Source organism: Rhodovulum sulfidophilum DSM 1374, from assembly GCF_001633165.1.
GTDB lineage: Bacteria > Pseudomonadota > Alphaproteobacteria > Rhodobacterales > Rhodobacteraceae > Rhodovulum > Rhodovulum sulfidophilum.
This window is the reverse complement of sequence record NZ_CP015418.1, coordinates 2505222-2617656: the sequence shown is the minus strand read 5'-3', so window position 1 is coordinate 2617656 and position 112435 is coordinate 2505222. Positions and strand designations below refer to the sequence as shown.

Annotated in this window: 99 protein-coding genes, 2 tRNA genes and 2 pseudogenes (2 of these 103 only partly in view); 46 read left to right on the top strand and 57 right to left on the bottom strand. The window is 68.4% G+C overall.

Annotation, left to right across the window (positions count from 1 at the left end; all coding sequences use genetic code 11):
• The 6 genes from A6W98_RS12365 to A6W98_RS12340 all read right to left on the bottom strand — a co-directional run.
• Positions 1–779, bottom strand: the 5' portion of a protein-coding gene (locus tag A6W98_RS12365; protein ID WP_042461887.1) for a molybdopterin-binding protein. The gene continues 220 nt to the left of window position 1, outside the view; 779 of the gene's 999 nt are visible here — the first part of the coding sequence; its start codon is at positions 777–779; its stop codon lies beyond the left edge, outside the window.
• Entirely contained in the window at positions 779–1768 is a 990-nt protein-coding gene (locus tag A6W98_RS12360) for an XdhC family protein (RefSeq protein ID WP_081252050.1), read from the bottom strand. Before A6W98_RS12360 ends, A6W98_RS12365 begins: the two co-directional genes overlap by 1 nt.
• Before the next feature lie 115 nt (positions 1769–1883).
• Positions 1884–2501, bottom strand: a complete 618-nt coding sequence (locus A6W98_RS12355; protein WP_042461883.1) for a DUF6691 family protein — start codon at positions 2499–2501, stop codon at positions 1884–1886.
• A gap of 3 nt (positions 2502–2504) precedes the next feature.
• Positions 2505–3062, bottom strand: coding sequence for a YeeE/YedE thiosulfate transporter family protein (locus tag A6W98_RS12350; protein ID WP_042461881.1), 558 nt, complete (start codon positions 3060–3062; stop codon positions 2505–2507).
• Between the two features lie 320 nt (positions 3063–3382).
• Positions 3383–4642, bottom strand: a complete 1260-nt coding sequence (locus A6W98_RS12345; protein ID WP_042461878.1) for a vWA domain-containing protein — start codon at positions 4640–4642, stop codon at positions 3383–3385.
• A gap of 32 nt (positions 4643–4674) precedes the next feature.
• The gene (locus A6W98_RS12340) at positions 4675–5586 is read right to left on the bottom strand and encodes an AAA family ATPase (protein WP_042461876.1); all 912 of its coding nucleotides are present in this window, start codon (positions 5584–5586) and stop codon (positions 4675–4677) included.
• Between the two features lie 112 nt (positions 5587–5698).
• Here A6W98_RS12340 and A6W98_RS12335 point away from each other — a divergent pair, with 112 nt between their 5' ends.
• The 3 genes from A6W98_RS12335 (at position 5699) to A6W98_RS12325 (ending at position 8767) form a co-directional block, all read left to right on the top strand.
• Positions 5699–6913, top strand: coding sequence for an acyl-CoA dehydrogenase (locus A6W98_RS12335; protein ID WP_042461874.1), 1215 nt, complete (start codon positions 5699–5701; stop codon positions 6911–6913).
• 168 nt (positions 6914–7081) lie between these two features.
• Positions 7082–7702: a LysE family translocator gene (locus A6W98_RS12330; RefSeq protein ID WP_042461872.1), complete on the top strand. Its 621-nt coding sequence runs from the start codon at positions 7082–7084 to the stop codon at positions 7700–7702.
• 114 nt (positions 7703–7816) lie between these two features.
• Positions 7817–8767, top strand: coding sequence for a hypothetical protein (locus A6W98_RS12325; RefSeq protein WP_052678032.1), 951 nt, complete (start codon positions 7817–7819; stop codon positions 8765–8767).
• A 32-nt stretch (positions 8768–8799) separates the two neighbouring features.
• Here A6W98_RS12325 and A6W98_RS12320 read toward each other — a convergent pair whose 3' ends face one another.
• Positions 8800–9006 carry a hypothetical protein gene (locus A6W98_RS12320; RefSeq protein ID WP_042461870.1) on the bottom strand — a complete coding sequence of 69 codons (207 nt, stop codon included), beginning with the start codon at positions 9004–9006 and terminating at the stop codon, positions 8800–8802.
• 213 nt (positions 9007–9219) lie between these two features.
• Here A6W98_RS12320 and pyrC point away from each other — a divergent pair, with 213 nt between their 5' ends.
• The 7 genes from pyrC to A6W98_RS12285 all read left to right on the top strand — a co-directional run bounded on the left by pyrC (position 9220) and on the right by A6W98_RS12285 (position 15841).
• Positions 9220–10263, top strand: coding sequence for a dihydroorotase (gene pyrC / locus A6W98_RS12315; protein ID WP_042461868.1), 1044 nt, complete (start codon positions 9220–9222; stop codon positions 10261–10263).
• A 73-nt stretch (positions 10264–10336) separates the two neighbouring features.
• On the top strand, positions 10337–11017 hold the full coding sequence (locus A6W98_RS12310) for an orotate phosphoribosyltransferase (protein WP_042461866.1): 681 nt from the start codon (positions 10337–10339) through the stop codon (positions 11015–11017).
• A gap of 197 nt (positions 11018–11214) precedes the next feature.
• Positions 11215–12711: a replicative DNA helicase gene (locus A6W98_RS12305; protein WP_042465036.1), complete on the top strand. Its 1497-nt coding sequence runs from the start codon at positions 11215–11217 to the stop codon at positions 12709–12711.
• 77 nt (positions 12712–12788) lie between these two features.
• Positions 12789–13841, top strand: a complete 1053-nt coding sequence (alr, locus tag A6W98_RS12300; RefSeq protein WP_042461864.1) for an alanine racemase — start codon at positions 12789–12791, stop codon at positions 13839–13841.
• Entirely contained in the window at positions 13838–14620 is a 783-nt protein-coding gene (locus A6W98_RS12295; RefSeq protein ID WP_042461862.1) for an MlaE family ABC transporter permease, read from the top strand. The genes alr and A6W98_RS12295 overlap by 4 nt, the downstream gene beginning before the upstream one ends.
• Positions 14617–15363: an ABC transporter ATP-binding protein gene (locus A6W98_RS12290; protein WP_042461859.1), complete on the top strand. Its 747-nt coding sequence runs from the start codon at positions 14617–14619 to the stop codon at positions 15361–15363. Before A6W98_RS12295 ends, A6W98_RS12290 begins: the two co-directional genes overlap by 4 nt.
• Before the next feature lie 34 nt (positions 15364–15397).
• Complete coding sequence (locus A6W98_RS12285) at positions 15398–15841, top strand: paraquat-inducible protein A (protein ID WP_042461857.1); 444 nt, start codon at positions 15398–15400, stop codon at positions 15839–15841.
• A 33-nt stretch (positions 15842–15874) separates the two neighbouring features.
• Here A6W98_RS12285 and metH read toward each other — a convergent pair whose 3' ends face one another.
• The 3 genes from metH to glnE all read right to left on the bottom strand — a co-directional run bounded on the left by metH (position 15875) and on the right by glnE (position 23372).
• A complete protein-coding gene (gene metH / locus A6W98_RS12280; RefSeq protein ID WP_042461855.1) occupies positions 15875–19636 on the bottom strand; it encodes a methionine synthase in 3762 nt (1253 codons plus the stop codon).
• A gap of 672 nt (positions 19637–20308) precedes the next feature.
• Positions 20309–20575, bottom strand: a complete 267-nt coding sequence (locus tag A6W98_RS12275; RefSeq protein ID WP_042461853.1) for a hypothetical protein — start codon at positions 20573–20575, stop codon at positions 20309–20311.
• On the bottom strand, positions 20565–23372 hold the full coding sequence (glnE, locus tag A6W98_RS12270; protein ID WP_042461850.1) for a bifunctional [glutamate--ammonia ligase]-adenylyl-L-tyrosine phosphorylase/[glutamate--ammonia-ligase] adenylyltransferase: 2808 nt from the start codon (positions 23370–23372) through the stop codon (positions 20565–20567). Before glnE ends, A6W98_RS12275 begins: the two co-directional genes overlap by 11 nt.
• Before the next feature lie 104 nt (positions 23373–23476).
• Here glnE and A6W98_RS12265 point away from each other — a divergent pair, with 104 nt between their 5' ends.
• From A6W98_RS12265 to A6W98_RS12235, 7 genes are all read left to right on the top strand, one after another.
• Complete coding sequence (locus tag A6W98_RS12265; protein ID WP_042461848.1) at positions 23477–23944, top strand: YbaK/EbsC family protein; 468 nt, start codon at positions 23477–23479, stop codon at positions 23942–23944.
• Positions 23945–24041: 97 nt separating this feature from the next.
• Positions 24042–25175 (top strand): carboxylate-amine ligase, encoded by a 1134-nt coding sequence (locus A6W98_RS12260; RefSeq protein WP_042461846.1) that lies wholly within the window; start codon positions 24042–24044, stop codon positions 25173–25175.
• A gap of 1058 nt (positions 25176–26233) precedes the next feature.
• Complete coding sequence (locus A6W98_RS12255) at positions 26234–27379, top strand: acyl-CoA dehydrogenase family protein (RefSeq protein WP_042461844.1); 1146 nt, start codon at positions 26234–26236, stop codon at positions 27377–27379.
• On the top strand, positions 27376–28425 hold the full coding sequence (locus tag A6W98_RS12250; RefSeq protein WP_042461842.1) for an enoyl-CoA hydratase/isomerase family protein: 1050 nt from the start codon (positions 27376–27378) through the stop codon (positions 28423–28425). The genes A6W98_RS12255 and A6W98_RS12250 overlap by 4 nt, the downstream gene beginning before the upstream one ends.
• The gene (gene mmsB, locus A6W98_RS12245) at positions 28422–29294 is read left to right on the top strand and encodes a 3-hydroxyisobutyrate dehydrogenase (protein ID WP_042461841.1); all 873 of its coding nucleotides are present in this window, start codon (positions 28422–28424) and stop codon (positions 29292–29294) included. Before A6W98_RS12250 ends, mmsB begins: the two co-directional genes overlap by 4 nt.
• Positions 29291–29950 (top strand): Crp/Fnr family transcriptional regulator, encoded by a 660-nt coding sequence (locus tag A6W98_RS12240; RefSeq protein WP_042461839.1) that lies wholly within the window; start codon positions 29291–29293, stop codon positions 29948–29950. The genes mmsB and A6W98_RS12240 overlap by 4 nt, the downstream gene beginning before the upstream one ends.
• 142 nt (positions 29951–30092) lie before the next feature.
• Entirely contained in the window at positions 30093–30281 is a 189-nt protein-coding gene (locus A6W98_RS12235) for a YgaP family membrane protein (RefSeq protein ID WP_196760283.1), read from the top strand.
• Positions 30282–30357: 76 nt separating this feature from the next.
• Here the strand turns inward: A6W98_RS12235 and uvrA are convergent, their stop codons facing one another.
• Positions 30358–33216, bottom strand: a complete 2859-nt coding sequence (gene uvrA / locus A6W98_RS12230; RefSeq protein WP_042465035.1) for an excinuclease ABC subunit UvrA — start codon at positions 33214–33216, stop codon at positions 30358–30360.
• A 174-nt stretch (positions 33217–33390) separates the two neighbouring features.
• Between uvrA and A6W98_RS12225 the strand changes: the two genes are divergently transcribed.
• The gene (locus A6W98_RS12225; protein ID WP_052678031.1) at positions 33391–33762 is read left to right on the top strand and encodes a rhodanese-like domain-containing protein; all 372 of its coding nucleotides are present in this window, start codon (positions 33391–33393) and stop codon (positions 33760–33762) included.
• A 71-nt stretch (positions 33763–33833) separates the two neighbouring features.
• Here the strand turns inward: A6W98_RS12225 and lpdA are convergent, their stop codons facing one another.
• The 5 genes from lpdA to A6W98_RS12200 all read right to left on the bottom strand — a co-directional run bounded on the left by lpdA (position 33834) and on the right by A6W98_RS12200 (position 41721).
• On the bottom strand, positions 33834–35228 hold the full coding sequence (gene lpdA / locus A6W98_RS12220) for a dihydrolipoyl dehydrogenase (protein WP_042461835.1): 1395 nt from the start codon (positions 35226–35228) through the stop codon (positions 33834–33836).
• A gap of 138 nt (positions 35229–35366) precedes the next feature.
• Positions 35367–35945, bottom strand: coding sequence for a DUF924 family protein (locus tag A6W98_RS12215; protein ID WP_042461833.1), 579 nt, complete (start codon positions 35943–35945; stop codon positions 35367–35369).
• A gap of 85 nt (positions 35946–36030) precedes the next feature.
• Entirely contained in the window at positions 36031–37314 is a 1284-nt protein-coding gene (locus A6W98_RS12210; protein WP_042461831.1) for an MFS transporter, read from the bottom strand.
• Between the two features lie 28 nt (positions 37315–37342).
• Positions 37343–38452, bottom strand: a complete 1110-nt coding sequence (gene queA / locus A6W98_RS12205) for a tRNA preQ1(34) S-adenosylmethionine ribosyltransferase-isomerase QueA (RefSeq protein ID WP_042461828.1) — start codon at positions 38450–38452, stop codon at positions 37343–37345.
• Positions 38449–41721 carry a YhdP family protein gene (locus tag A6W98_RS12200; RefSeq protein ID WP_042461826.1) on the bottom strand — a complete coding sequence of 1091 codons (3273 nt, stop codon included), beginning with the start codon at positions 41719–41721 and terminating at the stop codon, positions 38449–38451. Before A6W98_RS12200 ends, queA begins: the two co-directional genes overlap by 4 nt.
• Positions 41722–41878: 157 nt before the next feature.
• Here A6W98_RS12200 and A6W98_RS12195 point away from each other — a divergent pair, with 157 nt between their 5' ends.
• The 3 genes from A6W98_RS12195 (at position 41879) to A6W98_RS12185 (ending at position 44518) form a co-directional block, all read left to right on the top strand.
• On the top strand, positions 41879–42352 hold the full coding sequence (locus tag A6W98_RS12195) for a peroxiredoxin (RefSeq protein ID WP_042461824.1): 474 nt from the start codon (positions 41879–41881) through the stop codon (positions 42350–42352).
• A 266-nt stretch (positions 42353–42618) separates the two neighbouring features.
• On the top strand, positions 42619–43959 hold the full coding sequence (locus A6W98_RS12190) for a DUF5930 domain-containing protein (protein WP_406678822.1): 1341 nt from the start codon (positions 42619–42621) through the stop codon (positions 43957–43959).
• A complete protein-coding gene (locus A6W98_RS12185) occupies positions 43949–44518 on the top strand; it encodes a bactofilin family protein (RefSeq protein WP_042461821.1) in 570 nt (189 codons plus the stop codon). The genes A6W98_RS12190 and A6W98_RS12185 overlap by 11 nt, the downstream gene beginning before the upstream one ends.
• Before the next feature lie 160 nt (positions 44519–44678).
• Here A6W98_RS12185 and A6W98_RS12180 read toward each other — a convergent pair whose 3' ends face one another.
• The 7 genes from A6W98_RS12180 to A6W98_RS12155 all read right to left on the bottom strand — a co-directional run bounded on the left by A6W98_RS12180 (position 44679) and on the right by A6W98_RS12155 (position 51562).
• The gene (locus tag A6W98_RS12180) at positions 44679–45140 is read right to left on the bottom strand and encodes an acetyltransferase (protein ID WP_042461819.1); all 462 of its coding nucleotides are present in this window, start codon (positions 45138–45140) and stop codon (positions 44679–44681) included.
• Between the two features lie 121 nt (positions 45141–45261).
• Positions 45262–45870, bottom strand: coding sequence for a superoxide dismutase (locus A6W98_RS12175; protein ID WP_042461817.1), 609 nt, complete (start codon positions 45868–45870; stop codon positions 45262–45264).
• A gap of 69 nt (positions 45871–45939) precedes the next feature.
• Complete coding sequence (locus A6W98_RS12170; RefSeq protein WP_042461815.1) at positions 45940–46515, bottom strand: sarcosine oxidase subunit gamma; 576 nt, start codon at positions 46513–46515, stop codon at positions 45940–45942.
• Positions 46508–49516, bottom strand: coding sequence for a sarcosine oxidase subunit alpha family protein (locus A6W98_RS12165; protein WP_042461813.1), 3009 nt, complete (start codon positions 49514–49516; stop codon positions 46508–46510). The genes A6W98_RS12170 and A6W98_RS12165 overlap by 8 nt, the downstream gene beginning before the upstream one ends.
• A complete protein-coding gene (locus tag A6W98_RS12160) occupies positions 49513–49842 on the bottom strand; it encodes a sarcosine oxidase subunit delta (protein ID WP_042461812.1) in 330 nt (109 codons plus the stop codon). The genes A6W98_RS12165 and A6W98_RS12160 overlap by 4 nt, the downstream gene beginning before the upstream one ends.
• 60 nt (positions 49843–49902) lie before the next feature.
• Positions 49903–50076 (bottom strand): hypothetical protein, encoded by a 174-nt coding sequence (locus A6W98_RS21130; protein ID WP_155734794.1) that lies wholly within the window; start codon positions 50074–50076, stop codon positions 49903–49905.
• Between the two features lie 238 nt (positions 50077–50314).
• Entirely contained in the window at positions 50315–51562 is a 1248-nt protein-coding gene (locus A6W98_RS12155; protein WP_042461811.1) for a sarcosine oxidase subunit beta family protein, read from the bottom strand.
• A 203-nt stretch (positions 51563–51765) separates the two neighbouring features.
• Between A6W98_RS12155 and ccmI the strand changes: the two genes are divergently transcribed.
• The 3 genes from ccmI to A6W98_RS12140 are packed head-to-tail and all read left to right on the top strand — an operon-like array spanning position 51766 to position 53719.
• A complete protein-coding gene (gene ccmI, locus A6W98_RS12150; protein ID WP_042461808.1) occupies positions 51766–53016 on the top strand; it encodes a c-type cytochrome biogenesis protein CcmI in 1251 nt (416 codons plus the stop codon).
• Positions 53013–53492 (top strand): Holliday junction resolvase RuvX, encoded by a 480-nt coding sequence (ruvX, locus tag A6W98_RS12145; protein WP_231098273.1) that lies wholly within the window; start codon positions 53013–53015, stop codon positions 53490–53492. Before ccmI ends, ruvX begins: the two co-directional genes overlap by 4 nt.
• Positions 53489–53719, top strand: a complete 231-nt coding sequence (locus A6W98_RS12140; RefSeq protein WP_042461804.1) for a DUF1289 domain-containing protein — start codon at positions 53489–53491, stop codon at positions 53717–53719. Before ruvX ends, A6W98_RS12140 begins: the two co-directional genes overlap by 4 nt.
• Positions 53720–53905: 186 nt before the next feature.
• Here the strand turns inward: A6W98_RS12140 and prfB are convergent, their stop codons facing one another.
• The 6 genes from prfB to dusA all read right to left on the bottom strand — a co-directional run bounded on the left by prfB (position 53906) and on the right by dusA (position 62445).
• Complete coding sequence (gene prfB / locus A6W98_RS12135; protein WP_042461802.1) at positions 53906–55033, bottom strand: peptide chain release factor 2; 1128 nt, start codon at positions 55031–55033, stop codon at positions 53906–53908.
• Between the two features lie 104 nt (positions 55034–55137).
• Positions 55138–57681, bottom strand: a complete 2544-nt coding sequence (locus A6W98_RS12130) for a penicillin-binding protein 1A (RefSeq protein WP_042461800.1) — start codon at positions 57679–57681, stop codon at positions 55138–55140.
• Positions 57682–57852: 171 nt separating this feature from the next.
• A complete protein-coding gene (locus A6W98_RS12125; RefSeq protein ID WP_042461798.1) occupies positions 57853–59094 on the bottom strand; it encodes a lytic murein transglycosylase in 1242 nt (413 codons plus the stop codon).
• Positions 59095–59158: 64 nt separating this feature from the next.
• On the bottom strand, positions 59159–60403 hold the full coding sequence (locus A6W98_RS12120) for an N-acetylmuramoyl-L-alanine amidase (RefSeq protein ID WP_042465030.1): 1245 nt from the start codon (positions 60401–60403) through the stop codon (positions 59159–59161).
• A gap of 74 nt (positions 60404–60477) precedes the next feature.
• Positions 60478–61302, bottom strand: coding sequence for a sulfite exporter TauE/SafE family protein (locus tag A6W98_RS12115; RefSeq protein WP_042461796.1), 825 nt, complete (start codon positions 61300–61302; stop codon positions 60478–60480).
• Between the two features lie 138 nt (positions 61303–61440).
• Positions 61441–62445: a tRNA dihydrouridine(20/20a) synthase DusA gene (dusA, locus tag A6W98_RS12110; protein ID WP_072071686.1), complete on the bottom strand. Its 1005-nt coding sequence runs from the start codon at positions 62443–62445 to the stop codon at positions 61441–61443.
• Positions 62446–62565: 120 nt separating this feature from the next.
• Between dusA and A6W98_RS21685 the strand changes: the two genes are divergently transcribed.
• The 4 genes and pseudogenes from A6W98_RS21685 (at position 62566) to A6W98_RS12100 (ending at position 65723) form a co-directional block, all read left to right on the top strand.
• Positions 62566–63015: a hypothetical protein gene (locus A6W98_RS21685; protein ID WP_196760182.1), complete on the top strand. Its 450-nt coding sequence runs from the start codon at positions 62566–62568 to the stop codon at positions 63013–63015.
• Positions 62993–63577 carry a tyrosine-type recombinase/integrase gene (locus A6W98_RS21680; RefSeq protein WP_052678029.1) on the top strand — a complete coding sequence of 195 codons (585 nt, stop codon included), beginning with the start codon at positions 62993–62995 and terminating at the stop codon, positions 63575–63577. The genes A6W98_RS21685 and A6W98_RS21680 overlap by 23 nt, the downstream gene beginning before the upstream one ends.
• Positions 63578–63631: 54 nt before the next feature.
• A pseudogene (locus A6W98_RS21985) lies at positions 63632–63845 on the top strand (transposase); the annotation flags it as partial.
• Between the two features lie 294 nt (positions 63846–64139).
• Positions 64140–65723, top strand: coding sequence for an ABC-F family ATP-binding cassette domain-containing protein (locus tag A6W98_RS12100; protein ID WP_042461792.1), 1584 nt, complete (start codon positions 64140–64142; stop codon positions 65721–65723).
• Positions 65724–65995: 272 nt separating this feature from the next.
• On the opposite strand, the gene A6W98_RS12095 is transcribed toward A6W98_RS12100, so the two are convergent.
• The 4 genes from A6W98_RS12095 to A6W98_RS12085 all read right to left on the bottom strand — a co-directional run bounded on the left by A6W98_RS12095 (position 65996) and on the right by A6W98_RS12085 (position 68027).
• A complete protein-coding gene (locus A6W98_RS12095) occupies positions 65996–66196 on the bottom strand; it encodes a DUF7940 domain-containing protein (RefSeq protein WP_042461790.1) in 201 nt (66 codons plus the stop codon).
• The gene (locus tag A6W98_RS12090) at positions 66166–67599 is read right to left on the bottom strand and encodes an excinuclease ABC subunit UvrA (protein ID WP_155734793.1); all 1434 of its coding nucleotides are present in this window, start codon (positions 67597–67599) and stop codon (positions 66166–66168) included. The genes A6W98_RS12095 and A6W98_RS12090 overlap by 31 nt, the downstream gene beginning before the upstream one ends.
• A gap of 104 nt (positions 67600–67703) precedes the next feature.
• Positions 67704–67835 carry a hypothetical protein gene (locus A6W98_RS22130; protein WP_264580074.1) on the bottom strand — a complete coding sequence of 44 codons (132 nt, stop codon included), beginning with the start codon at positions 67833–67835 and terminating at the stop codon, positions 67704–67706.
• Positions 67836–67951: 116 nt separating this feature from the next.
• Positions 67952–68027: transfer RNA gene (locus A6W98_RS12085), tRNA-Ile, on the bottom strand.
• Between the two features lie 665 nt (positions 68028–68692).
• On the opposite strand from A6W98_RS12085, the pseudogene A6W98_RS12080 reads away from it, so the two are divergent.
• Positions 68693–70083 (top strand): annotated as a pseudogene (locus tag A6W98_RS12080) (IS5 family transposase).
• Positions 70084–70425: 342 nt separating this feature from the next.
• On the opposite strand, the gene A6W98_RS12075 reads toward A6W98_RS12080, so the two are convergent.
• Together A6W98_RS12075 and A6W98_RS12070 are read right to left on the bottom strand one after the other, a co-directional pair.
• A complete protein-coding gene (locus A6W98_RS12075) occupies positions 70426–71781 on the bottom strand; it encodes an NAD(P)/FAD-dependent oxidoreductase (protein WP_052678027.1) in 1356 nt (451 codons plus the stop codon).
• A 503-nt stretch (positions 71782–72284) separates the two neighbouring features.
• The gene (locus tag A6W98_RS12070) at positions 72285–73547 is read right to left on the bottom strand and encodes a KamA family radical SAM protein (protein WP_042461788.1); all 1263 of its coding nucleotides are present in this window, start codon (positions 73545–73547) and stop codon (positions 72285–72287) included.
• Between the two features lie 441 nt (positions 73548–73988).
• Here A6W98_RS12070 and A6W98_RS12065 point away from each other — a divergent pair, with 441 nt between their 5' ends.
• From A6W98_RS12065 to A6W98_RS12035, 7 genes are all read left to right on the top strand, one after another.
• The gene (locus A6W98_RS12065; RefSeq protein WP_042465025.1) at positions 73989–74741 is read left to right on the top strand and encodes an IclR family transcriptional regulator; all 753 of its coding nucleotides are present in this window, start codon (positions 73989–73991) and stop codon (positions 74739–74741) included.
• A complete protein-coding gene (locus A6W98_RS12060) occupies positions 74738–78601 on the top strand; it encodes a hydantoinase B/oxoprolinase family protein (RefSeq protein ID WP_042461786.1) in 3864 nt (1287 codons plus the stop codon). Before A6W98_RS12065 ends, A6W98_RS12060 begins: the two co-directional genes overlap by 4 nt.
• A gap of 81 nt (positions 78602–78682) precedes the next feature.
• Positions 78683–80266: an ABC transporter substrate-binding protein gene (locus A6W98_RS12055; RefSeq protein ID WP_042461784.1), complete on the top strand. Its 1584-nt coding sequence runs from the start codon at positions 78683–78685 to the stop codon at positions 80264–80266.
• Between the two features lie 73 nt (positions 80267–80339).
• Positions 80340–81347 (top strand): ABC transporter permease, encoded by a 1008-nt coding sequence (locus A6W98_RS12050; protein ID WP_042461782.1) that lies wholly within the window; start codon positions 80340–80342, stop codon positions 81345–81347.
• Complete coding sequence (locus tag A6W98_RS12045; protein WP_042461780.1) at positions 81344–82228, top strand: ABC transporter permease; 885 nt, start codon at positions 81344–81346, stop codon at positions 82226–82228. Before A6W98_RS12050 ends, A6W98_RS12045 begins: the two co-directional genes overlap by 4 nt.
• A complete protein-coding gene (locus A6W98_RS12040) occupies positions 82228–83241 on the top strand; it encodes an ABC transporter ATP-binding protein (RefSeq protein ID WP_042461778.1) in 1014 nt (337 codons plus the stop codon). The genes A6W98_RS12045 and A6W98_RS12040 overlap by 1 nt, the downstream gene beginning before the upstream one ends.
• Positions 83242–83281: 40 nt before the next feature.
• Positions 83282–84088 carry an ATP-binding cassette domain-containing protein gene (locus tag A6W98_RS12035; RefSeq protein ID WP_042465024.1) on the top strand — a complete coding sequence of 269 codons (807 nt, stop codon included), beginning with the start codon at positions 83282–83284 and terminating at the stop codon, positions 84086–84088.
• Positions 84089–84126: 38 nt separating this feature from the next.
• Here the strand turns inward: A6W98_RS12035 and A6W98_RS12030 are convergent, their stop codons facing one another.
• The 11 genes from A6W98_RS12030 to A6W98_RS11980 form a co-directional block, all read right to left on the bottom strand.
• Positions 84127–84594 (bottom strand): RidA family protein, encoded by a 468-nt coding sequence (locus A6W98_RS12030; RefSeq protein WP_042461776.1) that lies wholly within the window; start codon positions 84592–84594, stop codon positions 84127–84129.
• Complete coding sequence (locus A6W98_RS12025; RefSeq protein ID WP_042461774.1) at positions 84591–85766, bottom strand: amidase; 1176 nt, start codon at positions 85764–85766, stop codon at positions 84591–84593. The genes A6W98_RS12030 and A6W98_RS12025 overlap by 4 nt, the downstream gene beginning before the upstream one ends.
• A 4-nt stretch (positions 85767–85770) precedes the next feature.
• Positions 85771–86751 (bottom strand): ABC transporter ATP-binding protein, encoded by a 981-nt coding sequence (locus tag A6W98_RS12020; RefSeq protein ID WP_042461772.1) that lies wholly within the window; start codon positions 86749–86751, stop codon positions 85771–85773.
• Positions 86748–87788 (bottom strand): ABC transporter ATP-binding protein, encoded by a 1041-nt coding sequence (locus tag A6W98_RS12015; RefSeq protein ID WP_042461770.1) that lies wholly within the window; start codon positions 87786–87788, stop codon positions 86748–86750. Before A6W98_RS12015 ends, A6W98_RS12020 begins: the two co-directional genes overlap by 4 nt.
• Positions 87775–88659, bottom strand: a complete 885-nt coding sequence (locus A6W98_RS12010; protein ID WP_042461768.1) for an ABC transporter permease — start codon at positions 88657–88659, stop codon at positions 87775–87777. Before A6W98_RS12010 ends, A6W98_RS12015 begins: the two co-directional genes overlap by 14 nt.
• A 4-nt stretch (positions 88660–88663) precedes the next feature.
• Positions 88664–89617: an ABC transporter permease gene (locus tag A6W98_RS12005; RefSeq protein ID WP_042461766.1), complete on the bottom strand. Its 954-nt coding sequence runs from the start codon at positions 89615–89617 to the stop codon at positions 88664–88666.
• A gap of 87 nt (positions 89618–89704) precedes the next feature.
• Positions 89705–91279 carry an ABC transporter substrate-binding protein gene (locus tag A6W98_RS12000; RefSeq protein WP_042461764.1) on the bottom strand — a complete coding sequence of 525 codons (1575 nt, stop codon included), beginning with the start codon at positions 91277–91279 and terminating at the stop codon, positions 89705–89707.
• Between the two features lie 267 nt (positions 91280–91546).
• Entirely contained in the window at positions 91547–94207 is a 2661-nt protein-coding gene (mprF, locus tag A6W98_RS11995) for a bifunctional lysylphosphatidylglycerol flippase/synthetase MprF (RefSeq protein WP_052678026.1), read from the bottom strand.
• A gap of 290 nt (positions 94208–94497) precedes the next feature.
• Entirely contained in the window at positions 94498–95328 is an 831-nt protein-coding gene (locus A6W98_RS11990; protein ID WP_042461762.1) for an HTD2 family dehydratase, read from the bottom strand.
• Positions 95329–96423 carry a CaiB/BaiF CoA transferase family protein gene (locus A6W98_RS11985; protein ID WP_042461760.1) on the bottom strand — a complete coding sequence of 365 codons (1095 nt, stop codon included), beginning with the start codon at positions 96421–96423 and terminating at the stop codon, positions 95329–95331.
• On the bottom strand, positions 96423–97577 hold the full coding sequence (locus A6W98_RS11980; protein WP_042461758.1) for an acyl-CoA dehydrogenase family protein: 1155 nt from the start codon (positions 97575–97577) through the stop codon (positions 96423–96425). The genes A6W98_RS11985 and A6W98_RS11980 overlap by 1 nt, the downstream gene beginning before the upstream one ends.
• A gap of 91 nt (positions 97578–97668) precedes the next feature.
• On the opposite strand from A6W98_RS11980, the gene A6W98_RS11975 reads away from it, so the two are divergent.
• Positions 97669–98682 carry a LysR family transcriptional regulator gene (locus tag A6W98_RS11975; RefSeq protein WP_168161828.1) on the top strand — a complete coding sequence of 338 codons (1014 nt, stop codon included), beginning with the start codon at positions 97669–97671 and terminating at the stop codon, positions 98680–98682.
• 548 nt (positions 98683–99230) lie between these two features.
• Here the strand turns inward: A6W98_RS11975 and A6W98_RS11970 are convergent.
• The 6 genes from A6W98_RS11970 to A6W98_RS11945 all read right to left on the bottom strand — a co-directional run bounded on the left by A6W98_RS11970 (position 99231) and on the right by A6W98_RS11945 (position 104787).
• Positions 99231–99908, bottom strand: coding sequence for a class I SAM-dependent methyltransferase (locus A6W98_RS11970; RefSeq protein WP_042461756.1), 678 nt, complete (start codon positions 99906–99908; stop codon positions 99231–99233).
• A 188-nt stretch (positions 99909–100096) separates the two neighbouring features.
• Complete coding sequence (locus A6W98_RS11965; RefSeq protein ID WP_042461755.1) at positions 100097–100792, bottom strand: ABC transporter ATP-binding protein; 696 nt, start codon at positions 100790–100792, stop codon at positions 100097–100099.
• Entirely contained in the window at positions 100785–101510 is a 726-nt protein-coding gene (locus A6W98_RS11960; protein ID WP_042461753.1) for an ABC transporter ATP-binding protein, read from the bottom strand. Before A6W98_RS11960 ends, A6W98_RS11965 begins: the two co-directional genes overlap by 8 nt.
• The gene (locus A6W98_RS11955; RefSeq protein ID WP_042461751.1) at positions 101507–102448 is read right to left on the bottom strand and encodes a branched-chain amino acid ABC transporter permease; all 942 of its coding nucleotides are present in this window, start codon (positions 102446–102448) and stop codon (positions 101507–101509) included. The genes A6W98_RS11960 and A6W98_RS11955 overlap by 4 nt, the downstream gene beginning before the upstream one ends.
• Positions 102445–103368, bottom strand: a complete 924-nt coding sequence (locus A6W98_RS11950) for a branched-chain amino acid ABC transporter permease (RefSeq protein ID WP_042461749.1) — start codon at positions 103366–103368, stop codon at positions 102445–102447. The genes A6W98_RS11955 and A6W98_RS11950 overlap by 4 nt, the downstream gene beginning before the upstream one ends.
• A 72-nt stretch (positions 103369–103440) precedes the next feature.
• Positions 103441–104787: an ABC transporter substrate-binding protein gene (locus A6W98_RS11945; protein ID WP_081251914.1), complete on the bottom strand. Its 1347-nt coding sequence runs from the start codon at positions 104785–104787 to the stop codon at positions 103441–103443.
• Between the two features lie 237 nt (positions 104788–105024).
• On the opposite strand from A6W98_RS11945, the gene A6W98_RS11940 reads away from it, so the two are divergent.
• Positions 105025–105101: transfer RNA gene (locus A6W98_RS11940), tRNA-Arg, on the top strand.
• 84 nt (positions 105102–105185) lie between these two features.
• Here the strand turns inward: A6W98_RS11940 and A6W98_RS11935 are convergent.
• The 5 genes from A6W98_RS11935 to A6W98_RS11915 all read right to left on the bottom strand — a co-directional run bounded on the left by A6W98_RS11935 (position 105186) and on the right by A6W98_RS11915 (position 108051).
• Positions 105186–106325: a tyrosine-type recombinase/integrase gene (locus A6W98_RS11935; RefSeq protein WP_063490915.1), complete on the bottom strand. Its 1140-nt coding sequence runs from the start codon at positions 106323–106325 to the stop codon at positions 105186–105188.
• Between the two features lie 147 nt (positions 106326–106472).
• Positions 106473–106763 (bottom strand): zinc finger-like domain-containing protein, encoded by a 291-nt coding sequence (locus A6W98_RS11930; protein ID WP_042461650.1) that lies wholly within the window; start codon positions 106761–106763, stop codon positions 106473–106475.
• A complete protein-coding gene (locus tag A6W98_RS11925; protein ID WP_042461745.1) occupies positions 106763–107476 on the bottom strand; it encodes a hypothetical protein in 714 nt (237 codons plus the stop codon). The genes A6W98_RS11930 and A6W98_RS11925 overlap by 1 nt, the downstream gene beginning before the upstream one ends.
• 5 nt (positions 107477–107481) lie before the next feature.
• Positions 107482–107772, bottom strand: a complete 291-nt coding sequence (locus A6W98_RS11920; protein ID WP_042461743.1) for a hypothetical protein — start codon at positions 107770–107772, stop codon at positions 107482–107484.
• Between the two features lie 18 nt (positions 107773–107790).
• Positions 107791–108051, bottom strand: coding sequence for a hypothetical protein (locus tag A6W98_RS11915; RefSeq protein WP_042461741.1), 261 nt, complete (start codon positions 108049–108051; stop codon positions 107791–107793).
• 171 nt (positions 108052–108222) lie between these two features.
• On the opposite strand from A6W98_RS11915, the gene A6W98_RS11910 reads away from it, so the two are divergent.
• The 8 genes from A6W98_RS11910 to A6W98_RS21120 form a co-directional block, all read left to right on the top strand.
• Positions 108223–108399: a hypothetical protein gene (locus tag A6W98_RS11910; RefSeq protein WP_155734791.1), complete on the top strand. Its 177-nt coding sequence runs from the start codon at positions 108223–108225 to the stop codon at positions 108397–108399.
• 253 nt (positions 108400–108652) lie between these two features.
• The gene (locus A6W98_RS11905) at positions 108653–108925 is read left to right on the top strand and encodes a DUF2312 domain-containing protein (protein WP_042465016.1); all 273 of its coding nucleotides are present in this window, start codon (positions 108653–108655) and stop codon (positions 108923–108925) included.
• A complete protein-coding gene (locus A6W98_RS11900; protein WP_052678024.1) occupies positions 108925–109467 on the top strand; it encodes a hypothetical protein in 543 nt (180 codons plus the stop codon). The genes A6W98_RS11905 and A6W98_RS11900 overlap by 1 nt, the downstream gene beginning before the upstream one ends.
• Positions 109468–109503: 36 nt before the next feature.
• A complete protein-coding gene (locus A6W98_RS11895; protein WP_042461734.1) occupies positions 109504–110121 on the top strand; it encodes a hypothetical protein in 618 nt (205 codons plus the stop codon).
• Between the two features lie 258 nt (positions 110122–110379).
• Complete coding sequence (locus A6W98_RS11890) at positions 110380–110952, top strand: hypothetical protein (RefSeq protein WP_042461732.1); 573 nt, start codon at positions 110380–110382, stop codon at positions 110950–110952.
• Positions 110949–111596, top strand: coding sequence for a hypothetical protein (locus tag A6W98_RS21125; RefSeq protein ID WP_063490920.1), 648 nt, complete (start codon positions 110949–110951; stop codon positions 111594–111596). The genes A6W98_RS11890 and A6W98_RS21125 overlap by 4 nt, the downstream gene beginning before the upstream one ends.
• Entirely contained in the window at positions 111593–112255 is a 663-nt protein-coding gene (locus tag A6W98_RS11880) for a hypothetical protein (RefSeq protein ID WP_063490919.1), read from the top strand. The genes A6W98_RS21125 and A6W98_RS11880 overlap by 4 nt, the downstream gene beginning before the upstream one ends.
• A 57-nt stretch (positions 112256–112312) precedes the next feature.
• Positions 112313–112435, top strand: partial view of a hypothetical protein gene (locus A6W98_RS21120; RefSeq protein ID WP_143540171.1) — the 5' end (the start) only. Its footprint extends 336 nt past the window's final position; only the first 123 of its 459 coding nucleotides appear in the window; it begins with the start codon at positions 112313–112315; the stop codon falls past the right edge of the window.

Sequence of the window (112435 nt, the reverse complement as noted above, 5' to 3'; positions counted from 1 at the left end):
ATCCCGAACCGCGCGATGGTCCCACCGGCGAGGCGCACGGCCTCGGGACCCACATCGCGCAGATCCGACGTGGCAGAGCCGGTCAGGATCAGCCCGATCTCGCCGGGCAAGGCGGCAAGCGCCGCGGCCATCGCCCGGGCCTCGTGCGGCACGATCCGCACCGCCTCGAGCGTTATCCCCAGCGCGCTCAGCCGGGTCTCGACCGCCGAGCGGCCCTTGCCGGTCAGGGCCGGTTTCTGGCCCGGAACCTCGGACAGGATCAACCCGGCCGACCGTCGTCGCACCGGATGCACCCGAAGCGCACCGCGCCCGGTGGCACAGGCCGCTTCGAGCGCCGCGCCCGGAACCGCGTAAGGCAGGATCTTGACGGTGCCGACCAACATGCCCGGCAGCACCCGCCCCAGCGGCGCCAGCGTGGCCAGCGTGATCCCCGGATCGACCCGGTTCACCGCCTGCACGGCCGCTAGGTCCAGCCCCACGACCCCGGCGCAGACCGCATGCAGGTTGACCCGCCCGCGCGCCGCACGGCCGATCCGCAGCGCCGCCGCCTCGGGATCGGGCACCAGCGCATTCGCAAGCCGGGCGGCGGCCGCATCCTCGACGACATCGCCCGGATCGAGCCGGGCAACGGTGACTTCGGCAATGCCAGCCCCCCGCAAGGCGGCGATCTCGGCGGGCCCCAACCGGCTTCCCTTCGGCAGGTGCAGCCCGGGCAGCGCCATCGAATGCGCGAGAATCGCGCCCCTTGCCTCGGCGGGCGGAACCGGGCCGAAACGCATCAGCCGCGCCTCAGCCGTTGCAGGATTTCGGCCAGGATCGCGACCGCGATCTCGCCGGGCGTGCGCGCCCCGATCCCGAGCCCGACCGGCGCATGGATCGCCGCGATCCTCTCGGGCGCCGCCCCGGCTGCCTCCAGACGCGCGACCCGCCCGGCATGGGTGCGGGACGAGCCGAGGCAGCCGAGATAAAAGACATCAGAGTCGAGCGCGGCCATGATCGCCGGATCGTCGAGCTTGGGATCATGGGTCAGGGTCACCACAGCGCTGCGCGCGTCAAGCCCGAGGTCGGCCAGCGCGGCATCGGGCCAGGCATCGATCACGACCTCGCCCGGAAAGCGCGCCGCCGCGCCGAAGGCCGGGCGCGGGTCGATCACGACCGGGGCGAACCCGGCCAGCCGCGCCATCTGTACCAGCGGCTGGGCGATATGGACGGCTCCGACCACGACCAGCCGCAAGGGCGGGTTGTGGAGGCCGACGAAAACCTGGCCTTCGAAGCCCGACCGGTCGGCGCGCATCCGTTCGCCGATGGCCTGCCCGAGCGCCGGGTCCTCCGGCCCGGCCAGCCGCCGCGCCCAGCTTTCGGTATCGACCAGGCAGGCCACGGCCCGGCGCGCCGCCCGCGCCGCGACCAGATCGGCCAGCAGATCCTCCGGCAACGCCCGCCCGACCGGTCCGACCGGCTCGACCAGCACCCGGATCCGGCCGCCGCAGGCCAAACCGACCGCAAAAGCGTCGCCGTCGCTGACCCCGAATTCCAGCAGCCGGGGCTGGCCGTCGCCAAGCGCCTCGAGCGCCTCGGCGATCACCGCCCCCTCGACGCAGCCTCCCGAGACCGATCCGGCCATCGCGCCCGCGCCCGAGATCGCAAGCTGGCTGCCCACCGGCCGGGGCGCGCTGCCCCAGGTCTCGACCACCGTGGCCAGCGCGGCGCCCTGCCCCGCCCGGTGCCAGTCAAGCGCGGTTTCGGGGATCGCGTCGTGCTCTGCGATCTGCATGCATCATTCCCTCCCTCAGGCCGGATAGTGTAGTGCCCGGCCGGAGGCGGGAAATAGGCAAAAGGTGGCAAGTGGTTGCCGCCCGCCAGAGCGCGGCGGGCGGAAGCCGTTATTCGACCGGATCGGCCCGGCCGGCTGCCGCGGCTTCGGCCGCACGGGCGGCATCGCGCCCGGTGATGCGGCGCGGCAGCAGGACCGCGATCAGGATGAAGACCGTACCCATCGCGATGCCCGCCAGATCGCCCGGAAGCGCCGGAATCGCGGCCGGATAATCGGCGCCCGGGATCGCCCCCAGCGTCCATTTCTCGCCGTTGAGAAAGCCGATCGACTCCCAGAACGGATAGCTGATCATGAAGCCTGCCGCGCCGACAAGCCCGCCCGCAACGAAGAACAGCGCGTCGATCCGGCCGACCGCGAGGGCGCAGAGCCCGGTGCCCGGACAATAGCCCGCGATGGCCCAGCCGAAACCGAGGATCGCGCCGCCGAGCAGCACGCCGACATGGGCGGCCTTGACCGACATGTGGCCGACATCGACCAGCCCGTAGATCTGTCCGGCGAAGATCAGGATCGCGGCGGTTCCGATCGCCACCAGGATCGTCTTCATCAGGTTGGTATCGGTCAGCGTCAGCATCCTGCCGATCCAGTTCGGGTTCGTGGCCCCGATCCGGTCGAGCATCGCGCCGAAGGCCGCGCCCAGGAGCCCAGCGATGACAAGGGTCATGGTCATGGCTCAGCCCTCCTTCTTCAAGAGCATCATCGCCGTCGGGAAGGCGGTCAGGAACGCCCCGAAGGCGAAAACGAAACCGGAGATCGAGCTCTGCATCATCCCCGACATCATGTGGCCCGAGGTGCAGCCGCCCGCGAGCCGCGCGCCGTAAAGCACCAGCACGCCGCCCGCGAAGGCCATGACCCAGCGCAGCGGCCAGAAGCCGCCGATATTGGCGCGGTACATGGCGGGCACGTTGCGCTCGCCCTTGGGCACGGTCGAGCGGATCAGCGAGGACAGCAAGGCGCCGGCCATCATCGCCAGCACGAAGACCATCGGATAGGTCAGCAAATCGGCCGCCCCGGCGGCCAGCGCGCCGTCCGATTTCGCCAGATAGGCATTGGTCGAGGTGACCCCCTCGGCGGTCCGGGTGAGGATGCCCGCATCGGGCTGCTGGAGGTTCCACAGGAAGGCGTCGAACAGGACGAACTGGGTCGAGACGCCGATCGGCCGGGCCAGAAGTACGGCCAGGAAGAACACGATCCCAAGCAGCGGACCGCCGATCTTCCAGTTGAGTGGCATGGGTTTCACCGGATTTCACTCCCCTGATTATATTCCATGTTTGGAATACAGTGACAGCGCGCGACATGCCGGATCAAGCCTGATGCTCTGTGACAAAACGGGCCCCGAAGACGTGAAAAACGCCGTGGGAGGGAGGGCCCACGGCGTCTCACTGACCGGCATCCGGGGAGGGAGGGCCCCTTTGATGCCGAAGTCCTGTGCTGGGAAAGACACAGGGGACTCGTTGCGGGATTGCTGGCGTCGGCTGGGAACGTTCCGACACCGCCCGCAAACAGTGATTTCCAGATGTATCTTTTGCCGAAGCGCGACTTTGACCTGGATCAAATCGGTCCTGAATGTCGCATGGCGGCCAGCATCCGGTCGCGTTCGCCGGTGTCGCGGGCCTCGGAAACGGCCCTGGCCAGGTCCTCCAGAGACCGGATCGAATGGCCGGCCCGGAAGCAGTCGACATGCGGCAGCATCGCCCTTATTCCCCGGGCTTTCGGGGCAAACCCGTCCCATCGCAAAAGCGGGTTTATCCAGATCAGACGCCGCGCCGAAAGATGAAGCCGCTCGATCTCCCGCGCCAGGATGTCCGTCTCGTCGCGGTCAAGCCCGTCGGTGATGACGAGCACCACCGCGCCGGTTCCCAGCACCCGGCGCGACCAGTCGCGATTGAAGGCATGCAGTGCCGCACCGATTCGGGTGCCGCCCTCCCAGTCGGGCGCCTCGGCCCCGGCGGCGGCAAGCGCCGCATCGACGTCGCGGGTGGCGAGGTGACGGGTAATATTGGTCAGGCGGGTTCCGAAGGTGAAGGCATGGACCCGGGCCCAGCCCGCGCCCTTCGCGTTCGACACCGCATGCAGAAAATGCAGCACCATCCGGGAATACTGCGACATCGACCCCGAGATGTCGCAGAGCACCACCAGATCGGGCCAGCGTCGGCGTCGATTTTTCGTCGAAAAATCGCGCATCTCCCCGCCCGCGCGCAAGGCGGCGCGCATCGTGCCGCGCCAGTCCGGCAGCGGCCCCAGTCGGTCGGCGCGGCTGCGGCGCGAGATCAGCGGCGCGACCGGCAGCCGCAGCCCCGCCAGCATGCGTTTCGCCTCGGCGGCCTCGGCCGGGCTCATCTGTTCGAAATCGAGGCTCTTAAGCCGATCCCGCGCCGATTGCGTGCCCGTGGCATCGATCTCGATCTCTTCGCCGGTCTCGGGATCGGGCCTATCGGAGGGCACAGCATCAAGCAGCGCCTCGGCCGCGCGTCTCTCGGCCGGGCGGGCGCGGCGCTCTTCGGCCACACCGCGCAAGGCGGGCAGCATCAGGCTCATCATGTGTTCGAGAAACCGCGGATCGCGCCAGTAGAGCCTGAACACCTGATCGAAGACCGCGCGATGTTCGGGGCGCGAGACGAAACAGGCCGCAAGCGTGTGGTGGAAATCGGCCCGGTCGGTGAAGCCCGCCGCCTCGACCGCGCGGATCGCGTCGATGGCGCGGCCCGGACCGACCGGCAGCCCCGCCTTGCGCAGCGCCCGCGCGAAATGGAGGATGTTATGCGACAGGCGCCCCTCGTCGGGGATACCGAGGGCGGGAAGATCAGCCATCGCCCTGATCCGGCGGCAGGGAGGCAAGCGGATCAGGCGGTCGCAAGCTCGTCCCTCACCGCATCGAGCAGGCGCCGCGCCTCGGAGCCTTCGAGGCGCTGGATGTCGTCCTGATATTTCAGCAGCGCGCCGATGGTATCGGCGATCACGTCCGGCGAGAGCGCGATCACGTCGAGCGCGAGCAGGCATTTCGCCCAGTCGATGGTCTCGGACACGCCCGGCTTCTTGAACAGGTCCTCGGCCCGCAGCTTCTGGACGAAGGCCACGACCTCGCGGCTCAGCGTCTCGGCCGCCTCGGGCGCGCGGGCTTGCAGGATCTCGAGCTCGCGGGCGAAATCGGGATAGTCGACCCAGTGATAGAGGCAACGCCGCTTGAGCGCGTCATGCACCTCGCGGGTGCGGTTCGAGGTCAGGATCACGATCGGCGGCTCGGCCGCGCGGATCGTGCCAAGCTCGGGGACGGTCACCTGGAAATCTCCCAGAGCCTCCAGCAGGAAGGCCTCGAACGGCTCGTCGGTCCGGTCGAGCTCGTCGATCAGCAGCACCGGCGGGCCTCCGGGCTGGGGCCGCATCGCCTGCAAAAGCGGCCGCTCGATCAGGAAGCGTTCGTCGAAAAGCTCGGCCTCGAGCGCGGAGCGGTCGGCCGCGCCTGCCGCCTCGGCGGTGCGGATCGCGATCATCTGCGCGGCGAAGTTCCATTCGCAAACCGCGCTGGCCGCATCGAGCCCCTCGTAACATTGCAGCCGGATCAGCCGCCGCCCGAGCCCGGAGGCAAGTGCGCGGGCGATCTCGGTCTTGCCGGTGCCGGGCTCGCCCTCGAGAAAGAGCGGCCGTCCGAGCCGGAGCGCAAGGAAGGCCACCGTGCCGAGGGCGCGGCCGCAGACATAGTTCTGCCCCGCCAGCATCGTCTGCACCGCATCGATGGACCCGATTTCTTCCGCCATCGGCGCTGTCCTCCCGTCATTCCCTGCCCCTCCCGCGCCGCGGCCCGGCGATTGCCCCACCCTGCCCCGCAGGCTATGCCTCGTCCATAAGCCTAAAGGAGGAGAAACGGCCTTGGAGACCCCCCTGAAACCGAAGGATGCGCCCGAGCTGGCGCGGTTCGACTGGGAAGACCCGCTGCGGCTGGAAGACCGGCTGGACGAGGATGAGAGGATGCTGCGCGATGCGGCACGCGCTTTCGCCCAGGACCGGCTGCAGCCGCGCGTGACCGAGGCCTTCCGCAACGAGACGGTCGAGCCCGGGCTGTTCCGCGAGATGGGCGAGGCCGGGCTTCTGGGGGTGACGCTGCCCGAGGCCTATGGCGGGCTCGGCGCCTCCTACGTGACCTACGGTCTGGTCGCGCGCGAGATAGAGCGGGTCGATTCGGGTTATCGGTCGATGATGTCGGTGCAATCCTCGCTGGTGATCTATCCGATCTACGCCTACGGCTCGGAGGCCCAGCGCAAGCGCTATCTGCCGGGGCTGGCGCAAGGCACGCTGATCGGCTGTTTCGGGCTGACCGAGCCCGAGGCCGGGTCGGATCCCGGCAGCCTCAAGACCCGCGCCGAGAAAACCGCGACCGGCTACCGGCTGACCGGCCGCAAGACCTGGATCTCGAACGCGCCGATGGCCGATGTCTTCGTGGTCTGGGCGAAATCCGAGGCGCATGGCGGCAAGATCCGCGGCTTCGTGCTGGAAAAGGGGATGGCCGGGCTTTCGGCGCCGAAGATCGAGGGCAAGCTGTCGCTTCGGGCCTCGCCCACCGGCGAGATCGCGATGGACGGGGTCGAGGTCGGCGAAGAGGCACTGCTGCCCGGGGTCGAGGGGCTGAAGGGACCGTTCGGCTGTCTGAACCGGGCGCGCTATGGCATTGCCTGGGGGGTGATGGGCGCGGCCGAGGCCTGCTGGCATGCGGCGCGAAGCTACGGGCTCGACCGGCGCCAGTTCGGCCGCCCGCTGGCCGCGACCCAGCTGTTCCAGAAGAAGCTGGCCGACATGCAGACCGAGATTGCGCTTGGGCTGTCGGCCTGCCTGCAGGTCGGGCGGCTGATGGACGAGGCCCGCGCCGCGCCCGAGGCGATCAGCCTGATCAAGCGAAACAATTGCGGCAAGGCGCTGGAGATCGCCCGCGCGGCGCGCGACATGCATGGCGGCAACGGGATTTCCGAGAGCTACCCGGCGATGCGCCATCTCGTCAATCTGGAGACGGTGAACACCTATGAAGGCACGCATGACGTTCATGCGCTGATCCTGGGACGGGCGCAGACCGGTTTGCAGGCCTTCTTCTGAGGCTTTCCGGGACGGGCGACACAAGACCGGGGGCGCTGCCCCCGGCCCCCCGGGGTATTTCGGCCAAGAAGAAGGGGGCTGCGGTCTCTCTGCTTCGTGCGGGGCTTTGCGGAGGCTTCGGGCGGGCGTAAGCTTCGGAACCGAGCGTTCATCTGTGGAGGAGGTCTCATGTCCGTCGATCTCTGGCTTGCCTTTGCCGCGGCATCGGCGGTTCTTCTGGTGCTGCCGGGGCCGACGATCCTGCTGGTGTTGAGCTATGCGCTGAGCCAGGGGCGGCGGGTCGCGGTGGCGATGGCTCTGGGGGTGGCGCTGGGCGATCTGATCGCGATGACGGTCTCGCTTGCCGGGCTGGGCGCGCTGGTTCTGGCCTCGGCCACGCTGTTCACCGCACTGAAATGGATCGGGGCGGCCTATCTGGTCTGGCTCGGGATCAGGCTTTTCAGAAGCCCGCCGGTGCTTGCAGATGATGTCGCCCCGGCGCCGCGCCCGGCCCGCGCGGTCTTCGGCCATGCGGCGCTGGTAACCGCGCTGAACCCGAAATCGATCGCCTTCTTCATTGCCTTCGTGCCGCAATTCCTGCGGCCCGATGCCCCGCTTACGCAGCAATTCGCGGTGCTGATCGCGACCTTCGTCAGCCTCGCGGCGCTGAACGCGCTGGCCTATGCGCTGCTGGCCGACCGGCTGAGGGCACAGATCCGGCGGGCCGCGGTGCTGCGCTGGATGACCCGGGCGGGGGGCGGCGCGTTGATCGGCATGGGGGCGCTGACTGCCTCTGCCGCGCGCAGCTGAGCGGCCGGGGCGGTTTTTCGCTGAGCGCAGGCCGTGCCCTGCCCGACAAGGCGAAAGGCGCCTTTCGAAGGCCGCAACTTGGCTTTAGGATTCCCCGGGGTTGCAGAGGTGACCATGAAAGACCGGTTGGCGAGCGAGGACAACACGGGCCGCTGGCAGGCATTGCTGGACCGGTCAGGAACCGGCGCCTGGTTGAAGGCGCTCGGCCCCGATCATGCGGCGGTCTGGGCGCCGGGCGGCGACACATTGCTGGTCACCTTCGAGCAGGCGCGCAAGATCCTGACCGGCGAGACCGCGGGCCAGCCCCTGGCCGCGCAACTGGCCGAGCCCGCGGGCTGGTCGCGGTTGACGCTGGTCGCGCATGGCGCGACCTGGTTCCGCGATCCGGCGGTCTTTCGCTTCTTCGACGAACGGATCGATTCGGAATTCTTCGACGGCTTCGACCGGGTCGTGTTCTACGGGGCGGGGATGTGCGGCTATGCCGCCTGCACCTATTCGGTGGCAGCACCGGGCGCCGCCGTCGTGGCCCTGGCCCCGCAGGCCACGCTCGACCCCGCGCGGCTTGACTGGGACCGGCGTTTCCTGATCGCGCGGCGGCGCGATTTCGCCTCGCGTTACGGCTATGCGCCCGACATGATCGAGGCAGCCTCCTGTGCCGCGATCCTTTACGACCCCGCGCAGACGCTCGATGCGATGCATGCAGCACTGTTCGACGGGCCGAACGTGCTTCGGCTGGCCGCGCCCTGTTGCGGCGACGCGCTCGAGGCCCATCTTGCAGATATGGGAATTCTGCCCGAACTGATCGACGCGGCAGGTGAAGGGCAGCTTTCGGCAGAGGTCTATTACCGGCTGTTTCGCGCCCGGCGGCGGCATGCGCCCTATCTCGCGGCCCTGATAGACCGGCTCGACAGATCGGGCCGTAAGGACCTGGCGCTGCGGGTCTGCCGCCATGCCCGCCGGATCGCGGAATCCGAGACCGTCTCGGGCCACATCGCCGGCATCACCGGCGCGCGCGCGGATCTCGACAGGCGGCTGCGGCGTCATCGCCCGGCCGATCCTGCCTGATCCGGGCATCCCCGTCCCCCGCGGGCGGGGGCTCAGAGATAGAAACGGTCACTGAAGATCCGGCGGATCACGTCCTGACGGGTCAGACCCCGGGCGGCCAGTTCCTCATCGGAAATGGCGTTCAGCCGGTCAAGCGCGCGCGTGCGCGGATGGTTCTCGACCATGCGGACCATGGCCGCAATGACCGAGGAAAAGAACGAGCCGCGCGGGCCCGCAACATGCGTATTGGCGAGTGCCATGTGGAAACTCCTGTTCGCTTGCGGACGTTTCCTCCCCTTCCGACTAGATAGGACAGAAGCTTTGACTTTTCCATTGACGGCTGGGAAGCCCCGCCTTGCACCAGACGCGTGGCTAGGGACGGCCGCGCAAGGCTCCGGGCCCGGTGGATCGCGGCGCCAAGGGCCGCGATCGGTACTGGAAAGCGCCCGGGCGATTGTGTATCGCCCTGCCCCATGACCCAGAGCCTCACGATCCGACGCCCCGACGACTGGCACCTGCATCTGCGCGACGGCGCCATGATGGCGGGCGTGCTGCCCGAATCCGCCCGCGACTTCGCCCGCGCCATCGTCATGCCCAATCTCGTGCCGCCGGTGGTGACCGCCACCGAGGCCGCCGCCTATCGCGACCGGATCCTGGCCGCGCTGCCCGAAGGGGCGGACTTCACGCCGCTGATGACGCTGTATCTCACCGAAGAGACCGACCCGGAGGATGTGGCCCGCGCCCATGCCGCGGGTCTGGTGACGGCGGTCAAGCTTTATCCGGCCGGGGCCACGACCAATTCGGCCTCGGGCGTGAGCGATTTCGACAAGGTGCGCGGGGTGCTGGACAAGATGGCCGAGATCGGCTGTCCGCTTTGCGTCCATGGCGAGGTGGTCGACCCCGAGATCGACATCTTCGACCGCGAGGCGGTCTTCATCGACCGCGTGCTCGACCCGATCCGCCGCGCGACCCCGGGCCTGAAGGTGGTGATGGAGCATCTCACCACCGCCGATGGCGTCGATTACGTGCGCTCGGTCCCGGAGGGGCTCGGCGCGACGATCACGACCCATCACCTGATCATCACCCGCAACCATATCCTGGTCGGCGGGATCAAGCCGCATTACTACTGCCTGCCGGTGGCCAAGCGCGCCCGGCATCGCGATGCGCTGGTCGCGGCCGCCACCTCGGGCGATGCGCGCTTCTTCCTCGGCACCGACAGCGCGCCCCATGTCGATCCGGCCAAGGAATGCGCCTGCGGTTGCGCCGGGATCTTCTCGGCCACCAACACCGTGTCCTGTCTCGCCGAAGTGTTCGAGCGGGAAGGTGCGCTCGACCGGCTCGAGGCCTTCGCGTCGCTGAACGGCCCCGCCTTCTATGGCCTGCCCCCCAACGAGACCCGGATCACCCTGACCCGGGACGCCTCGCCCGCCGCCTATCCGGCGCGGATCGAGACCGGGGCCGGGCCGGTGACGCTGTTCGATCCGGGCTTCGATCTGCACTGGCGGGTCGAGCGGTGAGACGCGCATTTTTCGCAGAAAAATCGCCGGGCCGGGCCGCGCCCCTCCGGCAGCCAATGGAGACATCCGCGCCATGATCCCCTCCACCTTCCCCGACCAGTCCGAGATCGCCCGCCTGTCCGCCCGCATGCTGCTGGAAATCGGTGCGGTGCATTTCAATGCCGAAGAGCCCTTCACGCTGGCCTCGGGCCTGCCCTCGCCCACCTATATCGACTGCCGCAAGCTGATCTCCTTTCCGCGGATCCGCGCCACGCTGATGGATTTCCTGACCGTGACCGTCCTGCGCGAGGCCGGTTTCGAGGCCTTCGACAACATCGCCGGCGGCGAGACCGCGGGCATTCCCTTCGCCGCCCTGATCGCCGAGCGGATGGCGCTGCCCATGACCTATATCCGCAAGAAGCCCAAGGGCTATGGCCGCAACGCCCGGATCGAGGGCGTGATGGCCGAGGGCGACCGGGTGCTGCTGGTCGAGGACCTGACCACGGATGGCGGCTCGAAGCTCAGCTTCGTCGATGCGATCCGCGACACCGGGGCGGTCTGCGGCCATACGGCGGTGATCTTCTATTACGGGATCTTCCCCGAAACCGAGAAGACGCTCGGCGATCACGGCATCCGGCTGCACCATCTCTGCACATGGCGCGACGTGCTGGCCGAGGCGAAGCGTCAGGGGGCCTTCGATGCCACCACGCTTGCCGAGGTCGAGGCCTTTCTCGACGCCCCCCGGGCTTGGCAGGAAGCGCGCCGCCAGCAATAGGCGCAATCCCGCCCGCGGCCCGACTTACGCCCCTCCGGGTCGGGCCGACCCAGATCTTGACGCATGAGCCCCCTTCGACGCAAGATGAAGGGGTCGAAATTCATGCACAATTCATCCACAGGCTATCCACAGGTTTATCAAACTTGCCGTGGCCACTGGCCGGGGGCTAGAACCCGGCCGCAGGGAGATTAATGAACATGAACACGGTCAGAACGATCCGGCCCGAGGGCGAAGCGGCCGAAGATACCGGCGGCCTGCCCCACAATATCGAGGCCGAACAGCAATTGCTGGGCGCGATCCTGACCAATAACGAAATCTTCGACCGGATCGCGTCCATCGTCCAGCCGCCGCATTTCTACGATCCGGTCCATTCGCGGATCTTCGAGATCGCCGCGAACCGGATCCAGAAGAACCAGCTGGCCTCGCCGGTCACGCTGAAAGCCTTCCTTGAGGATGACGAGGGGCTGGCCGAACTGGGCGGGCCGGCCTATCTGGCGCGACTCGCGGGTGCCGCGATCTCATCCTTCGCGGCGCGCGACTATGCCCAGATGATCTACGATTTCTGGCTGCGCCGCGAATTGATGAAACTCGGCGCCGAGATTTCCGACAAGGCCGCCAAGGTCGACATCGCCTCGGAACCCGCCACCCAGATCGTCGAGGCCGAACAGGGGCTCTACAAGCTGGCCGAGAAGGGCCAGTCGGAAACCGGCTTCCAGTCCTTCCTGCGCGCCGTCACCGACGCGGTGAAGGTCGCCAATGCCGCCTATCAGCGGGATGGCGGGCTCGCGGGGGTCTCGACCGGGCTGACCGATCTCGACAAGAAGCTGGGCGGGCTGCACCGCTCGGACCTTCTGATCCTCGCCGGGCGGCCCTCGATGGGCAAGACCTCGCTCGCGACCAACATCGCCTTCAACATCGCCCGTGCCTACAAGCGCGGCGCCATGCCCGACGGATCGGTCGGCGCGGTGAATGGCGGCGTGGTGGGCTTCTACAGCCTCGAGATGAGCGCCGAGCAGCTGGCCGCCCGGGTGCTGTCCGAAGCCTCGGAAGTGCCCAGCGAACAGATCCGCCGCGGCGACATGACAGAGGCCGAGTTCCGCCGCTTCGTGAATGCCGCGAAGGAGCTCGAGGCCTGCCCGCTCTACATCGACGACACCCCCGCCCTGCCGATCAGCCAGCTGGCCGCGCGCGCCCGGCGGCTGAAGCGGACCCACGGGCTCGACGCGCTGTTCGTCGACTACCTTCAGCTGGTCCGCCCCGCCACCGCCAAGGACAGCCGGGTGAACGAGGTCTCCGAGATCACCCAGGGCCTGAAGGCCATCGCCAAGGAGCTGGACATTCCGGTCGTCGCGCTGTCGCAGCTGTCGCGGCAGGTCGAAAGCCGCGACGACAAGCGGCCGCAACTGTCGGACCTCCGGGAATCGGGCTCGATCGAGCAGGATGCCGATGTCGTGATGTTCGTGTTCCGCGAGGAATACTACAAGGAGCGGGAGAAACCCAGCGATCACGACCTCGAAGGCATGGCACGCTGGCAGGAGGCGATGGAAAGCCTGCACGGCAAGGCCGAGGTCATCATCGGCAAGCAGCGGCACGGGCCCATCGGCTCGGTCGAGCTCAGCTTCGAGGGCCGCTTCACCCGCTTCGGCAACCTCGTCCAGCCCTGGCAGCAGGGACAGGCGGTCGAGGGGTTTTGATCGGACCTTGGGTCGCGGCCCCACCCCCGGGGCATTCCGCTCTTGACGCGGCCCGCGCGCGTGGCACAACAGCGGCCATGGCTACCGGAACACTCACGATCGATCTCGACGCGCTTGCGCGGAACTGGAAGGCGCTCGACCGCGCAAGCGGCGCGGGCGTGGAAACGGGGGCGGTCGTCAAGGCCGACGGCTACGGGCTGGGCGGCGACCGCGTCGCCCGCGCGCTGGCCCAGGCCGGCGCCCGGCGCTTCTTCGTCGCCGTTGCCGAGGAAGGCGCCCAGATCCGCAACGCGCTGGGACCGGGGCCGCAGATCTGCGTGTTCTCGGGCCATATGCCGGGCGATACCGACATGATCGGCGATCTCGATCTGGTGCCGATGCTGAACTCGGTCGAGCAGCTCACCCGCCACATGGAAGGCCTGCCCGGTCGTCCCTTCGGCATCCAGCTCGATTCGGGGATGAACCGGCTGGGCCTCGAACCGGCCGAATGGGCGGCGGTGCGCGACATCGTGCTGGCCGCAAAGCCGGTCCTGATCATGAGCCACCTCGCCTGCGCAGATGAACCCGACCACCCGGCGAACCTGCAGCAGCTGACCGCCTTCCGCGAGATGACCGAAGGCTGCGACGTGCCGCGCTCGCTTTCCGCCACCGGCGGGGTGCTTCTGGGGCCGGACTATCATTTCGACGTCACCCGCCCCGGCATGGGCGTCTATGGCGGGATGCCCTTCGCCGAGGCCGAGCCGGTCGTCGGTCTCTCCTTCCCGGTGATCCAGACCCGCGAGGTCGAACCGGGCGAGAGCATCGGTTACGGCTATACCCACACAGCGGGCGAGCGCCGCGTCGTCGCAACCGTCGCCGCAGGCTATGCCGACGGCCTGCACCGGACGCTGTCCAACCGCAGCAAGCTCTGGTTCGAGGGCACGCCCTGCCCGATCGTCGGGCGGGTCTCGATGGACCTCGTCACCGCCGACATCACCGATCTGGGCCGCATCCCGCCCGCGCTCGACCTGCTTTGCCCCGAACAGGGGGTGGACGCGGTCGCCGACAGCGCCGGGACCATCGGCTACGAGATCATGACCGCGCTCGGCCGCCGCTATGCCCGCCGCTTCCTGGGCGGAGCAGGAGCATGATCCTGCTGGCGCCGCTCGGCGCGCTGGGACGTACCGTATTGGGGGCGCTCGCGGCCATCGGCCGTATCGCGCTCTATGCCCTGGCCACGCTCTATGCCATGGTCCGGCCGCCCTTCTACCTGCGCGAGCTCGGCCATGCGATCTGGGTGATCGGCTATAACAGCCTGCCCGTGGTCGGGCTGACCGCCGTCTTCACCGGGGCGGCGCTGGCGCTGCAGATCTACGAGGGCGGCTCGCGGTTCAATGCCGGGCAGGTCGTGCCCTCGATCGTGGCCATCGGCATGGTGCGCGAGCTGGGCCCGGTTCTCGGCGGGCTGATGGTGGCGGCGCGGGTCGCCTCCTCGATCGCGGCCGAGATCGGCACGATGAAGGTGACCGAACAGATCGACGCGCTGGCCACGCTGTCGACCGACCCGATGCGCTATCTGACCGTGCCCAGGGTGGTGGCCGCGACGCTGACCGTGCCGGTGCTGGTGGCGGTGGGCGATTCCATTGGCATCCTCGGCGGTTACCTGGTCGGGACGCAGAGCCTCGGGCTGAATGCCGCCGCCTATCTCAAGAACACCGCCGATTACCTCGTGCTGTGGGACGTGACCTCGGGGCTGATCAAGGGCGCGGTCTTCGGCTTCCTGATCGCGCTTGTGGGCTGCTATTTCGGCATGAATTCGGGCCGCGGCGCACAGGGCGTGGGCGCGGCGACGAAATCCGCCGTGGTGGCCGCCTCGATCCTGATCCTCGCCTCGAACTATCTTCTCACCACATTGTTCTTTGCCGCATGATCGAGCTTCGTCACATAGAAAAGGCCTTCGGACGCAACCGCGTCCTGCGCGGCGTCAACCTGACCGTGCCGAAAGGCGCGAGCATGGTCATCATCGGCGGCTCGGGCACCGGCAAGTCGGTGCTGCTGAAATGCATCCTCGGGCTCGTACGGCCCGATGCGGGGCAGATCCTGATCGAGGGAGAGGACGCCTCGAAGGCCGAACGCGATGCGTTTCTGGCGCGGTTCGGGATGCTGTTCCAGGGCGGCGCGCTGTTCGACTCGCTGCCGGTCTGGCAGAACGTGGCCTTCCGGCTGCTGCGCGGCACCGGCAAGCGGCCCAAGGCCGAGGCCCGCGAGATCGCCATCGAGAAGCTGCGCCGGGTCGGGCTGAAACCCGATGTCGCCGATCTGTTCCCGGCCGAGCTGTCGGGCGGCATGCAAAAGCGCGTGGGCCTGGCCCGTGCCATTGCCGCCGATCCCGAGATCATCTTCTTCGACGAACCCACGACCGGGCTCGACCCGATCATGGCGGGTGTCATCAACGAGCTGATCCGCGAGATCGTGGTCGAGATGGGCGCGACCGCCATGACCATCACCCATGACATGACCTCGGTCCGGGCCATTGCCGACAATGTGGCGATGCTGCATGGCGGCGTGATCCAGTGGACCGGGCCGGTCAGCGACATGGACCAGTCCGGCGATCCCTATCTCGACCAGTTCATCCATGGTCGTGCCGAAGGACCTATCGAGGCGGTGCGGTGAAATCCCGCCGCGCCAGGCGGCGGGGCTGAGCGCGATGCGCGCGTTGCGGCTGGCCAATCTGGCGCTTCTGGTCCTGTTCCCCATCGCCTGGGCAGCACCGCTCTTGCGTGCGGGGCTGTTGCCGCTGTTCGGATTGTCGGAAATCTCGGTGCTGTCGGGGCTGGCCTCGCTCTGGCAGACCGACATCTTCCTCGCGCTGCTGGTGACGCTCTTGGCGCTGGTCGCGCCCTATGCCAAGACCGTGGGGCTTGCGCTGGTCCAGTACGATCTGGCCTCGGCCCGGCTGCTGCCCGCGATCCATGTCATGGGCAAGCTCGCCATGGCCGATGTGTTCCTGATCGCGATCTACGTCGTCCTGGTCAAGGGCATCGGCATGGGCCGGGTCGAGACCGCCTGGGGGCTCTATCTCTTCACCTTCTGCGTGCTGGCCTCGCTGGCTCTGTCGAGCCTGACGGCCCGCATCCTGAAACGGGGCTGAACGCCCGGCATTGCCCGCCGGGCGCAGGTCCCGTCAGGCAGCCGCCGCGTCACCCTCCTTGCGGGGGGTGTAATTCAGCACCGGCGCCAGGTGACGTTCGGCCTCGGACAGCGAAATCCCCTTGCGCGCGGCATAATCGGCGACCTGATCGGCCTCGACCTTGCCGATCCCGAAATAGTAACTGTCGGGATGGGCGAAATAGAGCCCCGAGACCGACGAGCCCGGCCACATCGCCATGCTCTCGGTCAGCCGGATGCCCACCGCCCGCTCGGCATCGAGCAGCCGGAACAGGGTTTTCTTCTCGGTGTGATCGGGCTGGGCCGGATAGCCCGGCGCGGGCCGGATGCCGGCATAGGGCTCGGCGATCAGCTCCTCGGGGGTGAAACGCTCGTCCGGCGCATAGGCCCAGAGCGTCCGGCGCACCTCGGCATGCATCCGTTCGGCGAAGGCCTCGGCGATGCGGTCGGCAAGCGCCTTGACCATGATCGCGCCGTAATCGTCATTCTCCATCGCCATCCGCTCGGCGATAGCGACTTCCTCGGGGCCCGCGGTCACGGCAAAACCGCCCAGATAGTCGGGCGCGACGCCTTCGGGCGCGACGAAATCGGCAAGCGCCGCATTGGCCACGCCCGGCCGCTTGGCGGTCTGCTGGCGCAGCGTGTAGAAGGTCGCCAGCGTCCCGGTCCGGTCCTCGCCGGTGTAAAGCCGGACATCGTCGCCCACCGCATTGGCGGGCCAGAAGCCCACCACGCCCTTCGGCGCGAACCAGGCGCCCTGCACGATCCGGTCGAGCATCCGGCGCGCGTCGTCGTAAAGATTGCGCGCCGCCTCGCCTTTCTTCTCGTCTTCGAGGATGCGCGGAAACACCCCCCGCATGTCCCAGGCATGAAAGAACGGCGTCCAGTCGATATGCGCGGCCAAATCGGCAAGGTCCCAGCGGTCATAGACCCTGGTGCCAAGAAAGCCGGGCCTGACCGGCCTATAGGCAGCCCAGTCGACCGGCACCGGATTGGCCCGCGCCGCGGCCAGCGGCAGGCGCTTCTTGGCGGCCTCGCCGCGGGCATGCTTTTCGGCGATCTCGCGATACTCCTCGCGGATGCCCTCGACATAGCCCGCCCGCTGGTTGTCACTCAGGAGCGACGAGACCACGCCCACCGCGCGGCTGGCATCGGTCACATAGACCGCCTGCCCCCGGCTGTAATGCGGCGCGATCTTCACCGCCGTATGCACCTTGCTGGTGGTCGCGCCCCCGATCAGCAGCGGAATGTCGAAGCCCTGCCGCTCCATCTCCGAGGCCATATGCACCATCTCGTCGAGCGAGGGCGTGATCAGCCCCGACAGGCCGATGATGTCGACCTCGTGTTCTTTGGCGGCCGCGACGATCTTCTCGGGCGGGACCATCACCCCCAGATCGACGATCTCGTAATTGTTGCAGGCCAGAACGACGCCGACGATGTTCTTGCCGATATCGTGGACGTCGCCCTTGACGGTCGCCATCAGCACCTTGCCCGCGGCCTCGCGGCGGCCCTCCTTCTCGGCCTCCATATGGGGCAGCAGCACGGCCACGGCCTGTTTCATCACCCGGGCCGATTTCACGACCTGCGGCAGGAACATCTTGCCCGCCCCGAAAAGATCGCCCACCACGTTCATCCCCGCCATCAGCGGGCCCTCGATGACATGAAGCGGCCGTTCCGCCGCCAGCCGGGCCTCCTCGGTATCGGCCTCGATGAATTCGGTGATGCCGTTGACCAGCGCATGTTCCAGCCGTTTCCCGACCGGCAACTCGCGCCAGGACATGTCCTTTTCGCGGGCCTGAGACCCGCCCTGCCCGCGGTATTTCTCGGCCAGTTCCAGCATCCGCTCGGTCGCGTCCGGGCGGCGGTTCAGCACCACATCCTCGCAGGCCTCGCGCAGCTCGGGCTCGATCTGGTCATAGACCGCAAGCTGGCCCGCATTGACGATGCCCATATCCATGCCGACCTGGATGGCGTGATACAGGAAGACCGCATGCATCGCCTCGCGCACGGGCTCGTTGCCGCGGAAGCTGAAGGACAGGTTCGAGACCCCGCCCGAGATATGGACATGCGGGCAATCGGTCGTGATCCGGCGCGTGGCCTCAATGAAATCGACGCCGTAATTGTCATGTTCCTCGATGCCGGTCGCGACGGCGAAGACGTTCGGGTCGAAGATGATGTCCTCGGGCGGAAAGCCGACCTCTTCGGTCAAGAGCTTGTAGGCCCGGGCGCAGATCTCGACCTTGCGGTCCTCGGTATCGGCCTGGCCCTGCTCGTCGAAGGCCATCACGATCACCGCCGCGCCATAGGCCCGGCACAGCCGCGCATGGTGCAGGAAGGCCGCCTCGCCCTCCTTCATCGAGATCGAGTTGACCACGGGCTTGCCCTGGACGCATTTCAGGCCGGCCTCGATCACCTCCCATTTCGAGCTGTCGATCATCACCGGCACGCGGGCGATATCGGGCTCGGCCGCGACGAGGTTCAGGAAGTCGATCATCGCCTGTTTCGAGTCGATCAACCCCTCATCCATGTTGACATCGATGATCTGGGCGCCGTTCTCGACCTGGTCGCGCGCCACATCCAGCGCGGTCGCGTAATCCTGTTCCTTGATCAGCCGCCGGAACCGGGCCGAGCCGGTGACGTTCGTCCGCTCGCCCACATTCACGAAGGGGATGTCGTCGGTCAGGGTGAAGGGCTCGAGCCCCGACAGCCGCAAATGGCGCGCGGGCTGCGGCAGGGCGCGGGGCGCATACCCCTTCACCGCCTGCGCCACCGCCGCGATATGATCGTAGGTCGAGCCGCAGCAGCCGCCGACCACATTCACCAGCCCGTCCCGGGCAAAGCCCTCGACCAGCGCCGCCATCTCGTCCGGGGTCTGGTCGTATTCGCCCATCTCGTTCGGGAGCCCCGCATTGGGATAGGCGCAGATCAGCGTGTCGGCCACGCCCGACAGTTCGGCCAGATGCGGGCGCATCGCATCGGCGCCCAGCGCGCAGTTCAGCCCGATGGTCAGGGGTTGGGCATGGCGCACCGAATGCCAGAAGGCCGTCGGCGTCTGGCCCGAAAGCGTGCGCCCCGACAGGTCGGTGATGGTGCCCGAGATCATCACCGGCAGGCGCAACCCCTGTTCGGTAAAGACCTCCTCGCAGGCAAAGATCGCGGCCTTGGCGTTCAGCGTGTCGAAGATCGTCTCGATCAGCACCAGGTCGATGCCACCCGCGATCAGCCCGCGCAGCTGCTGGGCATAGGCGATCCGCAGATCGTCGAAGGTGACGGCCCTGTATCCGGGATCGTTCACATCGGGGCTGATCGAGGCGGTCCGGTTGGTCGGCCCCAGCGCGCCCGCGACGAAGCGACGCCGCCCGTCCTCGGCCTCGGCCCGGTCCATCGCCCTGCGCGCCAGCCGCGCGCCCGCCTCGTTCAGCGCAAGGACCTTGTCCTCGAGCCCGTAATCGGCCTGGGCGATGGTGGTCGAGGAAAAGGTGTTGGTCTCGACGATATCCGCGCCCACCATCGCATAGCGGTAATGGATCTCCTCGATCACATCCGGATTGGTGAGGTTGAGAAGGTCGTTATTGCCCTTCTGCGGCTTGTCGCCGTGCAGATGGCAGCTGCAGCCCGCGCCATGGCCGGTGAAATCGTCCTCGCTCAGGCCGAGCTTCTGGATCTGGGTGCCCATCGCCCCGTCAAGAACCAGGACCCGCTCGCGCGCGGCCGCACGAAGGGTGTCGAAAACGGGCGAGAGGGCGAGGCGGGTGGGGCTGAATGCGGTCTGGGTCATGAGCGGCAGGTACCGCCTTCTGCCAGACAAGTCCAACTCATGTTTGTCACGATAATTATGAGGGCGATTCACATTCCTATGACACGGCCAGACCGCAGGCGGCCGCGGGAAAAATCCGGCTCGGATCAGGTCATCCGTGCCGTCGGCGCGGGCCGCCCGGCCCATACGCTGTCCCGACAGCGCGCCATCGGCATCGTCTCGATCTCTCCGGCTCTCTGGTCGTCTGGCCCTGGCGGTAGCGAAACGCGCACGAATAGCGGACGCATGGCGAGGAGGCACCGAGAACCGATGCCCATAGGGTCGCATCCACCCGGCCAGTTCGGCACCTGCCAAAGGAAAAGCGCCCCCCCAAAAAAAGCTGCCCCCTGGCGGAGGTTGTCGCGGATAATGCGCGAAGATTGCAGGACCACCACTGCCACGCGCCCGGCTTGCGGGCCGCACGGGACATGCCGAGATCGGCCGTCAGGCCGGGCGTTTCCCGGAAAGGATCGCCGCGCACTGCCGGCCAGGAAGACGGCACGCCCCCTGCAGCACGCTGGTAACTACCTCGCGGCGATACATCTCTGAGACATCCGACACCGGCCGCGATGTTCCGCAAGCCCCTCGGCGGCGGCCCCGTATCACCGGGCCCGACCATGTCATGACACGGGCGTCAGAGCCGGAAATGGCGGTTCAGCTTCGTCTTCCATGCGCACCGCCGCGCCGACGCGCCTGCGGCCCCGCATTCAGCCCGGCCCGCAGCACCGCCGTCATCGGGTGATCGGGCGCGGCCGCGGCATGTTCGGCCAGCAGCCGCCGCAGCGCGCGCTGGGAATCGATGCCCTCGGGCAGACCGATCGCCCAGTCGAGAAAGATCGACCGGCATTCGGGCGCGCCGATGCCTTCGATCCGGTAGGATTCGCGGATCACTCCGCGCGGGTCGGCCAGTTCAATCCGCATCTGCTTGCTCCTCTGCCGGGCTGCGCGCAATCACGGCCTCGATCGCGGTGGCGGCCGCCGCACGCTGGATCTCCAGAAGGTCTTCCAGCGCGGCGACATCCTCCGCACCGGTGCCGCGCAACAGGAAGGCCTGTCCGCTTTCGCCAAGCCTAGCGGCATCGAGCGGCGTATCCGAAATCAGCTTGGCCGCGCCCTGGATCTGGCGCTGCAGCCGGTAGGAGGCGCCGAGCACCTCCGCCTCGTCCTGCCGCAACCAGCCCGCCTCGACCCCGGCGCCCATCTGCTCGGCAACAGAGGTCGCGGGGCTGGCGGCGATCAGCGCCGCGGCGGTGGCGATCAGCTCGATATCCTGGCCCCGGCCCGGACCCTGCTTGCCGTCCCAGGTCGATTTCGCGGGCTTGGCCCCGGCCAGTCGCCGCCGCATGTCGACAATGCCCGCGACCGTGCGCGCCACATCCGCCTTGTCTGCGATCAGCGCCCGCCGGAAGCTTTCGACCTCGGCGCCCAGCGCCGCATCGCCCGCGACCGGACGCGCCCGGGTCAGGGCCAGATGCTCCCAGGTCCAGGCCTCGTCGCGCTGATAGTTCCTGAAGCTCTGCAGCGAGGTCGCGACCGGCCCCTGATTGCCGGAGGGCCGGAGCCGCATGTCGACCTCGTAGAGCCGACCCTCGGCCATCGGCGCGGTCAGCGCGGTCACCAGCGCCTGGGTGAGCTTGGCGTAATAGGCGCGCGAAGCCAGCGGCCGCCGCCCCTCCGAGGCCTCGACCCCGTCGGCATCGTAGATCACGATCAGGTCGAGATCCGAACGCGCGCTCAGCGCCCCCGCCCCGAGCGAGCCCATCCCCAGCACCACGGCGCCCTTGCCGGGCGGATCGCCATGCTTGGCCGCGAATTGCGCCACGACCCGGGGCCAGAGTGCCGCCAGCACCGCCTCGGCCAGATCGGCATATTCCGCGCCCGCGGTCCTGGCATCGATCAGGCCGCGCAGGAAATGCACCCCGATCCGGAAATGCCATTCCCTGACCCAGGCCCGGGCGGCGTCGAGCTGGGCCTCGTAATCGCCCAGCGCCCCGAGCCGGTCATCCAGCGCCCCGGTCAGCGCCGCCCGCCCCGGCCAGTCCTCGAAGAAGCTGCCGCCGATCACCGCGTCGAGCACCCGGGCATTGCGCGAGAGATACTGCGCCAGTTCGGGCGAGACGCTGGTGATGTCGATCAGCAGGTCGATCAGATGCGGATTGGCCTCGAACAGCGAGAAAAGCTGCACCCCGGCGGGCAGACCGGCCAGAAAGCCGTCGAAGGCGGCGAAGGCCTCGGCGGGGCGCGGCGCCTTGGTCAGCCGCGAGAAGAGGTCGGGCTTGAGCCGGTTGAAGATCTCCTGCGCGCGAGTCGTGCGCAGACAGGGATAGCGCGGCCAGCGTTCTACGATCTCGGCCGCGGTCTTCGGGATCTCGGGCAGATCCTCGGCGGGCTTGCCGGGGGCGAAGAAGCCTTCGGTCAGCCCCGCCACCCGGCGCAGCCGCGCGGCCAGCGCGTCGCGCCAGGGGCCGGCCTCTGGGGCCCCGCAGAAATGCGCGATCCGGACGATGCCTTCTGCCGAATTCGGCAGAAGATGGGTCTGGGCGTCATTGACCATCTGCAGCCGGTGCTCGACCTCGCGATGGGCCCGGTAATCGGCGGTGAGGGTCTCGGCCACCTCCTCGGGCACCCAGCCCTTGGCCGCCAGCCGCGTCAGCCCCTCGACCGTGCCCCGCACCCGCAGCTCGGGGTCGCGGCCGCCCGCGATGATCTGCCGGGTCTGGGTGAAGAACTCGATCTCGCGGATGCCGCCCTGCCCCAGCTTCATGTCATGGCCTTCCAGCACCAGCCCGCCATGCAGCCCCTTGTGGCTGCGAATTCGCAGCCGCATGTCATGGGCATCCTGGATCGCCGCGAAATCGAGATGCTTGCGCCAGACGAAGGGCCGGAGCCGGTCGAGATAGGCCCAGCCCGCCTCGATATCGCCCGCGCAGGGCCGCGCCTTGATATGGGCCGCGCGCTCCCAGGTCCGCCCGAGGCTTTCGTAATAGCGCTCGGCCGCCTCCATCGACATGCAGACCGGCGTGACCGAGGCATCGGGCCTGAGCCTCAGATCGGTGCGGAAGACATAGCCCTCGCCGGTGGCCTCGGACAGGATCGCGGTCATCCGCCGGGTGATCTTGACGAAGGCGCTGCGGGCCTCGTGAAAATCGGCCGGGTCGAACCGGTCCTGGTCGAACAGGCAGATCAGGTCGATATCCGAGGAATAGTTCAGCTCATGCGCGCCCTGCTTGCCCATGGCCAGCGCCACCATGCCGCCCGCGGTGTCGGCATCGGCCTCGCTCAGCCCCGGCAGCCTGCCCCGCGCGATCTCGGCCGCGACCAGGCGCCGGATCGTCACATCGACGCAGAGATCGGCGAAATCGGTCAGCGCGCCGGTCACCGCCTCGAGCGGCCAGAGCCCGCCCAGATCGGCCAGCGCGATCAAAAGCGCCGCGCGCCGCTTGGCCTGACGCAGCCCGGGCTTGAGCGCCTCGAGCGACAGCCCCCGGACCTCGTCCATCAGCGCCGCGAAGACCGGCTCCGGCGCACCGGCCAGCAGATCCTCCAGCCAGTCGGCCTCGCGCGTCATCAGCCCCCAGAGATAGGGACTGCAGCCCGCCGTGCCCTCCAGCAGGGCGCGGATCTCGGGCGGCTGGGCGGCGAAACGGTCGGCCGCCTCGGCGGCGCGGTCGGGCTCATGCGCAAGGGGCGCGCGGGTCAGGCGGGATGCGAAGCTCATGGCCGAGTGATGCCGCGCGCGCGCGCGGCGGTCAACGGGGCTTGCGGCCACCCCGCCCCGGGCCGATAGTCCGCGCCGCGAAACGCCGCAAAACGGAGGCAGAGATGAGCAAAAGCCTGAAACGGGTCCGTGCGGCTCTGGAGGCCGCCGGGATCACCCCCGACATCCGCGAGCTGGGCCAGACCCGCACCGCCCAGGAGGCCGCGACCGCCGTGGGCTGCGACCTCGACCAGATCGCCAAATCGATCGTGTTTCGCGGCGAGCAAAGCAACAGCGCGATCCTGTTCCTGACCGCGGGCGGCAACCGGGTCTCGGACGAGAAGGCCTCGGCGCTGGCGGGCGAGCCTCTTGGCAAGGCCGATGCCGCGCTGATCCGCGCCCAGACCGGCTTTGCCATCGGCGGCGTCGCGCCGGTCGGCCATCTGAGCCCGATCCGGACCTTCCTCGACCCCCGCCTGCTGGAATTCGACACGGTCTGGGCCGCCGCAGGAACGCCCCGCCACGTGTTCCCCCTTGACGCACATGCCCTGCCCGGACTGACCGGCGCCGCAACGGCCGATTTCACGCAATAGGCGTCGCAGCCCCTTCCCCGGATGCCGCGCGCGATCTTGCGGGCGCGGCCGTTTCCTGCTGACATTCCCCGGACAGAGCGGCGCCAGGGAGGGGACCATGAGCGCGAGCGAGCCCGATTTCACCCTCGGCATCGAGGAGGAATACCTGCTGGTCGACCGCGAGACCTGCGCGCTGGCGCAGGCGCCGAAGGACCTGATGGCGGCCTGTGCGGCGGATCTGGGCGATCAGGTGACGCCGGAATTCCTGCAATGCCAGATCGAGGTCGGCACCCGGGTCTGCCGCAGCGTCGCCGAGGCCCGCGAGGAACTCAGGCGGCTGCGCGCGACGGTGGCGCATCATGCGGCGCAATTCGGGCTGGCACCGATCGCGGCCTCCTGCCACCCCTCGGCCGACTGGCTCGACCAGAATCATACCGACAAGGACCGCTACAACGATCTCGACCGGGCGCTGGCGGCGGTGGCGCGGCGGATGCTGATCTGCGGCATGCATGTGCATGTGGGCATTCCCGATCCCGACCAGCGCATCGACCTGATGACTCAGTTTTCCTATTTCCTGCCGCATCTTCTGGCGATGTCGACTTCGTCGCCATTCTGGAAGGGGGTCGATACCGGGCTGGCCTCCTACCGGCTGACGGTGTTCGACAACCTGCCCCGGACCGGCCTGCCGCCGCGCTTCGAAAGCTGGTCCGAATACGACCGCTCGGTCGGCACGCTGATCCGGCTGGGGCTGATCGAGGACGCCACCAAGATCTGGTGGGACCTGCGGCCCTCGGCCCGCTTCCCGACGCTCGAGACCCGGATCTGCGACATGAGCCCCCGGCTCGACCACACCCTGTCGCTGGCCGCGCTGATCCAGTGCACGCTGCGGATGCTGTGGCGGCTGGCGGGCGAGAACCTGCGCTGGCGGATCTATGAACGCTTTCTGGTGGGCGAGAACCGCTGGCGGGCGCAGCGCTACGGCGTCTCCGAGGGGCTGGTCGATTTCGGCCGCAAGGAACTGGTGCCCTTCGCCGACCTGCTGGAAGAGCTGATCCAGCTGGTCGAGGCCGATGCCGCCGTGCTGGGCTGTCTCGACGAGATCCATGCCGCCCGCGATGTCATCGCCCATGGCACCAGCGCCGAGCGGCAACGCAATGCCCATGCTGCGGCGCTGGCCACGGGCGCCGACAGCGAAGAGGCGATGCGGTCCGTGGTGCGGCTTCTGATTGAGGAATTCGGTGCAGATCTCTGAGCCCCGTCTTACTTGGACAGTCTTACTTGGACAGCGCCCCACTGTGACATCGGAGCCAAGACGAAACGCAGTCGAGCACCCCGAAAGACGCCCGTCTTCGTTTCAGCCATGAGGACACGCCCTCAGCCGCGCGGGCGTCGAACTAGACCAGCCCGGCCAGCAGCAGACCGTCCGGCGCCGGGACCGGCACAAGCTCGGGTACCGGGGCCCGGTAAGGAACCGAACATCCTGGACGACCCGTCGGCATTGCAGTGCGCCGGCCCCCGAGTGGCACAAAGCCCGAGCTTATGGCCGCGCATGGCGAAGCTTTCGCCAGCGCATACGGCCGCGTCGAGATTGACGCCATGGACGATGAAGCTGGGTGACTCGTGGAAATCCGCGCTCACCCGACCGCGCGATTGCGACCCCGAAATCGAACCTGGCCCCGATAGTGTCGGCCTGCAAATTCCTCATATCGGTTTCGAAATCGGGCAGCGGCCCGGCCTCCGACCACAGGATCGAGTTGACCGTCCCGTCACCGCCGGGATCGAGACGGCCGAGGCTGTTTGAAAACTCAGATTTCCAAGACCCGCGGGGAGTAACTTCCTCGGGAAGAGCTCGTGGCGGCCTGCCGGCAGAAAGAAATCTCGTAGGCGCTTCGCGAGGGGGAATTTTGTCCCGGCACCGTCCATGCTTGACCGAGTTTTCACACAGCCTCGGCCCGCGGCGATATCGCTCTGATTGACCAAGGCGCCGACGCGGAAGCACATCCTGACGCCGCCCGTTGACGCCCACCGCCGTGTCTTCCAGCGTGACGGTGGTCTTCATCGGGTCGCTGCCCCGTTGATCGGCCAGATCGAAGCCGGTCGTGAGGAAGCTGCAATCCGTCCGGCAGCGGCGGCGGAAATCGGCCCCCCCCCTTTCAAGGCAAACCCAATTGAAATGACTCAATTCCCACTTCCCGAATTCTCCGCAAAATTGACGCCAAGGAAACCCCCGAACGGATGCTTGCATGACCCCCGCCCCGGTCGCTAACTAAACGGGCGTTCATTTCTTTCGCGACGGGGGGAGCAGCGATCATGGATTTTGCGCCAAGCGAGGAACAGAGGGCGATCTTCGATCTGGCCCGCGAGTTCGGAGCCGAGCACATCGCGCCCCATGCCCGCACATGGGAAGCCGAGGGCACGATCCCAAGGCCGCTCTGGCCCGAGCTGGGCGCGCTGGGCTTCGGCGGGCTCTATGTGCGCGAAAGCTCCGGCGGGTCGGGGCTTTCCCGGCTCGACGCGACACTGGTCTTCGAGGCGCTCAGCATGGCCTGCCCGTCGGTCGCGGCCTTCCTGTCGATCCACAACATGTGCGCGAAGATGATCGATGCCTTCGGCTCGGAGGAGATGCGCGCGCGGGTGCTGCCCGAGGCGCTGTCGATGCAAACGGTGCTGTCCTACTGCCTGACCGAGCCAGGCTCGGGCTCGGATGCGGCGGCGCTGAAGACCCGCGCGGTCCGGGGCGCCGAGGGCTGGGCGCTGACCGGCACCAAGGCCTTCATCTCGGGCGGCGGCTATTCGGACGCCTATGTGGTCATGGCCCGCAGCGGCGCGGCCGGGCCGAAGAGCATCTCGGCCTTCCTGGTCGAGGACGGGCGGCCGGGGCTGTCCTTCGGCGGGCTCGAGGACAAGATGGGCTGGCGCGCCCAGCCGACCCGGCAGGTCCAGTTCGACAATTGCGCCATTCCCGCGGCCAACCTGCTGGGCGAAGAGGGCCATGGGTTTCGCTATGCCATGGCCGGGCTCGATGGCGGGCGGCTGAACATCGCGGCCTGTTCGCTGGGGGCGGCGCAGGCCGCGCTGGACGCGACGCTCTCCTATATGGGCGAGCGCCAGGCCTTCGGGCAAAGCCTCGACCGGTTCCAGGCGCTGCAGTTCCGCCTTGCCGACATGGAGATCGAGCTGCAGGCCGCGCGCATCTTCCTGCGCCAGGCGGCCTGGAAGCTCGACCGGGGCGCGCCCGACGCCACCAGGTTCTGCGCCATGGCGAAGGCCTTCGTGACCGAGACCGGCTCGAAGGTCGCCGATGCCTGCCTGCAATTGCATGGCGGCTACGGCTATCTTGCCGATTACGGCATCGAGAAGATCGTGCGCGACCTGCGCGTTCACCAAATCCTCGAGGGCACCAACGAGATCATGCGGCTGATCGTGGCGCGTCAGCTGCTGGAGGCACGCGGATGAGCGAGATCGACATTCGGAAACAGGGCCGGATCGGCCGCATCACCCTGACCCGGCCGAAGGCGCTGAACGCGCTGAGTTACGAGATGAGCCTGGCGATCGAGGCCGCGCTCGATGCCTGGGCGCCCGATCCCGAGGTTCGGATGATCCTGATCGATGCCGAGAGCGACAAGGCCTTCTGCGCGGGCGGCGATATCGCGGTGATGTACGAGACCGGCACCAGGGGCGATTACGCCTATGGCCAGAAATTCTGGCGCGACGAATACCGGATGAATGCCAAGCTCTTCGAATTCCCCAAGCCCGTTGTCAGCCTGATGCAGGGCTTCGTGATGGGCGGCGGCGTCGGCGTCGGCTGTCACGGCTCGCACCGGGTGGTGGGCGAGAGCTCGCAGGTGGCGATGCCCGAATGCGGGATCGGCCTCGTTCCAGATGTCGGCGGCTCGCTGATCCTCGCCCGCGCGCCGGGGCGGATGGGCGAATATCTGGGCGTCACCGGCCGCCGGATGGGCCCGGCCGATGCGATCTACGCGGGCTTTGCCGATTACTTCCTGCCCGAAGCCGACTGGCCCGCGCTGCGCGACGAGCTGATCGCGACCGGCGACTGGGAGGCCGTCGACCGCGCCGCCCGGACCCCGCCGCCCCCGGGCGAGTTGGAAGCGCTGCAGCCCCGGATCGACGCGCTGTTCGCGGGCGAGCGGCTTCTCGACATCGTCAATGCGCTGAGCGCCAAAGGGTCGGGTTTCGCACTGTCGGCGCTGAAGGTGATGGAGCGTAACAGCCCGCTGGCCATGGCCTGCGCCATCGAGATGCAGCACCGGCTGAAGGGCTCGGACGACATTCGCCGGGCGCTGGCGCTGGAATACCGCTTCACCTACCGCGCGCCGGAGCATTCCGACTTTCTCGAAGGCATCCGCGCGGCCATCATCGACAAGGACCGCAAGCCGCGCTGGAAGCATCCGGGGCTGGATGCGGTGCCCGGCGCCGATGTGGCGCGGATGCTGATGCCGCTGGGCGAATACGGGCTGAAACTGGAGGAGGAACTGCAATGAAGATCGGCTTCATCGGGCTCGGCAACATGGGGGCGCCGATGGCGGCGAACCTGGTCCAGGCAGGCCATGAGGTGACGGGCTTCGACCCGTCCGCCCCCTGCCCCGAAGGCGTGACGATGGCCGAAAGCGCCGCCGGGGCCGCCCGCGGGCGCGAGGTCGTCATCACCATGCTACCGAACGGCCAGATCCTGCGCGCGGTCGCGGCCGAGATCCTGCCCGCGATGGCCGGGGGCGCGGTCCTGCTCGACTGCTCGACCGTCGATGTCGACAGCGCCCGGGCGGTGGCGGCCGAGGCCGGGGCGGCGGGCATGCTTGCGGTCGACGCGCCGGTTTCGGGCGGCGTCGGCGGCGCGACGGCGGGCACGCTGACCTTCATGGCGGGCGGCAGCGACGAGGCCTTCGCGAAGGTGCGGCCGCTGTTCGACATCATGGGCCAGAAGGCGGTCCATTGCGGGCCCTCGGGCAACGGGCAGGCCGCCAAGATCTGCAACAACATGATCCTCGGCGTCACCATGATCGCCACCTGCGAGGCGTTCGCGCTGGCCGACAAGCTGGGGCTTGCACGCGACAAGATGTTCGATGTGGTCTCGACCTCATCGGGCTACAGTTGGTCGATGAACAGCTATTGCCCCGCCCCCGGCATCGGTCCGGCCAGCCCCGCCGATAACGGCTACAAGCCCGGCTTTGCCGCGAACCTGATGCTGAAGGACCTGCGGCTTTCGCAGCAGGCCGCCGAGACCGCCGATGCCGACACGCCCATGGGCGCGCGCGCGGCCGAGCTTTACGCAACCTTCGTCGAGCAGGAAGACGGCTCGGGGCTCGACTTCTCGGCCATGCTGCCCCGCTTCGAGAAACGCGGCCGCGGATGAGCTGGCTTGCGCGCGCCGAGGGGCTGGGGGGGATCGAGCCGGAGATTGCTGCCCGGCTCGACATGCTGCCGGTCAGCCCCCTGCCCAAGGGCCAGGTGCTGTTCTGCCCGGGCGAGGCGGCGCGCGGCTTCACCATCCTGCTGACCGGCCGGGTCGAGGTCTTCCTGATCGGCCCCACCGGCCGCGAGATCCTGCTTTATGCGATCGAGCCGGGACAATCCTGCGTGCAGTCGACGCTGGGGCTTCTGGGCGGCGAGGATTATACCGGCGAGGCGGTCACCGCCACCGATTGCGAGGCGGTGCTGGTGCCCAAGGACAGGTTCCTTTCGCTGATGGATGACAGCCCGGTCTTTCGCCGCTTCGTCTTCGGCGCCTTCGCGCAGCGGCTGCAATCGGTGATGGCGCTGCTGGAACGGGTCGCCTTCCAGAAGGTCGAAGGCCGGCTTGCCGCCGATCTGCTGGACCGCGCGGCAGGGGGCGCCGTCCATGCCACCCATCAGGAGATCGCGACCCGGATCGGCACCGCCCGCGAGGTGGTCTCGCGCCGGCTCGACGCACTGGCCCGGGCCGGAATGGTGCGGCTCGACCGCGGCTGCGTCACCATCGAGGATGCCCAGGGTCTGGCCCGGATCGCGGCCGCCGACGGGATCAGGTGATGAAGGCCGATAACGCAGCCCAATGATGCCGTCCGGTGACACAGTCACAGACGGGACGGTCGGGCCGGGGCATAGTGGGTGCATACCGTCCGGAAAGGCCGGACAGCACCCATCGGAGGACCTCCCCATGACCACCCAATCCCTGCTTGCCAAGAATGTCGGCGGCATCGACCGCGCCCTGCGCATCATCATCGGTGCGCTGATGGTGATCGCCGCGCTTGTCGGCTACAGCAACTGGCTGCTGATCGGCATCGTGCCGCTCGCGACCGGGCTGATGTCGAGCTGCCCGCTCTATTCGCTGATCGGGGTGAATACCTGCAAGAAGGACTGACCGCAGCGGTCGGACCGGGCCACAGGCTTGGCATGACATCGGCGGACCGGCACCCAGCCGGTCTCGCCCGAGCCGGTCATTCGGCCGCGACCCGGCGCGGCTTCAGCATGTCCTTGAGATAGCGCCCGGTATGGCTGGCCTCGCAGGCCGCGACCTCTTCGGGCGTGCCCTCGGCCACGATCCGGCCGCCGCCATCGCCGCCCTCGGGGCCGATATCGATGATCCAGTCGGCGGTCTTGATGACATCGAGATTATGCTCGATCACCACCACCGTATTGCCCTGGTCGACCAGTTCGTGCAGCACTTCCAGTAGCTTCTTCACATCCTCGAAATGCAGCCCCGTGGTCGGCTCGTCGAGGATGTACAGCGTCCGGCCGGTCGCGCGCTTGGACAGCTCCTTCGACAGCTTGACCCGCTGCGCCTCGCCGCCCGACAGCGTCGTCGCCTGCTGGCCGACCTTGATATAGCCCAGCCCCACATGCATCAGCGCATCCATCTTCTCGCGGATCGAGGGCACCGCCTTGAAGAATTCCTGTGCATCCTCGACCGTCATGTCCAGAACATCGGCAATGCTCTTGCCCTTGAACCGGATCTCAAGAGTTTCGCGGTTATACCGCGCGCCATGACAGGTTTCGCAGGTCACATAGACATCGGGCAGGAAGTGCATCTCGATCTTGATGACACCGTCGCCCTGGCAGGCCTCGCAGCGCCCGCCCTTGACGTTGAAGCTGAAGCGCCCCGGTTTATAGCCGCGCGCCTTGGCCTCGGGCAGCCCGGCGAACCATTCGCGGATTGGCGTGAAGGCGCCGGTATAGGTGGCGGGGTTTGACCGCGGCGTGCGGCCGATGGGCCGCTGGTCGATGTCGATCACCTTGTCGAGATGTTCGAGCCCCTTGATGGTCTCGCAGGGTGCGGGCGTCTGCCGGGCCCCGTTCAGCCGCATCGAGGCGGTCTTGAACAGCGTCTCGATGGTCAGGGTCGACTTGCCGCCGCCCGACACCCCGGTCACGCAGACGAACTTGCCCAGCGGAAACCGCGCGGTGACGTCCTGCAGGTTGTTGCCCGAGGCCTTGACCACCGTCACCGCCTTGCCGCTGCCGGGGCGCCGGTCCGCGGGCACCGCGATCTCGCGCGTGCCCGACAGGTATTGACCGGTGACCGAGGCCGGGTCGGCCGCGATCTCCTCGGGCGTGCCCTTCGCCACGATCCGGCCGCCATGCACGCCGGCGCCGGGGCCGATATCCAGCACGTAATCGGCCTCGCGGATCGCCTCTTCGTCATGCTCGACCACCAGCACCGAATTGCCCTGGTCGCGCAGGTTCTTCAGCGTGGTCAGAAGCCGCCCGTTATCGCGCTGATGCAGCCCGATCGAGGGTTCGTCCAGCACATATAGCACCCCGGTCAGCCCCGACCCGATCTGGCTGGCCAGCCGGATCCGCTGGCTTTCGCCGCCCGACAGCGTGCCGGCATTGCGCGCCAGCGTCAGGTAATCGAGCCCGACATTGTTCAGGAAGCCCAACCGCTCGCGGATCTCCTTGAGGATCGCGCGGGCGATCTCGTTCTTCTGCTTGCTCAGATGCTCGGGCGCGGTCTGCACCCAGGCATGGGCCTCGCGGATCGACATCTGGACCACCTGCCCGACATGCAGCCCAGCGATCTTCACCGCCAGCGCCTCGGGGCGCAGCCGGTGGCCGCCGCAGCTCTGGCAGGGGCGGTTGTTCTGGTAATTCTCGAATTCCTCGCGGACCCAGGCGCTGTCGGTCTCGCGATAGCGGCGCTCCATGTTGGGGATCACCCCCTCGAAGGCGCGCGTCACCTGATAGACCCGCCCGCCCTCGTCATAGCGGAACTGGATCTCTTCCTCGCCCGAGCCGCGCAGGAAGACCTGCTGCACCTTCCTGGGCAGATCCTTCCAGGGCGTCGCCTTGTCGAAGCCGTAATGCCGGGCGATGGCCTCGATGGTCTGGCGGAAATAGGGCGACTTGCCCTTGCGCCAGGGCGCGATGGCGCCGTCATAGACGGTCAGCGCCGCATCGGGCACCACCAGGCGTTCGTCGAAGAACAGCTCCACCCCCAGCCCGTCGCAATCGGGGCAGGCCCCGAAGGGCGCGTTGAAGGAAAACAGCCGCGGCTCGATCTCGGGGATGGTGAAGCCCGAGACCGGACAGGCGAAATTCTCGGAAAAGACGATGCGGTCAGGATCGCCCTCCTTGGGCGCGGTTTCCAGCACGGCGATCCCGTCGGCCAGATCCAGCGCGGTGCGGAAACTGTCGGCAAGCCGGGTCTCGAGCCCCTCCTTCACCACGATCCGGTCGACCACCACGTCGATGTCATGGCGGAATTTCTTGTCCAGCGTGGGCGGTTCGTCCAGATCGTGGAACTGGCCGTCGACCTTGACCCGCTGAAAGCCCTGCTTGCGCAGCTCGACGAATTCCTTGCGATACTCGCCCTTGCGATCGCGCACGATCGGGGCCAGCAGATAGGCGCGCGTGCCCTCCTCCATGGCCATCACCCGGTCGACCATGTCCTGCACCTGCTGCGCCTCGATCGGCAGGCCGGTCGCGGGGCTGTAGGGCGTGCCGGCGCGCGCGAAAAGCAGCCGCATGTAGTCGTAGATCTCGGTGACGGTGCCGACGGTCGAGCGCGGGTTCTTCGAGGTCGTCTTCTGCTCGATCGAAATCGCCGGGCTCAGCCCGGTGATGTGATCGACATCGGGCTTTTCCATCATGTCGAGGAACTGCCGCGCATAGGCCGACAGGCTTTCGACATAGCGGCGCTGGCCTTCGGCATAGATCGTGTCGAAGGCCAGCGAGGACTTGCCCGAGCCGGACAGCCCGGTGATCACCACCAGCGCGTCGCGCGGAATGTCGACATCGACATCCTTGAGATTATGCTCGCGCGCGCCGCGCACCTCGATCCGTTTCAGCTCGGCCATCATTGCCCCCGGGAATACTGGTGAAGAAATAGTTGACCCAAAGACGATCTCCAACCGAAAAATGAGAACATGACGGGAACATTACCGGCTGCCGGGGCTGCGTCCCCGTGCGCGCTTAACATTCGGGCCCGCCCCCCTATAGTTTCGTCGGAAATCTCAGAACAGGAGGGCGCGATGGCCAATTGGTTCGAGCTCATGGCGAGGGTCTACCCCCATATCGAGGAGATTCGCCCGAAGGATGCCAGCATCCATGCGGAAAAGGGTGAACTGGTCCTGATCGATGTCCGCGAAACGCACGAGGTCGCACGAAGCGGCAAGGCCAGAGGGGCGATCCATATCCCGCTCATGATGATCCGGCACAAGGCGAATGCGCGGGGGCCGAATTTCGACCCGGCGCTCGACCCGGCCAAGAGCTTCGCGCTGTACTGCGAGAATGGCAGCAAGGCGATCCAGGCCGCGCGGATGATGAAGAAGATGGGCTACGAGGATGTCTACAACATGGGCTCCTTCCGCGAGTGGCTGAACGCCAAGCTCCCGGTCGAGTAGCCTTCCCGGCGGGTATGCAGGCGCCGCCCCGGACGGGACGGCGCAAGCTTTAGAGAGGTCCCGGTCCGCCTCTAGAAATGGATCGCCCGGTCCCAGGCATCCAGCACGGATTCGTGCATCATCTCGGACAGGGTCGGGTGCGGGAAGACGGTTTCCATCAGGTCGGCTTCGGTGGTTTCAAGCTGACGGCCGACCACATAGCCCTGGATCAGTTCCGTCACCTCGGCGCCGATCATATGCGCGCCCAGAAGCTCGCCGGTCCCGGCGTCGAAGACGGTCTTGACCATGCCCTCGGCCTCGCCAAGTGCAATCGCCTTGCCATTGCCGATGAAGGGGAAGCGGCCGACCTTGACGTCATGGCCCTGTTCCTTGGCCCTGGCCTCGGTCAGACCGACACTGGCGACCTGCGGATGGCAATAGGTACAGCCCGCGATCGAGCCCGGCTTGATCGGATGGGGCTTTTGCCCCGCGATCAGCTCGGCCACCATGACGCCTTCATGGCTGGCCTTGTGCGCCAGCCAGGGTGCGCCCGCCAGATCGCCGATGGCATAAAGCCCCTCGACCCCGGTCCGGCAATAGTCGTCGGTGACGACATGGCTGCGGTCGATCCTGACGCCCAGATCCTCTAGCCCCAGCCCCTCGACATTGCCGACGATGCCGACGGCGGAAATCACGGTGTCGACCTCGATCTTCTCGACCTTGCCGTTCTGTTCGACATGGGCGACGACCTTGTCGGCACTGCGGTCAAGCTGCTTGACCGTCGCCTTCTCGCGGATCGTCATGCCCTGCTTTTCGAACTGTTTCTTCGCGAAGGCAGAGATCTCGGCATCCTCGACGGGCAGGATCCGGTCCATCACCTCGACCACCGTGGTCTCGGCGCCAAGCGTGTTGAAGAAGCTGGCGAATTCGATCCCGATGGCGCCCGAGCCGATGACCAGAAGCTTCTTCGGTTCGTGCGGCGGCTGCAGCGCGTGCTTGTAGGACCAGACCCGCTTGCCGTCGGCCTCAAGCCCCGGCAGGTTGCGCGCCCGCGCGCCGGTGGCCAGGACGATGGCCTTGGCGGTCAGCTCTTCGGTGCCCTTGTCGGTCTTGACCGAAACCCGGCCCTTTCCGGGCAGCGTGGCCTCGCCCATCACCACCGTGACCTTGTTCTTCTTCAGCAGATGCCCCACGCCCGAAGACAGCTGCTTGGCCACCCCGCGCGAGCGCTTGACCACCGCCGAGAGATCATAGCCGATCCCCTCGGCCTTCAGCCCGAATTCCTTGGCGCGGTGCATCAGGTGGAACACCTCGGCCGAGCGCAACAGCGCCTTGGTGGGGATGCAGCCCCAGTTGAGGCAGATGCCCCCCAGATGTTCGCGTTCGACCACGGCGACGCTGAGCCCGAGCTGGGCGCCGCGGATCGCCGCCACATAGCCCCCCGGCCCCGCGCCGATCACGATCATGTCGAAGTTACGCGCGGCCATGGCGCAGTCTCCCTTTCAAAGTTCCCATTATGTTCCGAAGGCATGCGCAGTTTTCCCGATTGCGATGCCAGACCCCCGCAACCCGAAGCGGCGCGGGGGCGATGTCGGCTCCGGCTCGGCGCCGGCTCGGCGCCGGGCTCAGGCAGAGGCGCGCAATTCCTCGACGCAGGCCCCGTATCCGCCGCTTTCGAGGAAGGCGATCTCTTCCTCGGAAGAGCCCCGATGCAGGGCGGCATTGCGGAACGGGAAGCGGCCGAAGCGGCGGATCAGTTCGCGATGGGCCTTGGCATGCAGGAGGTTGTCGGCCCCGGTCTCGGGCATGCGGGTCAGCATCAGACGGACGCAGCGATCCTGATCCATCAGACATTCCGAATGCATCAGCGGCATGTAGAAGAACTGCCGCTCGGGCTCGGGGTAGCGCATGTCGAAATTATGCTCGATCGCCTGTTTGGAGGCGGCACGCGCCAACGCGTCGGTGGCGAAGGCGCGCCAGTCGCCGCGGAACATGTTGCGCGGAAACTGGTCGGTCAGAATCAGGAAGGCGAAGGCCCCGGCCGGGTTGGTCACCCATTCGTGCAACTCGCCGGAATGGGCCGCTTCCCAGTCGCCCTTGAACCGCGCGACGATCGCGGCATCGACCTCGGGGTCGGCCTTGTACCAGCCTGCCGGGCCGACTTCTTCCATCCAGAAGCTGATGATCTGTTCGCGTCGCGGCATCTGATCCTCCTCGACCGTAGGGTGCCTGTTCGTGCTGGCCCGGATGGTTTCAGATTTACCCGGGGGGTTCAAGCCGTCCAACCGCTCAGCCCGGCGTTTGCGAGCCGCCGGAGGACGCGCTGTCCTGGTCGTCCTGTGCGGCATCTATGGCGAATTCCTGGGCCAGTTCGACGGCAACCGGCGTGGCCGAAGGCAGCACCGGCGCATAGCTGCCGGTCTCGTCGACCGGAACCGGCGCGCGCTGGGTCATCCGGAAGGCCGTGAACACCGCCAGCGAGGTCATCAGGACCGCGATGAAGAGAAAGAACCCGCCGGGCCCGATCACGCCCATGGCCCAGCCTGTCACCAGCGGCCCAACGATCGCGCCGACGCCGTTGAGAAACAGCATCCCGCCCGACGCCGCGGCCATGTCCTCGGGTTCGAGATAGTCGTTGGTATAGGCGATCAGCAGCGAGTAAAGCGGGTTCGACATGCCGCCGATGACGAAAGCCGCGGTCAGGAGCGCGCCATAATTCGTTCCCACCACGATCGCGGCGCCCGCCGCGGCCGCGCCGATGGCGGCGGCCGCCAGGATCAGGGTACGCCGGTCGATCCGGTCCGAAAGCCAGCCGATCGGGTACTGGCACAGCAGACCGCCGAGATAGATCGTGGCAACGAAGGCCGAGATCTCGGCCACCGACAGCCCCGCCTCCGAGCCGAAGACCGAGGCCATCCCGAACAGCGCCGAGAACACGCCCCCGATCAGGAAGACGCCGACCGTGCCGGTGGGCGAGATCCGGATCAGATCGCGCAGCTTCATCGGTTTCGTCGTCTCGAAGGGCGGCGTCGGGCTGACCGAGAGAAGGATCGGCGCAAACGAGATCGACACCAGCACCGAGGGGATGATGAACAGGATGAAGCCGCTGGGATCGGCGGTCAGCAAAAGCCCCTGCGCCGCGACGATCCCCGCCATCTGGGTGATCATGTAAAGCGACAGCGCCTGCCCCCGGGTCTCGTTCGAGGCGGAGTTGTTCAGCCAGCTTTCCGCGGTGACATAGACGCCCGAGAAGCAGAACCCGATGAGCACCCGCCCGATGGTCCAGGCCAGCGGGTCGGTCCAGGCGGGGTAAAGGATCAGCACGGCCGAGATGAACGAGCCCAGCGCGGCGAAGACACGGATATGCCCGACCCGGCGGATCATCTCGGGAGCAAGCCGCGAGCCGCCGAGGAAGCCCAGGAAATAGGCCGACATCACCATCGACATCTCGTAGGTCGAGAAGCCCTCGATCCCGCCGCGGATCCCCAGAAGCGTGCCCTGGATACCGTTGCCGACCATGAGCAGAAGAATGCCCAGCAGAAGGGCCCAGGAGCTTGCCAACACCTTGAACAAGGAAATGTCCTTTCGCAGTCTTGCGATCTTACGCGGTCGGGCCGGATGGGGGGGCTTTGGGGCGACTGCTGTCCCGCCGGTCCCGACCCGGCGGAATCAGAAGCGACGCGTCGCCATAGGAGAAGAAACGATACCCATGTTCAACAGCATGAAGGTAAATTTTCCGAATACGCGCGCAGCCCATCAGCGCCGAGACCAGCATCAGCAGCGTCGAGCGCGGCAGATGGAAATTGGTGATCAGCGCATCGGTCAGCCGGAACTGGTAACCGGGCCGGATGAAGATGTCGGTCTCGCCCCGCCAGGGCGCGATCCGGTCCTCCGCGACGGCCGCGCTCTCGATCAGCCGCAGCGCGGTGGTCCCGACCGGGATGATCCGCCCGCCCGCGGCGCGGGTGGCGTTGATCTCGGCGGCGGCGGCCTCCGAAACCTCGCCCCATTCGGCATGCATCCGGTGCTCGGACACATCGTCGACCTTGACCGGCAGGAAGGTGCCCGCGCCGACATGCAGGGTCACATGGGTGAAGGCCACGCCCTTGGCCTCCAGCGCCGCCAGCAGGGCCGCGTCGAAATGGAGCGAGGCCGTGGGCGCCGCGACCGCCCCGGGCCGCGCGGCCCAGACCGTCTGATAGTCTTCGCGGTCCTGCGCATCGGCCGGGCGGCGGGCGGCGATATAGGGCGGCAGCGGCATCGCCCCCGCCTCGGCCAGCGCCGCATCGAAGGCCGCGCCCTCACAGTCGAAGGCCAGCGTCGCATCCTCGGGTCCGCGCGCCACGACCTCGGCCGAGAGCGCGTCCGAAAACCTGATCCGGTCGCCGGGCCTCAGCTTCTTCAGGGGTCGCGCCATCGCGCGCCACTGCCCGCCGGCGGCAGGCTCCATCAGCGTGACCTCGACCCGCGCCTCGGCCGGTCCCTGGCCGGTCTCGCGCCGCCGGAGCCCCGAGAGCCGCGCCGGGATCACCCTTGTATCGTTCAGCACCAGCCGGTCGCCGGGCCCCAGCAGATCGGCAAGGTCGCGCACCTGCAGATCGCGGATCGCGTCGCCCTCGGCCACCAGCAGCCGGGCCGCAGAGCGCGGACGGACAGGCCGCGTGGCGATCAGCGCCTCGGGCAGATCGAAATCGAAATCGGAAAGTTTCATGGCGCCTCTTTAAGCCGCGGCGCGGGGCTGCGGAAGAGCTCGCGGAACATCCCCGGCGTCAGGATCGAAAGCGGGTTGACCCCGACCTCGGGATCGGCCGGATCGCCCTTCAGCGAGAAGTTGAACCCCAGAAGCCCTTCGCCCTTGCGGGTCAGGACCGAGCCGATGCCGTTGAACATGTAGACCGGCGACAGCACGCCCCGGAAATCCATCCGCTTCGAGCCGGTCAGGTAGACCCCCTGCAGCGACACCCCGAGGGAGGGCCCGATCGCGCTGCCCTGGCGGATCTCGACCGCGCCGGGCACCAGCCGGAACTGCGCCTCGACATCGCTGAAGGACAGCCCCTCGCCGTCGAGCAGTTCAAGAATGCCGATCACCGAAATCGCGCTGAGCAGCTCGACCGTGACCGGCGTGCCGCCGACCCGAAGATTGGCGATCCGGGCATTGCCGTCGTAATGCCCGGCCTTGCCGGTCGGGTTCAGCACCAGATCGAGCGTCCCGCCGCTGGCCCGGCCGTAGATCCCCGCAGCCCCCAGCACCGCGCCCGCATCGGCCGAGCGCACCCGCACCGCCATGCCCGAGCGTGCCGGCATCAGCGACACCGAGATCGGCGCCCGGCCCGCGACCCGCGCCTCGAACCCGCCCGAGCTGCCGCTCAGCTGGCCCCGCACGCCGGTCAGTTGCAGACCGTTGCCGACCCGCACCCGGTCGAGCGCGACCGCGACGGTCCCGTCCACCGCGCCGCCGCCGCCCGCCCCGAACCGCTGCGGCATCGCCGCGAGATCGGCACTGCCGCCGGTGACGGCCACCGCAGGCGGCCTGTCCGCGCCCTGCCCCGTCAGCGTCACCGCCGCGTCGAGCCAGCCGCCAAGCCGGACCTGCGAGAACCGCGCGGTATCGAGCCCGCCGCCCGGCCTGAGCGAGACCTGTCCCTCGGCCGACAATCCCGGCGCCTCGAGGGACAGCCGCTCGACCGCAGGCGTCTCGCCGAGGCGCGCCTCAAGCGTCAGCCGGCCCGCGCGTGCGGCGGGTTTCGACCAGCCGACCGCGTCGAGCCGAAGCCCGAGCCCGGTCAGATCCGAGCTGAGATCGAGCTTGGGCGGGGCACCGGGCGCAAGATCCAGCGTGAAGGTCCCGCGCGTGGCACCCGACAGGCTGCCCTCGGGCAGGCCAAGCCCGAAGGCCTTGTTGGCGCGCTCGGAAAGCTCGACCGTGCCGGTAATCGCCGACGCCGCGCTGCCGGTCATGGCGCGGCTCCAGCGCGCGCGAAGCGGCACGCCGTCAAGCGCCGCCGCGCCGGAGACCGACACCTCCTCGTCATCGGCGCGCAGATCGAGACGCGGGGCGCTCAGGCGGCGACCGGGCACGAGAGTGTCGGAGACGACATCCTCCAGCACGCCCGCGACCCGGTAGCCCACCTTCTCGATCGGCAGATCGCGGATCAGCGGCAGCCGCAACCCGACCGCCATCCGCGCGCGGCCCTCGGCGGGATGCGCAGGCAGCTTGGCCCGGTGCGCAAGGGTCAGGGGCGGCAGGTCGATCAGCGACAGGGCCGCCGGGATCGTGCCCTCGGTCTTCAGCGCAAAGACCGCCTCCACCGGATCGGCCGCGAGATCGGGGATCTCCATCGTCGAGCCCGCGACCGTCACCGGCCCGCCCCCGGGCGCCTCGACGCGGCCGCCCTCGGCCGACACCGTCAGCCTGCGATCCTCGATCGCCAGATAGCCCCGACCGTCGCGGAGCGGCGGGAATTCCGGCAGGAAACGGACGACGGCATCGCGGATGCGCGCCCCGAGCGCCAGCCGGGACGGGCCGCCCGGCGACCGCCGAAGCCCGAGATGGGCGTCGTAAAGCACGCCTCCCTGCAGGTTCGCGGACAGCCAGTCGCGGGCGCCCTTCGCCATGCCCACCGGCCAGAGCGCCAGCAGCCGCCGGTGATCGATGCTGTCGAGATCGGCGCTCATCGTCAGATCCCAGCCCCCCGGCAGCGCGCGCACCCGGCCCGAGGCGCGATAGCTGCCCTCTTCGTCGCTCAGCACCAGTTGCCCGATCTCCGCCTCGAACGGATCGAGCGCGATCTTGATGTCGAGCGCGCCGCCCGGGAACGCGGCCGGGGTCTCGAACAGACCCTCGGGATCGAGCCCGACCTCGCCGAAGCGCAGCTGCGCCACAAGCGCCTCGGGCCAGCCGCCGCCCGGCGCGACCAGATCGGCATGGCCCTTGCCCGCCAGCCGCAGCGCGGCGGTATCGAGCGAGATCCGCGACAGCTCGATCCGGCCCTCGCGCGCGTCATAGGTGAACTGGCTCTGGGCCGAGTCGAAGCGGATCGGCGCCGCCCCGCCCGGCGGGGTCAGCGCCCCCTGCCCGATCTCGAGCGCCGCCGTCAGGTCGCCGATCCGGCCGCTTTCGTCGATCTCGCTGCGCATCGCCCCCGAGATCGGCGCCTCGATCAGCGCCAGCGGCGCCAGCGCGGGCGACTGGGTGGCGATGTCGGCCGAGGGCACATCCGAGAACCCGGCGGAAAGCCGCGCCGCGGGACTGCCCCGGAACGAGGTGAAGCCGAAGGCGAATTCCGAGGCGACAGCGCCCGCGCCGCGCAGCGAGAAGAAGGCCTGCGCCACCACCGCCTCGGCCGTCTGATCAAGCGTCATCAGCCCGTTCTCGACCCGCCAGGTCCGGTCTGCCCGGGCATCGACATAGGTCAGCGCCAGCCCCTCGACACTGACCGAGCGCAGCGGCGCCAGCGCGGGCGCGTCGAAGCTGCGGTCGATCTGGTCCAGGATCTCGGCCAGGCTGCCGCCGATCCCGAGCGGCGCGCCGGTGCCGCCCAGCGCAAGGTCGATCCGACCGTCGGCACCCCGGCGCAGCGTGACCTCGGCCCCGGTCAGCGCCAGATGGGACACCTCGAGCCGCCGCCCCAGAAGAGCGCGCGCATCGAGCCGCGCCTCGGCCCGCGGCAGGCGCAGGACCTCGCGCCCGGCCGCATCGGTCAGCGTCACCCCGCCCAGCCGCACCAGCGGCGCCTCGCTGCGCGACAGCCTCAGGCCCACGCTGTCGAGCCCGAGCATCAGCGGCGAAATCTCGGCATTGACCCGGGCCTCGACCCGCGCGACGGCCCAGTCCGGCAGCACCAGCATCCGCTCGGTCAGCACCAGCGCGGCAAGCCCCAGCGCCCCGGCCAGCATCGCCAGGCCAAGCAGCAGCCCCAACCCGAGGCGCTGATGCGGGGGCCGCCCGGATCCGTCGGAAGGTGACTCTCTCTCGCTCATGCCTCCGGACCCGAGGCCGCCTCGCGGCCGGTCCGCTCCCGTCTTGCCTGCCTCTGCGCGGCGCCTATTCTCTGCCCCGTCGCGCTGCACCTATGGACCCATGGCGCCGTTCTGCCAACCCGTCACCAACCGACGACCAAGGAGGAAAGACCCGACCATGCCCGACACCCTGACAGAGGCCGGCCAGACCGCCCCCGATTTCACCCTGCCCCGCGACGATGGCGCGCCCGTCACCCTTTCGGCGCAGCGCCCGGCGCCGGTCGTGCTTTATTTCTACCCGAAGGATGACACGTCGGGTTGCACGAAGGAAGCCATCGCATTCTCGGGATTGCTGGCCGAGTTCGAGGCCGCGGGGGCGCGCGTCTTCGGCATTTCGAAGGACAGCCTCGCCAAACATGGCAAGTTCCGCAGCAAGCACGAGCTGAGCGTGCCGCTTCTGTCGGACGAGGACGGCGATGTCTGCGAGCGCTATGGCGTCTGGGTCGAGAAATCCATGTACGGCAAGCGCTTCATGGGGATCGAGCGGGCCACGGTCCTGATCGACGGCACAGGCCGGATCGCGCGGATCTGGCGCAAGGTGAAGGTGCCGGGCCATGCCGAAGAGGTCCTAGAGGCGGTACGCGCGCTCTGAACACCCGCCCCCTCCGGCCCCGCCCGGAGGGGGCCTTCGGTCCCGGATCCATCGGGCCGAACCGGCTCTGTGGCAGACATGCCATAGATGAGACAACTCTGTGTCAATCGGCGGATTTTTGCCGATCTCCGCCTGCTTTTCCCCCAAAACACTGAAAAAGGCTTAAAATCCTTGCAGCAGACCGGGGCTCTGGATAGGAACGGGGCCGAGGCGTCCCCGCTGCGGAGCGTCTGAACCGGACCCCAAACGGGCAGATGAGGCAGACATTGACGGCGCGTTTTCTTCACCGCATCGATGTGGCGCTCGGGCGCTACCTTCCTGAAAAAAGGCTATTCCTGCGGTCGGAGCAAAGCACGCGCTTTGTCCGGCTGTCTCCCCTGACCCAGGCGGCGGCGCTGTCGGGCACCACGGCGCTTGTGGCCTGGACGATGGTAGCTAGCTCGATCCTCCTGATCGACCAGGTCGGGTCGGGAAACATCCGCGACCAGGCGCGCCGCGAGCAGGCGCTTTACGACAGCCGCCTGAACGCCATCGCCGCCGAGCGAGACCGCCGCGCCGAGGCCGTCCGCCAGGCGCAGGACCGTTTCAACCTCGCGCTCGACGAGGTCTCCAAGATGCAATCGGCGCTGCTGGCCTCGGAAGAGCGTCGCCGCGAGCTGGAAACCGGGATGACCGTGCTGCAGGCGACGCTGCGCCGGACCCTGGCCGAACGCGACGCCGCGCAAGACCGGAGCATCGAGCTCGCTGCCCAGCTGGCCGGCGAGACCGGTCTCGCCGACGGCCCGCGCCCGGCAGATCTGGAACAGACCCTGACCTTCCTCACCGCCGCGCTCGATGAGACCTCGGCCGAACGCGACAAGGTCGCCGAAGACGCCGCCTCGGCCTATGAGATGGTCCAGGCCATCGCCTATGAACGCGAGCTCGATGCCGAGCGCAACGACCAGATCTTCACCTCGCTCGAAGAGGCGCTGACGGTCTCGATGACGCCGCTCGACAAGATGTTCAAGGCGGCCGGGCTGAACACCAAGAGCATCCTCAACCGCGTGCGTCAGGGCTATTCCGGCGTCGGCGGCCCGCTGACGCCCTTGTCGGTCTCGAGCAAGGGCTCGGCCACCGAGCTGTCTCCCGACGAGATCCGCGCCCGCGCGATCATGGGCAGGCTCGACGAGATCAACATGTATCGCATCGCGGCCGAGAAACTGCCCTTCGCGCAGCCGCTGAAATCGAGCTACCGGCTGACCAGCCCGTTCGGCATTCGGACTCACCCGACCCTCGGCGGCAGTCGCATGCATGAGGGCACCGACATGGCCTCGGCCTATGGCACGCCGATCTATTCCACCGCCGACGGTGTCGTGGTCCGGGCGCAATGGGTGTCGGGCTATGGCCGCATGGTCGAGATCCGGCACGAATTCGGCATCGTCACCCGCTACGGTCACATGTCCAAGATCCGGGTCAAGGCGGGCCAAAGGGTCTCGCGCGGGGACCGGATCGGTGATATGGGAAATTCCGGACGGTCGACCGGCACCCATCTGCATTACGAGGTGCGCGTCGACGGGAAACCCGTGAACCCGATGACCTATATCAAGGCAGCCAGAAATGTTTTCTAAGAGCAGGATCAACGAGCCCGGGCCGAAGGCCGGCGAGGCCGAGAAGGCAAAGGCATTCGAAGCGCCCACCGCGCCACGCTCCGGCGACGCCCCCATCCCCTCGGCGCCGCGGGCCAAGCCGCCGGCCTCGATGCTCTCTTCCGACCTCGTCGTCACCGGCAATCTCAAGACCACCGGCGACATCCAGATCGAGGGCACGATCGATGGCGACATCTCGGCCCATCTGCTGACCGTTGGCGAGAATGCCACCGTGCGCGGCGAGGTCGTTGCCGATGACGTCGTCATCAACGGCCGGGTGATCGGCCGGGTGCGCGGGCTGAAGGTGCGCCTGACCTCGACCGCCCGGGTCGAGGGCGACATCATCCACAAGACCATCGCCATCGAAAGCGGTGCGCATTTCGAAGGGTCGGTGCAGCGTCAGGACGATCCGCTGAACACCGGCAAGCGGGCCCAACAGGCCCCCGCCGGTCAAGCGCAACAGCCGCGGCCGCAGCAAGGCAGCGCCGCTGCGGCGCCGACCGCCGCCGGCAAACCCGCCGAGGGCGCGCCCAAGGTCTGAAGAACGACGAGCTCCGGGGAGGAGGTTTCAAGGCCCCGTGCCGCCCCTTGAACGGGATGGGCGGGGCCTTGATCACGGATCCCCGAAGCACCGGTAACGAAAATGCAAGGCCGTCCTCAGGGGCGGCCTTCACTGTCTCAAGACCTCAGTATCTCTGGCTTCAGGTATCGGAGGGGGCCGATGCGGCGCTTCGATGACGCAGATGGACAAGCGGATAGGGCCGCCCCTGCCCGTCCAGGGCCGAACGGCCGGTCTTCTCGAACCCTCTCGCCTCGTAGAAGGCCAGCGCGCGCCGGTTGGCTTCGTTCACATCGGTGGTGAGCCCGGGATGCGCCTTCAGGGCAAAGCGGATCAGGGCCGAGCCGATGCCCCGGCCATGGCAGGCCGGATCGACGAAAAGCGCCTCCATATGCCCCTGATGCAAAAGCATGAAGCCCTGCGGGACATCCGCATCGTCGACCGCCAGACAGAGCGGCACCGTCGGAAGGAAGACGGCAAGCTCGCGCTCGATGGCGGCACGGTCCTCCGGGGCGAGGAACCCGTGGGTGGCATCGACGGCGCGGCGCCAGATGTCGATGACGCGGGGCATGTCCTTGGGTGTCGAGGGGCGCAAATTTTCCATGCCCGCCTCCTAGCAGCCGCCGAACGCCCCCGCCATCGCCTTTCCCGCAAAACGAAAACCCCCGCCGCGGCTGCGCGCCGGGCGGGGGCAATGGCGGTCGGGCCCGAGGGCCCGGGGCCGATCAGGCCTTGGACAGGCGCTCGGCCACGTTTTCCCAGTTGACCAGCTTTTCGAGGAAGTTGGTCAGGTAGGCCGGGCGCTTGTTGCGGAAGTCGATATAGTAGGAATGCTCCCACACATCGCAGCCCAGAAGCGCGGTCTGGCCGAAGCAGAGCGGGTTCACGCCATTCTCGGTCTTGGTGACCTTCAGCGTGCCGTCGGTATCGACCACCAGCCAGGCCCAGCCGGACCCGAACTGGCCGGCGCCCGCGGCGGCGAAGTCTTCCTTGAACTTCTCGACCGTGCCGAAGGCGTCCTTGAGGCGGGCTTCAAGCTCGGAGGGCATCGCCACCGGCTTCGGCGTCATCATTTCCCAGAACTGGCTGTGGTTCCAGTGCTGCGAGGCGTTGTTGAAGACCCCCGACTGGGCGACCGCGCCGCTCTGATAGGTGCCCTTCACGATGTCCTCGACCGATTTCGAGGCCCATTCGGTGCCCTCGATCAGCTTGTTGCCGTTATCGACATAGGCCTTGTGGTGAATATCGTGATGGTATTCCAGCGTTTCCTTCGACATGCCGCTATCGGCAAGGGCGTCGTGAGCATAGGGAAGGGCCGGGAGTTCGAAAGCCATTGAAGACCTCCTTCTTGGTTAACAAACTGCGTCACTTTGGCCCTAGATGGAGGTCGCAAAGCGCGAACGTCAACCCCCCGCCGGGAAATACCCGACAGGCGGCGCAGCCGCGGCCGCAGTCAGAAGGTCACGAACATATACGGCCACCGAGCGGAAACAGATCAGTCCGAAGCGATCGGGGCTTTCGCACCAGATCGCGGCCGGCACCTGGCCCAGACGGCTGCGGCGGAACCGGCCCGGCCAGAAGGCCTCGGGCGCCATGTCGGCCGGAGTGAGCCGGGCCAGAACCTCGCGCCCGGCGGCGCCGTCAAGCCGGAAGACGGCGCGCGCATCCGACATGTCGGCCAGCGTCGCGTGACGGCCCTTCAGCGCCCGGCCGATGGTGTCCATGGTGCGCGCGACCTCGGCATAGGGCACGAACAGCAAAAGCTCGTCCGGCGCCATCCAGGCCAGCCCCCGCTCGCCCTCGACACGCCCCTCGAGCGGTCCAGGCAGGTCGATGCCGGTGACGCCGGTCGCGGCATTTCGGATCTTGGCATCGGCCAGATCGCCCTTGAGCGCGATCATGCCCTGCAGCGGCTGTTCGACGATGCGGACCAGCCCCTCGATGCAGGCGCCGCCCAGCGCGGTCACGGGTTCAGACATTCTGTTTCTCCCCTTCCGGGTCGTAGAAGACCGGGCTGACGATCCGCGCCCGGACCGTGCTGCCATCGGCGCAGGTGAAGTCGATCACCTCGTCCATGCGCTCGGGCCCGTGCAGGACCAGCCCCAGCGCAATGCCCCGCCTCAAGGTCGGCGAATAATAGCTCGACGTGACCCGGCCCTGGGTGTTGCGCTGGCCATTGGCGGTGCGCCCGGAGGCCGCGGCATAGACCCCGTCGGGCAGGACCGAGCCGTCGAGAGTCTCGAGCCCCACGAGCTTCCAGCGCCCGGGGTCGGTCATATGGCTGCGCTCCTGCGCGCGCTTGCCGATGAAGTCGTCCTTCTTCTTCGACACCGCCCAGTCGAGCCCCAGATCCTGCGGAATGACCGTGCCGTCGCTTTCGTCGCCGATCATGATGAAGCCCTTCTCGGCCCGCAGCACATGCAGCGCCTCGGTGCCATAGGGCGCGATGCCCAGATCGGCCCCCGCCTCCAGACAGGCGTCCCAGAAGGCCCGCCCCTGCCCGGCCCGGATCGCGACCTCGAAGCTCAGCTCGCCCGAGAAGGAAATCCGGTAGACCCGCACCGGGAAACCGCCAAGCTCGCCCTCGGCCCAGGCCATGAAGGGCAACGCCTCCTTCGACAGATCCATCCCGCCGAGACGCTCCAGCACCTCGCGCGCCTTCGGGCCGGCAATGCCGATCTGGACGAATTGCTCGGTCTGGTTGACCACATGAACCTTGAGGTCCCACCATTCGGTCTGCAGCCATTCCTCCATGTGCTGATGCACATGCTCGGCCCCGCCCGAGGTGGTGTGGCAGAGGAAGCTGTCCTCGGACAGCCGCACCACCACGCCGTCATCCATCAGGAAGCCGTTTTCCGAGCACATCAGACCGTAGCGGCAGCGCCCGACCTTCAGGCTCGACATCATGTTGGTATAGACCCGGTCGAGGAAGCGCCCGGCATCGGGGCCCTTGACGAGGATCTTGCCCAAGGTCGAGGCGTCGAGCAGCCCCACGGCGTCGCGCACCGCGCGAATTTCGCGCCGTACCGCCTTGCCATGGCTTTCACCTCTGGCCGGATAGCAATAGGGGCGGCGCCAATGGCCGACAGGTTCGAAATAGGCGCCCTGCGCCTCGTGCCAGTCCTGCAGCGGCGTGCGCCGTTCGGGCTGGAAGGTGGCGCCGATGCCCGGCCCCGCGATGGCGCCGAAGGTCAGGGGCGTATAGGGCGGGCGGAAGGTGGTGGTGCCGACCGCCGGAATATCTTCACCCAATGCCTCAGCAAGAACCGCCAGGCCGTTGACGTTGCTTATCTTTCCCTGATCCGTGGCCATCCCGAGCGTGGTGTAGCGCTTGGTGTGCTCGACGCTTTCATAGCCCTCCTGCGCGGCCAGCTGCACGTCAGAGACCTTCACGTCGTTCTGATAGTCGAGGAACATCTTCATCCGCAGATCGGGCCCGGCCCGGCGCGGCAATATCCAGGCGGGCTCGATCGGCTGCTGCTCGGGCGCCGCGGCGACCGCGTCGACCGGCTCGGCATCATAGCCCGCGGCCAGTGCCGCCGCCGCCCCGGCCCGGCCCGCATCCAGCTGACAGCGCTTGGCCAAAAGCGCGCCATTGGCGCTGCCCGCCGCATGAACGAAGGTCTCGCCGTCATGGGATTTCGGCGCGCGGTCCGCATCGGGGCGGAAGCTGGACTGTTTCGGGTCCCAGAAAAGCTTGCCCCCGGCCTGCGACCACAGATGCACCACCGGCGACCAGCCGCCCGACATCGCCACCGCGTCGCAGGCGATGCGGTCGGTCGGATAGCCCTTGCCGTCGACCGGACCGATCCCGACCGAGCGCACCCGCTTGCCGCCCGCGACATCGACCACGGTCATGCCGGTCCGGACCTGGATCCCGGCCTTGCGGGCGATCTCGGGCAGCGGACCCGTCGCTTCGGCACGGGTGTCGAGGATCGCGTGCACCTCGAGCCCCGCCTCTAGCAGGCAAAGCGCGGTGCGATAGGCGTCGTCATTATTGGTCAGCACCACGCTGCGCCGACCGGGCGCCACCGCCCAGTTCTCGACATAGTCGCGCATGGCCGAGGCCAGCATCACCCCGGGCACGTCATTGCCGGGGAAGGCCAGGGGCCGCTCGATGGCGCCTGCGGCGACGATCACCTGCCTGGTGCGGATCTTCCACAGCCGATGCCGCGGCCCCGCGCTGCCCGGGGCATGATCGCTGAGACGCTCATGCGCCAGCGCGAAACCGTGATCGTAGATCCCCGCGCCCTGACAGCGCAGCCGGAGCGTGACATTGGACAGCCGCTTCAGCGCCGCGACCGTCTCGGCCACCCAGTTCTCGGCCGGATGACCCTCGATCTCGACCCCGTCCACGGCCGCGCGCCCGCCCCAATGCGGGCTTTGCTCGACCAGCAGCACCCGCGCCCCGGACCGGCCCGCGACCAGCGCCGCCTGCAGCCCCGCGACGCCGCCGCCGACGATCAGCACATCGGTATGGACGTGGAAATGTTCGTAGCTGTCGGGATCGGGTTCGTCAGGTGCGCGGCCCAGCCCGGCCGAACGACGGATCAGCGGCTCGTAGACATGTTCCCAGAAGGCGGCGGGCTTCAGGAAGGTCTTGTAATAGAAGCCTGCCGGCAGGAACCGCGCAAGCCGGCTGTTGATCGCGCCGATATCGAAGGCAAGCGAGGGAAAGCGGTTCTGGCTTTCGGCTTCAAGCCCGTCGAAGAGCTCGGTCGTGGTCACGCGCTGGTTCGGCTCATACCGGCCGCGGCTGCCAAGCCCGACCAGGGCGTTGGGCTCTTCGGCGCCCGAGGCGACGATGCCGCGCGGGCGGTGATACTTGAAGGAGCGTCCGACCAGCATCCGGTCATTGGCCAAAAGCGCCGAGGCCAGCGTGTCGCCGGCAAACCCGTCGCATTCGGCGCCGTCGAAGGTGAAGCCGAGCCGCGCGCTGCGGTCGATCAGGCGGCCGCCCGAAGGAAGACGAAAGCTCATGTCCGTGCCTCCGGATCGAAGCCCGGGACCTTTGCCGCGATCTTCTCGAGAAGCTCTCGCGGCGGTTCGGGGGTCTGGGCCGGATAGGTGCCGTAGACCTCGAGGGTCACGGTATTGCGCGCGGCATGAAACCACTTGCCGCAGCCATGCGCATGGCGCCAGCGCTCGAAGTGAACGCCCCTGGGGTTCTTGCGATGGAAGAGATAGGCCTCGAATGCCGAGGCATCCGCACCGGGGCCGACGCGCGCGATATGCGCTTCGCCGCCCGGCGCGAGTTCGGTTTCCTCTGCGGTCGCGCCGCAGCAGGGACAAGTCAGGACAAGCATCGCGCCCCCTCGGTCCGGTTCATGACATGACGGACGGGGGCGCGGCAGGCGGCCCCCGGCTTATTCTTCGGGAAGCGGGAAGACCTGGGCGTGCTGGCTGCCGCTTCCGGCATAGTAGACATGGGCGCCCACGACGGCGAGGAACAGCGGGAACAGGATCCCGCCCGCCAGAGCGATCCACTTGACGGCGGATGCGGGCACCAGGACGTCGTCGTTCGAGGTATTGTCAGACATGCGCGGCTCTCCGAATTGCTTTCGGCGCAACTTATGCAAACCACGCCACGGGTCAAGACGACCAAAGGACCGGAGGGCCTGTCTGCGACACCGCGGCTCAGGTCGGAAAGGCCCGGCGCGCCTCCGTCAAGGGGCTGAAAACGGGGTGCCGGGCGGTCGACCGGACGCAGCACGGCCCGGCGCCGGGCGGACGCGCCTGTGCCCGGGAGTGCGGTCACGGCGCTGCGCGGATCCGGGGTCAATGCGCCACCCCCGCCGCGACGCTTTCATCGACGAAGCGACCTTCGGCGAAACGGTCGAGCCCGAATTCGGCCGAAAGCGGCCCCGGCCTGCCTTTCGCCACCAGTTCGGCCATCGCCCAGCCCGAGCCGGGGATCGCCTTGAACCCGCCGGTGCCCCAGCCGCAATTGATGAAGCAGTCGCCCAGCGGCGTGGGCGAGATGATCGGCGAGCGGTCGCCCGTCATGTCGACGATGCCGCCCCATTGCCGCAGCATCTTCAGCCGCGAGATGATCGGGAAGGTCTCGATCAGGGCGCGGATGGTATCTTCGACATGCTGGAAGCTGCCGCGCTGGCTGTAATTGTTGAAGCCGTCGGCGCCGCCCCCGATCACCAGTTCGCCCTTGTCGGACTGGCTCATGTAGCCATGCACGGTATTGGCCATGACCACGGTGTCGATCACCGGCTTGATCGGTTCCGAGACAAGCGCCTGCAGCGCCACCGACTCGATCGGCAGCCGGAAGCCGGCCATCTCGGCCAGCACCCCCGAATGGCCCGCCACGACGATGGCAAGCTTGCCGCAGCCGATCTCGCCCTTGGTGGTGGCAACGCCCGTGACCTTGCCCGCCTTCTGCCGGATCGCCGTGACCTCGCATTGCTGCAGGATGTCCATCCCCATCGCCGAGCAGGCCCGCGCATAGCCCCAGGCGACGGCATCATGGCGTGCGGTCCCGCCGCGCTTCTGCCAGAGCCCGCCCAGGACCGGATAGCGCGGCCCGTCGATATTGATGATCGGCACGATCTCCTTCACGCGCTTCGCATCGACATATTCCGTGTCGATCCCCTGCAGCACATTGGCCGCCGCGGTGCGCTTCCAGCCCCGGGCCTCGTGCTCGGACTGGGCCAGCATCAGGACGCCGCGCGGGCTGAACATCACGTTGTAGTTCAGATCCTGGCTGAGCCCGTCATAAAGCGAGCGCGCCTTCTCGAAGATCGCGGCCGAGGGGTCCTGCAGATAGTTCGAGCGGATGATGGTGGTGTTGCGGCCGGTATTGCCGCCGCCCAGCCAGCCCTTCTCGATCACTGCGGCATTTCGCACGCCATGGTTCTTGCCCAGATAATAGGCAGTGGCGAGCCCGTGCCCGCCGGCACCCACCACGATCACGTCGTAGCGGTCCTTCGGCTCGGGCGAAGTCCAGGCCCGTTCCCAGCCCGCATGATAGCTTGCGGCCTCACGGGCGATGGCGAATGCGGAATAGCGTTTCATGGCCACGGCCGAATCCCCTTGGTTTTGCGGGCAGCTTCGCCCCGTTTAAGCACCCTGCTCCGGCGCCCCCCTGCCCGCCAGCGGCATGCCATCAAAAGAACGCGACACCGGCCCGGGTGCAAGGGGCCGGAACGCTTTGGCCTTTCGAAACCGGGCAAGGCATACTAGATCGGGCGGACAGGCAGAGAGAGGGCAGCACTCCCATGACCTTTATCGTCGTCGCCATCGGCATGGCCGCCGTGATCGCCGCGGTTCTGACGCTGACGCTGGTCCGGGGCCGCCGCGGCGACGAACCGGCCGCCGCCTATGACCTGCGCGTCTATCGCGACCAGCTCGACGAGGTCGAGCGCGATCTGGGCCGCGGCGTCATCACCGAGGACGAGGCCGCGCGCATCCGCACCGAGGTCTCGCGCCGGGTGCTGGAGGCCGACCGCAAGCTTGCGCGGCAATCGGGCTCGGGTCAGGCACCGAAGGCGCTGAGCCTGGCCGCGGGCGTCGCGGTTCTGGCGGTGCTGATGGGCGGAACCTGGATCACCTACAGCGCCAATGGCGCGCCGGGCTATGCCGATCAGCCGCTCGACCTGCGCAAGACCGAAGCGGCAGATTACCGCGCGACCCGGATGAAACAGGCCGAGGCCGAGGAGCAGGCGCCGCCGATGCCGGGCCTGCCCACCCCCGATGCCGAGCATCTGGAGCTTGTGAAGAAGCTCCGCGAGGTCGTGGCCCAACGCGGCGACGATCCGCAGGGGCTGGCGCTTCTGGCCCATAACGAAGCAGCCCTTGGCAATTTCCGCGCCGCCTACAAGGCCCAGAAGCGGCTGATCGCGCTCAAGGGCGGCTCGGCCACCGCCGCCGATTACGCAACCGAGGCCGACATGATGGTGCTGGCCGCTTCCGGCTATGTCTCGCCCGAGGCCGAGGCCGCGCTGGAACAGGCGCTGAACCGCAACCCGCAGAACGGCACCGCGCTGTATTACTGGGGGCTCATGCATATCCAGACCGGGCGGCCCGACATCGCCTTCCGGGTCTGGCGCGAGCTTCTGAGCCTGTCGCATGCCGGCGATCCCTGGCTGCCCATCGTGCGCGAGCAGATGCCGAACCTCGCCTGGTATGCCGGCGACGAGCGCTACCAGCTGCCGCCGATGCCCGCAGAGGCGGGCGCCCCCGGTTCCGCGACGGGCCCGAGCGCCGAGGATATCGCCGCCGCCGCCGAGATGACGCCCGAGGCCCGGGACGAGATGATCCGCGGCATGGTCGCGCGGCTCTCGGCCCGGATGGCCGATCAGGGCGGCAGCCCCGAGGACTGGGCGCGGCTGATCGGGGCGCTGGGCGTGCTGGGCGACAGCGAACAGGCCGGGGCGATCTGGGCCGAGGCGCGCCAGACCTTCGCCGCCGATCCCGAGGCGCTGGCCACGATCCGCGCCGCCGCGCAATCCGCGGGTGTGGCCGAGTGAGCGTGCATGACGACCTCGAGGAATTCGCCGCCGCGCTCCGTCCGCCGACCGCGCTGATCGGGCTCGATTTCGGCGAGAAGACCATCGGCGTCGCGGTCTCGGACCCGTTCTGGTCGATCGCCACGCCGCTGGAGACCGTCCGCCGCAAGAAGTTCACGCTCGATGCCGGGCGGGTGCTGGAGATCGCCGCGGGGCGCGAAGCGGGCGGGATCGTGCTGGGCCTGCCGCGCAACATGGACGGAACCGAGGGCCCGCGCTGCCAGTCGACCCGCGCCTTCGCCCGCAACCTGTCGCGGCTGACAGAGCTGCCGATCGGCTTCTGGGACGAGCGGCTGTCGACGGTGGCGGCCGAACGCGCGCTGCTCGAGGCCGATACCTCACGCAGACGTCGGGCCGAGGTCATTGACCATGTGGCCGCGGGATATATCCTTCAGGGTCTTATCGACAGATTACGGAACCTGACCGCAACGCCATGACCGACGACGACACCGCTCCGATCGAGACGCCCTGCATCCGCACCTGCCGCGTCGACCCGGCCAGCCGCCTTTGCGTGGGCTGCCTGCGCAGCATGGAGGAAATCGGCCATTGGGGCGGCATGAGCCCGGCCGAGCGTCGCCGGATCATGGCCGAGCTGCCCGCGCGTCGCGGCCGCATCAGCCCGGACGCCGCCGCCCTAGGAGCGTTGCGCCGCAAGCGCGGCTGAGGCGCCGGACCCCCGCGAGACCGCGCCCGGAAAGACGAGAGCGGAAAGACGGGGGCAGCAAGGCAGCATCCGGCAAGTCGGTTTTAGCCAGGGAGGTCTTGGCAAGGCGGTTTCAGAAAGGGGGTCTCAGGAAGGCTGGCGGAGGCTGCGAACCGCCGCCCACGCGCGCCCGGGACGCCTTCCGCATCAGTCCTCGGCCTGCGCCTCGGCCCGGCTCTTGCCCGACACTTTCAGCGCCAGCGTCGCGGCCATGAACTGGTCGAGATCGCCGTCCAGAACCCCTTGGGTGTCCGAGGTCTCGACCCCGGTGCGCAGGTCCTTCACCATCTGATAGGGCTGCAGCACGTAGGACCGGATCTGGTTGCCCCAGCCAGCATCGCCCTTGGCCTCGTGCTGGGCGTTGATCTCGGCGTTGCGCTTGTCGAGCTCCTGTTGATACAGGCGCGATTTCAGGGCCTTCATGGCGATATCGCGGTTCTGGTGCTGCGACTTCTCGGAACTGGTCACGACGATGCCGGTGGGCATGTGGGTGATCCGCACCGCCGAGTCGGTGGTGTTGACGTGCTGGCCGCCCGCCCCCGAGGACCGGTAGGTGTCGATCCGGATGTCGGAAGGGTTCACCTCGATCTCGATATTGTCGTCGACCACCGGATAGACCCAGACCGACGAGAACGAGGTATGCCGCCGCGCCGCCGAATCGTAGGGCGAGATCCGCACCAGCCGGTGCACGCCCGATTCCGATTTCAGCCAGCCATAGGCATTGCGCCCGGTGATCTTGTAGGTGGCGGACTTGATCCCCGCCTCCTCGCCCGCGCTTTCCGATTGCAGCTCGACATCATAGCCGTGCTTCTCGGCCCAGCGGACATACATCCGCGCCAGCATCGAGGCCCAGTCGCAGCTTTCGGTGCCGCCCGCGCCCGAGTTGATCTCGAGGAAGGTGTCATTGCCATCGGCCTCGCCGTCGAGCAGCGCCTCGAGCTCCTTCGCCGCGGCGGTCTCGCGCAGCGTCTTCAGCGCCGTCTCGGCCTCCCGGACCACCTCCTGGTCATCCTCGGCCTCGCCCAGCTCGATCAGCTCGATATTGTCCTCGAGCTCCTGGCTGATGCCCTTGTAGGTATCGATCGCATCGACCAGCGCCTGACGCTCGCGCATCAGCTTCTGGGCGCGTTCGGGGTCGTTCCACAGCTCGGGATCCTCGGCCATGGCATTGAATTCTTCCAGCCGGTGCTGGGCGGTTTCCCAGTCCAGACGCTGGGCCAGAAGCCCAAGCGATTTGCGGATGTCCTCGACTGTATTCTGCGCCTCTGCACGCATCGGGCGAAGCCTCGCTGATAAACTGTCAGGTGGGGGTCATATCCCGAGGGGCCGGGACGGGCAAGCGGGCGAGACCGGAAAGCGGTCGCGGCAGGCCCGCCCCCTCAGTAAAGACCGCCGGAGGACAGCGTGCCGAAATTCGCCTTCGGTCCCACCACCGCCTTGCGGCCGGTCGAGGTCGTGACCTCTTCCGAAGGCGTATCCTCGTAGGTTTCCTCTTCGCCGCGCCCGAAGAGCGGCAGGTTCGAGCCCATGGCGAAGCCGCCATCGACCATCGCTCCGATGCCGAAGACCGGCTCCTCGCCCTCGCGGAAATATTCCGCCACCACATTCTCGCCGCTGGCATCGTCGGCCAGCCGTTCGCCGGTATAGCGGTCGATCTTGATGAAGCGCCCGCCCGGCGGCACCTTGAACGGCCCGCCGCCATATTTGGCCGTCGCGACCTTCATGAACTCGTTGAAGACCGGCGCGCACATCGAGCCGCCATAGGACCCGCGGCCCAGCCCGCGCGGCCGGTCGAAGCCCATGTAGCAGCCCGCGACGATGTTCGAGGTGAAGCCCACGAACCAGACATCGCGCGAGTCATTGGTGGTGCCGGTCTTGCCCGCGGTCGGCACGCCCAGCCTGACGCGGCCCGCCGCGGTGCCGCGCTCGACCACGCCGCGCATCATCGAGGTCAGCTGATAGGCGGTGATGGCATTCATCACCCGCTCGCGGTCCGAGACGATGGTCGGCCCCTGCCCCTCGGGGATCGAGACCGCGCCGCAATCGGTGCAGATGCGGCTGTCATGGCGGTAGATGGTGCGGCCCCGCCGGTCCTGCACCCGGTCGACCAGCGTCGGCTCGACCCGCTCGCCGCCATTGGCGAACATCGCATAGGCCGCCACCATCCGGTAAAGCGTGGTCTCCTGGCTGCCGAGCGCATTGGCCAGATAGGGTTCAAGCCGGTCATAGACGCCGAACTTCTCGGCATAGCGGGCGACGGTCTCCATGCCGACCTCGCGGGCCAGCCGCACCGTCATCAGGTTGCGCGAACGTTCGATCCCGGTCCGGAGCGGGGTCGGGCCGTAATACTTGTTCGAGGAGTTCTTGGGCCGCCAGATCGCGCCGCCGCCGGTATCGACCTCGATCGGCGCGTCGATGACGATCGTCGCGGGGGTGAAGCCGCTGTCGAGCGCCGCGGCATAGACGAAGGGCTTGAAGGACGAGCCGGGCTGGCGCGCCGCCTGGGTCGCGCGGTTGAAGACCGAGGCCTGGTAGGAGAACCCGCCCTGCATCGCCAGCACCCGGCCGGTATTGACGTCCATCGCGACGAAACCGCCCTGGATCTCGGGCACCTGGCGCAGGCTCCAGCGGATGAAGCCGCCATCCTCGCCGGTCATGCGGCGCACCAGCACCACATCGCCGACCTTGAAATTGTCGTGAAAATCGCCGCGCAGCCAGGATATGTCCTTGCGCGGCACCAGCGCGGGCCCGGCCTCGTCGTCCTCGACGCCTTCGATCCCCAGCCGCATCTGCTGGTCCTCGACCGTCAGCACCACCGCCGGCAGCCATTGCCCGTCAAGCCGAATGTCGCGCGGCACATCGGTCGCCGCCAGCGCGGCGCGCCAATGGTCCTCGGTATCGAGCTCGGCCGGGTCGATGGACTTGCCGGTGCCGCGCCAGACGCCGCGGCTGCGGTCGTATTTCTCGAGCCCCCGGCGCAGCGCCTCGGCCGCCTCGGTCTGCAGCTCGGGGTCCAGCGTCGCCCGGATCGTCAGGCCGCCGCCGAAGAATTCCTCCTGACCGAAATCCTGGCTCAGCTGGCGGCGGATCTCGTCGGTGAAATAGTCGCGCGGCGGCAGGCTGGCGCTGAAGGGCGGATAGTCGCCATTCTGCACCGTCCTCAGCGGCGCGGCCAGCGCGGCCTGATAGGTCGCATCGTCGAGATAGCCGTTATCGTGCATCTCGTGCAGCACGTAGTTGCGCCGCCCGATGGCGGCATCGTGGTTGCGCACCGGGTGGTAGTTCGAGGGCGCCTTGGGCAGCGCCGCCAGATAGGCCGCCTCTTCGGGGCGCAGCTCGCTGAGCGTCTTGTCGAAATAGCTCTGGGCGGCGGCCGCCACGCCATAGGAGTTCTGCCCGAGGAAGATCTCGTTGAGATAGAGTTCGAGGATCTTGTCCTTCGACAGCGTCTCCTCGATCCGGGTGGCGAGGATCAGTTCCTTGATCTTGCGTTCGCCGGTCCGCTCGCCGCCCAGAAGGAAGTTCTTCATCACCTGCTGGGTGATGGTCGAGGCCCCCCGGACATTGCGGCCGCGGCTTTTCACGGCATCGAACAGTGCCGCCGCCATGCCGCGCGCGTCATAGCCGTGATGGGTGTAGAAGTTCTTGTCCTCGGCCGAGATGAAAGCCTCCTTGACCAGATCGGGAATTTCCTCGGCCGGCACGAACAGCCGCCGTTCCTCGGCGAATTCGTCGATCAGCCGCCCCTCGCCGGAATAGATCCGGCTGATGGTCTTGGGCTGGTAGCTGGCCAGATCCTCGTGATCGGGCAGATCGCGGGCATACATCCAGAACACCGCGCCGATCATCAGCACGGCCGCCGCGACGCCCAGTGTTACGAAGGAAAAGAGCGCCCCGAGAAGGGACAGAAAGAACCGGATCACCCGCGCGTGCCTCTGTGCCATTTTGCGCCCTCTCTATAGGGCCTCGGGCCGGTCGGGTCAAAACCAACAGTCCCGGATCGGCGGCCCCGGGCCGCCCCGGGCGGTCACATCGGCGGGAGCGATCAGCAGGCATGCCGCCGGGGATGCCCCGCCGGATCGGACCGGCCCGGCTCAGCGCGCCATCGCCGCCGCCATCCCGGGGTCCGGAAAGCAGGTTGCGGCGCGGCCCGACGCTTCCTGCCAGCGGCCGATCTCGCGCCGGGTCTTGTAGCCCGGCAGCCCGTCGACGCCGCCGACATCGCGGCCGCGGGCCTCCAGCCGGCGCTGGATCGCCACGATCCCCGACCGGTCGAGCCCGCCGAGCGGCGCCCAGCCCCGGGCGAAGGCCCCCGAGCCGAAGGCGATCCGGTCGCCCAGATGGCCGACATGAAGCGCGTAGAGATCGCTCATGTTATAGGCCTTGAGCACGTAGAAATTGGGCGTGACCAGAAAGGCCGGTCCGTGCCGCCCGGCCGGCATCATCAGAAAGCCCTCGCCCCGGCGCTCGTGCGCGGGAAAGGGACGGCCCGAGACCCGGGTCACGCCAAGGGCCTCCCAATCGGCGATGCTGCGGCCCTGGTCGGGGCCTTCCAGCGTGCAGGACACCCGCGCGGGCAGCCGCACCTCGAAGCCCCAGTCGCGCCCGGCGACCCAGCCATGCTGCCCCAGATAGGCGGCGATCGAGGCAATGGTGTCGGGGCGCGACCGCCAGATATCGGCCCGCCCGTCGCCATCGCCATCCGTGGCATGGGCCAGATAGGAGGACGGCATGAATTGCGGCTGTCCCATCGCCCCGGCCCAGCTGCTTTTCATCAGATCGCGCGGCACCGGACCGGCCTCGGCGATCCGGAGCGCCGCGACCAGTTCCTCGGCGAAATAGTCGGCGCGCGGGCTCATGAAGCCGCGGGTGGCAAGAACCCGGAACAGATCGTGCCGGATCGGCGCCCGGCCATAGGCGCTTTCGCGGCTCCAGATCGCCAGCACGATCCGGGCAGGCACCCCGGTCGCCTGCTCGGCTGCGGCAAGCGCAGGGGCCTCGCGCGCCGCCAGCCGCCGCCCGACCGCGGCCGCCTCGCGCAAAGCCGGCGCGCCGAATTCGGCCTGATGCTGAGGTCCGGGGCGGGTACCGGGCGGCACCAGCCCCGGCAGATCCCAGTCGGGCCGGATGCCCCCGAGCGCGGCATCGAAGGTCCGGCGCGAGACGCCCGCAGCCCGGGCCCGCGGCCAGATCGTGCCGCCGAGCCAATCCCGGAACTGCGCCTCGACCGCAGCACGGTCGAGCGGTTGCGCCATGGCAACCGACAGCGGCAGACCGGCGCGCAGCACCAGGAGCAGCAAGACAAGAAGGGCGGCAAGGCGGCGGCAGGCGGACATCGGGGCTCCTTTCTTTCCCTATCCCTTATGCATCGGCAGCGGGCGTGCGGCCCCGGCAGGCAGCTTAGCGGCGCAGGAGAGCCGCCGCGGCGGCATCGGCCTCGGCCCAGCCCCGCAGGGCCTCGACGATTCCCGCCGCCGCCCGCGCCCGCCATTCGGGCGAGATCAACCTTTCGCGGTCGTCGGCCGAGGACAGGAAGCCGGTCTCGATCAGCACCGAGGGAATGTCGGGGGATTTCAGCACCGAGAAGGCCGCCGACATGTGCGGGGTCTTGTAGAGATGCCCGACATGGCCGCGCAGCCCCGCGACGATGGCCTCGGCCAGCCGGTCCGAGCGGGGCTGGGTGTCGGTGCGGGCCAGATCCATCAGCACGCCCGCGATCACGTCGTCCTGATCGCTGAGATCGACCCCGGCCAGCAGCGCGTCGCGGTCATGGCGTTCGGCCAGCCTGGCCGAGGCGCTGTCGCTCGCGGTCTCGGACAGGGTGTAGACGGTGGCGCCCGAGGCATAGCCATCGGCCAGCGCATCGGCATGGAGCGACAGGAAGACATCGGCCCGGGCGGCGCGGGCGATGTCGATCCGGGTCTCCAGCGGCACGAAGACATCGGCGTTGCGGGTCAGGACCGGCTCGATCCCGGCGCGGGCCAGCGCCTCGGCCAGTTCCCGGCCGAAGGTCAGCATCAGATCCGCCTCGCGGATCCCCGCGCTCTCGGCGCCCGGATCGATGCCGCCATGGCCCGGATCGAGCACGACCCGAAGCGCCCGGCTGCCATCATGGCGGCGGGGCGGCGGGGCCAGCTTCTCGGGTTCGGGCAGCCCCCAAAGCGCGGTCTGCGCGGGCGGGCGCTCCGGCCCGCTGGCCCCGGTATCGGTCGGCGCCAGCTGCAACGCGAGACGCGCGCGCCCGGTTACTGGGTCGCGCGGCATCTCGGCCGAGACCAGCGCCATAGGCGCCGAGAGTTCCAGCACCAGCCGCGACCAGCCCGGACGGATCGCGCCCGCCCGCACGCTGCGCACCCGCGCGCTGCCGGTCAGTGCCGCCGGATCGCTGCCGCGCCAGTCGACCTCGCGGAAATCCACCACCAGCCGGGGCGGCGCATTGAGCGTGAAGACGCGGTAGGGCACGGGCTGGCTGAGCCCCAGCGAAAGCGCGATGCCTCCGCCCTTCAGATCGTCAAGCGACGAGACGGCGAGATCGGGCCTGGCCAGCGCCGTCAGCGGCTCGGCACCGAGCGCGCCGACAGAACCCGGCCCAAGCCCGAACCAGAGCGCGACCGCCGCGCGAAGAACGACTGAAACTGCCTTCATGCCTGCCCGCCCGATCCGGTTTTGCGTCAGCATAGAGCACGGAACAGGCCGATGTCACGCCTGCGGGACCGGGCTCAGAGCCCGGCCGCCTTGCGCAGCATGTTGCCCGCGACGAGGATCAGGAACACCGCGAAGACCCGCTTGAGCGGCTTGGGATCCATCGCATGGGCCAGCCGGACGCCCAGCGGGGTGGTGATCAGCGTCATCGCGATGATGACCAGAAAGGCCGGGATATTGACCGCGCCCAGCGTCAGCGGCGGGCGCGCGCCATCGGGGATCTGCACGAAGAAGAAGCCCAGCACCGAAGGCACGGCGATGAGAACGCCAAAACCCGACGCGGTCGCCACCGCGCGGTGGATCGGCGCGCCATGAAGCGTCATCAGCGGCACCCCGAAGCTGCCGCCGCCGATGCCCATCAGCACCGACAGGAACCCGACGACCGGCGACAGGACCGCCCGCTTGAGACCGCGCGGCATGCTGTCGCCGAGACGCCAGTCATTGCGCCCGAAGGCCATGTAAAGCCCGACCGCCATCGCCAGCCCGCCGAAGATGCCCTGCAGCACGACCGAGCGCAGCGCGGCCGCGACCAGCACCCCGATCACCGCGCCGACCGCGATGCCGGGCGCCCAGCCCTTCAGCACCTGCCAGTCGACCGCGCCCTTCTTGGCATGCGACAGCACCGAGCGGGTCGAGGTGACGATGATCGTGGCCAGCGAGGTCGCAAGGCAGATCTGCATGAGATAGGCGCTGTCATAGCCGAGCGCCTGGAAGGCATAGAAGAAGGCCGTGACCAGGACGATCCCGCCGCCCACGCCCAAAAGTCCCGCCAGCACCCCCGCGATCGCGCCGATGCTCAGAAGCAGCAGCAGCATCGACAGAAGCGTCGGTGTATCGGGCATCGGAAATCCTCCTCGGGGGGCGCGTCACCCTCGGCCGATCCTCGGGTCCGCAGCACCCTTAGCCGAGCCGGACCCCGAGGACCAGAGCCCGAAGCCCTCTCGCGGCCCATCTGCGCGGCCTGCCTGCCGCGCGCCCCGTCAGGCCGCGCGCGGCAAGGCTTCCAGCGCCGCGTCCAGCACCTCGAGCCCCGCCCCCTGCCCGGCCGCGCCTTCCGACAGCACCCGCCGCCAGGCCCGCGCCCCGGGCGCCCCGGCGAACAGCCCCAGCATGTGCCGGGTGACATTGTGCAGCCGCCCCCCCGCCGCCAGATGCCGGGCGATATAGGGGCGCATCTCCTCGGCCACCTGCCGCGCGGTCTTGCGTCCGGGCAGGCCGAAGAGGTCCTCGTCGGCGCCCAGCAGGATCGCGGCCGGGTCGTGATAGGCCGCGCGCCCGATCATCACCCCGTCGAGCCCCATCGCCAGCAGCGACTGCGCCTCGGCCAGGGTCGAGATGCCGCCATTGACCGAGACATGCATCGCCGGGAAGGTCCGCTTCATCTCGGCCACCAGCGCGTAATCGAGCGGCGGCACATCGCGGTTCTCCTTCGGGCTCAGCCCCTGCAGCCAGGCCTTGCGGGCATGGATGATGACACGGTTCACCCCCGCCGCCGCGACCGTTTCCAGAAAGGCGGGCAGCACCTCGCGCGGCTCCTGGTCGTCGACCCCGATCCGGCATTTCACCGTGACCTCGACGCTTGAGACCGCGCGCATCGCCGCCAGGCAATCGCCGACGAGGCCCGGGCTTTTCATCAGCACCGCCCCGAAAGCGCCCGACTGGACCCTGTCGGAGGGGCAGCCGACATTGAGATTGACCTCGTCATAGCCGGCCGCGCAGCACAGCCGCGTCGCCTCGGCCAGTTCGGCCGGGTCGGACCCGCCGAGCTGCACCGCCACCGGATGTTCGGCGGGATCGTGATCGAGCAGATGCAGCGCGCCGCCCCGGACCAGCGCCGGCGCCGTCACCATCTCGGTATAAAGCAGCGCCGAGCGGCTCATCAGCCTGTGGAAATACCGGCAATGCCGGTCGGTCCAGTCCATCATCGGCGCAACGGACAGGCGAGAGGCCGTTGATAAATCAAATTTTTTATTTTTATCAGCCACTTATATTCGCCCTACCTTCGTCTCGTTCCGGCCCGTTCTGTAGCAAATACGCCGATTTCGACGCTAGGCTTGGTACAATGTACCGAATAGGTTTCCCATGCACCAAGTCAGGAGGTCTTCATGGGCTCGATCAGTATACGCAAGCGAAAGGATGGCAGCAGCAGCTACCTTACGCGCGTGCGAGTGATGCGAGACGGAACCTCCTATCATGAGACGAAGACCTTTGACAGACGCCCTGCCGCAACCGCCTGGATAAAGAAGCGCAAGAAAGAGCTAGCAAAACCTGATGCCTTGGAGGAGCTGAACGTATCTGACCCTCCGCTGTCCAAAGCGATCGAGCGCTACACCGAAGAAGCGGTGAAGGACATCGGTCGGACAAAGGCGCAGGTCCTCAGGACCATCGGCCACCTACCCGATCGCCGGTCTGCCCTGTTCCACCATCAAGTCGAAGGATATCATCGAGTTCCTTCAGTCACTGCCCGGACAACCGCAAACAGTCGGGAACTACGCAAGCCATCTCACCTCCATTTTCGCCATAGACCGACCGATGCGGGACTTCCGACTGGATGACCGGGAGATGAGAGACGCGATAACCGTCGCGCGCCGTATGGGGATCATCTCCCGTTCCGCGCAGCGGAACCGCAGACCCACCCTCGATGAACTCGACCGGCTGCTGGCTCATTTCATTGATCGGCGCCAGAGAACACCTCAGGCCATGCCCATGCACAAAGTGATCGCGTTCGCTCTCTTCTCGACGCGCCGACAGGCAGAGATCACCCGCCTCACCTGGGATGACTTCCAGAAGGAGCACAAGCGCATTCTGGTCCGCGACATGAAGCACCCTGGCGAAAAGCTCGGAAACGATACCTGGGTCGATCTGCCCGAGGAGGCCATTCGGATCACCGACAGCATGCGCAACAGCAAGGCTGAGATCTTCCCCTACTCTCCGGACGCGATCACGGCCAACTTCACCCGCGCCTGTAAGCTGCTCGGGATCGAGGATCTGCACTTCCACGATCTGCGCCACGAAGGCATTTCTCGGTTGTTCGAGATGGGTTGGAACATTCCCCATGTCGCAGCGGTAAGCGGACACAGGTCTTGGGTTAGCCGGCTCTGTTGCACAAATCGCTGACGGCCAAGCTCCCCCTTTCCCCGGGCACACTTATTCCCCGGGCTCTGTGACGGGGATCGGGCGCGTGCGATTGCCCAGACCCCCGAATACGCGATCTCCTGCAAACTGCGAAAGAAGGCTGTTCGCGCACCTGAAGCGCATCTTGGGCCTCAGCCGTCTCCGATTACGAGGACCGAACGGCGCACGCGATGAATTCCACCTCGCAGCCACCGCCCAGAACCTTCGGAAGCTCGCAAAGCTCCTTCCGATCCCACCGGTCGCCTGCTGAGGAAGGGTCGGCACGGACGCCGCAAATTCAGAGCGGAGCTCAGTGCGGCCGCAAAGCCGAGTTTTTCAACGGAATAGGCAGTGAGCGCCCGGGCGGTGTCACTCCGGTTCTCTGCAGCCATGCCGCGCTGCGCAGGTCAGCCTCGAACCCGATAGTGGCCGTTCGTCCCGCCAGCTTGCAGACGCGTCCCGTCCGGATTAATGTGCTTATGTCCCGAGACCGGAGTTGCATTGGACATGGACATGAACCGCGCCGCCCTCACCCTTTCGGTTTCGTCGCGAGAAGTCCTGTCCCATGCCTGCATCCGTTTCCCTGTCCAGCCTGTCGTGGTCCGCACCTGACGGCACATCGCTTTTCACAGATCTCGACCTGACCTTCGGCGCCGAACGCACCGGCCTTGTCGGCCGCAACGGCACTGGAAAGAGCACGCTTCTACACCTGATCGCGGGTCATTCGCCTCCGGCCTCCGGGCGGATCAGCGTGACAGGCTCGGTGGCCATGATGCGCCAGGAGGCGCTCGAGCACCCGGAAGAGACCGTCGCAGATCTTCTTGGCGTGCGGACGGCCCTGGAGCTGATGAACCGGGCAGAGCGCGGCCGGGCGACGTCCGAGGAGCTGGCCGAAGCGGACTGGAGCCTGCCCGCCCGGATCGAGGCGGCGCTGGCGCGATGCGACCTGTCGGTCGACCCGCATACCCGGCTCGCCTGCCTTTCCGGCGGTCAGCGCAGCAGGGCCGCCCTGGCGGCGCTGATCCTGGCGGAGCCCGATTTCCTGCTCATGGATGAACCGACGAACAATCTCGACCGGGCGGGCCGTCGCGCGGTCATCGACCTCCTGCGCGGCTGGTCGGGCGGCGCCATCGTTGCGAGCCACGATCGCGAGCTTCTGGACGAGATGGACGCCATCGTCGAACTCACCTCTCTCGGCGCGGCGAGATACGGGGGCAATTACAGTGCCTTCCGGCAGCAAAGGGAAAGCGCGCGTGCGGCCGCGGCACAGGACCTGGCCCATGCGCAAAAGGTCCGGGCCGAGGCGGCGCACCGCGCGCAGCAGGCAGCCGAGCGCAAGGCGCGGAAGGACAGTGCCGGTCGCAAGTCGCGCGCAAGGGGAGAGCAGCCGAAAATCCTGATGGATGCCGCCAAAGGCCGCGCCGAAGCCTCCGGCGGCGCCGGGGCGCGCCTGCGCGACGCGCGGCGAGACGCGGCCGAAGACGCACTTACCGCCGCGCGCGAGAAGGTCGAGGTGCTGACCCCCATCCACATGGACATCGCGCCGAGCGGCCTTCCGGCGGGCAGGACGGTCCTGACCCTGGACCGGGTGACTGCCGGATATGACCCCGCAGCTCCGATACTCGAGGACCTGTCGCTTACCCTCACCGGCCCCGAGCGGGTTGTCATCGCGGGCCCGAATGGCAGCGGCAAGACCACCCTCCTCAAGCTGATCACCGGCGCGCTAAGGCCTATGGCGGGCGCGGCGCAGCTCTGCGTGCCCTGGGCGCTGCTGGATCAGCATGTCGGGTTGCTCGCTCCCGACCGGACCCTGCGCGAGGTCTTCCGCGACCGACACCCGCAGGCGAGCATGCAGATGGCCCATGCCGCACTGGCCCGGTTCGGGTTTCGCGCCGGCGATGCCCAACGCCTTGCCGACGGGCTGAGCGGCGGCGAAAAGCTCCGCGCCGGCCTCGCATTCGTTCTTGGCGGAACGCCACCGCCACAGCTTCTGCTCCTGGACGAGCCGACGAACCATCTCGATATGGAAGGGATCGAAGCGCTGGAAGCGGCACTGGCATCTTACGATGGAGCAATGGTTGTGGTCAGCCACGACCGCGCCTTCCTCGCCTCTCTCAGGCCAGACAGGATCATTCCTTTCAAAGAGTGACGGCTTTGTTCCGATACTGTTGAAAAACTCGGTTCCGGGGCCGCAGAGCACCAACTCATAGAACATGGTTCCGCCTTTTTGCGACCTCGCTTGGCAAACAGACCTTTTCTTCCCCTTTGGAGAATAACGTTCCAAACTCAGACGGCATCTCGGTCTCGGTCGGAGTTTTTCAACACAATCTTCCGTCTCCGGACTTTGGCGGATTGCCGCCGATGAAGCTGAGCGCGAGGGCGGTGGCGGCCGCGCCGCGTTTCAGGATCCTGCGCATCGGTTCACTCCATCCTCTGGGCGATCAGGCGGGCGGCAAAGGCAGCCGCGGTCACCAGCGCCGAGAGCCCGGCAAAGAGCCCGCGCGGAATGCCCAGCAGATCGGGCGAGGCGAGCGAGAGCCCGGACAGCAGGCCCGCGATCAGGATGAGACGGATCGACCAGGCGCGCCGGATCAGCGCGCGCCACTGGGGCACGAGGTGCATGGGGAAACTCCTGTGGCTGGGGGATCAGCGCGGGACGCGCTGCAGGACGGTCTTGATGTCGGCGCGAAGCTCGCGGAGCAGCGCGTTGGTCTCCTCGCGGTCGCGCTGTCGGGCGGCGAGATCCTCGGCGCGCTGCCGCTGCCAGCGGGCCTCGAGGGCGCGGATCTCCTCGCCCAGGCACCGGCCGCATTCGTGCTGAACAGCCCGACGGGTTTTCTGCTGGATCGCGCGAATTCCCGCCGGATATCGTCCATGATGCCGAGATAGCTCGCGGGCGTGGATCGGGACGACCCGCGAAGCTCGGCCTGATCGATGACGACGACATCGGAGCGAAGGCCCGGCAATATGCGACTGGCAAGCGTGGTCTTCCCCGAGCCCGCAACCCCGGCGATCACGGTCATCACGCCGAGGGGGATATCGACGGAAAGGTCATGCAGGTTGAACATCGACTGGTTGCGGACCCCGATCCAGCCGGAGGGCCTGCGGGGCATGTGATTGAGGCTGCGAGACCTGCGAAAGCCGCGGCCGGTCGGGGTATCGGCCTGCCGCAGGCCTGCCAGCGCCCCCTGATAGACGATGCTGCCACCGGAGGTCCCGGCGCCGGGGCCCATATCGATCACGTGATCGGCGATGGCGATCAGATCGGGATCATGCTCGACCAGAAGGACGCTGTTGCCCTTGTCACGAAGGCGAACGAGCAATTGGCCAAGATGGTCGACGTCGCGGGCATGAAGCCCGACGCTCGGCTCGTCGAAGATATAGGCGATATCGGCAAGGCTGCTGCCGAGATGGCGGATCATCTTGATCCGCTGCGACTCGCCTCCCGACAGGCCCGAGGTCCCGCGATCCAGACTGAGATAGTCGAGACCGATATCGATCATGCTCTCGAGCTTCTCGGTCAGCGACAAGATCACCGGGCGCATCTCGGGCGCATCGATGCCGCGAAGGAACTCCAGCAGATCGCCGACCTCCATCCCCGCGCAATCCGCGATATTGCGCCCCGCGATCCGGCAAGACAGCACCGCCGGATTGAGACGGCCGCCGCCGCAGGCATCGCATGGCCCGCTGGTGGTGACACGGGTCAGCGCGTCCCGCTCGGCCTCCGAGTTATCCGCCTCGTCCCGGTCCAGGAAAGAACGCCGCAGACGCGGCAGAACACCTTCATAAACCGTGCTTTTCAGCCAGCCCGGCTTCGGATCGGTGACAGGCGTTCTCTGTTCAACGGTCAGGCGCCGCCATTCCTCGTCGCTATAGGCGGAAAGCGGCTTCGACGTGTCGAAAAAACCGGAAAGGGCGTAGCGTTTCCAGCGCCACGACCCCGGTTCGAACCCCGGAAACAGGATCGCGCCCTCGTCCAACGTGCGGTCGCGGTCGAACAATGCGGCCTCGTCGATCCTGCGCACCGTCCCCAGCCCCTGGCATAGCGGGCACATCCCGTCCGGGTTATTGAATGAAAACAGGCTGGATTCCCCCACATGCGGCTGGCCGATGTAGCATGAGCAGGTTTTCAGTGGGTCGATACACAGGTGCATTCGGCAGGCCCGCCTATCGCCGCGCCCCAGCACATCGGGATGAGGATCTCGGCGCCATCTTGGTCGCGGATCCAGTAGCAGCGAGTAGAGGTGGAAGCGTCAGCCATGGAACAGAATTCCCAGGCTGGAATCGACGTCTTTGGCGAGCAAGGTGCCCCACGCTCGTTCCACCGTGGGGCACTTTCGAGATTTATCTTGTAAATTCAGTTGCTTAGTTTTGGCTTGGTAGGCCCGGAGGGACTCGAACCCCCAACCAAGGCGTTATGAGCGCCCTGCTCTGACCATTGAGCTACAGGCCCGACCTGCGCCTTCAGTAGCATTCCGGAGACAGGGGTCAAGCCGGAACCAGGCACCCGGATCACCGGAGCGTATCGACATATTGCAAACCCGGAACGCGATGCGCGTACCGTTAATGAGGCCAGGCAAGATGTCGGAGCTTTCATCGCGACACAAGATCGGACGACAGCCGAGACTCGACCGGTCGCAGCCACGCTCGAGCCTATTACGCAGGTTGTAGATGGTGATCTAGGCGCCCTTTCGGGTCTTGCGATCCTTGCGCATCGGACGCGGCGGCCGGGCGGGAGTTGCACATACGCCAGCGCCGGAACCGCCGGATAGTAGAAGATCGCCTGTCAGGCTCACCGACAGATCCCGTCCTGGCAACCCGCGTCGCGCGATACGGAAACTTCCATCGCGGATACCGGCCTGAAACAGGCGCTGATTGAGGACGCCCCTCTTTGGGGCAACATGTCCGGGGCCATTGACTGCCACCTCGTTTTATCATCCGACGCCACGGGCGGTCATCGCCATGACGCGAGTGACATTAAGGTCTCGTTGCCTTCAGAGTTCTCTCTGCACAAGTCCGAACGCTTTGATTTCAGGTGGAGAACTGGCTGTTGTGGTGGCGTGGATTTGCAGGCTTTCGTAGGGTTCATGTGCAAAACCTGCAATTTCGGATTGCCCGATGACGCACCGTCCGCGTCCAGCCGAACAGGATGATCTCCTCCGGCCCAGGCTTGTCGACATGATCGACATGCGCCACGAGTTGGTGAAACCGGCCGGGCTCATTGACCGGGACTGGTTCGACCGCGCGTGGGGCGGGTTCTTCCCCTCGGCGAAGGGACGGCCAGCCACCGATCCGCGACCGGTCGCCGGGCTGATGCATCTGCAGCATGCCTATGGGCCTTCGGACGAGGCTGTCGTCGCCCGCCGGGTCGAGCCCCCGTATTTCCAGCACTTCACCGGCGAAACGTTCGTCGGGAAAACACTCCCCCAGAGTGTTTTCTGATCCGCCTCACTTCAATACCATCCCCCGATCGACCCGACATCGCTGGTCCGCTGGCGGCAGCGGATCGGGGAAGAGCGAGCCGAATGGCTGCTCGCCAAGACGATCGAGGTCGGTCGAGAGGCCGGGATGATCGACGATGGCAGCTTGTCCTGCGTGGCGGCGGATACCACGGCGATGGAAAAGAACATCGCGCCCCCGACGGACGCCCGGCTCTACGACAAGGCACGCCGCAAACGCTTTGCCCCGGCCCGCGAAGGCGGTCTGGAACTCCGGCAATCCTATGCCCGCAAGGGGGCCGCGGCTGGCCGCACAGGTCAGCGGATATGCCCATGCCCGCCAGTTCAAGCGCATGCGCAAGGCATTGAGAATGCTGAAAGGCGACACCGGCCGGGGGCCTGCGGGATGTCCGCCACCGTCTGCGCGATGTCCCCAAGGGGCCATATCGCAACCGGCTCACGGACATGCTGGTCCCGGTCTCAAGCCTTCTGCACCAAGAGCCCAGGGGCAGCGACAAGCTCTACGCCCTGCACGACCCCGCGGCGGACTGCATCTCCAGGGGCAAGGCCCGCGTCCGCTACGAATTCGGGGGCAAGGTCAGCCCGGCCACGACCGTGGACAGGGGCTTCGTCGTCGGCATGCCATCCCTGCCGGGCAATCCCCATGATGGCCACACCCTCGACGAGGCGCTCGAACAGGTCACCATCCTGACCGGACGGGCGCCAGCGCTGGCAATCGTTGACCGCGGCTATCGCGGGCATGGTGTCACGAAGACCCGTGTTCTGATCTCGGGAACCCGCCGCGGCCTGACGCCGACGCTGGCCAGGCTCCTGCGGCGACGAAGTGCCATCGAGCCCAAGATCGGACACATGAAAACCGATGGACGCCTCGCGCGCTGCCCTCTGAAAGGCACCATCGGCAACGCCATCTTCGCCGTCCTATGCGGCTGCGGCCACGACATCCGCAAGATCCTCGCCCATCTCAGGGCTCTCTTGCTGCTGTTGCGCACCATGATCCGGGCTCAAGCCGCCCGGCCAGATGGTCACAGGCGCACCCTCGTGGCGGCATGATCACGTTGTTCAGCGGGGACTTCCGAGACGCGGACCGGGTCTGAACGGCGGGCGATAGAGGGGCATAAAGAGGGCGAAACCGGCCGCCGACAGGCTTTCGGCAGAGCAGCACGCCGGTCCGCATCGCGGCGGCGCTGGCTACGCCAGCCGCCCCGGCCGGGAAGTCGGGCGAAGGGGCGAACCAAGCCTTCCGCCCGCCGCATCTCGGCCCACACCTATCCTCCCGAGCCGTCGCCTCTCGCTCTGGTCTTCGGCAATCGCTTGGGCTCTACCGCGCCCGATACCGTCGGTTAAGAAAGACTGCGTCGCGCAAACCTGTACCCCCGCGCGCCTCGAACGGCCTCAGGCCTCGCCCGCGTGACAGGCGGACCCGGTTGCGGCTTTCTCGGCTTCGGGCGCGTCCGGGGGGGCATCGTCAGCCCCCCCGACAGGCAGCCACCCGGCCGCATCCGCGACGGTCTTTCCCCCGTTCTCGCCGGTTTCAGCCAGAATGCCAGGGACACCGCCGGGCAGCGCCGTCCCGAAGGCCGGAAGCGGGGAACCAGGGCCGGCCTCGTCCCGATCAAGCCCGTCCACTTCGGCGAAAGGCGGATAGGCGGCATCGAGGAACGGACGGACCGCCAGCTCGCGCCGCAACTGGCGCCGCAACGGCGCGGCCAGCGCGTCGCGGGTGCCGAGGTCGATCCGCCCCAGGGTCTCGGCGATCCGGAGCGCCGAGATTCGCCCCTGCAACTCCGCCGCACGGGGTCCGACGATACCCGCCCCGTCGCCCGCGACGAAGATGCCCTCGACCCCGCCCTCAGTCGCCGCCGCCTCGCCCCAGTCATCGCAGACCGGCGTGAAACAATGCTGACGCGGCATCCAGCGATGGGCCAGCCCCAGCGCACGCGCCGGATGCGGGTTGGGCACCACCCCGTGATGCAGCAGAACCGCATCGCAGGGCAGCCGGTGCTGTGCGCCGCGGCGCAGGAAACGCACCGCCTCGGCCCGCTGCTCGCCCTCGATGACGATCTCATGCGCGCCCGTGATGCGCGGCACGCCCGCCCGGTGCAGCAACCGCAGCATGCGCCAGCCCTCGCTCATGTAGGACCAGCCGCCGAAGATCCCGCCCAGATGACACATCGCGCGCGCCAGATCGCCCCGGGTCTGGGTTTCGATCAGCGCCGTCGGCGTCACCCCGGCATGCATCATCTGCACCGCGAACAGATAGAGCAGCGGCCCGGTGCCCAGCAGCACCCCGCGTCGCGGCAGCAGCCCGGCCTGTCTCAGCAGGATCTGCCCGGCCCCGACGGTCAACACCCCGGGCAGGGTCCGGCCCGGCACCGGCATCGGCCGCTCGAGCCCGCCGGTCGCCAGCAGCACCTGCCGGGCCTGAAGGGTCTCGGCCGCCTCGTCCTGCCGGTAGCTCAGCCGGTAACCCGGCGCGATGCCCGGCTCGATGGCCAAGACCTCGGCACCGCGGATCAGCGAGATCCCGGGCCGGTCGAGCCCGGCGATCAGCCTGCGGCCCTCGAGCGGGGCGGCGCCGAGATCGGCCTCCTGCTCCTGCCCGGCACGGTATATATCGCGATAGACCTGCCCGCCCGGCCATGGCTGTGCGTCGAGCAGCACGACCCGCAGCCCGGCCTGCGCCGCTTCGGCCGCCGCCGCCATCCCGGCCGGCCCGGCCCCGACCACCGCCAGATCAACCTCACGCATCGCCGGACACTCCCGGGCGGGACGGGCGCAGCCCCGCGCCCAGGCCTCTCGTGCCGTCGAAAGAGGGCGCGATCATGCGATGGCGTGGGCCTGCCAGAGACCGCGACGCGCCCGGCGGGCCGGACCGCCCATGACCCGGCGCGCCCCGGCGGCGCCATGCAGCGGTATCCGCCGAAGGCTGGTGCCATTGCGCATGCCGCGCCGGGGCAACGCCCCTGCCCCGTCCCGGGCTCACCCGGAAACCGCCACGGCCAACGCCGTCGCCGCCGTTGATGGCGCCCTGTCTTTCCATCTTACCCCCTTCTCGTCCGTCTCCGGCCGAGCGGCGCCGGATGTTCCGACGCCTCCGTATAAATTCATTCTAAGTCACCGCCGAGCGCCCCCCAGCGCACAACGGGTCGGTCCTTGAAATCAAGCGGAAACCCCGCCCTTCCCCTGCCCAAGATCGAAGAGAACTGTAATTTTTGCAAGAAATTCCGGGGCACGAAATCGTATGCGCCATCTCAGTCGCGCGCCCCGGTCCGTCCGCCCGGATCTGGATAGCGATAGATCCGGCCCTCGAAATTGCGCAGCAGCAGATCGTCGCCCTCGCGCCCCGCGACATGGTCGGGAACCAGCGCCACCTTGCCGCCGCCGCCGGGCGCGTCGATGGCGAAATGCGGCACCGCATAGCCGGTCAGGTGACCGCGCAACCCGTCGATGATGGCAAGCCCGGTCTCGATCGGGGTGCGGAACTGGCCCGAGCCGGTGATCGGATCGCATTGCAGCAGGTAATAGGGCCGGACACGCCGCTTCAGAAGCCCGCGGCAAAGCGTGCGCATGGTCTCGACCGTGTCGTTGATGCCCCGCAGCAGCACCGTCTGCGCCCCGAGCGGAATGCCCGCATCGGCAAGCCGCGTCAGCGCCTCGGTCGCCTCGGGCGCCAGCTCGGCCGGGTGGGTGCAATGCAGCGACATCCACAGCGGATGGTGCCGGCGCAGCATCCGCGTCAGCGCCCCGGTGATCCGCATCGGCAGCACCAGCGGCACCTTGGTTCCGATCCGGATGAACTCGACATGCGGAATGGCGCGCAGGCGGCCCAGAAGATAATCGAGCTTGTCGTCTGACAATGTCAGCGGATCGCCACCCGAGACCAGAACGTCGCGGATCTGGGGATGCGCCGCGATATAGGCGAAGGCGCGCTCCCAGTTGCGGGTCGAGATCCCCTCTTCGCCGCCGGGCTGGCCGACCATCCGCGAGCGCGTGCAATAGCGGCAATAGGTCGAGCAGGTCCCGGTGGCCAGAAACAGCACCCGGTCCGGATAGCGGTGCACCAGCCCCGGCACCTTGCTGTCGGGGGTCTCGCCCAGCGGGTCATCGGATTCGCCCGGCAGGCGCAGATATTCCTGTCCGACCGGAATATGGGTCCGGCGCAGCGGCTCGGCCGGATCCTCAAGCCCCATCAGAGAGGCATAATAGGGCGTGATGCCGACCGGCAGCCCGCTCTGGCGCCGGGCCACCGCCGCGCGCTCGTCCTCCGACAGGCTGAAAACCTGCGCGAGCCCGTCAAGCGACCGGATCCGCGCCCGCAGCTGCCAGCGCCAGTCGGACCAGTCCGCGGCGCTGGCCTCTGGAAAGAACCGGCGCCGGAACGCCCGCGCCTCGGGGCTGGAGGGAAAGGCTGCGCGCCGTCTTGCCGCCCCGGGAGGCCGGGCGGAAGGCAGGGCGCGCGGTTGCGCCGTGCCGTTGCGCAAGGGCTTCGCATCGGGAGCGTGGGTCTCGTCCATCGGGCCATCCGTTTTGCTGTCGTTCCGGCCATCGCGCGAGCCTTGACCATGGTGCCGCCCTGCCGGCGCGGCACCATGCCGCGCTTCGGCTCCGAGTGCAATCGCAGGCCTGGCCCGGCAGGCCGGTCTTGCCGCGATCCCTGTCGGCAATGGCAGGGCTGAACCGGCCATGAGGGAGGGATGCAAGCGCAAGGCCAGAACCGGCGCCCGTCCTACGATTGCTCAGGCCCGATGCCTTCCGCGCCGAGACGATGCGGGGCGCGCGCGCCTCCCCGGCGGCATCTAGGGGAGGCGTCTCCCCAGGGCGACCGGGTCGCAAGACAAGTGCCGCAACCGGCGGATCTCGCACCGGTGACGTTCCGTTTGCGATTGACGCGGGACCGCGGCAGCGGCAATTGTTGCGGCAAACGGAACCGTTTTTCCGTGTTTTGGAACGATGTGATGACAATTCTTGAGAATGCAGCCCATGTGCTGCGCTGTTTCGGTAATGACTGTACGGATCTGACGGTGTCCGAAGTGTCCGATCGCCTAGGGCTGCCAAAGGCCTCGGCCTCCCGGCTGCTGAAGACCATGCGCGAAACCGGCATGCTGGAAGAGATCGGCGGCACCCGCCGGCACCGGCCCGGCCGGATGATGCTGAACATCGCCGCCGCCTATCGCTATTCATCGAGCGTCTTCGGCCGCGCCCGCGCCGTGGTCCACGAGACCTCGCAGCAATTCGGCCATACCGGCTATGTCTCGATCCGCGACGGCCGCAGCGTGATGGCGGTGGCCGATTTCGAGGGCACCAACGCGCTGAGGGTCGGTTCGGCGGTCGGCCGCCGCCTGCCCGCCGAAATCTGCGCCACCGGACGCAGCCTGCTGGCGCGGCTGTCCGATGACGAAATCGCGCGGCTCTATGGCGATGAGACCACGGCCGACCGGCTGGCGCGCGACCTCGAGCCCGTCCGCAAGCGCGGCTATGCCTTCGTCTCACAAAAGGCGTTGCCAGGGGTCGACGGGCTTGCGGTGGCGGTCGGCGATCCGGTCACCGGCGAGGCGGTCAGCCTCTGCCTGGTCTATCCGCACAACCTCGTCTCGGACAACGAACGCGACGACATGATCGGCACGCTGATCGAGGGCGCCGGCGGGATCGCCGAGGCGCTGGGGGATTCGCTGATCCTGCATGCCGCAGGCGATCGGGGCCCGGCATGACCCTGCCATCGGGAAAGTGGCGTCTCGGCTTCGACATCGGCGGCACCTTCACCGATTTCGTGCTGCATGACGGCACAACCGGCGCCCTGACCCTGCACAAGCGCCTGACGACGCCGCAGGACCCTTCCGAGGCCGCGCTGGCCGGTCTTGACGAGATCCTGGCGATGCAGGGGATCGGGCCCGGCGATCTGTCGGAAATCGTCCATGGCACGACGCTTGTCACCAATGCGGTGATCGAGCGGACCGGCGCCCGGACCGGCCTGATCGCCACCGAGGGCTTCGGCGACATCCTCGAGATGGGGACCGAACAGCGCTACGACATCTACGATCTCTTCCTGCCCTTCCCCGAGCCGCTTGTTCCGCGCGACCTGAGGCTCGAGGTGCCCGAGCGGATCGACGCCTCGGGCCGCGTCCTGGCGGGGCTCGACGAGGCCGCGCTAGAACGGGCGGGGGCCGAGCTGGTCGGGGCGGGCTGCGAGGCGGTGGCCATCGCCTTTTTGCATTCCTATGCCAACCCCGCGCATGAACGCCGCGCCGCCGCGATCCTGCGCAGCGCCTTCCCGGAGCTCGCGGTCTCGGTCTCCTCGGATGTGGTGGCCGGGATCGGCGAATACCGCCGCACCGCGACCGCCGCGGCCAATGCCTATGTCCAGCCCCTGATGCACCGGTATCTCGGCCGGATCGAAACTGCGCTTGCCGCGCGGGGCTTTGCGGGCGCGCTGCGGCTGATGCATTCGGCGGGCGGGCTCATTCCGCTCGAGACCGCGCGCGATTTTCCGGTCCGGCTGCTGGAAAGCGGCCCGGCGGGCGGCGCGCTGGCCACCGGGCTTTTCGGGCGCGCGGCCGGGCTGAGCGACATGATCTCCTTCGACATGGGCGGCACCACGGCCAAGGCCGCGCTGATCGAGGACGGCCAGGCCGCCATCGCGCCCGAGATCGAGGCGGCACGGGTGCGCCGTTTTACCCGCGGCTCGGGCCTGCCGATCCGGACCCCGGTGATAGAGATGATCGAGATCGGCGCGGGCGGCGGCTCGATCGCGGCGATCGACGAGGTCGGGCTGCTGAAGGTCGGGCCGCGCTCGGCCGGGTCCGATCCGGGACCGGCCTGCTACGGGCTCGGCGGCACCGAGCCCACCGTGACCGATGCGGCGCTGGTGCTGGGCTATTACGATCCGGGCTTCTTCCTGGGCGGGCGGATGGCGCTGGACGCCGGGGCCGCGCGCCGCGCCGTCGCCCGCGTCGCGGACCCGCTCGGGCTGTCGGTCGAGGAGGCCGCGCTCGGCATCCACAAGGTGGTGGTCGAGAACATGGCCGCGGCCGCGCGCGTTCATATCGTCGAGCGCGGCCGCGACCCGCGCGACTTCGCCATGGTCGGGTTCGGCGGCGCCGGTCCCGCGCATGCGGTCGCCGTGGCCCGCGCGCTCGGGATCGCCCGCGTGGTGATACCGCCCGCCTCGGGTGCGGCCTCGGCGCTGGGCTTCCTCGCCGCCCCTCTGTCCTTCGAGGCCGCGCGTACGCTTCGCGTTGCGCTCGGAGACCGGATCGACGCGGCGGCGATCAACCGGGCGCTCGACGCGATCGAAGCCGAGGGCCGGGCCCATCTGGCCAGGGCCGGGATCGGCGGCACCGGGGGCCCCGACGAGGGGATCACCGTCGAGCGCAGCGCCGAGATGCGTCTTCGCGGCCAGATGCACGAGATTTCGGTCCCGCTGCCCGAAGGCAGGCTCAGCCCGGAAGACGGCCCATGCCTCAGGGCGGCCTTCGAGGCGGCCTATGCCGCGCGCTATACGTCGCCCTTCGAAGGCGCCGAGATCGAGGTGATCGCGCTGCGCGCCCGGGTGTCGGGCCCTGCCCCCGCGCTCGGGACGGGCGGCGCGGGCGGCGGCGCCACGCCCGGCAAGGGCGCCCGCCCGGCCAGCCTCAAGGGCACGCGCTCCTGCCTGTTCGAGCAGGGCCGGTTCGAGACCGCGATCCACGACCGCTACGCGCTTGTCCCCGGCGAGCGCATCGCGGGACCGGCCATCGTCGAGGAGCGCGAGGCCACCACGCTGATCGGCCCGGAGGACGTGGCCCGGGTCGATGCCGGCGGCGCGCTCCATATCGAGGTCGCGCGCCCGGCCGCGGCGGCCGCGCTGGTGACGGCCGGCATGAGCCGCGCCGAAGCGGTGGCGCGGATCGAGGCCGATCCGATCGGGCTCGAGATCATGTGGGCGCGGCTGGTGAATGTCGTCGAGGAAATGTGGCTGACGGTCTGCCGCACCGCCTTTTCGCTGATCATCGCCGAGGCGCAGGATTTCGCCTGCGAGCTGCTCGACCCCGAGGGCGAAACGCTGGCCCATTCGCCCCGCGCGATGCCGGTCTTCAACCTGACGCTGCCGCGCGCGGTCAAGGCGCTGCTGGCGCGTTACCCGGCAGAGACGCTGAAACCCGGCGACGTGCTGATCACCAACGATCCCTGGCTCTGCGCCGGGCATCTGTTCGACATCGCCCTGGTCTCGCCCGCCTTCCGCGATGGCAGGCTGGTCGGGCTGATGGGCACTGTCGGCCATGTCTCGGATATCGGCGGCACCCGGGATTCGCTTCATGCCCGCGAGATCTACGAGGAAGGGCTTCAGATCCCGCCGATGAAGCTGTTCGACGGCGGCTGCCCGAACGAGACCCTGATCGAACTGATCCGGCAGAATGTGCGCCACCCCGATCAGGTGCTGGGCGACATCTTCTCCTTCGCCGCCGCCAATGCGCTGGGCGCCGAGCGGCTGGACGCCTTCATGGCCGATTACGGCATGCATGACCTCCGGGCGCTGGCCGAGGTGGTGCAGGGCCTGTCCGAGCGCGCCATGCGCGCGGCGATCCGGGCCCTGCCCGATGGCGAGTATCGCAGCACCATCGTCAGCGCGCCGCGGGGCGAGGCGCTGGAATTCCCGGTGCGGGTCGCGGTCGAGGGCGACGCCATGCTTGTCGATTTCGAGGGCGCGCCGCCGCAGCTGCCGCAAGGCGGGCTGAACTCGACGCTGAACTACACCGCCGCCCATGCCACCTATCCGCTGAAATGCATGCTGACGCCCGGCGTGCGCGGCAATGCCGGCTGCTACCGGCCGTTCCGGGTGACCGCGCCCGAGGGCTCGGTGCTGAACCCGGCCTTCCCGGCCTCGGTCAACATGCGCACCCGCACCGGCTGGTATCTGGCGCCCAACATCTTCCGGGCGATGGCCGATGCGGCCGCCAGCGGCGTGCAGGCCCATACCGGGCTGCCGAGCTCGGTCCATATCTACGGCCGGGATGCCCGGGGCGATCTCTATTCCGATCTGCTGCTGCTGGGCGGCGGCCAGGGCGCCTCGGCCCATGGCGACGGCCACTCGGCGCTGCTCTGGCCGACCTCGGCGGCCAATACCTCGGTCGAGATGATCGAGAGCCGCACCCCGCTTCTGGTGCTGTGCAAGCGCTTCGCCCCCGATAGCGGCGGCCCGGGCCGGCATCGCGGTGGGCTCGGCCAGATCCTGCGCTTCCGCAAGCGCGAGGCGGATGGCACGCCGATGCAGGTCCTGCTGCACCCCGAGGGCACGGCAAGGCCGATCCCGGGCCTGTTCGGCGGGCAGCCCGGCGGCACTGCCTCCGGACGGGTGCTCGACCCGGAGGGCCGGGTGTTGCGCGATGTCGGCCATGGCGCGCTGCTGACGCTGACCGGGACCGAGGAAATCGTCGAACTGACACTGGCGGGCGGCGCGGGTTACGGCCCGGCCGAAGAGCGTGCAGCGGCCGCCCTCGCCCGCGATCTGGCACTGGGACTGGTCTCTCCCGAGGCGGCCGCGACGCAATACCGCATGCCGCATGCCGTACCGGACGACGAGACATTGGGCTGAAAGTTCCATATTCGGAAACTGTCGCATCTGAACGAATGCCAACGAGACCCGGAACGGGCGCATCCAACTCGGAGACCTCGAATGCCCAATTCGCCTCAAGCGCCGACCCGGCGCCACGTCCTTGCTCTGGCCGGAGCCGGGCTGGCCGTCGGAACGATCCCCGCCGCCCTGCCCGCCCCCCTTCTGGCCCGAGATCCAAGGCTGATGATCATCGCCGCGGGCGGTGATTTCCCCAATATCGACCCGCATACCTCCTCGGGATCGGCCCCCGCCTTCTTCATGCGCAATGTCTACGACCCGCTGCTGCGGACCTCGGGCACACCGCCCGAACCGGTGCCGGGGCTGGCGCAAAGCTGGGAGGCCTCCGAGGACGGCATGGTCTTCACCTTCCGGCTGGATCCGGCGGCGCGGTTCCATTCGGGGCAACCCGTCACCGCCCGGGACGTGGTCTATTCCTTCGCCCGCGCGCTGCGCCTCGCCAAGGGCAATTCCTGGATGCTGCGCGACATCGTCACCCCCGAAGGGCTGGAGGCGGTCGACCCGGCGACGGTCAGGATCACCCTTGCCACGCCCTTCGCCGCGTTCCTGTCGGTGCTGCCCTGGTTTCCGGTGGTCGAGAAGGCCGCGGTCGAGGCCCATCTGGGAGAGGATGACGGCCAGAGCTGGCTGATGTCGAACACCGCCGGCTCGGGACCGTTCGAGCTTGGGCAAAGCCGTCCCGGCGCGCTTTACCGCTTCGTCCGCTCGCCAAATGCCTGGCAGCCGGGCGGGGGCAATCTCGACGGCGTGATCTGGCGGGTCTCGCGCGAGGCGGCCAGCGAAAGGCTGATGCTGCAACGGGGCGAGGTCCATGCCGCGCTCGACCTGACCTCCGAAGACATGGACGCGCTGGAAGGCGCGCCCGGCGTGGTCCGGGTGATCGAACCCGAATACCGGACCTTCTCGATCAAGATGAACACCCGGCACGGGCCGCTGGCCGACATCAACATGCGCCGGGCGATCTCTCATGCGGTGAACTACCGGGCGCTGCTCGATTCCGCGGGATATGCCGAGCTGATGGTCGGGCCGCTGCCCAATGGCATTCTCGGCCACGATCCCGGGCTCGAGGTGCCGCGACACGATCTCGAGGCCGCCCGCGCGCATCTGGCCAGAACCGCGACGCCCGAGGGCGGGATCACGCTGAAGATGGTCTATGTCTCGCATCTCGACCAGGAACGGCGCTATGCGATGGTGCTGCTCGACAGCCTCAAGGCGCTCGGCATCGGGCTCGAGATCCAGCCGCTGTCCTGGCCCGACATGGTCGCCGCCTGCGCCCGCCCCGAGACCTTCCCCGACTTCTTCCCGGTCTATCAGACCGCGAATTACGGCGATCCCGACAATATCGCCTATGCCGCCTACCATTCCGCCTCGAACGGCAACTGGCAGAACGCGGTCTATTCCAATCCCGAGGTCGACCGGCTGATCGAGGCGGGCCGGGCCGAGATGGATCCCGACAAGCGCCGGCAGATCTACGGCGCCTTCCAGCGCGCGGTGGTGGCGGATGCGCCCGACATCTTCGGGGTGCTCGAAAAGCGCAAGCTCGGACTGCGCGCGTCGATCCAGAACTATGTCTTCACCCCGGTCGCCTCGAACGCCATCGAATGCTGGCCGCTGTCGCTGACCTGAGCTGACACGCGCCGCGCCCGTCCCACCGCGCGGCTGGCGCGGCAGGCGCGGCGCGGCCGAGGGACGGGCCCAAATGCTGAGCTTTCTTCTTCGCCGCCTCCTGATGCTCGTTCCGGTGCTGGTCGGGCTGACGCTGATCATGTTCGCCATCGCCCGGCTGCTGCCCGGCGATCCGGTCGGACTGGCCGCCGGCCCCAATGCGACGCTGGCCGAGCGCGCCGCGCTGGCGCAGGAATTCGGGCTCGACCGGCCGGTCTGGGAGCAATATCTGAGCTATGTCGCGGGGCTGGCCCGGGGCGATCTGGGGCGTTCTCTGATGACCCGGCGCCCGGTCGCCGAGGACATCGCCACCTATCTGCCCGCGACGCTGGAACTGGTGCTGGCGGCGATGACCATCGCCCTGGCCGTCGGCCTGCCGCTGGGGCTTCTGACCGCGCTCTGGCGCAACCGCTGGCCCGACTATCTCAGCCAGGTGCTGGCGATCGGGGCAATCTCGATGCCGCGCTTCTTCCTCGGCCTGCTGCTGCAACTGGTCTTCGCGATGTGGCTGATGTGGCTGCCGCTGGGCGGGCAGCTTCCGATCGTGACCTTCCCGCCGCCCCGGGTGACGGGCTTCGTCACGCTCGACGCCGCGCTGGCGGGCGAATGGCAGACGCTTGGCGCGGCCTGCCGCCATCTCGCCCTGCCCGCCCTCGCGCTGTCGCTCTCGCCGCTGGCCGCGATCATGCGCACCATGCGCGCCGCGGCGATCGAGGTGATGGCTCAGGATTACGTCACCACCGCCCGCGCCCTCGGCCTGCCGCGCCGCAAGATCCTGCTCAAGACCGTCGGCCGCAACGCGATCTCCTCGACGCTGACGGTGACCGGGCTTTACATCGGCTGGCTGCTGGGCGGCACGGTGCTGGTCGAGACCGTGTTCGACTGGCCCGGGCTCGGGCTTTACGCCACCCGCGCGATCCTCAGCCAGGACATGATGCCGGTGATCGGGGTGGCGCTGGTCAGCGGGCTGATCTTCGTCTTCGTCAATCTCGCCATAGACCTCGCCTACGGGCTGGTCGATCCGAAGGTCCGCTACGGATGAACGCCGTTCCCGACACCCCTCTGCGCCCCCGCCGCGAGGGGCTGCGCCGCGCGCTTTCGAGGTTCCGCCAGAGCCGGCTGTCGACGGTCGGCGCGGGGCTGGTGGCGCTGGTGCTGGCAACCGCCGCGCTCGGCCCGTTTCTCGCGCCCTATCCCGACCATGTCGCGGGCGGCATCGACACCGCGGCGCGCTTTCTGCCGCCCTCGGCCCGGCATCTTTTCGGCACCAACGAGCTTGGCCAGGACGTGCTGTCCCTGACCCTTGCCGGCGCCAGCGTCTCGGTGCTGGCGGGCTTTGCCGTGGTGCTGATCGGCAGCGCCATCGGCACGCTTGTGGGCGGCATCGCGGGCTTCGCGGGCGGCTGGATCGACGAGATCCTGATGCGGCTGACCGACCTGGTGCTGACGGTTCCGAACCTGATCCTCGCCATGGCCATCGCCGCGGCGCTGGGACCGGGGTTCCAGAACATGGTGCTGGCGATCTCGCTGGGCTGGTGGCCCGGCTATGCCCGGCTGGTGCGCGGCGAGGTGCTGTCGGCGCGCGAGGAGGTCTATGTCACCGCCGCCCGGGCGATGGGCGCCTCAAGGGCGCGGGTTCTGTTCTGCCATGTGCTGCCCAACTGCATCTCGCCGGTGATCGTCAAGATGTCGCTCGACATGGGCTTCGCGATCCTGGCCGTGGCCGCGCTCGGCTTCATCGGCATCGGGGTGCGGCCGCCGGTGCCGGAATGGGGCACCATGCTGGCGACCGCGCGCAGCTACATGCCGGATGTCTGGTGGACGGCGATGGCGCCGGGGCTTGCGATCTTCGTGTCGGTCTTCGGCTTCAACCTCTTGGGGGACGGGCTGCGCGACCTGCTCGACCCGAGGGGAGGCCGCTGATGGTGCCGCCGCTGCTCGAGATCCGCGACCTGCATCTGAAGATGACGACCAGCGACGGCCCGGCGCATGTGCTGAACGGGGTCGGGCTGAGCGTCGCGCGCGGCGAGATCCTGGGGCTGGTGGGCGAGTCGGGCTGCGGCAAGTCGCTGACCGGGCTTTCGGTCTCGCGGCTGGTGCCGAGCCCGCCCGCGCACTATCCCTCGGGCGAGATCCGCCTTGACGGACAGGACCTGATGACGCTGTCCGAGCGCCGGATGCGGGCGCTGCGCGGCCGCCGGATCGGCATGATCTTCCAGGACCCGGGCACCAATCTCAACCCGACCATGCGGATCGGCGATCAGCTCGTCGACGCGGCACTGGCGGCCGGGCGCCACACCCCCGACCTGCTCGGCCCGGGTCCCGCCCGGCCCGCCGCCCGGGCGCTGGCCGCCGATATGCTCGAGCGCGTCGGCATCGCCTCGGCCCGGCAGCGGCTGAATGCCTGGCCGCATGAATTCTCGGGCGGGATGCGCCAGCGCGTGCTGATCGCGATGGCGCTGATCGGGCGGCCCGACCTGCTGATCGCGGACGAGCCCACGACCGCGCTCGACGTCTCGGTACAGGCGCAGATCCTGACGCTTCTGCGCGGCATGGTGGCCGATCGCGGGCTCGGCGTGATCCTGATCACCCATAACATGGGCGTGGTGGCGCGGACCTGCAGCCATGTCGCGGTGATGTATGCGGGCAATGTGGTCGAGACCGGGCCGGTGGCAGAGGTGCTGGAGCGTCCGGCGCATCCCTATACCCGCGCGCTGATGGCCGCGATCCCCGGCCGGAACACGCGGCGCGGTACGCTAAAGGGGCTGCCCGGCACCGTGCCCGACCTGATGGCGCCCCCGCCCGGCTGCCGCTTCGCCCCGCGCTGCCCGCGCGCGAAAGCCGCCTGCCGCGCCGCCCTGCCCGCGACGCGCAGGATCGGCCCCGGCCATGAGGTCGCCTGCCTCGATCCGGTCGCCCAAGCCGCCGATGCCTGAGCCTGTGACCGCGCCGATGGCCAAACCGATGCCTGAACCGATGGCTGAACCGCTGCTCGAGATCCGCGGCCTGACCCGCCGCTACCGCCCGCGCCGGAGCCTGTTGGCGCGCAGCCCCGAGGTCGTCGCGCTGGATGATGTGAGCCTCTCTGTCGGGCGGGGCGAAAGCCTCGGGCTGGTCGGCGAAAGCGGCTCGGGCAAGACCGCGCTGACCCGGGCGATCCTGCGGCTCGAGGCGCCGGATGCCGGGCAGATCCTCTATCGCGGAGAAGACGTGGCCCGGTTCGGACCGCGCGCGCTCCGCGCCTTCCGCGCCCGGGTCCAGATCGTGTTCCAGAACCCGCAGGCCGCGCTGAACCCGCGGATGACGGCCGAGCAGATCGTGACCGAGCCGATGCTGGTGCATCGCGAGATCGTCGGCCTCGACCGCCGCGGACGGCGCGATCGTGCCGCCGAACTGATGGCGATGGTGGGGCTGCGCACCGGGCATCTGCGCCGGTTTCCGCATGAATTCTCGGGCGGGCAGCAGCAGCGGATCGGCATCGCCCGGGCGCTGGCGGCGGGGCCCGAGATGCTGCTGCTCGACGAGCCCACCTCGGCGCTCGACGTCTCGGTGCAGGCGCAGGTGCTGAACCTGCTGATCGACCTGCAGGACCGGCTGGGGCTGACCTATCTCTTCATCAGCCACGATCTGGGCGTGGTGCGCTATCTCTGCGACCGGGTCGCGCTGATCCGGCACGGCCGGCTGATCGAGACCGGCCCGGCCGCGCAGATCTTCGATGCGCCGCAAAGCGCCTATGCCCGCATGCTGATCGCCGCCGCCCCGGAGCTGCGGCAGCCGGGCTGAACGGGCAGGCCGTCCCCAAAGCCCCGGCCGATGAGGTCTCAGCCGATCTCGAGCACCGCGTCGATCTCGACCAGCGCATTGGCCGGCAGCGACGAGACGCAGACCGCCGTGCGGGCATGTTTCCCGGCCTCGCCCCAGATATCGACGAAAAGCTGCGAGGCGCCGTCGACGATCATCGGCCCGCCCTCGAAGCCCGGCGGCGCCGAGACGAAACCGCCGACCCGCACGACCTCGCGCACCCGGGTCAGCGAGCCCAGCAGGCTGCGGGCCGAGAACAGGAGGTTCAGCGCGCATATCCGCGCCGCCTCCTGCGCCTCGGCCAGATCGAAATCGTCCCTGGCCGGGCCGAAATACCGCGGCACGCCCTCCCATTCGCAGATCTGCCCGGACAGGAACAGCAGATTGCCGCTGATCTTGCCGGGCAGGAACAGGGCCCGCGAGGGCGCGCTGTCGGGCAGCCGCTGCCCGAGGTCGTAAAGACGGCTTTCGACCGGACAGACGGTCACTGCTGCGGCTCCGGCACGAGCCTGCGCGCCAGCGCGATCAGCGACAGATCCGAGCCGCGCGGCCCGATCAGCGACACCCCGTAGGGCGCGCCCTCGACCATGCCCGCGGGCAGCACCACCTGCGGCAGCCCGGCCAGCCCGGCAACGCAGAGAAGCCGCATCGCGTCGTGGCGGAAGCCGTCGAAGACCTCGACCGGCGCGTCGAGCGCAAAGGGGGCCGCATGGACCGCCGGCGCCAGCAGGACGGCATCGACCAGCATTTCCTCGAGATGGGCGGTGAAGGCGTGGCGGGTGGCGCGGGCCTTGTCGATCTCGGCCTCATCAAGCGCCTCGGCCGCCGCCGCCCGCCCGTCGATGCCGCGCACCAGCGGCATGCCCGAGCCGCGGATGAAGGGCAGCACCGCGTCGCGCGCATCGGCGCCGTTGGTCACCAGATAGGCGGCATAGGCCGCCGCCGCGCCCTCGGGATAGACCTCGACCTCGCGCGAGGGCATGGTGCCGAAGGCCGCCTCCAGCACCGCGCGCGGCGCCTCGTCAAGCTGGGCCACCATGTCGGCGGGCCAGAGCAGATCGGGTATCTCGGGCAGCGGCACCGGGTCGGGCTCCATCAAGGCGCCGGCCGCCTGCAAAAGCGTCGCGCCGTCGCGGGCGAGAAGCCCGGCGGTGTCATAGCTTGGCGCCAGCGCCATCGCGCCCTCCAGCGGCACCCGGCCATGGGTGGGCCGAAGCCCCCAGATCCCGCAAAAGCTGGACGGCGCCCGGATCGAGCCGCCGGTATCGGTCCCGAGCGCGATATCGGCCAGTCCGGCAGCCACCGCGACCGCCGAGCCCGAGGAGGACCCGCCCGGAATGCGGTCGGGCGCCCTCGGGTTCACCGGGGTGCCGAAATGGGCGTTGATCCCGTAAAGCGCCCAGGCCAGCTCGTCGGTATGGGTCTTGCCGACGAAGCGCGCGCCCGCATCGAGCAGCCGCTGCACCGCGGGGGCCGTGCTGTCGGCGTCCGTCGCCGCGGCCAGTTTCAGCGGGCAGCCGCAGCCGGTGCGGTAGCCCCGGACGTCGAACAGGTCCTTGACCGCAAGCGTCAGCCCGGCAAGCGGACCCTCGGTGGCATTTTCCACCTCGATGGCGGGATAGGGCATGAAGGCATGATAGGCATCTTTCTCGATCAGCATCCGGTCACTCGGCAGGAACGGCCTCGTCGGCGCGCAGACAGGCCACGCGGCGCCGTGGCGCAGGGGTCATAACAGGCGGCAGCCCGGCCCGGCAGTCGGGTCCGGCCAGCGCACAGCGCGGCGCGAAGGAACAGGAAACGGGCCGGGTCTCCAGCGCGGGCGGCGCGCCCGGGATCGCGGCCAGCCGCTCTCCCCGTGCCACATCGTGCAGGTTGGCCGCCAGGAGCCCGCGCGTATAGGGATGACGCGGGTCCCGGATGATCTCGCGGGTGGTGCCCTCCTCGACGATCCGGCCGGCATACATCACCGCGATCCGTTCCGAGATTTCCACCGCCACACCGATATCATGGGTGACGAAGATCACCCCCATTCCGAATTCCTTCTGCAGCTCGCGCAGCAGAAGCAGAATCTGGATCTGGACGGTGGCGTCAAGAGCCGTTGTCGGTTCGTCGGCCAGCAGCAGGCGGGGCCGACAGGCCAGCGCCAGCGCGATCATCACCCGCTGGCGCATGCCGCCTGACAACTCATGCGGGTAATTCTGCAGCCGCCGTTCGGGCGACGGGATCCTGACGCGCCTCAGCATGTCGAGCGCGACCTCCATCGCCTCGGCGCGCCGGACGCGCTTGTGCCGCATCACCGTCTCGGCAATCTGGGCGCCCACGGTATAGACCGGGTCGAGCGCCAGCGCCGGTTCCTGGAACACCATCGACACATCGCCGCCGCGATAGCGCTGCAGCGCCCGGCCCGACAGCCGCAGCACGTCAGTGCCGCCGACCCGGATACCGCCCTCGAGCTCTGTCCGTTTCGGCGGCAGCAGCCCCAGAAGCGCCTTCAGCGTGACGCTCTTGCCCGAGCCGCTTTCGCCCAGAAGCGCCAGCGTCTCGCCCTGCCCCAGCGACAGCGACAGATCGTTGATGGCATGGACCGTCCGCGCGCCCCGGAAGCGGACGGTGAGGTTGCGGATGTCGAGAAGCTTGTCGGTCATGCGATCTTCCCCGCCTTTGGATGACCCGAGGCCGGGTCGTGGAGGTGGCAGGCGGCCAGATGGCCGCTGTCGTCGAGCGCGCGCAGCGCGGGCGCCTTCCGCCCGCAAAGCGTTGCGGCAAAGGGGCAACGGGTGTGGAACCGGCAGCCCTCGGGCGGGTCGATCGGGTTCGGCGGATCGCCCGTCAGAGGCGGTTCCTCGGTGCGGTTGTCGGGATCCATCGAGGGCATCGCCGAGAACAGCGAGCGGGTATAGGGATGGGCCTGCCGCGCCCAGATCGCCGCGACCGGCGCGACCTCGACCACCTCGCCCAGATACATCACCAGCACCCGGTCCGAGATGTAGCGCACCACGTTCAGGTCATGGCTGATGAAGATATAGGTCAGCCCGAATTCGGCACGCAGATCGGCCAGCAGGTTCAGCACCTGCGCCTCGACCGACTTGTCGAGCGCCGAGACCGCCTCGTCCAGCACCACCAGCCGGGGCGACATCGCCAGCGAGCGGGCGATGTTCACGCGCTGGCGCTGACCGCCCGACAGCTCATGCGGATAGCGCTGGGCAAAGCGCGCAGGATCGAGCCCCACCCGCGCCAGCAGACCATGGGCCCGCCCCATCGGATCGGACAGACCCTGCACCCTGGCGCCGAAGGCCACCGACTCCTCGATGGTCAGCCGCGGGTTCAGCGAGGCATAGCTGTCCTGGAACACCATCTGGATGCCGCGCCGCAACTCGCGCAAGCTAAGCGTGTCGCCCAGCGCGTCGCCGTCGAAGATGATATCGCCCTCGTCACGCTCGATCAGCCCGACCGCCAGTCGCGCCGTGGTCGATTTGCCGCAGCCGGATTCGCCGACGATGCCCAGCGTCTCTCCCTTCCGGACCTCGAAGGAGACGCCGTCGACGGCCTGCACCATGGCCTGGGTGCGGCCGAGAATGCCGCCCCGGACGGGGAAGTATTTCCTCAGCCCCCGCACCGTCAGCAGGGGTTGGGCGGGGCCGCCGCGATCGGGCAGCAGGTCGTAAAGCTCAGTCGCGGACATTCATCGCACTCCTCACGCCGTCGCTCAGCAGGTTGAGGCACAGCGAGGTGACGAAGATCATCACCCCCGGCAGCGCCGAGAGCCACGGATCGACATAGATCGCCGAGCGCAGCGTGTTCAGCATCAGGCCCCATTCCGGCTCCGGCGGACGGACCCCGATCCCGAGGAAGGACAGCCCCGCCGCGAGGATCATGCAGACGCTGGTCAGCGAGGTGGCATAGACGAAGATCGGCGACAGCACATTGCCGATCACATGGACCCGGATCACGGTCAGCGCGCTGGCCCCGGTTGCGCGGGCCGCGTCGATGTAATCGAGGCTGCGCACGCCCGAGGTCACGGCCTCGGCGACGCGGGTGATCGGCGGCACGAAGACGATGGTCAGCGAGACCAGCGAATTGACGATCCCCGCCCCCAGCGCGCCCGAGATGGCGATGGCCAGCAGGACCGAGGGGAAGGCGAAGAAGACATCGACCACCCGCATGATGAGGGTGTTGAGCCGACCGCCGACATAGCCCGCGACGACGCCGAGCGTCGACCCGATGAAGAAGGCGAAGACCACCGGCATCAGCCCGATGAAGAGCGTCAGCCGCCCGCCATGGATCAGCCTTGCCAGCATGTCGCGGCCCTGCTCGTCGGTGCCGAGGATGTGCCCCGGCGTGCCGATGGGCTTGAGCCGCGCGATCATCGAGCCCTTGTAGGGATCTGCCAGCCCCAGCCAGGGCGCGAAGATCGCGGCAAGGATGAGGGCCGCCACAACGGCCAGGCAGAGCATCGAGACCGGGTCGCGCGCCAGCCGCCCGGCGACGCCCGCCCAGTAGCCCTTGCGCGCCTCGGGAACCTGAACCGGATCGAGGGTTTCGGTCAGCGTCATCGGCTCAGCTCCTCTTGACCCGCGGGTCGATGGCGGCCTGGGCCACGTCGACGATGAGGTTCATGGCAACGAAGAACAACGCCAGCACCAGGATCGTGCCCTGCAGAAGCGGCAGGTCGCGCTGGAAGATGGCATTCGACAGCAGGAAGCCCGAGCCCGGCCAGTTGAACACGGTCTCGATCAGGATCGAGCCGCCCAGCAGATAGCCCAGCTGCAGCCCCATCACCGACAGCGCGGTCGAGGCGGCATTGCGGCCGACATGGATCAGCACGTCGAACCGGGTCATGCCCTTGGCGTACAGCGCCTGCACGAAATCCATGCTCAGGATGTCGCCCGACAATGCCCGGACGGTGCGGGAGACGATGCCGATGGGCACCACGGCCAGCGTCACCGCGGGCAGGACCAGATGGCGCATGTGCTCCCAGTTCCAGGACCAGTCGCGCGAGCCGCCCGGCCCCGCCCCCATCGAGGGCAGCCAGCCCAGATTGACCGAGAAGATGATCACGAGGACGATGCCGAGCCAGTAATTCGGCACCGAAACGCCCGCGATCGACACCGCCGTGACCGCCTTGTCGAGTGCGCTGTCGCGGAAATAGCCCGCGAGAAAGCCGAGGAAGATGCCGATCGGGAAGGCGATGACGGCCGCACTGACGGCCAGCAGCAGCGAATTCTGCACCGCGCCGAAGACTTCGGCCGCGACCGGGCGCCCGGTCGCGATCGAGCGGCCCATATCGCCCTGCGCGAGGTTGCCGACCCAGATCACGTATTGCAGCGGCAGGGGCTTGTCCAAACCGTAGGCCGCGCGCATCGCCGCCTGTTCCTCGGCCGTGGCATCGACCGGCATGATTGCGGTCAGCGGGTCGCCGGGCGCGATCTGCACCAAGAGGAAGCAGATCACCGAAACGCCGAAGGCCACCGGCAGCACGAGGATCAGACGCCTGAGAAGATAGCTGAACATTGGGGGGTCACTTTTTCCTTGGGAAAGTTCCTTGGGAAAGCGCCCCGCCGCGCCCGGGCGGCGGGGTCTTCGGGCCCGGGCGGGCCGCTACTCCATCGTGATCGACGAGAAGTTCTGGTACCAGTTCTGGGCCTGCACGAAGCCCTTGACCCTCGGGCTCATGGCCCGCGGCGCCACGTCATGGGTCACCATCAGGAACAGCGCGTCATCGACGAATTTCTCATGCGTCCGGCGCATCACCTCATCCTGTTCGGCCGGATCGAAGGTGTTGCGGATCTGGCTGAACAGATCCTCCATCTCGGGGTCGCAGTAATGCCCCCAATTGGTGCCGTTCGGCGCGATCAGATCGCAGGACAGATGCCGGATCAGCCCGGTGAACGGATCTTGGATGAAATAGGTGAAGTTGATCGACTGGCTGCCCTCGACCGCCGGATCGGCCGCCCCGGCGCGCCAGAGATTGATCATCTGGTTCCACTCGACCACCATGAATTCGACATCGATGCCGACCTCGGCCAGGTTCTGCTGGATGTATTCGTTCATCGGCAGCGGCAGCATCTGGCCCGAACCCGAGGGCGAGATCAGCGCCTTGACCTTCAGCGGCTTGTCGGGGCCGTAGCCCGCCTCGGCCAGCAGGCGCTTGGCCTCTTCGGGGTCGTAGCGCACATCGAAGCTGGGCTTGCCGAACCATTGCGAGCCGGGCGGCAGGAAGCCCTTGGCGGGCACCATCAGGCCGCCCAGAAGCGCGCCCATCCCCTCGCGGTCGATGGCCAGGTTCGCGGCCTTGCGCACGCGGATGTCGTTCCAAGGCGAGCCCTCCAGCCGCGACAGGTGCCAGGTCCAGTTATGCGGATAGGCGTTCGACGAGATCACGAAGCCATTCGCGGTCATCGCCGGGATGGTGTCGGGCGCGGGCGCCTCGATCCAGTCGACCTGCCCCGACAGCAGAGCGGCCGCGCGGGCATTGGGCTCGGGCAGCGGGATCAGCACCAGCTTGTCGAGCTTCGGCACCCGGGTCTCGTCCCAGTATTCGGCGAAGGGCACCATCTCGGCGCGTTCGCGCGGCACGAATTCCTCGAGCTTCCAGGGCCCGGTGCCCGAGGGCTCCATCGCGACCTGTTCCCAGTCCTTGTCATGGGCCTCCCAGTTGGCCTTCGACGACATCAGGATCCAGGCCAGCTGATAGGGCAGCGTGGCATCGGGGGTCTTGGTGGTGATTTCCAGCGTCAGCGGGTCGATGGCACGGTAGCTCGCGACCGCAGGGATCCGCGACTTGCCCTGCGCCGCCTGACGCGGGTCGTATTGCTCGGAACTGTCATCGAGCAGCTTGTCGAGGTTCCAGACCACGCTTTCGGCGGTGAAATCCGAGCCGTCATGGAAAGTGACGCCCTCGCGGATCCTGAAGATCCACTTGGTCTTGTCCTCGGCATCGACCGCCCATTCCGTGGCCAACCCCGGGATCAGCGTCGAGGGCTTGTCGGCCGAGGTCAGATCCCATTCGACAAGCGAGTCATAGACCGTGTAGCCCATGAAACGCATGCCCTCGCCGCCCTGGTCGGTCTGGCCGGTGGTCAGCGGGATATCGGCCGCGGTCATGCCGATGCGCAGCGTGCCCTGGGCCAGCGCCCCCTGCGCCGAGACCAGCCCCGCAGACAGCATCAGCATGGCGAAAGTTTTCTTTATTCCGAGCAAGTTGAACCTCCTTGTTCTGGCCCGCGGGCGTCCTGGCGCCGCGTCCCGGGGTAACTTTGCCCCAGCGCTGCCGGATCGGGAGGTTCAAGCGCGGTCCGGCGCGATGCCGTCGCGACAAAAAAGCGGCGAATGCCTAAAATTTAATCCACCACGCGGGGCATGATGAAATGGCATGCCAAAATGGGGAAGCGACCCTGCCTCGAATCGAAGGCCCGACCGCGGCCGGGCCGATGCCTGCGCTCAGCTCTCTTCGCCGCGATCCGCCTTGCGGCGCAGGGTCTGGCGACGCTCGTTGCGGCCACCGATCAGCCGGGCCGCATCGGCCAGCGTCAGCAGCGGCGGCAGCGCCGAGGGCGCGGCCAGATAGCGCGGTCGCCAGTCGGGATCGAACTTGGCCTTGAAGGCGCGCAGCCCCTCGAAATTGTAGAAGCTGCGGCCATGCCGGTAGATCAGCGCGCCGAACCGGTCCCAGAGCCTGCGGCTGCGTTCGGGGCTGAGCCCGGAGAGCGGGGCCATTCCCAGCGAGAAGGCGGCATGGCCCTCTTCCTTCAGCCGCAGCATCAGCGCGGTGAACAGGAACTCCATGGTGCCGGACGGGGCATGCTCGACATGGCGCATCAGGTCGATCGCGGCCTGGGCCCGGCTGTCGGTGACCAGCACATTGGCGAAGGCCACCACCCGGCCGTCCTGGCGCACCGTCGCCACCGGCCAGCGGTTCAGCCAGTCCGGATCGAAGCGGCCGACCGAGAACCCCTTCTCGCGCGCCCGCTTGGCGGACAGCCAGGCCTCCGACACGACCCCGAGCTCGGCCAGGAAGGCGGGGGCATGGGGCGGCTCGGCCCAGCCCAGCGACAACCCGTCCCGCAGCGCCCGGGCATGCGCCGCCCGAAGCTTCTTGCGCGCCGATCCCTCAAGCGAAAACGCGGTCAGGTCGACCACCGCCTCCTCGCCCATCTTGTGCAGCGACAGCCCCAGATCGAGCATGACCGGCACATCGGCGGCCCGGACCTCGTAGAAGGCGGGCCGCGCACCCGCGCGACGGGCTGCATCGACGAAAGCGAAGGCCACGTCCTCGGCGGCATCGGCCGGACCGACCGGCCCGCCATAGGCGATCCAGGACCGGCCCGACACCGCGAACATCACGAAGGCCCGGCCGTCATCCGACACCAGGATCGACTTGTCGCCGGTCAGCGCAAAGCCCGCATCGGGGTTGTCGCCCCCCGCCGAGATGCGCGCGGCCCGGTCCAGATCCTCGCGGGCGGGAGGCTCTGCCGCGACCCGGGGCGCGCGCAGCAATATCAGGAGCGCCCCGAGCCCCAGCACGAGGCTCCCCAGCAGCCCCGCCCGCAACGCACGCGGCGCGCGCTCGTTCACCGCGAACTGCCACCAGAGCTCATGCGCATAGGGGGTTTCCTTATGCGCGAAGAACAACATGAAGCCGAAGCCCGCGATCAGCGCCACGATCAGCGCCGCCCAGGCCGGTGTCAGCGTCGCATGGCTGAGCATGGTGTGGCGGTGAAAGGCATGGCGGAACGGCAGCAACAGCAGGGCGCCGGTCGCCAGCAGCACCGCGCGGTCGAGATCGACCCCCTGCACCAGCGCCACCGCCGCCCCCGCCTCCATCACCGCGACGGCCAGCCAGAACGCCGCCAGCGCCCGGCGCATCACCCCGAAGGAGATCAGGACCAGCGCCGAGCCGATCACGCTGGAGGCCAGTGCCGAACCCTCGATGAAGGGCAGCGGGAACAGCGCCTCGGCGGCGCGCGCGGCCTCGGTGGCGGGCGGCAGGATCGACGCGACGCTCATCCAGAGCCCGGCCCCGAGGATCATGGTGCCCAGCACCATCGGCGCGATCCGCTCGACGGCGCGGAAGGCCGGGTCGACGGCGCCCAGCGCGCGCCCCCACTGGCCGCGCGGCAGATGCCCCCCGGCCGAGCGGAACAGCTCGTAGCCCGCCAGCGCCAGCAGCGCGAGGAAGAAGGGCACGAGGAAATAGATCAGCCGGTAGAGCAGCAGCGAGGCCGCCACCGCCGAGATCGGGGTCGCGGCAGGCATCGCCGCAATCACCACCGCCTCGAAGACGCCGACGCCGCCCGGCACATGGCTGAGCACCCCCGCCATGGTCGCCGCCGCGAACAGCGCGAGGAAGGTCGCGAAGCCCAGATCGTTCGCGGGCAGCAGCAGATAGAGCGTGGCGGCGGCAAAGCCGATATCGCCGAGGCAGAAGATCAGCTGCGCCGCCAGATCGCGCGGCACGGGCGCGCGCAGGGTGAAGCGGCCAAGCCGGACCCGACGCTGCCGGACCGAGGCCCAGAGCAGCGGCAGCGCGATCACCGCCATCCCGCCCAGCGCCAGCACCTGCACGGTGGCGGGGGCAAGCGGCAGCATCGCGGCCAGCGCCGCGGGATGCACGGCCAGCGCCCCGAGCCCGACCAGCGTGGCCGCCACCCCGAACGAGACCGCCGCGAAGGTCGAGACCGCGGCCACGTCATAGCCGTCGAGCCCGAGCGCGGAATAGATCCGCCAGCGCACCGCACCGCCCGAGACCGCCGACAGCCCGATGGTATTGCCGAAGGCATAGGCCATGAACCCGCCCGCCAGCACCACCGGAAAGTTCAGCGGCTTGCCGATGAAGCGCAGCGCCGACCAGTCATAGCCCACGAGCGAGACATAGCTTGCCGCCGTCGCCGCCAGTGCCAGCCCGACCGTCGACCAGGGCGTGGCGCGGACCTGCGCCACCACATCGGTGAAATCGACCGTGGCCAGCAGCCGGTAAAGCGCCAGCAGCCCCAGCACGAAAAGCCCGGCGGCCAGCACATAGGGAAAGACCGCGCGCAACCGGCCCCAATGCCGGGCAGAGGCGGTTTCGGGCCTGGCATCCTCGGTCAAGGTCTCACCCAACTCCCGTTCCGGTTGAATTTCGTTCTACCATCATCCGGGAAGCGGCGACACTGCCAATTCCGGGCCGGTTCCCGACGGAGGCCACCGCGCGATGCGCACGAGCCCGGCTTGCGGGCCGCGCTGCGCATGGCAAGACACGACAGCAACCTCCATGCTTCCAGCTACCGCGCCCGCCGCCGGATGACCAGAGACCTGTTGCGCGCCGCCATCGGCAAAAACGATGCCCGCGCCTCGGGACGAGGCCGCGGCACCGGGCTAAGGCACGAGGCAAAGGCACGGGGGCGGACCCGCTACCAGCTTGCGGTCGCCTCCATCGCCACCGGTCCGCCCGCCTGCGCGGTCCAGAGCCGGAGGCTGTGGCCCTCGCAACTGGCATGCAGCTCCATGTCGGCGGTGTCGAACACGGTCGAGACGCTGCGGAAGGCAAAGCGCGACGGGCAGGCCCCCTTCAGCTCGGCCGCGAATTGCACCAGCAGCGTCGCCTGCAACGGCCCGTGCACGACAAGCCCCGGATAGCCCTCGACCTCGCAGGCATAGGGCCTGTCGTAATGGATGCGGTGGCCGTTGAAGGTCAGCGCCGAATAGCGGAACAGCAGGACCGGCCCGGGCGTCAGCCGCCTGACCTCGCCGCCTTCGGCCGCGGGGCGCGCCGTCGAGGGCTTGAACGGGGCGGCGGCGCGATAGACCAGATCCTGCCGCTCGGTCAGCGCCAACCGGCCGCGGGCGCGGATCTTGTGCTCGACCGTCACGAACAGCAAGGGCCCCGAGCGGCCGTGCTTCAGCGCGACATCGGTGATGGTCGAGCGCCGGGTGACGGCATCGCCGATCCGGAGCGGGGCGTGAAAGCGAAAGGCCCCGCCCGCCCACATCCGCCTGGGCAGCGGCACCGGCGGCAGGAAGCCGCCCCGCGCCGGATGGCCGTCCTCGCCCAGCCCGGCGCCCGCCACGGTGGGCTGGGCCAGACAGAGATGGATCAGCGGCGGCGCCTCGGCGCCCTGTCTCAGCGACCAGCTCCGGTCGAACGTGGCGGCGAAGCGGTGCACCAGATCGGCGCTCAGCCGCTCGGTCGCGCTGTCTTCGCGGCCGATCCAGCCGCGCAGATGGTCGATATCGAGATCCATTCAGGCCTCCCGGGGCTTGAGTGCGGGGACCGGGCCGTAGCGGCGCGGCTCGCCGTCAAAGCGGGCGGCGGGCGCGGGCATGGCGACCGGGCCGTTCGGGCTGTCGACCTCGATCCGGCGCAGATGCGGATGGGCCGAGAGCCCGGCCATGTCATTGACCGAGGCAAAGGCGATATCGGCGGCGACCAGCGCGGCCTCGGCCTCGGCGGCGCTGTGCCGGGCGAAGGCGGCGGCGACGATCCGGTCGGTCTCGGCGCGGTTCCGGACCCTTGCGACATTGCTGGCAAAGCGCGGATCGGTGCCAAGCCCGGGCGCGCCGAGAAACCCTTCGGCAAGCTGGCGCCATTCGCGGTCGCTCTGGACCGAGATCAGGATCGGGCGGCCGTCCCGTGGCTGGAACGCCCCATAGGGCGCGATCGAGGGATGCGCGAGCCCGACCCGGCCCGGCGACCGCCCGCCCTCGTGGTTCAGAAGCGGCACGGTCAGCCATTCGGCCATCACGTCGAACATCGAGATCGAGATCCGCGCCCCCTGCCCGGTCGCGCCGCGCCGGATCAGCGCCTCGAGGATCGCGGCATGCGCCGTGGCCCCGGTCGCGATGTCGACGACCGAAACGCCCACGCGCGCCGGTTCCTCGGGGCCCCCGGTGATCGAGGACAGCCCCGATTCCGCCTGGATCAGCAGATCATAGGCCTTGCGCCCGGCCAGCGGCCCCTCGGTGCCAAAGCCCGAGATCGCGCAGGAGATCAGCCGCGGATAGTCGCGCGCCAGCACCGCGTCGGAAAACCCGAGCCGGGCCAGCGCGCCGGGCTTGAGGTTCTGCACCAGCACATCGGCCCCGGCCAGCAGATCCGCCAGCGCCGCGCGCCCGGGCTCGGAGGCCAGATCGAGCGTGCGGGTCTCCTTGCCGCGGTTGAGCCAGACGAAATAGCTCGACTGTCCGGCCGCGGCATCGTCATAGCCGCGCGCGAAATCGCCGCCGGGCCGCTCGATCTTGACGACATGGGCGCCCGCATCGGCCAGCCTCGCGGTCGCGAAGGGGGCGGCCACGGCCTGCTCGACCGCCACCACCTCGATCCCTTCGAGCGGGCGCATCAGAACGACCTCGGCAGGCCGAGAACATGCTCGGCCACATAGCTGAGGATGAGGTTGGTCGAGATCGGCGCCACCTGATAAAGCCGGGTCTCGCGGAACTTGCGTTCGACATCGTATTCGCAGGCAAAGCCGAAACCGCCATGGAATTGCAGGCAGGCATTGGCCGCCTCCCACGACGCCTTGGCGGCGAGATACTTGGCCATGTTGGCCTGGGCACCGCAGGGCGCGCCCGCATCGTAGAGCCGACAGGCCTCGAAGCGCATCAAGCTGGCGGCCTCGACCTCGATGAAGGCCTCGGCAATCGGGAACTGCACGCCCTGGTTCTGCCCGATCGGACGGCCGAAGACCTGGCGTTCGCGGACATAGGCGCTGACCTTGTCGGTGAACCAGTAGCCGTCGCCGATGCATTCGGCCGCGATCAGCGTGCGCTCGGCATTGAGCCCGGTCAGGATATACTTGAACCCCTGCCCCTCCTCGCCGATCAGGTTCTCGGCCGGGATCTCGAGATTGTCGAAGAACAGCTCGTTGGTCTCGTGATTGACCATGTTGGGGATCGGCCGCACCGTCATGCCCGAGCCCATCGCCTCGCGGATATCGACGAGGAAGATCGACAGGCCTTCGGATTTCTTCGCGACCTCGGCCAGCGGCGTCGTGCGCGCCAGAAGGATCATCAGGTCGGAATGCTGGACCCGGCTGATCCAGACCTTCTGGCCATTGATGACATAGCGGTCGCCCTTCTTCACCGCCGTGGTCTTGATCCGGGTGGTGTCGGTGCCGGTGGTGGGCTCGGTCACGCCCATCGACTGCAGCCGCAGCTCGCCCGCCGCGATCTTCGGCAGGTAGCGGCGGCGCTGCTCTTCCGAGCCATGCCGGACCAGCGTCGTCATGTTGTACATCTGACCGTGACATGCGCCGGAATTGCCGCCCGAACGGTTGATCTCTTCCATGATCACCGAGGCTTCGGTCAGCCCCAGCCCCGAGCCGCCATAGTCTTCCGGGATCAGGGCCGCCATCCATCCGGCTTCGGTCAGGGCCTGCACGAAGGCCTCGGGATAGCCGCGCTCCTCGTCGATCCGGCGGTGATATTCGGGCGGAAAGGTCGCGCAAAGCGCACGAATGGCGTCGCGGATGTCCTGATGGGGGTCGGTCTGCATGGGGATCCTGCCTTGGGCGTTTCAGCCAGAAGAGCCAGTGCCAGCCCATCATGCAAATATATTCTTTGCCTGGCTGCCATATGTTTTTTATATGGCCCAAGGGCTGGACCTCGACGAACCGGACATCTCGGGCATGGGCATGGATCTGCGACAGCTGCGCTATTTCCTCGAAATCGTCGAGCGCGGCTCGATCACCGGGGCCGCGGCCACGCTGAACGTCGCCCAGCCGGCGCTGTCCCTGCATGTGCGCAACCTCGAGGCCCGGCTCGGCACGCGGCTTCTGCTGCGCCGGCCGACCGGGGTGGTTCCGACCGAGGCGGGCGAGATCCTGGCCCGCCGGGCGCGGTCGATCCTGGCCGAGGTGGCCCGGACCGAGGCCGAGATCCGCGGGCTCGAAACCGACCCGTCGGGCCGGGTCGTGATCGGGCTGACCGGAACCATTGGCGGGCTCTTGGCGGTGCCGCTGATCGAGGCGCTGCGCGGACGCTATCCGCAGATCACGCTGCAGATCGCCGAGGCGATGAGCGGCTTCGTCGCCGGATGGCTGTCCGAGGGCCGGGTCGATCTGGCGGTGCTCTACGAGGCGCCCGCCGATCCGGGGCTGGCCTGCGACCCGCTGCTGGAAGAAGAGCTGGTCGTGCTCTGGCCGCCCGACTGGACCGCCCCGCCCGAGATCGCCATGGCCGCGCTCGACGGCGTTCCGCTGGTGCTGCCCAGCCGGGCGCATGGGCTGCGCCGGATGATCGACGCCGAACTTGCAGGCGACGGGATAGCACCGGAACTGGCGGTCGAGATCGATTCCTACTCCAATATCAAGAACCTGGTCGCTGCGGGCTTCGGCGCTTCGGTGTTGCCCTGGCACGCGGTCGCGCCCGAGGCCGAGGCCGGTCGGCTGGCCGTCAGCCGGATCGTGGCGCCGGGGCTCTGGCGCGGGGCCTGGCTGATCCGGCCGGGCGCGCGGCCGGTGACACGCGCCCAGGAGGCCGTGGCCGAGACATTGCGCATGGTGGTGGGCGATCTTCTGGCGCGCGGGGTCTGGGCCGCGGCCCGCGCCCCCGGCACGGCGCCCTCATCGGGAGCGTCTCCGCCGGACGCGGACAGCTAACAGGCCGCTGAAAACGTCTTACGGCGACCATTATCGTCAAATCCATCGGCCCCCAGCACGATGAGGACCGTGCAACGTAACGAGAGAAACCGTGAATGGGGTGTTCTAATACCAACGCCTTCGTAGCATGACTTTTTCAGCGGCCTGCTAAGAGCCGCTCCGCCCGTCGGGGGCAGAGTGCAGCCCAGATCACGCCGCAGGCCTGGAATCGCTGGTGCCGTCTTGCACTGGGTCTTCGGCATGTCGGGGACGGCAAGCTTCGGACCGGACCGCTCCGCGCCTGCCATCGCGCGGACAGCCCCCGAAACCGTCAAGGGCAGGAGGCGCGAGGGAACATCCGTCCGGGCCGGGTCATGCCCCAAGGCGGGCTACGCTCCGGCGCCCCGGCGGCGGACAAGCCTTGGCGCATCCGGAAAAGCCTCCGACGGCTTGCCCGATGCGCGCCGTCGCCTTGCGTCACCGGCGCCGTGCCCGGCCGGAACCGGCCTCTCTCCTGTGCTTTCGACCTCCCGCGCCCGAGCCTGGGCCCGCCCGCGATGGATCCTGCCCTAACCCGCCGCCGGGCCGCGCCGGAAAAGCCGCGCCGACATCGGCTGGGTCAGGGTGAAGGCCGCGCCCTCGCGCCCCGCCCGGGCCAGGAAGGCCGCGCGCAAGGCCTCGGTCAGATCCGCAGAGAGCGCGCCGCGCTCGGGCGCAAAGGACGAGATACGGCCCATAAAGGCCTCGAAATCCTCATAGATCTCGCGCCGCACATAGTCGAAGGCGCGGGTTTCGGCCAGCACGCCCGCCGCCACCGCCGCATCCAGCGCCGCCTGCGCCGCGTGGCGGATCTTTGTCTCGTCGTCGACGGTCGCGATCACCTGGCTCAGATCGCCTTCGGCCCGGGGCTCGATCACGACCAGGACCGCCTCGGGCGCGATCACCCGCGCCGCCTCGGCCAGCGCATGGCCCATCGCCTCGACCGGGATGTGATGCAGCGCGTTGACGATCACCGCGATGTCGAAGACCGCGTCCGGATAGGGCATCGCCTGGGCCTCGGCCACGTCGATGCCGGGCGCGCCGCCCGCCTGCGGACAGGGTTCGAGCCCGCGCCAGTCGGCCCCGGCCGCGCGGAAGGGCACGGCGAGCCCGCCGCGGCCGCAGCCGATATCGAGCACGCGCCGCCCTCCGAGCGGCGACAGAAGCTCCAGAAGCACGTCAAGCGTGGTGCGGATCGGGTCGGTCATGCGGGCGGCCTCCGGATACTGCGATATGATCGATCCCTAGGCGGGTTCGTCCGGCGACGCAATTCGGCGCAGCGGCGCAGGAACCGATGCGCAGATTCTGATGCGCGAGGGTCGGAACGAGGTTTTGCCCGCCCCATGCTTCATCTGAAACATAAGATACGCGACACAGTGCACTGATTTAAAATGAATTATACGCCAAGTTCTTGCCGGAGAAATCCGGGCTCGGCGCGCAGCCGCGCGGCATCGGCCTCGGCCCTGACCTCGCCATTTTCGAGGATCACCACCCGGTCGGCGGCCGCCTGCACCGCCTCGAGCCTCTGTTCGACCAGCAGGATCGCCACGCCCGCCTCGCGCAGCGCAAGCACCCTGTCGCGCAACAGCGCGATCATCGAGGGCTGCAGCCCTTCGGTAGGCTCGTCGAGCAACAACACCCGGGGCTCGAGGCACAGCGCGCGGGCGGTCGCCAGCATCTGCTGTTCGCCGCCCGACAGCGTGCCCGCCCGCTGCTCCATCCGGTCGGCAAGCCGCGGGAACATCTCCAGCACATGGGCGCGCAGCTCGGGCGGGCTCCGGCGGCACATCAGCCCGATCTCGAGATTCTGCGCGACCGTCAGCTCCGAGAACAGCCGCCGCCCCTGCGGGATATAGCCGATCCCCCGGCGCGGCACCTCATGGGCGGGCAGCCGGCCGATATCCTCGCCATCCATCAGCACCCGGCCCGCCGAGAGCGGCAGAAGCCCCATGATCGCCTTCATCGCCGTGGTCTTGCCCGCGCCGTTCCGGCCCAGAAGACAGGTGATCTCGCCCGGCCTGACGGTCAGGCTGAGCCCGCGCAGCACCCGGACCGGCCCGTAGCCCGCCGCGACATCCCTCAGCTCAAGCATCGATCGCGGTTCCCAGATAGGCGGCCTGCACCCTGGCATCGGCCCGGATCGCGGCGGGCGCGCCCTCGGCCAGCACGAGACCTGCATCGAGCACGGTGATGCGGTCGGCCAGCTCCATCACGACGCCCATGTTATGCTCGATCAGCAGGATCGCGGTCTCGCCCGCGAGATCCCGGACCAGCGCCTTGAAGGCCTCGATCTCGGCCTCGGCCAGACCCTGGGTCGGTTCGTCGAGGATGAGAAGGCGCGGCGCCTGCGCCAGCCCCATCGCCAGTTCCAGCAGGCGCTGATGGCCATAGCTCAGATCGCCCGCCGCGCTGTCGTCGCGCCCGGTCAGGCCGACCCGGCCCAGCGTCCGGGCGACCTCGGCGGCAACGGCGGCGCGGTCGCGGCCGAACCGGCGGCGGGCGGCCAGCGCCACATTCTCGGCCACCGACAGCCGGGCAAAGACCGAGGTGATCTGGAAGGTATAGGCCAGCCCCAGCCGCACCCGCCGATGCGCGGGCAGCCGGGTGATGTCCTGGCCGTCAAAGACGATACGCCCCGACGACGGCGCGACCCGGCCGATCAGCATCGACACGAAGGTGGTCTTGCCCGCGCCATTGGGCCCGATCAGCGCCCGGACCTCGCCCGGTGCGAGATCGAGATCGACCTCATGGACGGCGCGCAGCCCGCCGAAGCTGCGCGACAGCGCCCGGGTCGAGAGCAGCGCGCTCATGGCAGACCCCGCCACCAGCGGCGCCGGATCTCGCCCGCCAGCCCCTGCGGCGCGAACAGGGTCAGCAACACCAGCGCCACGCCCGCGACCAGCATGTAGGCCGATGTCAGCCCCGAGGACAGGTCGATCAGGTAGAACATGAAAAGCGTGCCGAGAAACGGCCCGATCACCGTGCCCGCGCCGCCCAGAAGCACCCAGAGCAGCGGAAAGATCGAATATTGCACCTCGGCGAAGCTGGCTCCGGCATAGCCGAACAGAAGCCCGTAGGCCGCGCCCGCCGCGCCCGAGACCGTGCCCGACAGCACCACCGCGCCCAGCTTGTGGCGGAAGATGTCATAGCCCAGAAGCTCGGCCCGGCCCTCATTCTCGCGGATCGCTATCAGCACCCGCCCCAACGGCTGGCGCATCAGCCAGAGCGTGCCGAAGAGAACCGCCGAGAACAGCGCCAGCGCCGCCAGATAGCGGGCCTGGGGGCTCGAAAGATCGAGGCCCAGCAGCACCCGCCCGGCCTGCGGGATCACCACGCCCTCGTCGCCGCGGGTCCAGCGCCCGGCCAGCAGGATCGTCAGCCAGGCCGCCTGCGAGAACATGAGCGTCACGATCATGAAGGCCACGCCCGTCGTGCGCAGCGCCAGAAGCCCCACCCCCAGCGCCAGCAGCGCCGCCGCGCCGAGGCCGCTCAGAAAGGCAGGCCCCGCCCCGAGGCCCAGATAGGTCATCGGCATCGCCAGCCCGTACATGCCCGCGGCGAAGAACATCGCATGGCCGAGGCTCAGAAGCCCGGTATAGCCGAAGAGGATGTTGTACCCCATCGCATAGGTCGCCAGCACCATCACCCGGGCGATGTTGCCATGGCTGTAGGCGGGCAGAACGAAGTTCAGCGCGAAGAGAAGCGCGACCAGCCCCAGATGCAGCCCGATGATGCGCCCGCCCCTCATCGCGCGGCCTTGCCCATCAGGCCCTGCGGCCGGAACACCAGCACCAGCGCGACCAGCAGCGTGGCGAGGATCTTGGCCAGCGTCGGCGAGAAGAAGACCGAGACGATGCCGTCGGACAGCCCGATCAGCAGCGCCGCGATCACGGTGCCGCCGAGGCTGCCGAGCCCGCCGATGATGACCACGATGAAGGACAGCAGAAGCGCCTCGCCCCCCATCAGGTAATGCGCCTGCTGGATCGGCACGATCAGCACGCCTGCAAGCGCAGCCAGCGCCGCCCCGAGGCCGAAGACCCCGGCATAGACCCGGCCGACCGGAATGCCGAAGGCCTGCGCGGTCTCGCCGTCAAGCTGGGTCGCGCGCATCACGAGGCCGATCCGGGTCTGGCTCATCAGCAGCCAGAGCCCGGCCAGCACGGCGGCGGCGGCGGCCATCACGAACAGCTTGTAGGAGGTGATCGACAGCCCCCAGGGCCAGATCAGGCCGGGCCCGTCCGGGCCGAATTCGACCCAGGGCAGCGCCAGTCGGGTATTGAAGGGCGGCGCGACCGGCCGGGCCTCGGGACCGTAGGTCATGAGCGCGGCCTGCTGCAGGATGTAGAGCAGCCCGATGGTGGCGACGATGGTCCGCTCGGGGTCGTAGCCCACCCGCTTGAGCACCGTCAGATCGGCCGCGACCGCCAGCGCCCCGGCGATGAGCGGCGCCAGCACAAGCGCCGCGACAAAGCCCCAGGCCCCGCCGCCCAGAGCCGAGGACACCGCCCAGGCCAGCACCGCGCCCAGCATGAAGAACTGGCCATGGGCGACATTGACGACGCGCATCACCCCGAAGACGAGGCTGAGCCCCGAGGCCATCAACGCCAGCACGGCGGCGGTGACCGCCCCTTCCAGCACGGCGATCATGAGATGTGGGCCGAATTCCATGCGGGCTCCGGAGGCAAGACAGGGCTGGACCGGGCGCGACGGAGGCGCCCGGCGACGGACCCGGAAACGGGACTAGAGGGGTTGGGTGGTGTAATCGACCTCGTCGGGATAGAACCCGGCCTCGATCGGGGTCTCTTCCAGCACGGTCAGCCGCCCGTTCTCGACCTTCGAGATATATTGCGGGCCGAAAACCTGGTGGGTCTTGCCGTTGAAGATCTTGGCGCCCTGGGGATGCTCGTTCGAGAGCGGCATCGTCGACATCGCCTCGACCGCCTCGACAAGTGCCGCGCGGTCGTCGGGACCGCGATAGCCGCAGGCCTCCATCCCGGCCTTGATGACGTAAAGCGTCTCCCAGCAGCCGAACATGTGGGCATAGGCCGAGACATCGCGCGGATCGGCGGCCAGCGCGCCGTTCTCGTCGATGCCGATGGCCGCGCGGTAATGGCGGTCGAAATCGGTCTGGTCGGGCTGGGCATAGCGCGGCATGCCCTCCCAGAAATAGGTGCCTTCGAGGAATTCGAGCCCCGGGCTTTGCAGATCGACCGCCTCGAGGCTGTCGATGAAGCCGAAGATCTCGGGCCGCGACGGGCCGAAGAACTCGCCCATCTCCTTGACGAAGGTCAGGACCGACGGGCCGACCATGACATGGTAGATCACCTCGGTCTCGCGCGGGATCTTCGGGAAATACTTGGTGAAGGAGGTCTCGCTCGGCGGGATCGCCAGCTTGGCCACCACCTCGCCGCCCTGGGCCTCGATCGCCTGAGTGAAGAAATCGCGATGGTCATGGCCGAAGGCGTAATCGGGGAATATCATCGTGACCTTGCGCCCGAGGTTTTCGCGCACGAAGGGCGCCATTGCCAGCACCTGGCTTTTGACATCGGTGATGCCGGGCTGCAGCGTCCAGCGGTTAAGCGCGCCCGAGGCGACGTGATGGCCCTCGGAGACCACGAAATAGGGCAGTTTCAGTTCGCCCGCGCGGGGCGCCGAACTCATCACCACATGGCTGAAAAGCGTGCCGTAGCCCACATCGCAGCGATGCTGGGTGGCGAATTTCTCGACCACCTCGGCGCCGCGCTTGGGATCGGTGCCGTCATCCTCGGTGACCAGCTCGACCGGCCGCCCGTTGATGCCGCCCGCCTCGTTGATAAGCCGCAGCGCGGCCTCGGTGGTGCGATTGTACCAGCGGCCATAGGCGGCCCCGATGCCGGTGGCATGCATCTGAAAGCCGATCCGGATCGGCGCGGCACTCTGGGCCTCGGCATAGCGCGCCCAGAGCGGCAGGCTCGCGCCGCCCGCGGCGGCGGCAAGGGTCTTGAGGGCGCTCCGGCGCGCGGGGCTCCGGGGTGGCTCGTCGACGCCGGAGGCGGAAGAGAGCTCGGTGCCGGAGGCAGGCTTGGACGGGATCTTGGACGCGGGCATCGCAGGTTCCATCTGGACAAACAGTCAAAGGGACAGTTTGGTGACACCGCGTAAGTTTGTCCACGTCTTTGCGACAATTCGCCCTTACTGCCGCCCTGCCCTGCGATCGCGCCGGGCAAATGCCCCGCCCCCGAAGGCGCCGGAACCGGGCTGACGGGGCTGACCGAAAAAGAGTGCCTCCGGGATGCGGATGGGTCATTGCGTCCCGCGCGGGGCCACGCTAAAAGGCGCCCCGAAGCACCCGTAGCTCAGCTGGATAGAGCGCTGCCCTCCGAAGGCAGAGGCCAAAGGTTCGAATCCTTTCGGGTGCGCCAAATAAATCAGATACTTACAGAAGTTTCGCGGCGCTGTCCGTTTCGAGAAGTCCCGCTCCAGTCCCAGACAGGGGGTTTCGGGCCTCATTTCCTGCGGTCCATCGCCTCGACGGCACTCCTCTGGTGGTCGGGGCTGTGATGCCAGTAGACGCGCTCGATGGTTTCCAGAGATGTCGAAAAGTATGAGGCAACGTCAGGAAGAAACGCGCCGCGCTGCACCGCCCAGGTGATCGCCGTGTGCTTCAGGACATGCGGCGTGATGTATTTCCGGCCGCCCTTGCCGTCGGGCATGGTGAGATCGATCTCGATCCCCTGCCCGGCCGCCAGCTCCTCGGCCAGCCGTACCGCCCGCGCCCAGCCCTTCCGGATGTCGCCAACCCTGTGTCCATCGCAGTCCTGGACCACGAATCGTCGCCCGTTCGCGGCCTGGCGCCGGAGATGCGCGAGATAGCGCGGCGGCAGCCGGGCGGGACGCTGCCGCTTCTTCGTCTCGGCCTTGCCCATCGGCTTGCGGTAGAGGATGCCGCGGACGGTGTCGACATGGCCGCCGGAAACGCTGGGCGTGTCGATATGCATGCCGAGGATCGTGTCCTTCCGGCTGCCCGTATAGAGGCCGTGCAGGATGAAATCGGCAAGATGGCGTCCATCTCTGCGGAGATTGCGTGCGGCGCGGATCAGCCAGGCGGCCTCCTGGCGGGTCAGGAACCTCTCGACCGGATCAGGCCGGGGCGGCAACGTGACCTTGGGTGCGGTGATCAGATAGCCTTCGCCATGGCAGTGATTGATGGCCGCCTGCAGGACGTTCAGCTCGCGGCGGATCGTGCCGGGACTGACGGGAGCGGTGCGTCCATCGCGGAACCTGCGCTGGCGGGTTGCCGCATAGCGGCGGCACATCGCGCCGGTGACCGAAGACACGGGCAGATCGCGCCAGAATTCATCCAGCGCCTCGATGGCGTAGCCGATACGTTCGGGCGCGGCGACGAAGGCCGCGTGCTCTTCGGCGTAGATGGAGAGACAGAGGGAAATGCTCAGTTCGTCCGGGTTTACGGGACCGGTCGGACGGCTCTTGCGCTCGATATAGGCCGCGAGCTGAGCTTCAGCCTCTTCGCGACATCTCGTACCGGTCGAGAGACGGATCCCTCCGGCATCGCGGATCTCCCAATAAGGTTTCTGTCCTGACTTCTCTCTCCAATACAGGCGGGCACCTTCGGGACGACGCGGCATAGTTCGATCAATTCCTCCAGATCGTCGGGATGCAGTCTGACCGCCCGCCCCATGCGGATGGTCTTTCCATGGGTGTCGGCCGCCCGCCGCAGGCTCTCTTTCGGAACCCCGAGTGCGCGCGCCGCTTCCGGGATCGACAGCAGGCGCTCAACCATCGGTCGCGCCTCTGGCCGTCAGCTTCCCCGTTCCCCCGCAGGCCGTACAGTCGGTCTCCGTGTAGCCGTTGTCCCAATACGGGTGCCAATAGTCGCGAATGAACCCGCTGCCCCGGCAGGTGGGGCAGTTCTGCGGGGCTGCCGGAACGGCGTCGGCGCCTTCCAGTTTGGCAACACGGGTGCGGAGCTCCTCGAGCGCGGCGGTCAGCCCCGCCAGCTCGTCGCAATTGTGCCGGGCAAGGCTCTCGATCTCCTCGATCCGGTCGGGTGCGGTCTCGGCCATCATGCGGCCTCCTTTCTTGCGTTTTCGCCCCATTGGTCCGCCGCGGCGGCGGCGAGGCCTTCGAAGGTGCGGGATCTGATCTTCCAGCGGTCGGGTCCGGGCGGGGCCCGGTGGACCGCGCTCCAGCGCTTGTGCGCCTCGGTGCCGGGCGCGGGCGGGGTCAGGCGGTTGGTGGCGCTCAGCGGCGCGAGGCCGCGCAGATAGAGCCCCGTCGCCTTGAAGACCGGCTCGCCGAACCACCAGGGCTGCACGATCTGGGGTTTAGGCAGATCGGCCGGCAGCCGGACGCGCCCGTGCCGGTGCATCACCGGGTTCTCGACCGCGACGCGCGGGATCGGGGCGCGCCAGCAGGCCGAAAACAGCGCGGCGCCCTCGTCGAGCAGCCGCCACATGATGGCGCGGCGGGTGTCCTCGGGCAGATCCGGCCAGGCGGCGCGCTCATCCGGGCGTGCCTCAGCCGGGGCGTTGGTCGGCGCCACATGCAGCCAGCGGACGCCCGAATTGCAGAGCCGGGTGCAAGGCGGATGCATGACGGCGAGCAGATCCCAGCCGAGGTGAAGCACCTCGCGGATATCGCAGATCATGTGCCGGTTGGTGGCGTCCTCGGCCGGAAGCAGGTCGCAGGACCAGACATCATGCCCGCGCGCGGCGAAGGCCCGGCGCATGACACCCGAGGTTTCGCAGCCGATCAGGATCCGGAGGGGATGCGACATTCGCCTCAAGCCCAGGTGAAGCGCGCTCGCCGCGCGGGCTTGGGCTTGGTCTCGCGCGGGCGGGGGTGGATCGAGACGTACCGAACCTCGCTCATGTTGATCGCCCCCATGGGGAGGAAGACCCAGCCCACGGGCCCGGTTTCGCATTCGCGCTTGTTCAGCTCTTCCAGAGCGCCAAAGACGGTCGACTTCGCGGCAATCCATTCGACGGTATCGCCGCCCTTGATCGAGAATTTCAGGATCCATTCCGGTTCGGCATCACGGGCTATGTCGGGGGCGGTGGTTTCGTCAGCCATGGCGATATCCTCGTGATGTCAATCGAAGGGACGGAGGCGGATGGCGGCCTCCATCCAGTTTTGCGCGGCCTCGGCCTCGTCGCGGCCGGTGGCGGTCAGCCCGAACAGCTGGATCTCGTAGAACGCCACCCGGCCCGGCAGCGCCGGGATCTCGATCCCGTGACGGTGGAGCGCGCCACGGATCGCGGCGAGGCGCACATCGGGGGCGGCGCCGCGCCATTCGGCGACGAAGGCGGCCAGTGCGTCTGGCGGCGGGGCGATACTGTCGAAGAGGCTCATGCGGCATCGCCTGCCCGGGCCTGTTCGGCCAGAGCCCGCGCCGCCGCCCGCGTCTTCGAGGCGCGGGCCGAAAAGTTTTTGGCACGTTTCAAGGGGGGCCGGACATGACCGGCCCGACCGAGATCGCGGCCGTCCCCCAGGCATCAGGAGCAGAACATGGGACTTATGGAGATGCTGGCCCTCATCCTCTGCATTCAGGTCTCGTTCGGCCTGATCTTTCTGGGCGCCCTCATCTGGGGCATGCGGCACATGGCCGAGACCAGACGCCGCCTGGAAGCGGAGGCGGCGGATTTCGACAGGCAATTCGACAGGGCATATACACGCATTCGCAGGACGCAGCTCCAGTAACGCCCCGCCGCAACTGCTTGCCCCATAACACCATTCTGGGCCTTCGCCCCGTTTCCGCAGCCCGGCCGGACGCCGGGCCCCTCCCTGACAACTGGCCGGGCAGCACGTCCTGTCCCCTCGGGCTGCCCGGCGCCTTTGGGGAGGATGCAGCATGACCGCGCCGCAGGATGCCACGGTGACCCTGACCGGCCCCAACGGGACGACGACCGGGCCGATCCCGCTCGATACCTTCACCGCCCCGCCGCGGCCGCCGATGAAGGAGACCGCCGAGGACGAAGCGGTGCGCGAGAAGACATACCGGGTCGTGGCCGACGAGCTGCGGGGCTTCATCGAGCGCTTCGAGACCCTGGCCGAGGAAAAGGCCGCCATTGGCGATCAGCAGAAGGCCGTCATGGCCGAGGCCAAGGCCCGCGGCTACGACACCAAGGCGCTGCGTCGGCTCATCGCGCTGCGCAAGCGGCATGCCGAGGACATCGCCGAGGAAGAGGCCGTTCTGCAGCTCTACCGTGAGGCCCTGGGGATGTGATGGCCGCGCGGGTTCACACCGATCTGACGATCCGCGGCACGACCTATCCGGATGCGGCCAGCGCCGCCCGCGCGCTGGGGGTGACGCCCGAGGCGATCCGCTCGGCCGCGCGCAAGGGGCGGCTCGACCGGGTGGGCACGGGCCGCAACGGGCTGGCGCCGATGCCGGTGCGGATCCGGGGCGAGGTCTTTACCGATGCCCATGCCGCCGCCGCGCGCTTCGGGGTGACGCCGCAGGCGGTCTGGCGGGCGCTGGCCGATGGCGATCCCGACCGGATCGGCCGGCCGCAGCGCCGCCCCGGCCGCGCCCCGAAACCCTTCGAGATCGGGGGCCTGCGCTTTGCCTCGCAACGCAAGGCGAGCCGCGCGCTGGGGTTCTCGGACGACTATCTCTCCCACGCCCTGACCCGGGGCGGCCGCGCCGCCCGGGAACGCATTCTGGCCGCCGCGATGGCGCTGAGCGCCCGGCTGGCCAGCCCCCGCAAATCGTTACCGAACGGGCCTGCGCGCCCGGAACCGATGGAGGAGCTTCATCATGGATAGCACGGACCTGACGCGCCCGGACCGGGTGCCCGCGTGATGGCCGCGCGTCGTCACCTGGCCCCGGTCGAGACCGGCGGGCTGCCGGACTACCCGATCTCCAGCGAGGACCGGCTCGATTCCCATTTCTTCGTGCAGTGGAACCTCAAGCGCTGGCGCAAGAGCGAGTTCCGCCAGCTCGCCGAGCCCGAGGTCGGCTGGTACGGCTTCCTGCTGATCTGCGAGGCCCATGACGAGACCCCGGTGGGCACGCTGCCGACCGACGAGCGGCTGCTGGCCAAGGCGCTGGGGATCACGGTCGACCGCTGGCACCAGCTTTGCGAGCGCGAGATGACGCCGCTGCATGGCTGGTCGCGGGTGCGCTGCGACAATGGCGAGATCCGGCTGGCCCATCCGGTGGTGACCGAGGTCGCGGTCGAGGCGCTGGCCAGCAGCCGCCGCAACCGCGCCGAGGCCGAACAGCGCCGCCGCAACAAGCGCCTCAAGGATCTGCGCGAGATGATCGAAAAGCGGATCGGGGCCGGGCAGCTGTTGCGCGCACCGCAATTCCTCGACCGCTTCGATGACTGGCTGGCCGAGCGCTATCCCGAGACCCAGCGCCGCGAGGGCTTCATCCGCCGGGCGCTCGACGAGTTCAGCGCGGAGATGGCCCGATGAACCGGCCAGGGTCGATCCGTGACATTCCGTTACCGTCACAGAATATTCCGGAACAATCACGGAAAATCACGGAACCGACCGGGAAAGTCACGGAACATTCCGTGTTTCCGCCGGGCCGTCCCCTTTTTTTGCGTCGTTTCCGTCACCGCTGAAAGGAGAGGAAACGAGAAGAGACGAGAAGAGACACCCCGGTCGCGCCGCCCCGGACGGGGGCGCGCGGCAGGCAGGCGGGGCGAGGCTGAGAAGAAGGGAGCCGAGATGGATGCGAAGGAACAGGCCGAGGGCGAGAAGCGGGTGCGGGATCTGCTGGTCGAGCCCTTGCTGCGGCGGGGGCTGGTGAAGCCCGGGGCGATGACCAAGGCGCAGTTCGAGGAGATGCTGGCGGATCTGGCGAAGCGGCTGGCCTATATGAGCGGGCCGAACCTGGCCGCGCTCGAGGAGATGGCGGCGGCCCAGCCCGGCGGCAAGGACCGCGACCGCTTCCCCATCGCCAATGCGATCCTGAAGGCGGCGGCGCAGATCCAGCCGCCCGCCGACGACGCCTCGCCGCTGATCCGGGCGGTCTTCGCCCATGCGGTGGGGCGGCAGGCGCTGGCCGAAGGCTGGGCGCCGGAACTCCTGGACGATCTGCGCCACAACCGCCGCTGGCCGCGCAGCTATGCGCTGGGGCAGATCCGCCAGGCCGCGGGCGAGGCGCTGCGCCGCCATGCGCATCTGGCGGGCGCCGGTCCCGGGCAGCTCTCCCCGGCCGAGGCCGCCTGGCTGCGGGACCGCGAGGCCCGCCTCGCCCACTGCCGCAGCATCGCCGATCTCGCGGGGGCATCGGCATGAGCATCCGGGCGATCAAGGGCAAAGGCGTGAACCGGGCGCGGGTGGTCTGCGATGGCTGCGGCCGCGAGGAGGTCGTGACCTGCAACTACCTGCATCGACCCGGCAGGGTCTGGGTGCCGGACGCGGGGCAGATAAACCGGAAGATGATCGGGCAAGGCTGGGCCGAGGTGAAGGGCAAGCTCCACTGCCCGGCCTGCGAAGCGAAACGAAAGGCGACAGGCATGGCAAAGACGACAACGGCACCGGCTTCGAACCCGGATGGGGCGTTGCGGCAACCGACCCGGGCACAGAAGCGCGAGATCATGGATCTGCTGGAAGGGGTCTATGACACCACGGCGGAACGCTACCGGCAGGGCGACACCGACGCGACGGTGGCCGAGGTACTGGGGGTGATGCCGGGCTGGGTGGCCGAGATCCGGGATGCGTTCTTCGGTCCCGATGGCGGCAACGAAGACATCGCGGGAGCGCTCGGCCGGATGGAGGCGCTGGAACGCGACATGCGGGCGGTTGCCGAAGAGGCAGCACGGCAGCGGGCGGCGGCCGAGAAGAAGCTGGCCGAGCTGTCGGTTCTGAAAGTCGAGCTCGACCGGATCCGGCTGGCGGTGGGACCGCGGGCGTTGCGCAAGGCCGGGGTCGCGGCATGACGGCGGCGGCCCGGATCAGGGTGCCGCCCGCGCCCCGGCCCCGGCGGGCGATGCCAGTTCGGGAGGCGCTGGAATGGGCCTTCGGCACCGAATGCGCGCGGCTCGACCACGACGAGATCGAGGCGGTCGGCGGCACCGGCTGGCGTCCCTTCGGCATGGAATACGTGGCCCTCGAACGCGCCCAGCTGGGCACGCGCGTCGACACGAGCCGCGGCCGGTCCCGCCCGCATGACGATGCCGAGCTGATCGCGACCGTGGTCCGGAACGTCCTGCCCTGGTACGCGGCAACCCTCGTCGTCGATCTCGCCCGAGCGGGCCGTACCCCCGACTGGATGCCCGACGCCCGGCCGCGGCTCCGCCCGGCCGAGTGGCAGCACAATCGCCCGAACCGTTGGGGCAAAGCCGCGGATGCGGCGGCGCTCGGCGCCGAGGGCTGGCAACCGATCCCGCGCAGGAACCGCAAGGGCGTGATCGTCCAGGACGCGGTGCGCTTCACGCCCTGCGTCTGGACCCCGACCCAGAGCCAGATCGCGGCGACCCGGCGGGCTTACCTCGACTGGTGGGGCTATCTTCTGGAGGTGCAGGCAGCGCTTGTCGCCACCGATATGACCCGGATCTGCGTCACCAAGGACATGCCGCCGATGACCCCCTGGGGTTGACACTTCAAAACTCAAAACCGCAGCTATGCCGGGTTTCAGCTTGAAGGAGTATTGCAGGTGTTGGGCTACGAGCGAAGCTACGGAACAGGGCGATTTGTTTGCGCTTTGATAGAGATCTTCGGCTGGCTTCTCGTTGTCGTGGGCGGCATCGTAGCCATCATAGGATTTGGAGCCGGTGGT

What these genes read in the sequence shown, in the direction of transcription:
- A6W98_RS11890 (WP_042461732.1), top strand. Translation starts at nt 110,380, where the DNA reads ATGGATGCGAAGGAACAGGCCGAGGGCGAGAAGCGGGTGCGGGATCTG.
- lpdA (WP_042461835.1), bottom strand. Translation starts at nt 35,228, where the DNA reads ATGGCCGCGCGTAACTTCGACATGATCGTGATCGGCGCGGGGCCGGGG.
- A6W98_RS12060 (WP_042461786.1), top strand. Translation starts at nt 74,738, where the DNA reads ATGACCCTGCCATCGGGAAAGTGGCGTCTCGGCTTCGACATCGGCGGC.
- A6W98_RS11950 (WP_042461749.1), bottom strand. Translation starts at nt 103,368, where the DNA reads ATGGAATTCGGCCCACATCTCATGATCGCCGTGCTGGAAGGGGCGGTC.
- prfB (WP_042461802.1), bottom strand. Translation starts at nt 55,033, where the DNA reads ATGCGTGCAGAGGCGCAGAATACAGTCGAGGACATCCGCAAATCGCTT.
- A6W98_RS11900 (WP_052678024.1), top strand. Translation starts at nt 108,925, where the DNA reads ATGGCCGCGCGGGTTCACACCGATCTGACGATCCGCGGCACGACCTAT.
- A6W98_RS12195 (WP_042461824.1), top strand. Translation starts at nt 41,879, where the DNA reads ATGCCCGACACCCTGACAGAGGCCGGCCAGACCGCCCCCGATTTCACC.
- A6W98_RS21130 (WP_155734794.1), bottom strand. Translation starts at nt 50,076, where the DNA reads ATGTCTGACAATACCTCGAACGACGACGTCCTGGTGCCCGCATCCGCC.
- A6W98_RS11935 (WP_063490915.1), bottom strand. Translation starts at nt 106,325, where the DNA reads ATGCCGCGTCGTCCCGAAGGTGCCCGCCTGTATTGGAGAGAGAAGTCA.
- A6W98_RS22130 (WP_264580074.1), bottom strand. Translation starts at nt 67,835, where the DNA reads ATGGCTGACGCTTCCACCTCTACTCGCTGCTACTGGATCCGCGACCAA.
- A6W98_RS12295 (WP_042461862.1), top strand. Translation starts at nt 13,838, where the DNA reads ATGATCCTGCTGGCGCCGCTCGGCGCGCTGGGACGTACCGTATTGGGG.
- A6W98_RS12170 (WP_042461815.1), bottom strand. Translation starts at nt 46,515, where the DNA reads ATGTCTGAACCCGTGACCGCGCTGGGCGGCGCCTGCATCGAGGGGCTG.
- A6W98_RS11915 (WP_042461741.1), bottom strand. Translation starts at nt 108,051, where the DNA reads ATGAGCCTCTTCGACAGTATCGCCCCGCCGCCAGACGCACTGGCCGCC.
- ccmI (WP_042461808.1), top strand. Translation starts at nt 51,766, where the DNA reads ATGACCTTTATCGTCGTCGCCATCGGCATGGCCGCCGTGATCGCCGCG.
- A6W98_RS11985 (WP_042461760.1), bottom strand. Translation starts at nt 96,423, where the DNA reads ATGCGCCCGCTCGAAGGGATCGAGGTGGTGGCGGTCGAGCAGGCCGTG.
- A6W98_RS11895 (WP_042461734.1), top strand. Translation starts at nt 109,504, where the DNA reads ATGGCCGCGCGTCGTCACCTGGCCCCGGTCGAGACCGGCGGGCTGCCG.
- alr (WP_042461864.1), top strand. Translation starts at nt 12,789, where the DNA reads ATGGCTACCGGAACACTCACGATCGATCTCGACGCGCTTGCGCGGAAC.
- A6W98_RS11960 (WP_042461753.1), bottom strand. Translation starts at nt 101,510, where the DNA reads ATGAGCGCGCTGCTCTCGACCCGGGCGCTGTCGCGCAGCTTCGGCGGG.
- A6W98_RS11965 (WP_042461755.1), bottom strand. Translation starts at nt 100,792, where the DNA reads ATGCTTGAGCTGAGGGATGTCGCGGCGGGCTACGGGCCGGTCCGGGTG.
- A6W98_RS12265 (WP_042461848.1), top strand. Translation starts at nt 23,477, where the DNA reads ATGAGCAAAAGCCTGAAACGGGTCCGTGCGGCTCTGGAGGCCGCCGGG.
- A6W98_RS12345 (WP_042461878.1), bottom strand. Translation starts at nt 4,642, where the DNA reads ATGGCTGATCTTCCCGCCCTCGGTATCCCCGACGAGGGGCGCCTGTCG.
- A6W98_RS12075 (WP_052678027.1), bottom strand. Translation starts at nt 71,781, where the DNA reads ATGCGTGAGGTTGATCTGGCGGTGGTCGGGGCCGGGCCGGCCGGGATG.
- A6W98_RS12180 (WP_042461819.1), bottom strand. Translation starts at nt 45,140, where the DNA reads ATGGAAAATTTGCGCCCCTCGACACCCAAGGACATGCCCCGCGTCATC.
- A6W98_RS12285 (WP_042461857.1), top strand. Translation starts at nt 15,398, where the DNA reads ATGCGCGCGTTGCGGCTGGCCAATCTGGCGCTTCTGGTCCTGTTCCCC.
- A6W98_RS12015 (WP_042461770.1), bottom strand. Translation starts at nt 87,788, where the DNA reads ATGTCCGCGACTGAGCTTTACGACCTGCTGCCCGATCGCGGCGGCCCC.
- A6W98_RS12120 (WP_042465030.1), bottom strand. Translation starts at nt 60,403, where the DNA reads ATGAAGGCAGTTTCAGTCGTTCTTCGCGCGGCGGTCGCGCTCTGGTTC.
- A6W98_RS11925 (WP_042461745.1), bottom strand. Translation starts at nt 107,476, where the DNA reads ATGTCGCATCCCCTCCGGATCCTGATCGGCTGCGAAACCTCGGGTGTC.
- A6W98_RS12325 (WP_052678032.1), top strand. Translation starts at nt 7,817, where the DNA reads ATGAAAGACCGGTTGGCGAGCGAGGACAACACGGGCCGCTGGCAGGCA.
- A6W98_RS11930 (WP_042461650.1), bottom strand. Translation starts at nt 106,763, where the DNA reads ATGGCCGAGACCGCACCCGACCGGATCGAGGAGATCGAGAGCCTTGCC.
- A6W98_RS11905 (WP_042465016.1), top strand. Translation starts at nt 108,653, where the DNA reads ATGAAGGAGACCGCCGAGGACGAAGCGGTGCGCGAGAAGACATACCGG.
- A6W98_RS12070 (WP_042461788.1), bottom strand. Translation starts at nt 73,547, where the DNA reads ATGGACGAGACCCACGCTCCCGATGCGAAGCCCTTGCGCAACGGCACG.
- A6W98_RS12330 (WP_042461872.1), top strand. Translation starts at nt 7,082, where the DNA reads ATGTCCGTCGATCTCTGGCTTGCCTTTGCCGCGGCATCGGCGGTTCTT.
- A6W98_RS12350 (WP_042461881.1), bottom strand. Translation starts at nt 3,062, where the DNA reads ATGCCACTCAACTGGAAGATCGGCGGTCCGCTGCTTGGGATCGTGTTC.
- A6W98_RS12255 (WP_042461844.1), top strand. Translation starts at nt 26,234, where the DNA reads ATGGATTTTGCGCCAAGCGAGGAACAGAGGGCGATCTTCGATCTGGCC.
- A6W98_RS12250 (WP_042461842.1), top strand. Translation starts at nt 27,376, where the DNA reads ATGAGCGAGATCGACATTCGGAAACAGGGCCGGATCGGCCGCATCACC.
- A6W98_RS12260 (WP_042461846.1), top strand. Translation starts at nt 24,042, where the DNA reads ATGAGCGCGAGCGAGCCCGATTTCACCCTCGGCATCGAGGAGGAATAC.
- A6W98_RS11970 (WP_042461756.1), bottom strand. Translation starts at nt 99,908, where the DNA reads ATGACCGACCCGATCCGCACCACGCTTGACGTGCTTCTGGAGCTTCTG.
- A6W98_RS12155 (WP_042461811.1), bottom strand. Translation starts at nt 51,562, where the DNA reads ATGAAACGCTATTCCGCATTCGCCATCGCCCGTGAGGCCGCAAGCTAT.
- A6W98_RS11945 (WP_081251914.1), bottom strand. Translation starts at nt 104,787, where the DNA reads ATGCCCGCGTCCAAGATCCCGTCCAAGCCTGCCTCCGGCACCGAGCTC.
- A6W98_RS12340 (WP_042461876.1), bottom strand. Translation starts at nt 5,586, where the DNA reads ATGGCGGAAGAAATCGGGTCCATCGATGCGGTGCAGACGATGCTGGCG.
- A6W98_RS11880 (WP_063490919.1), top strand. Translation starts at nt 111,593, where the DNA reads ATGACGGCGGCGGCCCGGATCAGGGTGCCGCCCGCGCCCCGGCCCCGG.
- glnE (WP_042461850.1), bottom strand. Translation starts at nt 23,372, where the DNA reads ATGAGCTTCGCATCCCGCCTGACCCGCGCGCCCCTTGCGCATGAGCCC.
- A6W98_RS12045 (WP_042461780.1), top strand. Translation starts at nt 81,344, where the DNA reads ATGAACGCCGTTCCCGACACCCCTCTGCGCCCCCGCCGCGAGGGGCTG.
- A6W98_RS12355 (WP_042461883.1), bottom strand. Translation starts at nt 2,501, where the DNA reads ATGACCATGACCCTTGTCATCGCTGGGCTCCTGGGCGCGGCCTTCGGC.
- A6W98_RS21680 (WP_052678029.1), top strand. Translation starts at nt 62,993, where the DNA reads ATGCGGGACTTCCGACTGGATGACCGGGAGATGAGAGACGCGATAACC.
- A6W98_RS12185 (WP_042461821.1), top strand. Translation starts at nt 43,949, where the DNA reads ATGTTTTCTAAGAGCAGGATCAACGAGCCCGGGCCGAAGGCCGGCGAG.
- A6W98_RS12215 (WP_042461833.1), bottom strand. Translation starts at nt 35,945, where the DNA reads ATGCCGCGACGCGAACAGATCATCAGCTTCTGGATGGAAGAAGTCGGC.
- A6W98_RS12000 (WP_042461764.1), bottom strand. Translation starts at nt 91,279, where the DNA reads ATGCTGATGCTGTCTGCGGGGCTGGTCTCGGCGCAGGGGGCGCTGGCC.
- A6W98_RS12010 (WP_042461768.1), bottom strand. Translation starts at nt 88,659, where the DNA reads ATGACGCTGACCGAAACCCTCGATCCGGTTCAGGTTCCCGAGGCGCGC.
- A6W98_RS12310 (WP_042461866.1), top strand. Translation starts at nt 10,337, where the DNA reads ATGATCCCCTCCACCTTCCCCGACCAGTCCGAGATCGCCCGCCTGTCC.
- A6W98_RS12055 (WP_042461784.1), top strand. Translation starts at nt 78,683, where the DNA reads ATGCCCAATTCGCCTCAAGCGCCGACCCGGCGCCACGTCCTTGCTCTG.
- pyrC (WP_042461868.1), top strand. Translation starts at nt 9,220, where the DNA reads ATGACCCAGAGCCTCACGATCCGACGCCCCGACGACTGGCACCTGCAT.
- A6W98_RS11955 (WP_042461751.1), bottom strand. Translation starts at nt 102,448, where the DNA reads ATGAGGGGCGGGCGCATCATCGGGCTGCATCTGGGGCTGGTCGCGCTT.
- A6W98_RS12275 (WP_042461853.1), bottom strand. Translation starts at nt 20,575, where the DNA reads ATGCGGATTGAACTGGCCGACCCGCGCGGAGTGATCCGCGAATCCTAC.
- A6W98_RS12225 (WP_052678031.1), top strand. Translation starts at nt 33,391, where the DNA reads ATGGCCAATTGGTTCGAGCTCATGGCGAGGGTCTACCCCCATATCGAG.
- A6W98_RS11980 (WP_042461758.1), bottom strand. Translation starts at nt 97,577, where the DNA reads ATGCAGACCGACCCCCATCAGGACATCCGCGACGCCATTCGTGCGCTT.
- A6W98_RS12140 (WP_042461804.1), top strand. Translation starts at nt 53,489, where the DNA reads ATGACCGACGACGACACCGCTCCGATCGAGACGCCCTGCATCCGCACC.
- A6W98_RS12095 (WP_042461790.1), bottom strand. Translation starts at nt 66,196, where the DNA reads ATGCACCTCGTGCCCCAGTGGCGCGCGCTGATCCGGCGCGCCTGGTCG.
- A6W98_RS12050 (WP_042461782.1), top strand. Translation starts at nt 80,340, where the DNA reads ATGCTGAGCTTTCTTCTTCGCCGCCTCCTGATGCTCGTTCCGGTGCTG.
- A6W98_RS12165 (WP_042461813.1), bottom strand. Translation starts at nt 49,516, where the DNA reads ATGAGCTTTCGTCTTCCTTCGGGCGGCCGCCTGATCGACCGCAGCGCG.
- queA (WP_042461828.1), bottom strand. Translation starts at nt 38,452, where the DNA reads ATGAAACTTTCCGATTTCGATTTCGATCTGCCCGAGGCGCTGATCGCC.
- A6W98_RS12005 (WP_042461766.1), bottom strand. Translation starts at nt 89,617, where the DNA reads ATGTTCAGCTATCTTCTCAGGCGTCTGATCCTCGTGCTGCCGGTGGCC.
- A6W98_RS12290 (WP_042461859.1), top strand. Translation starts at nt 14,617, where the DNA reads ATGATCGAGCTTCGTCACATAGAAAAGGCCTTCGGACGCAACCGCGTC.
- A6W98_RS12040 (WP_042461778.1), top strand. Translation starts at nt 82,228, where the DNA reads ATGGTGCCGCCGCTGCTCGAGATCCGCGACCTGCATCTGAAGATGACG.
- A6W98_RS12100 (WP_042461792.1), top strand. Translation starts at nt 64,140, where the DNA reads ATGCCTGCATCCGTTTCCCTGTCCAGCCTGTCGTGGTCCGCACCTGAC.
- A6W98_RS12320 (WP_042461870.1), bottom strand. Translation starts at nt 9,006, where the DNA reads ATGGCACTCGCCAATACGCATGTTGCGGGCCCGCGCGGCTCGTTCTTT.
- A6W98_RS11910 (WP_155734791.1), top strand. Translation starts at nt 108,223, where the DNA reads ATGCTGGCCCTCATCCTCTGCATTCAGGTCTCGTTCGGCCTGATCTTT.
- A6W98_RS12020 (WP_042461772.1), bottom strand. Translation starts at nt 86,751, where the DNA reads ATGACCGACAAGCTTCTCGACATCCGCAACCTCACCGTCCGCTTCCGG.
- metH (WP_042461855.1), bottom strand. Translation starts at nt 19,636, where the DNA reads ATGACCCAGACCGCATTCAGCCCCACCCGCCTCGCCCTCTCGCCCGTT.
- mmsB (WP_042461841.1), top strand. Translation starts at nt 28,422, where the DNA reads ATGAAGATCGGCTTCATCGGGCTCGGCAACATGGGGGCGCCGATGGCG.
- A6W98_RS11990 (WP_042461762.1), bottom strand. Translation starts at nt 95,328, where the DNA reads ATGGATCTCGATATCGACCATCTGCGCGGCTGGATCGGCCGCGAAGAC.
- A6W98_RS11920 (WP_042461743.1), bottom strand. Translation starts at nt 107,772, where the DNA reads ATGGCTGACGAAACCACCGCCCCCGACATAGCCCGTGATGCCGAACCG.
- A6W98_RS12200 (WP_042461826.1), bottom strand. Translation starts at nt 41,721, where the DNA reads ATGAGCGAGAGAGAGTCACCTTCCGACGGATCCGGGCGGCCCCCGCAT.
- A6W98_RS21685 (WP_196760182.1), top strand. Translation starts at nt 62,566, where the DNA reads ATGGGCTCGATCAGTATACGCAAGCGAAAGGATGGCAGCAGCAGCTAC.
- A6W98_RS12035 (WP_042465024.1), top strand. Translation starts at nt 83,282, where the DNA reads ATGGCTGAACCGCTGCTCGAGATCCGCGGCCTGACCCGCCGCTACCGC.
- A6W98_RS12065 (WP_042465025.1), top strand. Translation starts at nt 73,989, where the DNA reads ATGACAATTCTTGAGAATGCAGCCCATGTGCTGCGCTGTTTCGGTAAT.
- A6W98_RS12025 (WP_042461774.1), bottom strand. Translation starts at nt 85,766, where the DNA reads ATGCTGATCGAGAAAGATGCCTATCATGCCTTCATGCCCTATCCCGCC.
- A6W98_RS12160 (WP_042461812.1), bottom strand. Translation starts at nt 49,842, where the DNA reads ATGCTTGTCCTGACTTGTCCCTGCTGCGGCGCGACCGCAGAGGAAACC.
- A6W98_RS12240 (WP_042461839.1), top strand. Translation starts at nt 29,291, where the DNA reads ATGAGCTGGCTTGCGCGCGCCGAGGGGCTGGGGGGGATCGAGCCGGAG.
- A6W98_RS12175 (WP_042461817.1), bottom strand. Translation starts at nt 45,870, where the DNA reads ATGGCTTTCGAACTCCCGGCCCTTCCCTATGCTCACGACGCCCTTGCC.
- A6W98_RS21125 (WP_063490920.1), top strand. Translation starts at nt 110,949, where the DNA reads ATGAGCATCCGGGCGATCAAGGGCAAAGGCGTGAACCGGGCGCGGGTG.
- uvrA (WP_042465035.1), bottom strand. Translation starts at nt 33,216, where the DNA reads ATGGCCGAGCTGAAACGGATCGAGGTGCGCGGCGCGCGCGAGCATAAT.
- A6W98_RS12115 (WP_042461796.1), bottom strand. Translation starts at nt 61,302, where the DNA reads ATGCCCGATACACCGACGCTTCTGTCGATGCTGCTGCTGCTTCTGAGC.
- A6W98_RS11975 (WP_168161828.1), top strand. Translation starts at nt 97,669, where the DNA reads ATGGCCCAAGGGCTGGACCTCGACGAACCGGACATCTCGGGCATGGGC.
- A6W98_RS12125 (WP_042461798.1), bottom strand. Translation starts at nt 59,094, where the DNA reads ATGTCCGCCTGCCGCCGCCTTGCCGCCCTTCTTGTCTTGCTGCTCCTG.
- A6W98_RS12305 (WP_042465036.1), top strand. Translation starts at nt 11,215, where the DNA reads ATGAACACGGTCAGAACGATCCGGCCCGAGGGCGAAGCGGCCGAAGAT.